Origin of the sequence: Nocardia elegans NBRC 108235 (assembly GCF_001612845.1) — a bacterium.
Lineage (GTDB): Bacteria > Actinomycetota > Actinomycetes > Mycobacteriales > Mycobacteriaceae > Nocardia > Nocardia nova.
Window position 1 is genome coordinate 1 of record NZ_BDBF01000007.1, and the last position, 114575, is coordinate 114575.

Here is a 114575-nt window from a genome sequence, read left to right on the forward strand (position 1 = left end):
GCAGTCCGGTCAGCCGGTGGGCGGCTCGGCCGGGGGCCGGCGGCGGACGGGCAGGGTCGGCTGGGCTGCGCGAATCGGTTTCACCGTGCGGATCGGGTTCGCGGTGCACATCGGCCTCCTTTGGTCCTCAGCGACCGCCTACCCGGGAGGACCGGGGCGAAACGACACCCCGGATCCCGATCGAATATTCGCCGGGAGGCCGGGTAGTGCGACGGTGACGAGCGCACGACGAACGGGCCGGAGGTGACGATGGCACGCGAGGTCAACCCCCGCTGGAGTGACCCGCCGAGTTTCCGGCGGGCGGTGCGGTATGCGGTCGGTGTGCTGGTGGTGGCGGCGATCGTCGCCGGGGTGGCCCTGGGCTGGGCGGCCTCGCGGGATCAGTGCGCGAACGCCGACCACGTGGCCTGCGATACCGCGTCCCGGCTGGCCGTGGGACTGGTGCCCGGAATCGTGTTGCTGCTGGGCGGCATCGGCGCATTCGTCATCACCGTGCGGCAGTGGCGCGGCGGGCGGCCGTGGCCGGTATGGCAGGGCGCGGGCTGGTTTCTGTTCGCGGTGATGGTCGTATATCTGGCGATGGCGATGGCCGCCGGCTGAACCCTGCCCCTCGTTTGGAGTCGCCGGCAGCGGGTAGGTCGTGCACGCAAGCAGTCGCCTAGGTGATGACTGTCAGCGAGGAAGGAGACCATCGTGGCCAAGACCTCCACGACCACCGATCCGATCGCGACGGTGCTGGAGCCGGAACAGCAACGGATCGCCGGTGACGCGCTGTGCGCCACCGTCGTCGATCTGATCGATCTGAGCCTGATCGGCAAGCAGGCGCACTGGAATGTGATCGGCCCCCGGTTCCGCACCGTCCACCTGGCGTTGGACGAACTGGTCGAGACCGCGCGCGGCTTCACCGACGCGGCGGCCGAACGGGCCACCGCGATCGGGGTGAGTCCGGACGGGCGCGCCCACACGGTCGCGGAGAGTTCCAGCGCCGAGCCGTTCCCGTCGGGGTGGCAGCAGGACGGCGACGTGGTCAGCGCGATCGTCGCCACCCTGGCCGCGGTCGTGCGCAGGCTCCGCGAGCGGATCGACGCCTCGGAGAAGGCCGATCCGGTCACCCAGGATCTGCTCATCGATATCGCCGCCCGGTTGGAGCAACTGCATTGGATGTGGCAGGCCCAGGCCGCGTAACGCGCGCGCTGCGCCGATATCCGGTTCCGGCGGCGGCCGTGCTGGCCGTCGCCGGGTGCTCGGCGCCGGGGTCGCGATTGGAAGCACCCGACGCCGTGCGGGTGACACCGATCGGGGCGATCGTGCACGCGCCGGCGTGGTCCTACCGATCGGGAGCGCTCGTGGCGCTGGCGCCGGACCGCGTGGTGAAGGTGAACGGCCTGGCCGACGGCCGCGGCGATACGGTCGGCTCGGCACGCCTGCCGGGCTTGGGGCCGAACCTGCAGATCAGCCCGGTGGACGAGGGCACGGTGCTGGTCAGCGCCACCGATCGGCAGGCCGTGGCCTCGATTCGGCTGTCCGATCTGGTCGATACCGGCACGCTGTCCGCCGGACCGCGGCCGTCGTATCTCGCCCTCGATTCCGGGGAGCGGATGCTGCCGGCGCTCTCCGAGGACGGCGCCACGGTCACGCCGGTGGATCTGCACCGCCGCGCCTGACGTGTCCGGTCCTTGACCGAAACTTTATCGAGCTCAATCGAATTCGCGGTTTTTCTTCCTTCCGGCTCGGGTACTCGCGCTCATATCGCCATAGCGCGGGCCGGAGGGAGGCGCGACATGTCGGTCGAACAGAAGGAATTCGACGACGGGCCGGTGACTCCGGAACTCGATGACCAGCCCGGCCGGATCGTTGGTCTCGTCCGGGGCGCGCAATGTGGGGCGGCCTGCGGGCGCGAGCGCGGATACCGCCCGTACGCCACGCACCGCCCGACGCATGCGTCACCACCCGGTTCGGGTGGGACGACCTCACGAAAAATCTTTTGGCACAACATTATCGGAGAGATCGGCCGGCACCGTCCGTGAGGTCGGTGCCGGCCGTCGCGGCAGTCTCCATGCCTGCTGTGAGGGCCTGCTGTGACTACCGCCCCGTCCGGAGAGACGATCCGTCGCACGCCTCGCACCGGTGCACTCCATTGTGCGGGACCGAATTGCGGGTATCCGTCGCCGTTGACGAATAGGGCGCTACGTGCGGATCGTTCTCGGTACAGGGGAAGTACCCCGCCTGCTCGGCCGTAACCGGCGCAGTGATCGCCGATTCGAGGTGCACGCGATCAGTCGACCTCGCCGGTCCGGTCGTGCTCGGCGCCCTCCGGCGTCGTGGTGTGCGGGGGTGTGAGCTCCGGGTCGTCCTCGGCGGGTGGTTCGGGATCGCGCCACTCCTCGGCGCGGCTGGAACGGTTGCCGCGCAAGGTCCCCCGAAGTTCGTGCCGCAGTTGATCGTCCTCGCGCGCACCGTGTTTGGTGTTTCCTCGGTCCATCGTCCTCTCCTTTCGCGGATCACCGGTGTCGGAGCAGGGCAGCGACGCCGTCGGTCGGAACGGGATCTCGATCGATGGTCACGATGTCGGCGCCGGCCGCGAGCGCGGCCAGCGGCAGCGCCTCGTCGGTCCGGCGATCGGTGCGGTGACCGTCGCCGTCGACCGTGTACAGATCGGCGCCGCGATCGTCGACCACCACGACGACGTGGGCGACGGCGGGCGGGCGCAGCTGCAGCAGCGGCAGCAGATACGGCATGTCCGACAGTCGCACGGTGGTGCGAGCGGGCGGCTCCGGCAGCGCCGCGGTGAGCAGGACGCCGTCGGCGTCGGCGATGACGGCCTGCCCCGCGCGCCCCGGCGGTGGATCCGACGGACCGCGCTCGACGGCGTCGAGGACGGCGCTTTCCGCGCCGTCCTCGTCCAAGGTCTCGCGGACCGCGCGGCTGCGCAGCCGCTGCTGGTGCGCGGCATCCTCGGTTTCGCTGACGGTCTCGATGTAGACCGACGCGAAAGGCCCTCGGTGCTCGGTCAACTCTCGTAGTCCTGAAATGGTCACATGCGGCGGCTACCCGCACCCGCCGAGTGAAACCTCGATCCGCGCCCGAATGCGTTTGCGGGTCCGGTCGCCGGGCATCTCCGAGCCATGGAGTGTGCCGGGCGGGTGAGCCGATGGATGCCGCCGATGTGACGTTCGGGGTCGAGGAGGAGTTCCTGCTGGTCGATCCCGTCTCCGGAGCGCCGGTCCCGAAGAACTGCGAGGTCGCGCAGTCGGCATGCGACGCCGGTATCGATCTGCAGTTGGAGCTGACCAGTTGTCAGGTGGAAACCAGTAGTTCGGTGCATACGCGCGCGGCCGACCTGCTGCGGGAATTGCGGCAGTTGCGCGCCGCCGTGGTGCGCGCCGCGGCCGACAACACCGCCCGACTGCTCGCGACCGGAGTGCCGCCGACCGTGCCCGACGCCTATCCGGTCACCGACACGCCGCGCTATCGCCGCATCGAGAAGCATTTCGGCATGCTCGCGCACGAACAGGGGCTGTGCGGCTGCCATGTGCACGTCTCGGTGGACGATCCGGAGACCGCGGTGCAGATCAGCAATCATCTGCGGCCCTGGCTGCCGGTATTCCTCTCGCTCACAGCCAATTCCGCGGTCTACCGCGGCACCGACACCGGATACGCGAGTTGGCGCAACGTGCTGTGGCGGCGCTGGCCCAGTGCCGGCCCGCCACCGTATTTTCAATCCTGCGCCGACTACGACGCCGCGGTCGACATGATGCTGACCTGCGGCAGCATTCTCGATACCGGCATGGTCTATTGGGATATTCGCCGCTCCACGCATTTCCCGACGCTGGAGATCCGCATCAGCGACGTTCCCGTGACGGCCGAGGAATCGGCGTTGCTGGCGAGCCTGGTGCGTGCCGCGGCGGTGGTCGGCCGTGCGGAGGTGCGCCGCGGCCGCCGTGCGCCCGCGGTACCGGCCGCCACCCTGCGCGCCGCCTACTGGAAGTCCGCGCGCGAAGGCCTCGACGGCGACGGCGTCGATCCGCTGGACGGCCGGGTGGAACCGGCCCGCCTCCGGCTGGCCCGGCTCGTCGACCATGTCACCCCGGCCTTGCGAGAACTCGAGGAGGAGCAGTTCGTGACCGAGACGATCGCCGCGGTGACGGCCCGCGGCAACGGAGCCCGGCGGCAGTCGGCCGCATTGCGCCGGCGCGGAGCGATCGCCGACGTGGTGGACGAACTGGCCGAGGCGACCGCGGACGGCTGTCCGGTGGTATAGGGGAGGGGTGCGTATGCGTGTCGCGATCACGGGCGCGAGCGGCAATGTCGGTACGGCACTGTTGCGCGCGTTGCCCGACGCCGAGGTCGTCGCCATCGCCCGGCGGCCATCGCCCACCGACCGGGAACCGTATGCGCGCGCACGCCCGCGCCGCGCTGGACCCGCGTCGACGAGCAGCAGCCTCGCGACGGCGTAGCCGCGCTCACCGAGATCTTCGCCGGATTCCGGCTTCCCGTACCGCGTCCGGTGCTGGCCGCCGCCGCCTTCGCGGGCCGGCGAATCGGACTGCTGCCGTTGCACCCTTCCTGGCTGAAGCTGGCCGACCGGGCCTGTCTGGTCCGGGCGGAGCGGGCTCGGCGTGAACTCGATTGGCGCCCGGTGCATTCCGCGGTCGATGTGGCGACGGAGCTTGCCGCCGGTTTGCGCGAGCACACCTCCGGCGGCAGCCCGCCGCTGAATCCCGATCCGATGCGGTTTCGCCCGGGCCGCCCTACGCACCAGGATCAGCGGCCGGGCCATCGGGATGAACGCCGGTGACTGCGGAACGCCGGTGACTACGGCTCGGGGTTGTCGGGCGCGAGGGTGCCGGGCTGAGGGGTATCGATCTTGCGGGTGTCGACGTAATGGGAGGCCACCAGATCGCAGAGGCGCGCCAGCGACTGTTTGTTGCGGGGCTTGAGGGCAATGGTCTGCAGCACGTCGGGGATCAGCCGGCCCGGCCCGCGAATCACCTCCTCGCTCATGCTCACCTCGGTGGTGTCGGCATCGATCGGCGTCATCGCCAGCCGGATCCACGCCACTCCCAGCGGCCACAACTCCGCCTCCAGTTCGATGCTGTTGGGCGGGTCCACCGCCACCACCCGCGTGGCCTGCTGAGCCATCAGCGGCCAGGCGCCGACGCTGTGATGAATCCGGGAGCCGATCCGCGGCCAATCCTGGTCCACGTCGCGCATATGGGTGGACCCCACCACCCAGTGGCCGTAGGACCAGCCGTCGGCCAGCACGGCGAACACCTGCTCGGCCGAGCCGGGAACTCCCATCGTGACCTCGCCCATCAGCACACCGCCAACGCGTCGCGAATCATGTCCAGATGGTGCTGAACCACGGGCGCGGCGTTCTGTGCCAGCGCCGTGACCTGCGGGCTGCTGCCCTGCGCGGTCTCGGTGGCGCCCGCCTGCAGCGTCTGGACGTGGAAACCCTCCTGCATGTGCAGCCAGGCCAGGTCGTAGTCGCGGCCGGTCTTCATCGCCGTGTCGCGCATCTGCTGCGACTGGTCGGCGGTCGGCATCAGCGGCAGGGCGACGCCGTTCGGTATCGCGACCGCGGCGCCCATCGCCTCCAGCCGGGTGTGGTCGGCGACCAGAACGGGACCGAGATCGCGGACCTGCTGACACGTACCCATGGCCGCCGCGCCGGCTCCCGACAGCATCTCGGTCATATTCCCCTGGTGGACGGCGACGAGAAAATCACTGTCCTGTGCCGACAACGCGGCCGGTTGGGCCGCGCCGACCGCGGTCGCGCCCAGCCCGAGGCCGATCGCGGCGGCGGTGGTGACCAGCAGACGATGCGGTGATCTCATGATGTGCTCCTGTTCGCCGGGTATTTGCAGGCCGGATGCCCAGCGCGGCGCGTCGTACACGTGCCGATGGCGCTCACAGCGCGACGGTTTCGCCGCGTGGGATCTCCACGATCCGGTCGGCCCAGCCACGCCGGCCCATCCGGTCCCGGAATTCGCCGAGCGGGGAGGCGAAGACGGTGTAGTCGTCGTAGTGCACCGGCACCGCGCGCGGCAGCCGCAGCAGGTCCACCAGTCCGGTTCCCTGCGCCCCGTCCATCGTGGCGGTGAGTCCGAAGAGCAGTCGCGGCCCGGCGGACAGCAGCGTCGTCGCGTTGCCGACGAAGATGATCGACAGGTCCACAGCTGTCTCCGTCCGGTCAGCGGTCGGTGTCGTAGAGGGCGTTGTGCAAGCGGGACAACAACTTTCGCCGCGGCCATCCGGTGGGCCGGGAGTCGGCCAGTGCGGCGCGGGCGGCGTTGGCGCCGCAGGTGCCGTGCACGCCGCCGCCCGGATGTGCCGACGCCGAGCCCAGATACAGTCCCGGCACCACTGTTTCGGGGCGGCCGAGCCCGGGAACCGGTCGGAACACCAACTGCTGGTGCAGTTGGGAGGTGCCGCCGTTGACCGCGCCGCCGACGAGATTGCCGTCGGCGCAGTGCAAATCGCTGGGCCGCTGCACGATTCGTGCGTGAATCCGGCTGCCGAAGCCGGGGGCGTGGGCCTCGAGCACGGCGTCGACCCGTTCGGCCAGCAGGTCGGCCGAGGCGTCGTCGGTAACCCCGCGCGGCAGGTGGGTGTAGGCCCACGCCGATTCGGTGCCGGGCGCCGACCGGCTGGGATCGGCCGTGGTCATCTGACCGAACAGCATGAACGGCGTGTGTGGCACCACGCCGGTGCCGATATCGGTGGTCCACCGCGCCAGCCCCGCCCGGTCGGCGCCCAGATGCACCGTGCCCGCCGCCCGCAGCTGCTTCGATCGCCACGGAATCGGTTCGGAGAGCGCGTAATTCACCTTGACGGTCGGCGCGTCCCAGGTGAATCGTTCGAGATCGGCGCGCAGTCGTTGCGGCAGATCGGCGTCGGCGAGCAGCCGGGTGTACAGCGTCGGCGCGTCGATGTCGGCGATGACGGCCTTGCGTGCCCGCACCACCTGGCCGGCGGCGGTGATCACCCCGGCGGCGCGTCCGGCACGGATGAGGACGCGGTCCACCGGCTGGCCGCAGTGCACCCGGGCCCCCGCCGATTCGGCGCGGTGGACCAGGGCCGCACTCAGCGCCCCGGCGCCGCCGACCGGAACCGGAAATCCGCCGTCTTGGGCGAGCATGGTCAGCAGATAGCCGTAGACGCCGCTGCCGGGCGCGTCCACCGGCACATCGGCGTGCATCGCGTTGCCCAGTATCAGCAGTTTGGCGGCCTCGTCGTGGAACAGCTCGTCGACCATGCGCCCGACCGGCAGGATCAGGAACCGCAGATAACGGAACAGCTCGGCGGAGCCGAGATCGCGCCACAACCCGGCCGCGCCGCGCACGGGCGGGAACGGGCCGAGGAACGACCCGAGCAGATGTTCGCGCACCTGCCGCCACTGCTCGACCAGCCGCAGCCAGGTGCGGCCGTCGCGGGGATCGCGCCGAGCCAGCGCCTCGGCCGTGGTTTCGGCGTCCGGATGCACGACAGCGGCATCCGTATCCTCGGGGCTCGACGGGTGGCCGTACACGATGGGCGCGCGGCTCCACCGCAATCCGTGATCGTCCAGACCGAGGTCGCGCAGCGCCGGCGAGGCGCCGGCCATCGGATAGAACGCGCTGAACAGATCCATCCGGTAGCCGGGCACCAGCTCGGCACTACGCACGGCGCCCCCGGCGGTGTCCTGGGCTTCCAGCACCGCCACCTCCCAGCCGTGATCGGCGAGCAGCGCGGCGCTCACCAGGCCGTTGTGCCCGCCGCCGATGATCACGGCATCGACCGGCTCGGCGTCGAGCGGCGTCGAACCACCGGGGGCGGGCGAGGTCACGGGCACTCGCTAGGGCCGGGGCCGGTCGACGTCCCCGCGCCACGCACCGGATTCCTGTTGGCGCGCCTCGATGAAGTCGCGGAATCGCTCGAGGTCACCCTTGACGCGGCGATCGAGTATGCCGAGCTTGTCGGCGACGTTCTCCACGAACCCGTCCGGATCGATATCCATCTGCGCGGTGACGCGCGTGGTGTCCTCGTCGAGCCGATGGAAGGTGATCACGCCCGCATGCCGGGGACCGGCCTCCGTGGTCCACGACACCCGCTCGTCGGGGTGCTGCTCGGTGATCTTCGCGTCGAATTCGCGCGTCGCGCCGGCGACGTGCACCGTCCAGTGGGTGTGCGTGTCGTCGCGCTGCTCGACCCGCTCGACGTGCTGCATGAACTGCGGGAACGATTCGAACTGGGTCCACTGGTTGTACGCGGTGGACACCGGTACGTGCACATCGACCGATTCGGTGACTGTTGTCATGCTGCGACCTCCTCGTGGTCTCGGTGGGCAACGCTGACGCCATACCCGCGCCACGCGTTCGTACACGGATCACTCGGTGGTGGCGCCGAGTGCGTGCGGCGCCGCGTCACGGGTTACCAGGTCAGAACGGGTTTGACGACGCGTCCCGCGTGGTGGTCGGCCAGGGCGGTGCCGATCTCGGTGGAGGGGTAGGACCGGACCAGCCGGTCGAGCGGTAGCCGCCCGGCCGTGTAGAGCTCGAGCAGCTGCGGGATGAACCGCTGCGGCACGGCGTCGCCTTCCAGGCAACCGTGAATGGTCTTGCCGCCCAACACGATCTCGCGCATGTCGAGTTGCGGGACGCCGACGCCGAGGCCGACCACCGCCACCGCGCCACCGGTGGCCAGGGCCGCCACCGCCGCGGCGAGCACCTCCGGGCGGCCGGTGGTGTCGAGGGCATGAGTGGCGCCGCCGCCGGTGAGTTCGGCGATCGTGGCGGCGGTCTCGGCGTCGGCCGGGTCCAGCGCGGCGGCCGCGCCGAGTTCGAGGGCGAGCGCACGGCGATCGGCCGAGGGTTCGACGACCAGCACCGTGGTGCCGGGCAGTGTCCGCGCGGCCAGGAGCCCGGCCATGCCGACCGCACCCGCGCCGTAGACCAGGATCTGCGAATCCGGTTCGGGGGCGAGCACATTCAGGATCGCGCCCGCGCCGGTCTGGAAACCGCAGCCCAGCGCGGCGGCGACGACCGGATCGGTGTCGGCGGGGACGACAATCGTGTTGTCCGCGGTGCTCAGCGCGTACCCGGCGAAACTCGACTGCCCGAAGAAGCCGTCGCGCACGCGCGTGCCGTCGACGGTGATGCGGGGCGAGCGGTCGGCACGGCCGCCGAACTGGTTCAACGCGGTGGATCGCGCACAGTACGGCAGCCGGCCGAGACGGCAGTTGCGGCAGTTCCCGCAGTGCCGGAAGGTCAGCACCACCCGGTCGCCGGGCCGCACACCCGTCACCTCGGCGCCGACGGCCTCCACCACACCCGCGCCCTCGTGGCCGAGCAGCACCGGGCGGTCGGACGCGCCGGCGGCGCGGGAGACCAGATCGGTGTGGCAGATGCCCGACGCCTCGATCCGGACCAGGATCTCGTCCGGGCGCGGCTCGTCGATCGCGACGGATTCGAGGCTGAACGGAGCCCGCGGATCACGCGACAGCGCGGCAATGGTCAGCGGCACGGCTCAGACCCGCTCGAGCAGGAAGTAGAAGAACTCGCCGCCGGCGAGCACCAATTCGGGGCGTCCGTTCATGATGCCCATCAGCGTGTTGTCGTCGAGGCGCTTGAAGTGGTCGAACACCGCGCGGCCGTCGTAGACCATGGTCGCGGTGACCTCGCCGCGGAATTCGATATTCCACAGCGTGGCCTTGCCGCCGCCCGATTCGACATCGGAGAACAGCGTGCCGTCCTCGGCGCGGCAGATCAGCGGTTCGGCATCCATCGTCGAATGGAAGGTCTTGCCGTACCAGCCGCTCTTGTCGAGTGCGCGGCACAGCGGATGTCCGGTGCGGAAGGCGGCGCCTTTCCATTCGCCGAGGATGTCCTCGGCGCGTACCACCGCGAGGTCGGCCCACAGCCGGTCCAGCTCGTCCGTCGTTACCCCGCTCGATTGCGCCGCCAGCTCGCGCCAGCGTTCGGTCGTCCCGGTCATCGCGTCCTCCACAGTTTCCCGAACCAGCTGGTTCGGGAACCTACACCCGAACCAGCTGGTTCGGCAAGATAGGATCCGCGGCATGCGCGCAGCAGGCCATGCCACCAGGGAGCGAATCCTCGCCGCGGCCAAGGCGGAGTTCGCCCGCTACGGCGTGGCCGGAGCCCGGATCAACCGGATCGCGGAGGCGGCCAATGCCAGCAAGGATCGCCTGTACGCCTATTTCGCCGGCAAGGACGATCTCTACGCGGCGGTGACCGAGCAGTGGGCGACCGAGACCACCGCCGAGACCGCCCTGGACGCGGGCGATCTGCCGTCGTATGTCGGCAGGCTTTTCGACCACTATCTGCGAAACCCCGACAATGCCCGCTTGCAGGCGTGGGCGGAGATCGAACGCACCGACATCCCGGGCGCCGACGAGGCGATCCGCCGCGCGGTCGCACCCAAGATCGCCGAGATCCGCCGCGGTCAGCGCGCCGGGGTCATCACCGGCACCTTCCATCCGCTGACGCTGCTGACCCTGCTGACCGATCTCGCCCGCACCTCCGCGGTCCACGCCCTGCACGACGACGATGCCGAGGACCGGCGCGCGGCCACCGTTCTCGCGGCCCGGCGGCTGATCGCCCCCTGAGCGTGGCGCCGGTTTGCCCGCCGTGGTCGCGGGTAGCGCGAGTGCTGAGGCTCCACGTAAGCGCGGGGCTTCCACCGCCGCCACGTCGACAGGAGATCGCGATGGGTTTTCCGGAGCAGCAGCAACAGGTCCCCGGGGTGCAGCAGCAGATGTCTCCGCGACCGGACTGCGGGGAGGACAGCTATCAGGGATCGGGCAAGCTCACCGGAAAGTCAGCGGTGATCACCGGCGCCGACAGCGGAATCGGCCGGGCCGTGGCCATCGCCTTCGCGCGCGAGGGCGCCGATGTGCTGATCTCCTACCTCGACGAGCACGAGGACGCGCAGCAGGTCGTCGCGCTGGTGGAGCAGGCGGGCCGCAAGGCGGTCGCGGTACCGGGCGACCTCTCCGATCCCGAACACTGCAAGGCCGTCATCGACCGCGCCGCCACCGAATTCGGCAAGATCGAGGTGCTGGTCAGCAACGCCGCGTATCAGATGACGCACGAAAGCCTCGACGAGATCTCCGGCGAGGAATGGGATTACACGTTCAAGCTCAATGTCGGCGCGCTGTTCCATCTGGTGAAGGCGGCCGTCCCGCATATGCCGGCGGGCGGCTCGATCATCGGCAGCTCCTCGGTGAACTCCGATATGCCCTCGCCGACGCTGGCGCCCTACGCCGCCACCAAGGCGGCGATCGCCAACTTCTGCGCCAGCCTCGCGCAGATGTTGGGGAAGAAGGGAATTCGCGTCAACAGCGTGGCGCCCGGCCCCATCTGGACGCCGCTGATCCCGTCCACCATGCCGGTGGCGAAGGTGCGCAACTTCGGCGACGACGTCCCGCTCGGGCGGGCCGGGCAACCCGCCGAGCTGGCCGCTTCCTATGTGCTGCTGGCCTCCGACGACGGCAGCTACATCTCCGGCGCGCGGCTCGCCGTCACCGGCGGCCGGCCGATCCTCTGATCGGCCCGTCAATCGGTCCGGCCGTGGCCGGTCCCGGGCGGCGGAGCGAACTCCGGCCGTCCCGGCTGCGGCGAGCCCTCGAACAGGATGGGACGGTCGGCCGGGCCGAGGAACAGGCCGAACAGCAGCATCGCCGCGCCGAGGCCCAGATGCAGCCAGTTGTCCGCGGTGTTGACCGGAATGACGTTCGCGGTCGACTCCTCGTCCACGACCAGTCCGTACACCCAGAGCGCGAGATAGACGACACCGCCGGCGATGAGGTAGGTCCGCGCGGTCATCGTCGTGCGGCCCATCGCCAGACCCGCGACGCCGAACACCAGGTGCACGGTGTTGTGCAGGCCCGAGACCTGGAACACCCCGAACAGTTCGGCGCCGGAATGGTGCCCGCTCCAAGTGAGCATGTCGTAGTTCGTGGTCACGCCCGGAATGAACCCGAGCACCCCCACCACCAGGAACGCCGCCCCGACCAGATAGGCCGCGGCCTGCACCGGGGAAACCCGCGCCCGATGCTGAGGTACAGATGCGGTGGCCATCGCTGCTCCCTTCGAGTGCCGACGATTCGCCCGTATCTCCGAAGGTAACCGCACCGGACCGCCACAAACAGCGCGAAGCAGTTACAACCCGGTGAGCGCGGGTATGGCGCACACAGACCTGGGCTATCGCCAGGACCGGTCCGCTTCGTCCGCCACTCTTCGTCTCCGAGGTGACCATGCGTATCCGATCCGGCACAGGCACGGCCGGGACGAGTGAAAACGACCGCGTCGCACACCGTGGGGAACGCGTACTCCGTACGGCCCCGGCCGATCGGCTTCTACACCACCGGGCGATTGTTCCTGGAGGAGTACTACGCGCTGACCGTCCTGGCCCGAGGCGGCATCGGCACCAATCATCTCGACGGCAACACCCGGCTGTGCACCGCCACCGCCGGTGAGGCGTTGAAGGAATCCTTCGGATCCGACGGGCAGCCCGGCAGTTACGCCGACGTGATCGCGCTCTACGGCCACAACGTCGCCGAAACCCGGACCGTGCTGTGGGCGCGCATGCTCGATCGCCTGCGCGGCCCGAAAATCCGCCCGCCCTCGTCTGCGTCGATCCGCGCACCACGCAGGTGGCGCGCGCGGCCACTGGCCATGACCTACGCGAAACTTCGCGCACGCGGTGGCATTCAGTGACCGTGCACCGAGGAGCATCCGGACGGCACCGAGCGGCTGTACGCCGCCGCGACATTCCGTGCGGCGCCGCAGGATTGTGAAACCTACGGTCGCGACCTGTTCACCGGTGCTCCGCTGGAGCCGACCGAGTATCGCGCGCTGAACCCGGAGGGCCGCGCCGTGATCAAGGCGGCGCAGTACCTGCCGCGGCACGAGACGCCGAGCGAGGACTATCCGTACGCGCTGATCACCGGTCGCACGCTCTACCACTTACACACCCGCGCCAAGACCGGCCGCGCACCGCAACCGCAGCCAACGAACTCACCCCCACCGAGTGGGATCCGGTCTCGAAACAACCGCTGTTCAAATCCGGCGCCGCCGCAGTGGAACTCGTTCGATCCGCCCGGCGATCCGAACGCGTCACCACACCGGCGGTCGAACGGGAGCGGAGTGCGCGATGAACGACCTGGACGCCATGCTCGCCGAGATCCGCCGACCGGCACCGCACCGATCACGAGGTCCATCACGTGTGCCGGGACCTGCTGGTCTGGGCAGACGACCATCGCCGCAAACCGGCCGCCGTCGGAGAAGACCGCGGTCTGCATCTGGACCTTCGCCGCCGACGGCTTCCGGATCGGTGGAATCGGTCCGGCGGGCTCTCGGCACCCTGGTGGGGCGCCGCCACGCGCCCGCCCTGCTGTTGCTGCGCGATCTGCGCGAGATTCACAGCCACGCCGCGGTGGTGTCGGTGAACTGGGAAATCCTGGCGCAAGCGGCACAGGCGGGGCGAGACAGTGAACTGCTGGAACTGGCCTCCGACTGTCATCCGGAGACGTTGCGGCAAATGCGCTGGGCCAACGCCAAGATCAAGGAGACCGCGCCGCAGGCCGTCGCGACGCCGTGAATACCGCTGCCCACGGCGGGTATGCGCCCGCTATGACTGCCTCGACAGAGCAGTTGCTCCACACGCTCACCAAGGTGGTGAACGCGCTGCTGGCCCACGAGATCGACTTCGCGGTCGGCGGCGGTTGTGCGGTGTACGCGCGCGGTGGTCCCGCGAGCGACCACGATGTCGACATCTACGTCAAACCCGTCGACGCCGGCCGCGCCCGCGACATCCTGACCGCATCCGGGCTGCACGCCGTCGAGCCGCCCGAAGACTGGCTGACCAAGGTGTACGACGGAAATACGCTGGTGGACTTGATCTTCCGGCCCAACTACCGCAACGTCGACGACGATCTGCTGGGCCGGGCGACCTGGATGCGGATCGGCCCGGCGGCGGCTCCGGTGCTCAGTGGCACCGATCTGATGGTGGACAAATTGATGGTCCTCGATCCGCACCGGCTCGATTTCACGCGGTTGCTGGCGATCGCCCGGGATCTGCGGGAACAGGTCGACTGGCGGCGCGCGCGGGAAGAAACCGCGGTGTCGCCGTACGCGCGGGCGTTTCTGGCGCTGATCGAGGATCTCGGAATCGGAGGTGAGGTCATGGCTCAGGACCCGGGCGACGAGGTGTTGCCGCAATATCTGGTCGCGAATCTGCGGCGGGCTTTCGCGGAGGATCCGCGCACCGCCGAACTCGGCGTGCAGGTGACCATCCGCGGCGCCGTGGTGGTGCTGTGCGGGGAGGTCGGCAGCGAACAGCAGCGCAGCGATCTGGAGGACATCGTGCGTGAGCACGCGCCTAAACTGCGCATTCACAACGATATTCGGGTTACCTCCACGCAGGCGCCCACCGTCGATCACGAACGGCTGAGCTGATGACGGGCGCCGAACGGACGACGGACGGGGTGGTGCGCATCGCGGCGGTGGCCGATATCCACCTCGGCGCGGAATCGCAGGGGACCCTGCGCCCGGCATTGGAACGACTGTCCGAGGAGGCGGACGTCCTGCTGGTCGGCGGCGACCTCACCCGGCACGGCAGTCTCGACGAGGCGCGGGTGGTCGCGACCGAACTGGAGGACCCCGGTGTGCCCGTGATCGCGGTGCTCGGCAACCACGATCACCATTCCGATCGGCAGGACGACATCACGGCCCTGCTGTGCGATCACGGGATCCGGGTCCTGGAAGGGACCTCCACCACGGTGACCGTGGGGCCCCACTCGCTGGGCGTCGCGGGCACGAAGGGATTCGGCGGCGGCTTCGCCGGAAAGTGCGCGAGCGTCTTCGGCGAGCGGATCATGCGCGAATTCGCCTCCTACACCGTCGATCTCGCCGACGCGCTGCACGTCGCACTGTGCCGGCTGGACACCGATGTGAAGGTCGCGCTCACCCACTATTCACCCTGCGGGGACACCCTGCACGGCGAGCCGCCCGAAATCTATCCCTTCCTGGGCTCGTACCTGCTCGGTGAGGCGATCGACACCTGCGGCGGCGCCGATCTGGCGATCCACGGGCACGCCCACGCCGGATACGAGCGCGGCACCACACCGGGCGGGGTGCGGGTGCGCAATGTGGCCCAGCCGGTGATCCGCGCGGCATACACGGTCTACGACCTGGAGGTACCGGAGCCGGCGGCGGCGTCCGGTGTGCCGACCGACTCGGCCCAGGCCGCGCGGACTCCGGCCTGACGAGCAATTGCCGGTGTTATCCGGGTGGGAAGTGCCGACGAACTTCTGGCAATTCCCTCCGGGCTGCGGAATCATTTGTGGAGAATACTCATCGGCGGGCGCGGGCAACCGCCGCCCGAGCGGCAGGAATTCCCTTCCCGCCGATGCGGGGAAGGATTGTTCCGGGCAATCGTGAGGCGAATTCGCGCGGCCGCCCGGCCCGGGAAGGTGGAGGCGGTCCCGCTCGGGCACCGGCCGCGGCGCACCCCGGAACCCGGCGGGAACGGCCGGTGCCGCGGAGGGTTTCGCAGTACCGCTGAGCTCGCCGGACCACACCTGTGAAGATCGACGAGCGGGCCGCCGCACGCACAAAATCACGTACATTCGACCGTGCAAATGTGCTTGCATCCGTAAATGTGTCCGTAAAACACGTAACAATGCGCGCAGTTGCGCATTGTTGTTGTTCTGGCTAATGTGTCCGCATCCCGGTGGCGTACATGTGACGTTTTCCTTCGCAGGCGATGTGTCGCTGCCTGTCCACATGTGACCGGGTGCGAGCGTGTACTGCGGGGAGGAATGCGGTAGATATCGGACAAGGGGGAACAAAGATTGGTATTCGATGACAATAAATTCTGCATCGGTGAATATTCGAGGATATCGGGGCAGGGATATCGCGACCGGTGCCGGTAGACCCGCGCTGCTGTTCAGCGCGGTCACGACCGCCATGCGGATGCGTCCGTACGCGACGGTGTCGAGCATGCACGACAGCCGGACCTTCGGTGACCTGCTCGCCGAGGTCTCGGACAAGGCCGCGCGATTCGATACGGTGTTGCGCCGGCCGCGGGCGAGAGTCCTTGTGGCGCTCGGTAATTCGCCCGGATACATCTCGACGATGCTGTCGCTGCTCGCCCGCGGTGACATTCCGGTGCTCGCCAATCCGGCACTGCCGCTCACCGCGATGCGGGCGCTGATCGAGGAGTGCGGAATCGACGCCGTCGTCGCCTCCGGGCAGGCCGGCGGAATCCGGCTCGACGAGCGGTCCTGGGCGCAGCGCACCGATTTCGACGGCGACCGCCCGGCCCTGCACCGCGACACCGAACTGTGCCGCGTCGCCTCCGCGCCGTCGCGGCGGCTGGTCTGTCTCGAATACTCCGCGACCGCGGTCCTCAACGCCGCCACCGCCTGGGTCGGTGCGAGCAAACTGCGGGAATCCGATCGGACGTTGTGTTTCGCGGGCCTGTTCGGGCGCTTCGGATTTCACACCGCCACCGTCGCCAACCTCGTCGCCGGCGCCGATCTGATATTGCCGGCCGGAACCCACGCGCCGGGCAACATCCATCGTCACCTGGCCGCGGAATCGCCGACGGTACTGGTGGCCGAACCCGCCGTCTATCAGGCCATGGTGCAGGGCACCCGGGAGGATCTGTCGGCCGATGTCGCCGCGGCACTGCGCCGGATCCGCCTGCGGCTGTCCCCGCATTCGGTCGCATCCTCGGTGGCGGCACGGGTGCGGGCGGTATCGGGGCCGATCACCATCTGCTACGGCCTGGACGAAACCGGTCCGGTCGCATACGGCTTCGACGCCGCGGACGGGGAGTCCGGTGTCCATCTGCTGTCCGGAGTCCGCATGGATACCCGCTCCACCGACGGCGAACAGTACGCGCACGTGCACACCAAATCTCTGGCGACGACCTACCTCAACGACCCGGTCGAATTCGAACGCTGCCTCACCGGCGACGGCAGCTATCTCAGCCGCAGCCTGGCCGGCCTGCCCGCATCGGTCGTCGACGCCGGCTGACCGGCGGCGGCCGGTACTTCATCCGCGCCGGGTGATGCCGCCGTCGCGCGGGCGATACACAGTCGATGCGCAGGTGCTCGACGTCTCGTGAGCACCGGGACCGATCGGCCGGTGAGGAGCCACGGGTGGCGAATCGACGATCTGAGCGGATGCGGGGTCGTGCCGCGGCGGCGTGGCGCTACGTCCGCACGGCGCCGTGGACGTTCTCGTGGTTGGCGCTGCTGCTGGTGACCACGATCGTGCAGCATGCGGTGCCGCTCGACGATTTGAAGATCATTCTGGGTGAGCGCTCGACGAATCTGACGAACCTCGAGAGCGATCCGCTCCACGTCCTGGTGACGAGCCTGCTCTGGGTCGCCGGCTACTTCTGGCTGCCGTATCTGGTGCTGTACTGCGTATTCCACGCCCCCGCCGAGCGGTGGCTGGGCGCGCTGCGCTGGGCGATCGTCGGATTGCTCGCCCACGTGGGCGCGACCTACATCAGCGAGGGACTGCTGGGCTGGGCGATCCGGCACGGATACGCCGACCCCGCCCTCGTCGACGTGCGCGATATCGGCGTCAGCTACTTCCTCGCCGGCATCATCGGCGTGCTGACCTACCACATCGCGTATCCGTGGCGGTGGGCGTATCTCGTGGCGGCTACGGCCTGTTTCGCGGCGCCGCCGCTGATCCACCTGACCTTCACCGGAATCGGCCACTTCTCGGCCTTCCTGATCGGGCTGGCGTGCTACCCGCTCACCCGGAGCCGCACCGCGCCGACGTGGAATCCGGCGCAGGCCCGGCGCGACCGCCACCGTCGCGCGCGCGCAGTTTAGTTCATCGGCGCGCGTCCGGAAGGCGAAGTGGCGCTGAGTGTTTGCGGCGTGCTAAGAGAGTGGACGTGTTGTGGTCTGCGCGTGTTCATCTCCACCCTCGTGTGTCGGTACCGGCGCCCCCTCGCGTGAACCGGCGTTTCGCGTGGTGACCGGAGATATCGCGCGCACCCGGATCGCCGTGCCGGCCCGATCGGCCCGATCGGCCTCGGACACCGCCGATACCGCGACGAGAACGACCGCCTACCGCGGCGACCTGGACGGGTTGCGCGGTGTGGCGATCGCGCTGGTGGTGGTGTTCCACATCTGGTTCGGCCGGGTGTCGGGCGGCGTGGACGTCTTCCTGGTGCTCTCGGGATTCTTCTTCACCGGACTGCTGGTGCGCCGCGCCGAACGGGGAGCCGTCGGCATCGGATTCACTGTGCGCCGGACCGGGCGGCGGCTACTGCCGGCGATGGTCGTCGTTCTGGCCGCCGTCGTCGCCGCGACCGTGTACACGCGGCCCTACACACAGTGGTCCGATCTGGCGGGACAGACCCTGGCCTCGCTGTTCTACTACCAGAACTGGCGGCTCGCGACGAGTTGGTCGGATTATCTGGCCGCCGATCCGTCGGTGAGTCCGCTGCAGCATCTGTGGTCGATGGCAGTACAGGGGCAGTTCTATCTGCTGGCCCTCGTCGTGGTGGCGGCGGTCGCCACCGTGCTGCGCCGCACCGGCCGCACCGCCCTGCTGCGCCCGGTCCTGGCCGCTCTGATCGCACCCGCGGCCGTCGCGTCGCTGCTGTACGCGACGCACGGGGCGGCCACCCATCAGGGTTGGAACTACTACGACAGCGGCGCACGGCTGTGGGAACTGCTCGCCGGTGCGGCGCTGGCACTGGCCGGACCGGCCCTGCTGCTGCCGCGGATGTTGCGGGCGGTGACGGCGCTCGCCGGCGTGCTGGGGGTGCTCGCGTGCGGCTGGCTGATCGTCGACGGCGCCAACCGCTATCCCGGTCCCGCGGCGCTGGTGCCGGTCCTGGCCGCGGTGGCGGTGATCGTCTCCGGCAACAATGTCGCCGCGGCACAGATGCCGTGGCCCAATCGAATTCTCGCCTCGCGGGTGGCGCAGTGGCTCGGCGAGGTCGCCTATCCGCTGTATCTGTGGCACTGGCCGATCCTCATCTTCTATCTGGCCGAATCGGGCCGTCCGCACGCCGGGCTGCGCGACGGCGCGCTGGTGGTCGCGGTGTCGCTGCTGCTGGCCTGGGCGACGCACCGGCTGATCGAACAGCCGTTGCGGTGGGGTGCGCGCGAGGTGCCGGCGCCGATCGCCTCGCGGCTGTACCGGCGCGGCGCGGGCACGGTGGTGTGCGTGGTGGCCGTCGTCGTGGTGGCGGCCACCGGTGCGTGGCAGTTCGGCGTGGTGCGGATGCATCCGGCGCAACCGATGCGGCCGCTGGATCCGGTGCTGTATCCGGGTGCGGAGGCGCTGTCGGCCGGGGCGCCGACACCACAGGCCCCCATGCGGCCCACCGTCCTGCAGGCTCCGGGCGAACTACCGCCCCCGACCCTCGACGGATGTATCGCCGACTGGGACACCCGCGAGGTGGTCACGTGCACCTACGGTGATGCGAACGCCACCCGCACACTGGCGGTGGTGGGTAGTTCGCATGCCGAACACTGGGTTCCGGCGCTCCAGGAGCTCGCCGCGCAGTACTCGTTCCGCATCCGGGTGTATCTGAAGATGGGCTGCCCCCTCACCCTGGCCGACGACGCCACCTACAAGGGGGAACCGATTCCCGACTGCCGCGACTGGTCGCGCGCGGTGCTGGACCGCCTGGCCGCCGACCGGCCGGAGTGGGTGTTCACCACCGGCAGCCGGCCCCGCGCCGGAACCGGGGACGAAACACCGCCCGAATACGTGGACGTCTGGTCGGCGCTGGCCGAACGCGGCCTCGACACCATCACCATCCGCGATTCACCGTGGTTGCGCCACAACGAGATTCGTTACGCGGCGGCCGACTGTCTGGCCGGCGGCGGCGACCCGGTCAGCTGCGGTATGCGCCGTAGCGATGCGCTCGATCCGGTCGATCCGCAGCTCGAACCGGCCTCGCGGTATCCGAATATCTTCCCGATCGATCTGAGCGATGCGTTCTGCGACGCGTCGATCTGCCCCGTGGTCGCCGGCAATATCCTGATCTACCACGACGAACACCATCTGACCTCGAGCTATTCGCGCTCGCTGTCCGGGGCGCTGGGCCGGCAGTTGCGGCCGTTGCTGCACTGGTGGTAGTGCCGCGCGTCACGTGGGGCGACGGGGCGGCTCGATTGCCAGTACGGTATTCACGAGTGGCTCGAGCAGGAGGTGCCCGCACGTGCTGGGCGTTGGACAGGGTGGGGCGCGCCGGTGGGTCATGGCCGGGGTTCTCGCGGTCGTCGTCGCTGGGATCGGTTTCGGTTCCGTGGAACCGGCGGCGCCGGATGGGCATGCCGGCCCGGCGGTGCCCGGTCTGATCACCCAACCGGCCGAAGCCGGTGTGCCGATCCGGATCGCGTACGGCCGCGAGGCCGATACCTTCGGTGACCTGTATCTGCCCGCCGGTGGGCCGTTGTCCGGATCCTCCGGCCGGTGCCCGGTGGTGGTGCTGATCCACGGCGGCGGCTGGGCGCAGTACCGCGACCTGACCCAGTTCGCCGCGCAGGCCCGGCAACTCGCCGAATTCGGTGTCGCGGTGTGGAATATCGAGTATCGGCGGGTCAACGGCGCCGGCGGCTGGCCGGTGACGCTGACCGACGTCGACGACGCCGTCGGTGCTCTGGCCACGGTCGTCCAGCAGCGCGCCGGCGGACGGCTCGATCTGGACAACGTCCATCTCGCCGGTCATTCGGCGGGCGGGCAGTTGGCGGCGTGGGTCGCGGGCCGCCGGACCGACGGAGCCGCCGCCTCGCGCGGGCTGCACATTCGCAGTGTGACGTTGATGGCGGCCGTACTGGATCTCGACTACGCGGTAGCCCACGGCAACGACGGTTTCGCGCGCAAACTGCTGGGCGGTCTGCCCGACGAGGTGCCCGACCGCTACCGCTACGCCTCTCCGATCGTCAATCTCCCACGGGGCGTGCACATCACGGCCGTGCACGGCGACGCCGACCGGGTCGTACCGGTCGAACAGAGCCGCCGTTACGCCGAGGCCGCTCGCCGCGCCGGCGACCCCACCGACCTGCATGTCCTGCCCGGCGTCGGGCACGCCGAATTCACCGATCCCGGATCGGCGGCATGGGCGGTGGCGCGGGTGGCGATTCTCGCGAGCATCGCGGAATCGGCGTAGCCGGGCACCGTCCCGGCCCCCGGTCGCCGCGACCGATAGTGTGGGTTCGTGACGATCGCGGACAGACAGTACGGCGGCCGTGCGGTGACCGAACGCCGGGCCGAACGGCGTCAGCGCTTCGTCGTCGCGGCGACGAGGGTGTTCGCCGAACGGGGCTACGCGAACTGTTCTCTCGCCGATGTGTGCGCCGCGGCCGGGCTGTCGAAACGGCAGTTCTACGAGGAGTTCCAGACCCGTGAGGATGTGCTGATCGCCGCCTACGACCGGGTCCAGGACGAGGCCGCCGCGGCGGTTGTGCGGACGCTGGGCACGCTGTCGCCGGCCGATCCGGCCCGGGCGATGGCAGTAGTGCTGTCGGCCTATCTCGACTCGATCACCTCCGACCCGTACCGGGCCAAGCTCGCCTTCATCGAGGTGGTGGGCGCGAGCGACCGGATGGAGCAGCATCGCCGCGAACGCCGGCACGGCTGGGTCACCCTGCTGGAGATGGTGGTGGTCCCGATCGCCGGCCCGGGCGCGCGCCTGCGGGGCGACGCCGCCCTCTCGGCGAGTGTGCTGATCGGGGCGGTCAACGGCCTGGCCCACGAATGGTTGCTGATGCAGCCCCGACCCGACGTGAGCGAGCTGACCGACCTACTCATCCCGGTCGCCCTGTCGTTGATCGAGACGTAGACCGGACGACGGCCGTCGCGACTGTTCGGCGGTGCGTTCCGGTGCAGCACTCGGCCGTTGTCGCGCATCGACTGATCCGGACCTAGCGTGCGGGGTCGAGTGAGTCGAGTTCGGCGCGCAGCCGGTCGACCTCCGCGGCGACCTCGTCGCGCAGTTCTTCGCGTTCGGCCAGGCTCAGCCGCAGACTCTCTATGGTCTCGTTCATCGCCGCGAGTCGCCGGTCCGCGCCCTCGAGATGCCATTCGAGCACCGACCGCCGGTCGACGTCGGTACTCGCCGAACCCACCCACTCGACCAGATAGTCCAGCCACTGCGGTTGCTTCGGCATCGGCTCGTCGTCGTTCCAGCCCCGGCGCAGCGCGGGCTTGGGGGAGAGCACACGCTCAGTGTCACCGCCGTCGGCGGTGGGGGCGTGCAGCTGGATGAGGCTCAGCTTGCCGGCGCTGGTCACCACCGCGGTCACCCGATATCGCCCGGCGAGATGCATTCTGAGTTCGGCGGTGCCGCGGCCGTCGGCGTCCATCGCGCCCAGCCACGGGCCGTGGGCCGCGCTGAGAATCGATTCGAGGATGCCGAGCTGACCGACACCGCGTCGCAGCCGGGTCGCTCGCTTGCGCAGCTCCTCGGTCGTGGCGGTCATCTGATCCCAGTGCATACCCACGAACATAGTGGCCCCGCCGCGCCGGTTCCCCACCTCCGGTGAAGTGGGGAACCGTCCCGATTACTTCGCAGGCGTCGCGGCCTGCGCACTTCCGCTGGAAAGCGCCTTCACCAGATCGGTGATGCCGGACGAGGAGCCGGTGCCCGTGGGGTCGGGCTCACCGGGCGCCACCACCGGCGTCGCCGAGGTGGCGTCCGCCGCCGCGACGCCCGCGCCGCCGCACAGCACGGCCGCCGACGCGGCACCGATCAGGGTGAGAGTTCCGAGTTTCTTCATTCGGATGAGGTCCTGTTCCGTGGATGTCGTTGTGAATGCGGCTGCCGCATCGTCCAATTCACTACATCCGGGTGGATTCGGACAGCCCCGAGTGTCCGGGGCAGCAGTGCCGGGGGGAGCTTCTCAGCGACCGGTGCCGTGCAATGCCGTGGCGGTGCGGGAATTCGGCGTCGACGCCGGATCCGGGTAGGTGCCGAGCAGCCGGTCGGCGGTGCCGGAGCTGGTGACGGTGAACCAGTAGTGCTCGTTCTTGAAGTGATGCAGCCGGTGGTTGCGCCGGACCGCGGTGTAGAGGCGAGTGCGGGGCTGATAGTCGGTGTGGATCAGGTAGTGGGTCCACTCGTAGCCCAGGCCCAGTACGCCGACCACGGTGAGGAAGGTCAATCCCAGCCCGATGCGTGGAAAGGCCAGTGCCGCAACGACAACCAGCGCCGGGAAGAGCCAGAGGAAGGTCTGCCACGGGATGAAGATCAGATCCACCCGGCGTGGGTCGGCATGGTGTTCGCGATGTTTGCGCGCGAGCAGGGAATCCAGAGTGAGACGGCCGATCCGGCGGGGGCGCCAATGCAAGATGCAGACGTGGATCACCCACTCCGTCACCGGGAAGAACGCCAGCATCACGCCGGCGACCAGAGCATCGGTGAGCTGCCAGTCGCCCACCGCGATCCGGGCGGCGAGTGCGCCCGCCAGCAGTGTGGTGATGATCCACGGCGAGGGACGGCGCACGAAGACGCCGAAGGCGTCGGGCAGCGTCGTGGTCCGGCGGTGGGAGCGGGTCTCAGCGGTCATCGTCCGCACCTTCCATCGTGCGTACTACGGTGTCGAATTGTGTTGCGGCCACCCGCAACAGCGTGTCCGCGGCGGCGCGGGCCGCGGCCGGGTCGCCGCCGACGACGGCGGCGGTGAGCCGGCGGTAGTGGTCGATGCTGCCGACCTCGGCGGCCATCACACCCGCCAGCGCGACGATCGCGGGCTCGTAGACCTCCCGCAGTGTGTTGAACAACAGCCGGAACACGATCGATCCGGTGCCGTCGACGATGTGGTCCCAGAACTTCAGCGCCTCGAGTTGCTGCGCGACCGGTTCCTGCTGTGCGGCAAGTGATTCCAGGCAGTCACCGAGTTCGGCGTGCAGCTGCGCGCCGCCGTGCTCGGCGGCCAGGGCGGCTACCTCCCGGCCCAGGACCAGTCGCGCCTGCAGGATGCTCGCGACCACGGTGTGGTCGAACTCGCCGTTGCGCACGATGAGCCGCGGCAGTAGATCCAATCCGGCCGCGCGGCGGAAGTCGCGCACCGTGGTGGCCCCGCCCTGACGCACGTCGATGAGGCCGGTGTGCGCTAGTTTGCGCAGCGCCTCGCGCACGGTCGGCCGCGACACTCCGAGCGCCTCGGCGAGCTGCCGTTCGGCCGGCAGGGTGGCGCCGGCCGGAAGTTCCCCGTCGAGGACCTCGGTCACGAGTTGGTCGAATACCGCGTCCGGGACCGTCTGCCGGTCGATCCGCTGAAAGGCCATGAACGGAAGGTAATCCCCACAGCGGTCAGAGGTCAAGTGGTCAGACCAGTTGAATTCCGAGGAAATCGTCGCGCTCCCGCTACGATCGAGCTGTTCCGATACGTGCAGTGCTTCCGAGTCTCGCCCGGTGGCGGCCGCCGGGCGGGACCGGCTTTCGTACGCCGCGCAGTCGACCGAGGAGGATGTCCGTGACGACCGAGGAATCCGTGACCGAGAAGTCCGCGCCCGCAGGGCGGCCGGAGACCGCGACGGGACCGATCGTCGTCGCCGTGGACGGTTCACCGACCTCGCTGCAGGCCGTGGCATGGGCGGCCCGCGATGCGGCGCTGAGCGGATCACCGTTGCAGATCGTGCATTCGATCGCGATTCCGGCGAGTTTCGGGCCCGGCTTGGCCGCCGGTACCGCACAGCCGGATTGGCTGCGCACCGACGGTGAGCAGATCCTGACCCGCGCCACCGAGGTGGCTCGCGACATCGGCGGACCGGATCTCGATATCGACGCCGAACTGGGCCTGGAGCTGATCATCGGCGACATGCTGGTGCGATCGGAGACCGCCGGCAAGCTGGTCGCGGGCAGTCGCGGGCGGGGGGCGTTGCAACGCGGGCTGCTCGGGTCGGTCAGCTCGGCGCTGGTCCATCACGCGCGGTGCCCGGTGGTGATCGTCAAATCGCATGCGGCCACCGACCCGGTCGCGGCGCGGCGGCCGGTGCTGGTCGGTGTCGACGGCACCGAGAACAGTGAACCCGCCGTCGAGGCCGCCTTCGCGGAGGCGCACCGGCGTGGTGTGGAGGTGGTGGCACTGCATTCGTGGAGCGACACCACCGGTCTCGACATCTCGATGTTCGGCTGGGATACCATCGTGCGCGCCGAACACACCATGCTCGCCGAGCGGCTCGCGCCGTGGCGCGAACGGTATCCCGATCTGCCGGTCACTCTGCAGGTGGTGCGTGACAATCCCGCGAAGTCGCTTCTGGAGCAATCGGATTCGGCGCAATTGGTGGTGGTGGGCAGCCGCGGCCGCGGCGGATTCGCCGGAATGCTGCTCGGTTCGACCAGTGCGGCGCTGATCGGTTCGGTCGAATGCCCGATCATGGTGGTGCGCCGCTGACGGCGCACCACGACGCCCCGACCACGAGGAGATGTCATGTGCGTCCCGACCACCTGCCCGACCTGCGGTAAGACCACCTGGTCCGGCTGCGGCGCCCACATCGACGAGGTGCGCGCGACGGTGCCGGCCGACCGGTGGTGTGGTGGCCACACCGAACCGGCGCCGGCGAAGCGCTGGTGGCAGCGCGGCTGATTCAGTCCTCGGCGACGATCACGTGGACGTCGATGTTGCCTCGCGTCGCATTGGAATACGGGCACACCTGGTGGGCCTTGTCGGCCAGCGCCTGGGCCTCCTCGCGGGGCAGGTGCGGCAGTGACACCTCCAGGGTCACCTCGAGGCCGAAGCCACCGGCGTCGTTCGGGCCGATGCCGACCTTCGCGCCGACCGCGGAATCGCTGACATCGGCCTTTTCCTGCTTGCCGACCAGACGCAGCGCGGAGTGGAAGCATGCGGCGTACCCGGCGGCGAACAGCTGCTCCGGGTTGGTGCCCGCCCCGCTGCCGCCCATTTCCGGCGGCATGGCGAGGGCGACGTCGATCTTGCCGTCGGTGGTGCGGGCGTGCCCGTTGCGGCCGTCTCCGGTGGCCAGGGCCTCGGCGGTGTAGAGGATTGCCATATCGATCATCGCTTTCTCTCGGTGGATGCGCCTGCGGCATCCGGTTCGGTGTTCAGCGCGGCAGTCAGCCGCGCCAGGGTTTCGCGCAATGTCACCAGCTCGTCCAATGACAGTCCGCCGCCGAAGGTGGCGGCCATGCGCGCCGGAATGTCGCACGCGCGTTCCCGCAGCGCGCTTCCGCGTTCGGTGAGCCGGATCTCGACCCGGCGTTCGTCGTCCGCGGCACGCCGGCGCTCGACGAATCCGGCGGCCTCGAGGCGCTTCAACAGCGGTGAGAGCGTGCCGGAATCCAGGGCGAGGGCGGAACAGAGATCGCCGACGCCGCGCCCGTCGCGCTCCCACAGCGCCAGCATGACCAGATACTGCGGATACGTCAGGCCCAGTGCGTCCAGCTGCGGCCGGTAGCGGGCCGTCATCGCGCGGGAGGCGGCGTACAGCTGGAAGCACAGCTGCTGGTCGAGCGCCATCGGATCGGTCATGGCTACAAATGTAGGACACAATAAAATTGTGCACAACCTAAACTGCCTGTGTGCTGGATCACCGGTCGGGGGACGGTCGGCAGATCGGTCGACGCGCGTGGTCCGACGCCGCGGAGGCCCCTAGGGCGGAGCGGTGATACTCGATCTGAAGCCCGTCTCAGTCCGGAGGTGTGCTCATGCCGAAATCGCGCGTGCGACGATTTCCGCGATCTCGTCGTCGCTCAGGGTGCTGCGCTCGACGAGTATGTGCGACAACACGGTGCGCACGATGATCTCGGCGGCCTGTTCCGGTGTCACCCGCAGCTCGTCGGCGCGCTGCAATGACAGTAGTGGGGTCAGCAGCGTGGCGACGGTTTCGACGAGGTTGCGCTCGGCATCCACGTGCGTGACGGCGGCGTTCAGCAGCCACTGCGGTTCGTGCGTGCGGATGTACCCGAACGCGGCGTGGCCCCGCAGGTAGCTCAGCGCGAAAAGTGTTGCCGTGCGAGTCAACTCGGGTGTCCGTGCCGTCATGTCGACGACCTGGTACGCGGCGGCGATCATGGCGCCGATCTCGCGCCGGACGAGGGCGGCCACCAATCCGTCCTTGTCGCCGAACTCCCGGTATGTGGTCGCGCGCGATACGCCCGCGCGCCGCGCCACGTCGGTCAGCGTGAGGTCGGTCAGGCCGGATTCCGTCACGAGTTGCAGTGCGGCATCCATCAGTTCGGTCGCGGACCTGGTCACCGCCTCATTGTGCCCTCCTGCGCGCGTCGGTACAGACCGGCTGTTGTTTCCTCGACGTTCTGAGACTAATTTGTAGTTCAGTCTCACAGAATGCGATGAAGGTGGCTCGATGGCGAGAATTGGCGAACACGCGGTGGTCGTGGGGGCCGGCATGGGCGGTCTGCTCGCGGCCCGGGTACTGAGCGACCATTACGACCGCGTCACCGTCGTCGAGCGCGATGCGCTGCCCGACGGTCCGCAGGCGCGCAGGGGCGTGCCGCAGGGCCGGCATGTGCACGGGTTGCTGCCGCGTGGAAAGGATCTGCTCGAGGAGTTCTTCCCGGGATTCGAGGCGCAGATGCGCGCCGCCGGGGCGATCGACTGTGATGTGCTGGGGGAGGTCAACTTTCAGATGGCCGGGCGCACTCTCGCGCAGGTCTCCACCGGGTACCGCGGCCTTCAGGCCAGTCGTCCGCTTGTGGAACATCATGTGCGGCAACGTATTCGGTCGCTGCCCAATGTGGTCCTGCGCGATCGGGCCGAGGTATCCGGCGTCACCACGAATCCGTCCGCGTCGCGCGTCACCGGCGTGACCGTGCACGACCCGGGCGGCGTGGACGAGCCGACCGCTGACCTCGTGGTCGCCGCCACCGGACGCGGCGGCGTCGTCCCGGGCTGGCTGGCCGCCCTCGGCTATCCGCGACCGCGGGAAGAGGGCACCACCATCGACATCGTCTACCGCAGCGCCTTCGTCGAACTCGAACCGGGCGCGCTGGGGACCGACAAGTCGTTGACCATCGGCGTGCGAGAGCTTCCGCCGCGCGCCCTGGCGCTGTTCGCGGTGGAAGGCCGGAATCGCTACGTGCTCACCCTGATCGGGCACGCCGGCGAACAACCACCCGCGGATCCGGCGGCCTTCCTGGACTTCGCGGCGGCCCTCGCCCCGCCGGGCGTGCGCGCGGCGTTACGACGGGCCGAACTGCTCACCGATATCGCCACCTTCCGCTACAAGGCCAACCTGCGCCGGCGCTACGAACGCCTCGACCGGTTCCCGTCCGGACTGCTCGCGGTCGGTGACGGCCTGTGCAGTTTCAGTCCCGTCTACGGACAGGGCATGACGATCGCGGCGATCCAGATGCGGGTGCTGCAACGCTGTCTCGCCGCGGGCGGCGACCGCGATCTCGCCCGCCGCTTCTACACCGCGGTGACACCCGAAATCGATATCGCCTGGCAGCTCACCGTGATCGCCGACAGCGCGATGCCACATGTCGGCCCACACCCGGATCCGGCGATCCGCGCCGCGGTCGCGGCCCTCGACCCGGTTCTGGCCGCGGCGGAGCGCGATCCGGTCGTCGCCGCGACGCTCTATCGCGTGATGGGGCTGACGCAGCGGCCGGCGGCACTGTTTCGTCCCGATCTGGTCGCACGCATCGCGGTCGGCGCGGCGCGTGCGGCCGGCGAGGCGGCGGTAGCGGCGGCCGCACACCGGGCCGGTCGAATCGGTGGCATCGCGACGGCGCTGGGGCCGGCCCGATGCCTCCACCTCGTGAAGCAGCGCAACCTCAGGTGAGATCGAAACCGCCTGCCGGGTCGGCCCAGCGGGTGGCGTCGACCGCGGCGAGCAGGTCGGCCATCGCGCGCACGGCGGCGCGCATCGCGTCGACCGCGGTGATTTCCTCGGGGTCGGTGGTCCAGGTCATGATCGGCTCCTGACGGTTCAGCGGAGAGCGGTGGGGATCTCCGTGTGATGGGCGGTGCGGCGCTGGTAGGCGTCACCGGCGCGCAGGACGGTGGCCTCGTCGAAATGGTTGCCGGACACCGACATCGACAGCGGCAGGCCGTCGGCGGTGGTGCCGATCGGCAGCGCGAGGGTGGGATTGCCGAGCGGGTTCCAGTACGGCGTGTGCAGACTCGACAGCACACCCATCGGTTGCCGCTGATCCAGATCGGCGATCGCGGGGGCGCCGAGGTGCCCGGTCGGCGTCACCACCAGATCCACTTTGCTCAGCAGTTCGGTCATCCGCTGCCGGCCGATGCGGCGAACCCTTTGGGCCTGAACATAATCCGGTCCGCTGACCGCATCGCCGCCGGCGAGGATGATGCGGGTGGCCCGGCCGTAGTCCGCCCAGCGTTCGCGCAGTGCGGTCCGGTGGTAGGCGTGTGCCTCCGCGAGCATGACCACGACGTCGACCGCGGTCAGTTCCCGGTACATCGGCACCTCCACGGGCACGATGCGGGCGCCCGCCTCGGCGAGCACGGCCACCGCGGCGGAAAACCGCTGTGGCTGAGCGGGATCGATACCGCCGTCGGCGAACCGGTCCAGGGTGTCCACGCCGATGGTCAGTCCGGTCAGATCGCCGGTGAGCGCGCCGGGATAGTCGTCGACCGGCGTGTGCGCACTGTAGGGATCGGCCGGGTCGTAGCCCGCCAGCACCGACAGCAGCAGGGCGCAGTCGGCGGCCGACCGCGCCATCGGGCCCGGATGGTCGAGGGTGTAGCCCAGCGGAACCACACCGGACTTCGGGACGCGGCCGAAAGTCGGCTTCAATCCGGTGATTCCGTTGAAGGCGGCCGGGATCCGGATACTGCCCGCGGTGTCGGTCCCGACGGCGCCGAGGAACATCCCGGCGGCCACGCCGCTGCCCGATCCCGAACTCGACCCGCCCGCCCAGCGGGACGAATCCCACGGATTGCGCGGTACCGGAAAGGGTTTGGCCGGATCCGGGAGACCGATGGCGAATTCCATCGTGGTCACCTTGCCGGTGACGACGGCGCCGGCCTCCTCGAGCCGGCGGACCACCGCGCAATCGCCCTGGGCGGCGCCCCAGCCGGGATCGAGAACCAGGCTCTGCGCGGTGGTCGGTGCGGCGGAATGGGCGAGAATATCCTTGATTCCCATCGGGATTCCGGCCAGCGGCCCGACCGGAACGCCGGCGGCCAGCTTCTCGTCGACGCGCGCGGCCTGTGCGACGGCACGCTCGTCGAACCGCGACAGGTAGACACCGAGCGCCGCGTCGTGCGCGTCGGCGGCGGCGAGGGCCTGTTCGACCAGCCGGGTGGCGGTGGTCTCGCCGGAGCGCAGCGCGGCGGCGGCCTCGGTCAGGCCGGAGAGTACGGGTGGATCGGCGAGTGTCATGGTCGTCCTCACATCAGCGGGGCAGGGTGGCGGTCATGTCGAGGTGGGGAATGGCGCCGAGTTCGAGCTGGATCTCGGCGCGGCAGGAGCCCAGGGCGTAATCGACGGCGACTCCGTCGCGGGTGCGAATCGTCTGTTCCACCAGCAGCACCGGCTCACCGGGCAGGACGTGCAGCAGTGCCGCGGTGCAATCGTCGGCGCGCGCGGCTTGGACGCCGACGTCGCTGCCACCGACATCCACCCGGCCGCCGCGCAGCAGGCTGTAGAAGTCGTCGCCGAATGCGGCCTGGTCGATGCGCGTCGCCTCCGGCGCGCGCAGGTAATTGGTGAACACCGCGAGCGGGCGATCGTCGAGCAGCAGAACGTATTCGACGCACAGACAGTCGTCTCCGGGCCCGACGCCGGCCAGATGGGCGGCGATCACCGGCGGTGCCGGGATCCAGGCCCAATACAGCAGGCGAGGTGAGATCCGGCCCAGTGCCAGGTGCTGCTCGAGCGTCCGGCCCTCCGGCGGCAGCGCGCCGGAGACGACGTAGTGCTCACCGACCGCCACCGTCCCCACGCCGCGGCGTCGCTCGATCAGACCGTCGGCGCGCAGCATGCTCAGCGCGGCGCGGACCACATCACGCGGGAGATGGTGGCGCGCCATCAATTCCGGCTCGCCGGGCAACCGCCCGGTGCCGAACGCGCCTGCCCGCAGATCGGCGCGCAGCAGATCCCGCAGCCGCCGGGCGGGCAGCTGCGCTGCGGCGGGCAGGATTTCGCGCATCTGATCGTCGAAGGCCCGGCGGTCGCGGGCAGTCCGATCGGAGGGGAGCTGTTCGGAGCGGTGGTGCATGCCGGTAGCGTGCAGAGAATCCGCGTTACGCGACAAGGGCTTGCGGTAAAGACCTGGTTACGCGGCCGGCCGGCCTGGACCGGACCGGTGTGACCAGCGGTTTCAGGTGCGGCTGGACGGCATTTCGCGGTCGCGTCGCGCTATGCGATCCGGTCCGCAACATCGGTGCCGGGAGTTACGCGGGCGTGCGGGCAGTGAGACCGAGCGCGCGACGTGTCCGATCCGTTCAAGACATTCCCGGCGCCTCGGGGTTGACTGCGTGCGGACAACGATGAGAACGGAGGTATCGGGGTGCGAGCACAGATCCACGCGATCACGCTGGGCGTGCGCGATCTGGAGGTGTCGCTGCGGTTCTACCGCGCGCTCGGACTGGAGTCACCGGGGATCATCGGAACCGAATTCCGGCCGGACGCGGAGAATCCCGGTGGGGCGGTGGTCATGTTCACGCTCGGCAACGGGGTGACGCTGGCGCTCTACGGGCGCGACGACCTGGCCGAGGACGCGGGTATCCCGCCGGAACGTATGCACGGTTCCGCGATGAGTCTGGGCTGGTTCGTCGACAGTGACGCCGAGGCGGAACGAGTTCTGGAACTCGCCGGCGCGGCGGGCGGCACCGTGGTCCAGCCCGCGCGCACGCGGCCGTGGGGGATCTACGCCGGCTACTTCGCCGACCCCGACGGGCATCTGTGGGAAGTCGTGCACTTCGCCGAGCCCGGGGCCGCCGCGTCCGGAGCTGTCGCGTCCGGAGCGGCCCAGTCCTGAGGGCCCGGCGGTGAGGGCCGAGCCCTGACCGGACCGGCCCTGACCGGCGCAGCCCTGAGGGCCCAGCCCCTGAGTTGCCGAGCCTCGCGTCGCCCCGCCGGGAGTCGGCGAGGCGATCGCTCACCCCTGCGCCGAGTCGCCGCCGTCCCGGTACAGCGCGGCGATGGCCGCGATATCGGCGCTGGGATTCGTTCGTGCCGCATCCTCGTAACGCTTGCGAACGATTTCCGCCAACGGCAGGTGAGCGCCCGCCTGCGCGGCGAGGTCGAACGCGAGCCCCGCGTCCTTGGCGCCCAGGACGGTGGTCCACCATCCGTCGGGGGATGCGGTGAGCACGGCGTCGAAGCGATTCGCCAGGGCGGGCGCGACGACGGGCGCGTCGGCGAGCAATTCGCGCAGCTGATCGTCGCCGAGTCCGCCGGATCGCCCCACGGCGAACGCTTCCGCCAGCGCCGCCACCCCGGTGATCAGCAGGAAGTTCGTGGTCACCTTGGCGGTCAGCGCATGGGCCGCCGAATCGTAGTGGCGCACCCGCTCGGAGAGCGTGCCGAGCAGAGGTGCGAGCCGGTCCCGCAACGGTGCGGGCCCACCGGCCAGCAGCGTCGCCGTCCCGGCTGTGACCGCGCCGGGCGCGCCCACGATCGGAAGGGCGAGGAACCGGTCACCGAAGGCGTCGGCGAGGGCGGCGCCCAATGCGGGGGAGACGGTAGAACAGTCGATGTAGGGGGTCCCGGAATCGAGGGATGTCTGCAGCTCGCCGAAGGCCACCGAGGTCACCGCCGCGTCGTCGGCGAGCGCGGTGAGGGCCGCGTCGACTCCCGACACGGCCGCCGCGACAGTGCCGGCCTCCGTCGCGCCGGCCGAAATCAGTTCGGTCGCTGTGCCTTCCGTGCGGTTCCACACGGTCACTCGATGCCCGCCGTCGAGCAGGCGCCCGGCCACGGCGCGGCCCATCCGTCCCATGCCCAGTACCGCGATATGCACTGTTGCCTCCTCGTCTCGGTCCTGGCCGGTACCCGACACCGACCCTGCCTTCCCACTGTCCCGCAGTGCGGCGCGGCGGTCGCGATCGCCCTCGGTGATAGGCGAATCGTACAAGTGACCAGGAACGGCGCTGCGGTAGTATCGCCCGTGGGCGAGGCGAAGCGATTCTGCGCCAGCGTTTTTCGGCGTTCTCCTTCGCTCCCGGGGGAGTGCCGGGGAGTTGGAGGTCTCGGATCGGATTGTGATATAGATCACAATTGGATACCGGCATCGACTTTTGTTCTGAAAACCCTTTCCAACTGCTTTGCGTTGTCTTTACTATTAAGCGCGTTGCGCCACTGCCGGGCTCGCATGTCCGGATGCGTCGCAGGCGCAACGCATCTCGCGTTATCCGCTTCGCCCGCCCCCTCTCGATGCCAGTACATGTTCCACCGATGGACCGAACCGACACCGGTTCGGCGAAGGAGAAATATGTCCACCGACACCGACTCGGTCCGACGGACGTCACCTCGGAGCTTCTCGGTCGCTGTACGACATGATCTACCCGCCTCCGTGGTGGTTTTCCTCGTCGCGTTACCCCTGTCCATCGGTGTGGCCGTCGCCATGGGCGCGCCGGTCGCGGCGGGGCTGATCGCCGCCGTCGTCGGCGGTCTGGTCGCCGGGCTGTGTGGCGGTTCGGTCCTGCAGGTCAGCGGGCCCACCGCCAGCCTCACCGTCGTGGTGGCCGAGTCCATCCACCAGTTCGGCTGGGCGACAACCTGTTTCATCACCGTGTGCGCCGGTGCGCTGCAGGTGGTGTTCGGCCTGAGCCGCATCGCGCGCGCCGCGCTGGCCATCGCGCCGGTGGTGGTGCACGCCATGCTCGCCGGCATCGGCGTGGTGATCGCGCTGCAGCAGTTGCATGTGCTGCTGGGCGGGCAGACGCTGAGCTCGTCGTGGGCGAGCATCGTGCAGCTGCCGCATCAGCTGACCGTGATGCACGCCGGAGACGCGCTGGTCGGCGGGGTGGTGATTGCGATCATGCTGGGCTGGCGCTATCTGCCCGGCCGGGTGCGGGCGGTCCCGGCGCCCCTGGCCGCGGTGGTCGCCGCGACCGCGCTCGCGATGGTGGTCCCCACCAGCGTGGAGCGCATCACCCTGCACGGCTCCCTGTTCGACGCGATGTCGTTACCGCAACTGCCGCACGGCAATTGGAGCGCCGTCGTGCTGACCGCGTTCACCATCGCGCTGATCGCCAGCGTGGAGACGCTGCTGTCCGCGGTGGCCGTCGACCGGTTGCGGCCGGAGTATCGCACCGACCTCGACCGCGAACTGCTCGGTCAGGGCGTGGCGAATATGACCTCCGGCATGCTCGGCGGCCTGCCCATCGCCGCGGTCATCGTCCGCAGCATCACCAACGCCAAGGCCGGCGCGCGAACCAAGGCCTCCACCATGCTCAGTGGCGTGTGGGTGCTGGTGTTCTCCGTCGCGCTGGTGGAGGTGGTGCGCCAGATTCCGAAGGCCGCCCTGGCCGGCCTGTTGATCGTCATCGGCATCGGACTGGTGAAACTCGCGCACATCCGCCTCGCGCGCCGGGCCGGCGATCTGATCGTCTATGCCGCAACGGTTCTCGTCGTGATCTTCGGGAATCTGCTGCTGGGCATGCTGATCGGGCTGGTGCTCTCGTTCGCGCTGCTCATGTGGCGCGTGGTGCGGGTGGTGATCGTGGCCGCGCCGGTCGGGGACACCGGGCGCTGGCTGGTGACCGTGGACGGTTCGGCCACCTTCCTGGCTCTGCCGCGGCTCACCGCCCAGCTGGCGCAGATCCCCGCGGGGGTTCCGGTCACCGTCGAGATGACCGTCGATTTCATCGACCACGCCGCATCCGACGCCCTGCACGAGTGGGCGCAGCGGCACGAAAGCCTCGGCGGCACGGTGCAATTCGTCGAACTCGGCGCCGTCCGGATCGCCGACCTCAGCGCGGGCCCGCCCGCGCGCGGGCACGCGCGGCGCATGCTCGACGACGTTCTCGCGCCCTGGCGTCCCACCACCCGCCCCGACCGGATCGCCGCCGGGATCGCGGCCTACCACCGCGGCCACGCGCACATGATCCGGCCGCATCTGGACGAACTGCGACACACCCAGAATCCGGAATCGCTGTTCGTCACCTGCGCCGATTCCCGCATCGTGCCCAATGTGATCACCAACAGCGGCCCGGGCGATCTGTTCACCGTGCGCAATATCGGCAATCTGATCCCCGCCGACGGCCGCGACACCTCGGTCGAGGCCGCGCTGGTCTACGCGCTGAACAAACTGGACGTGCGCTCGATCGTCGTCTGCGGGCATTCCGGCTGCGGCGCCATGGACGCGCTGCACCACGGTCTGCACACCGGCTCGGGTCTCGACGACTGGCTCGCGCACGGACGCCCGGCGCTCGAGCGCTTCCGGGCGGGGCATCCGGTCGCGGCGGCGGCCGCGGCCGCCGACTACGGCGAGGTCGACCAGCTGGGCATGGTGAACGTGGCCGTGCAGATCGAAACACTGTCCGCCCATCCCGTCGTGCGTCGCGGGATCGAGGCCCGCGGTGTGGTGCTGTCGGGACTGTTCTTCGATATCGCCACCGCCCGCGTGCTCGCGATCACGCCCGACGGTATCGCCGATATCGACGACCTCCGGCACCCGGTGCCGGTTCCGGTTTCCTGAAAGGAGGATTCCCAGTTTTGGCAATTCCCCGGGTGGAAAACGCGCGCTGAGCGGGCGCACAGTGGTGCCGGTGCAGGTCACAGCTCCAGGGCGTGAGGGCCGTCACATCGAATCGGGAACGTGTGCGAGGCTAAATATCCTTTTCTAAGGCTTTGCTTAGTCTTTACTATTAAGGTTGCCCTCGCTTCCGGCTCACTGCTGGACAACGAAGTCTCGCAGCTGAATTCGATGCCTGGAGAACATGTTCGACCGACCGGACCGCCGCGGCGGCTCCGGTGAAGGAGCAATATGTCCACCGACACCGTCGCTACGTCCAGACCCTCGGCCCCGCCGGGCCCCAGCTGGTCGGACCGGATGAACTCGGTCCTTCGACACGATCTGCCCGCTTCCGTCGTCGTCTTTCTCGTCGCTCTGCCGCTCTCGATCGGCATCGCGGTCGCCACCGGCGCTCCGGTCGCGGCCGGACTCATCGCCGCCGCCGTCGGCGGCATCGTGGTGGGAACTCTGGGGGGCTCCGTCCTGCAGGTCAGCGGCCCGGCCGCCGGACTGACCGTGGTCATGGCCGAGACCATCAATCAATTCGGCTGGAAGACAACCTGTTTCATCACCGTCGGCGCCGGCCTGCTGCAGATCGTGTTCGGCCTGAGCCGGATCGCGCGCGCCGCGCTCGCCATCGCCCCGGTCGTCGTCCACGCCATGCTCGCCGGCATCGGCATCACGATCGCCTTGCAGCAGGTTCATGTCCTGCTCGGCGGATCGTCGCAGAGCTCGGCGTGGGAAAACGTCACAGAATTACCGAATCAGCTGTTGCACCTCAGCGGTATCGACGTCGTGCTCGGCGGTCTGGTCATCGCGATCATGCTCGGCTGGCGCTACGTGCCGGCCAAGATCCGGGTGGTGCCCGGACCGCTGGTGGCGATCGTGGTCGCCACCGCGCTGTCGCTGGTGCTGCCCGGAGACCCCGCCCGCATCACGATGAGCGGTTCGCTGTTCGACGCCATCGGCCTGCCGAACATGCCCAGCGGAGACTGGAGCGGCGTCGCACTGGCGGTGCTGACCGTGGCCTTGATCGCCAGCGTGGAGAGCCTGTTGTCGGCGGTCGCGGTCGACAAGATGCACACCGGCCCGCGGACCAACTTCGACCGTGAGCTCATGGCCCAGGGCGCGGCGAACGTGACCTCGGGCATGATCGGCGGCCTGCCGGTCACCGGCGTGATCGTGCGCAGTGCGACCAATGTGACCGCCGGTGCGCGCAGCCGGGCCTCGGCGCTGCTGCACGGCGTCTGGGTGCTGCTGTTCTCGATCGCCCTGGTGGGCGTCGTCGAGCAGATCCCGAAATCGGCCCTGGCCGGACTGCTGGTGATGATCGGTATCCAGCTGGTGAAGCTGGCCCACATCAAGATCGCGCACCGCACCGGTGAACTGGTGATCTACGCGGTGACCATCGCCGCGGTGGTGTTCCTGAACCTGCTCGAGGGTGTGCTGATCGGCCTGGTCGTCGCCTTCGCCCTGCTGCTGTGGCGCGTGGTGCGCGTCTCGGTCGAGGCCGCTCCGGTCGAGGGAACCGACCGGTGGCTGGTGAGCGTGGACGGCACCTGCACCTTCCTGGCCCTGCCGAAGCTGACCGGGCAGCTGGCCAAGGTGCCCGCCGGCGCCGATGTCCTGGTGGAGCTGACGGTCGACTTCCTCGACCACGCCGCCTACGACGCCATCCACTCCTGGGCGCAGCAGCACGAAAGTACCGGCGGCACGGTGGAATTCGTCGAGATCGGAACGGCGCGGATGGCCGATGCGGCCGAGCGCCCGCCGCGGCGCGCCCGGGCCCGCGGGCTGCTCGACGACGTCCTGGGACCGTGGCGTTCCGAGGGTGGCAATCCGGTCGCCGCCGGTGTCGCCGCCTACCATCGCAGCCACGCGCACGTGATGCGGCCGCATCTGGACGAACTGCGCGACGGGCAGGACCCCGACTCCTTCTTCCTCACCTGCTCGGACTCGCGGATCGTGCCGAATGTGATCACCAACAGCGGCCCGGGTGACCTGTTCACCGTCCGCAATATCGGCAATCTGATCCCCGCGCGCGGCACCGACGTGTCGGTGGACGCCGCGCTCGGCTTCGCGCTGCACAACCTGTCGGTGCGCAACGTCGTGGTGTGCGGACATTCCGGCTGCGGTGCGATGAACGCCCTGCTGTCCGACCGGTCCGCGGGCCCCGATATCGACGACTGGCTGGCCCACGGCGCCGAGGCCCTGCAGCGCTACCGAGCCGGCCATCCGGTGGCGGCGACCGCGGCGGCCGCCGGGTACGGCCCGGCCGACCAGCTGAGCATGGTCAACGTCGCGGTCCAGCTCGAGACGCTGCGGGAGCATCCGGTCGTCGCCCGGGCCGTCGAGGAGCGCGGTGTTGCGCTTTCGGGCCTGTTCTTCGATATCGGAACCGCACGGGTCCTCGAGGTCACCACCACCGGCATCGCCGAGATCACCGATGCCGAGCGACCCGGAATACCCGCCCGGGATCGGACCCACGCCTGATCCGGGCGCAGGGTGCGCGAGTTCGTAGGCCCGACAGCCGAACTCGCGCACCCGTCCACCTTCGCCGCGGCAGCCGTTCCGCCACGACCCGGGGGCGACTGTCGCGGCGCGCCTGAACGTCGGCGTCGCGCGCGCCGATACGCTGAGCGGCGCACCCCGAAACCCGCGGCCGACGCCTGGATCCGAGCGCGGCGGGCATGCCATGGTGGAGGTGGTGCATTCGGTGAATCGACGTGGATCGGAGTCGGAGGGAAATGGTTGCGCAGTCGGTGGCGTCCGGGGTGCCCGCCCAGGTGGCCGGCATCAAACTCACCGAGCCCGCGTGGCTGTCGGAACGGATCGCCGATATGGGAATCTCCTGGGGCACAGGCAATTCCCGCGTCTCGGGCACGCTGTGGTGGTGTATGGCCGCCTCTGCGCTGGTCGATCCGATCACCGAGGCGTACGCGAGCGGCGCACCGGCGCCCGACCCCACGCTGGAACGGCTGCGCTGCGAGATCCGGCCCGACGGTGGCATCGAGCGGATCGTGCCCGACGCCGTGAGCGAGTCCGAAGCGGTCGGCGCGGCGCTGAGGGAGTCGCTGCGGCGCGTCATCCCGGTGGTGGCACGGGTGACCGGCGCCGGTCCGGCGGCGCTGTGGGCGATCGTCGCCGATGCGATCGGTAACCGGGCCATCGACGCGGGCGACCCCGAGGCGGGTGCGCGGCTGGCCGCCCAGGTCGGCGAACGGTTGCCCGCGCCGCGATTCACCGATGTCGAATCGCGCGCGTTCGTGCGGCGGATCTCCTGCTGCCTGGTCTACGAGGTCCCCGGCTGCGGTATGTGCACCAGCTGCCCGAAAAGGCCCGCCGCCGAGCGCGAGCGGCTGCTCACCGAGCTGGCCCGGCGCGGGTGAGCGGGCCGCGGCCGGTTCGCGGCCGGTCCATCGGCGCGCGACCGGTACTGTCCCGATAGCATTGGTCGCGCCGGTGACTTTTCTGTTCGTCGACCGGCCTGGACCGAGAATGCCGACATGTTAAGGAGAGCGCAGCCGTGACCACCTCAGCCCGCATAACCCCCGCCGCCCTCGTCCGGGTGCCGGCCGGGACGACGGCGGGCGCCGCGGTGCGCGAAGCGGGCCTGCCCACCAAGGGCCCCGACACCGTCGTCGTCGTGCGCGACGGCGAGGGCAACCTCAAGGATCTGTCCTGGGTGCCGGAGACCGACGTCGAGGTCGAGGCCGTGACCGCCGGCTCCGAGGACGGCCGCAGCGTCATCCGCCATTCGGCCGCCCACGTGCTGGCCCAGGCGGTGCAGCAGGAGTTCCCCGAGGCCAAGCTCGGCATCGGCCCGCCGATCAAGGACGGCTTCTACTACGACTTCCAGGTCGAGCGGCCGTTCACCCCGGAGGATCTGGCCAAACTCGAATCCCGGATGAAGAAGATCGTCAAAGGCGCGCAACGGTTTTCGCGCCGGGTGGTCGAGGTCGACGAGGCTCGGGTGGAATTGGCCAAGGAGCCGTTCAAACTCGAGCTGATCGGCGACAAGTCGGGAATCGACGACCCCGAGATCATGGAGGTCGGCGGTAACGAGCTGACCATCTACGACAACCTCGACCCGCGCACCGGCGAGAAGGTGTGGGGCGACCTGTGCCGCGGCCCGCACATCCCGACCACGAAGTTCATTCCCGCGTTCAAGCTGACCCGCTCCTCGGCGGCCTACTGGCGTGGCGACCAGAACCGCGAGGATCTGCAGCGCATCTACGGCACCGCATGGGAGTCGCCGGAGGCGTTGGAGAACCATCTGCGCATCCTGGAAGAGGCCGAGAAGCGCGATCACCGCAAACTCGGCCTGGAACTGGATCTGTTCTCCTTCCCGGACGAACTGGGTTCGGGCCTGCCGGTGTTCCATCCCAAGGGCGGCATCATCCGCAAGGAACTCGAGGACTATTCCCGTCGCCGCCACATCGCCGCGGGCTACGAATTCGTCAATACCCCGCATATCACCAAGGGGCATCTGTTCGAGGTCTCCGGACACCTCGACTGGTACCGCGAGGGCATGTTCCCGGCGATGCACCTCGACGCCGAGTACAACGGCGACGGCACCGTGCGCAAGCCCGGCCAGGACTATTACGTCAAGCCGATGAACTGCCCGATGCACAATCTGATCTTCCGCTCGCGCGGCCGGTCGTATCGGGAGCTGCCGCTGCGGCTGTTCGAATTCGGGTCGGTGTATCGCTACGAGAAGTCCGGCGTCGTCCACGGGCTGACCCGGGTGCGCGGCATGACCCAGGACGACGCGCACATCTACTGCACCAAAGAGCAGATGCACGCCGAGCTGACCTCGACGCTGCAGTTCGTGCTGAGCCTGCTGCGCGACTACGGTCTCGACGATTTCTACCTGGAATTGTCGACGAAGGACCCGCAGAAGTTCGTGGGCTCGGACGAGTTGTGGGAGGAGGCCACCGACACGCTGCGCAAGGTCGCCACCGATTCGGGTCTGGACCTGGTCCCGGATCCGGGCGGCGCCGCGTTCTACGGTCCGAAGATTTCCGTGCAGGCCAAGGACGCGCTGGGCCGTACCTGGCAGATGTCGACCATTCAGCTCGATTTCAACCTGCCCGAGCGCTTCGGCCTGGAATACACCGCCTCCGACGGGACCAAGCAGCGGCCGGTGATGATCCACCGCGCCCTGTTCGGGTCCATCGAGCGATTCTTCGGCGTGCTCACCGAGCATTACGCGGGCGCGTTCCCGGCCTGGCTGGCGCCCGTGCAGGTGGTCGGCATCCCGGTCGCCGACGCGTTCGCCGAACACCTCGACTCCGTGGTGGAGGAACTGCGCGCGCACGGTGTGCGGGCCGAGGTCGACCGCAGCGACGACCGGATGCAGAAGAAGATCTTCAACCACACCGCGCAGAAGGTGCCGTTCATGCTGCTGGCCGGCGAACGCGATGTGAACGACGGAGCGGTCAGCTTCCGATTCCGCGACGGCAGCAAACTGAATGGTGTGCCGGTCGCCGATGCGGTGGCGACCGTCGTCGACTGGATCTCGCGGCGCGACAACGCCTCGCCGAGCGCGGAAGGATTCGAGGTCCGGACCGGTGGGGCGTGAGTGAGGGCATGGTGGAAGAGGCTGTGACGCAACAGGATCCGGGTCGGATTGTCGACACGGGAGCGGGGGACCCGGACCGGTTGCAGCGATTGTGGACCCCCTACCGGATGTCCTACATCACCGGCGCGGTCGCGGCCGATCGCGACAGCCGGAGCGCACCGGTCGACGCCGACGCGCCCGCCGGTGCCGAGGAGAAGACCTCGGCCGGGCTGAAGCATCCGTTCACCGAGATCCCGAAGATGTCGGACGAGGACGGACTGGTCATCGCTCGCGGTGAATGGGTGTTCGCGGTGCTCAACCTCTACCCGTACAACCCCGGCCACATGATGGTGGTGCCCTACCGGCGGGTGGCCGACCTCGAGGATCTCACCCCCGAGGAGAGCGCCGAACTGATGGCGTTCACCCAGCGGGCGATCCGGGTGATGAAGAAGGTGTCGCGGCCCGAGGGATTCAACGTCGGGCTGAATCTCGGCGGGGTGGCCGGTGGCTCGCTGGCCGACCACCTGCACCAGCACATCGTTCCCCGCTGGGGTGGGGACGCCAATTTCATCACCGTCGTCGGCGGGGTGAAGGTGATGCCGCAGTTGTTGCGGGAGACGCGGGCCCTGCTGGCCGGGGCGTGGCACGAGGCGAAGGAAGTCGAGTAGCGTGCTGAGCTTCTTCGGTCGGGAGACGTTCGCCAAGGCGACCGCGCCGCTGGGACGGGCGCTGGTGAGCACCGGGCTCACGCCCGACGCGATGACGCTGATCGGCACCACCGCCTCGATCGTGGCCGCGGTGACGCTGTTCCCGACCGATCACCTGTTCTGGGGAACGATGGTGATCTGGCTCTTCGTCATGTTCGACATGCTCGACGGGGCGATGGCCCGCGCCCGGGGCGGCGGCACCAAATACGGTGCGGTCCTCGACGCCACCTGTGATCGCGTGGCCGACGGCGCCATCTTCGGCGCGCTCGCCTGGTGGTCGGTGTATCACGAGCACAGCAAGCATCTGTTCGTGGCGACGCTGGTGGTCCTGGTGACCTCGCAGGTCATCTCCTACGCCAAGGCGCGGGCGGAGGCGAGCGGGCTCTCGGCCGACGGCGGGATCATCGAACGCCCCGACCGCCTGGTCATCGTGCTGGTCGGGGCCGGCCTCACCGGCATCGGTGGCTATTTCGACGTCGAGTGGCTCACCTACGCGGTGTATGTCGCGATGTACATCCTGGCGGTGCTGAGCATCGTCACCGTCTTCCAGCGAGTTCTGGCGGTACGGAACTCGGCCGGTGCCCGCGACGTGATCGCGCCGGTCACCGAGGCCGACTCCGATACGGCGAAATGAAAGTGGTAGTGGCGTGACACAGATGAGGGCCGCGCTGACCGACAGAGCCTACGCGGCCGGGTGGCGACTGGTACGGGGACTGCCCGAACGCACCGCGCGCCGCGCGTTCGACGTCGGCGGCGACTGGGCGGCCCGGCGCGCGAACCGCGCCGCCCACCGCGGCCAGGGACCGAATCAATTGCGCCGCAACCTCGCCCGGGTGCTGGCCGTCGACCCGCTCGAGGTGCCCGACGAGTTGATCCACGCCTCGATGCGCTCGTACGCCCGGTACTGGCGCGAGGCGTTCCGGCTGCCGACCCTCGACCATGCGGCACTGGCGGATTCGCCGCTCATGCCGGCCCCGGACGGGATCGAACATGTCGACGAGGCACTCGCCGAGGGGCGCGGCGTGATCTTCGTGCTGCCGCATTCGGGGAACTGGGATATGGCCGGTGTGTGGCTGGTGCAGCACTACGGCGGCCTCACCACGGTCGCCGAACGGCTGCAACCGGAATCGCTGTTCGAGCGCTTCGTGGCCTACCGGGAGAGCCTGGGGTTCGAGGTGTTCCCGCTGACCGGCGGAGAGCAGCCGCCGTTCCGGCAGCTCGCGCAACGGTTGCGCGACAACAAGGTGGTCTGCCTGATGGGCGAGCGCGACCTGACCGGAAAAGGTGTGCCGGTGGAGTTCTTCGGCGAACGCACCTGGATGCCGGCGGGTGCGGCGAAACTGGCGATCGAGACCGGCGCCGCGCTGATGCCGGTGCACGCCTGGTTCACCGTGGACGAGCAGGGCCGCGAGGGGTGGGGGCTGAAAACCGAAGCGCCGCTGGATGTTTCGTCCGGTGTCTCGGCGGCAACCCAGCAGCTGGCGAACCGGTTCGCCGCCAATATCGCCGAACACCCCGCCGACTGGCATATGTTGCAGCCGCTGTGGGAGGGGGATCTGTCCGCCCAGCGCCTGGAGCGGATCGCGGCCGCGCAGGCCGTGCGCGGCGGTGAGCGGCCCGCCGGAGACGCGGTGTCATGAGAATCGGCATGGTCTGCCCGTACTCGTTCGACGTGCCGGGCGGAGTGCAGTCACATGTCGTGGAGCTGGCGCAGGTGCTGATCGAGCGCGGCCACAAGGTGAGTGTGCTGGCCCCGGCCTCCGACGACACCGAACTGCCGGAATTCGTGGTCTCGGCCGGGAAGGCGGTGGCGATTCCGTACAACGGTTCGGTGGCGCGGCTGTCGTTCGGGCCGACCGCCTACACCCGGCTGCGGCGCTGGATCGCCGACAGCGACTTCGAGGTCCTGCACGTCCACGAACCCAACGCCCCGAGTATCTCGATGCTGGCGCTGAAGGTGGCCGAGGGACCCATCGTGGCCACCTTCCACACCTCCACCACGAGGTCGCTGGTGCTGGCGACCTTCCAGGGCGTGCTGCGGCCGTATCACGAGAAGATCAGCGGGCGGATCGCGGTCTCCGAGCTGGCGCGGCGCTGGCAGGTGGAGGCGCTGGGCAGCGACGCGGTCGAGATCCCGAACGGGGTCGACGTGCAGGCGTTCGCGAATGCGCCACTGCTGCAAGGGTATCCGCGCGCGGGCGGGACGGTGCTGTTCCTCGGTCGCTACGACGAGCCCCGCAAGGGGATGGCCGCGCTGCTGGGCGCACTGCCCACACTGGTCGCTCGGCATCCGGACGTGGAAATTCTGATCGTCGGCCGCGGGGAGGAGGAACGCCTGCGCCGGGAGGCGGGCGAACACGCCGGACATCTGCGTTTTCTCGGTCAGGTCTCGGATGCGGAGAAGGCGTCCGCGATGCGCAGTGCCGATGTGTACTGCGCGCCGAACCTGGGCGGGGAGAGTTTCGGCATCGTGCTGGTCGAGGCGATGGCCGCCGGAACCGCCGTGGTCGCCAGCGAATTGGACGCCTTCCGCCGGGTGTTGCGTGACGGGACCGCGGGAGTGCTGGTGCCGGTGGGTGACTCCGCGGCGCTGGCCGAGGCGATCGACGGGCTGCTCACCGACCGCGCCCGCCGCGAGGATCTGGTGCGCACCGCGGACCAGGTTGTCGGCGAATACGATTGGCCGGTCGTGGCCGAACAGATTCTGCGGGTGTACGAGACGGTCACCGTCGGCGACGCCCGGGTGAGGACCGCTGGATGATCACCTTCTCCGCGACGACCATTCTGGTCCTCGCGCTGATCGCGGCGGTGATCATCGCCATCGGAGTATGGGCTTACTCCACCGCCAACCGGCTCGACCGGCTGCACGTGCGCGGTGACCAGGCCCGCGACGCCCTGGAGTCCGCCTTGGCGCGCCGCGCGGTGGTGGCCCGCACGGTCGCGATCTCGATGGCCGGGCCGATGTCGGAGTCCACGGCGGCGGAGCAGTCCAAACGGCTGATCGCATTGGCCGACCGCGCCGAACGCGCCGACTGGAACGATCGCGAAACCGCGGAGAACCAGCTCGCGGCCGCGCTCTCCGCGGTCGACATCACCTCGTTGCGTCCGCAACTGGTGGCCGAACTCGCCGACGCCGAGGCGCGGGTACTGATCGCGCGCCGCTTCCACAACGACGCCGTGCGCGACACGCTGGCGCTGCGTACCCGGCGCCCGGTGCGGTTGCTGCACCTGGGCGGTACCGCGCCGCTGCCCACCTATTTCGAGATCGCGGAGCGGGTCACCCCGGCGGCGACCACCGGACTCGAGGTCGACACCGTGCGCACCTCGGCCCGGGTGGTGCTGCTCGACGACGAGGATCGCGTGCTGTTGATGCGCGGCCACGACCCCCAGACTCCCGATTCGCCGTTCTGGTTCACCGTCGGCGGCGGCATCGAACCGGGGGAGACGCTGCGGACCGCGGCGGTGCGCGAGGTCTGGGAGGAAACGGGCCTGGCGCTGGACTCCACGCTGCTGCGCGGACCGATCTGGCGGCGGGTCGCGGTCTTCCCGTTCAACGGTGAGCTGATCCGCTCCGAGGAACTGTTCTTCGTCGCCCGGGTGCGCTGGTTCGACCCGAAGCCCGCGGATCCGAGCGTCTGGGAACGTCGCTGCGTCACCGCCTACCGCTGGTGCCTGCCGCCGGATATCGCCGAACTAGACCGGATCGGCGAAACGGTGTACCCGTACCACCTGGACAACCTGCTGGCCGAGGCGCTCGCCGCCGCCGGTTCCGAGATCGAGCCGGAGGTGCGGTCCATCCGCTGAGCCGTGCGGTCCGGCGGGTCACTCTCATACCGTGGCGTATCCGGTGAATTCCCGCGCGGTCACCGCGACGAGGCGTCCGCCCATCGCCCCCACCGTCGAGCGCAATCGGGGATCGCCGCTGGGCGGTAGGGTCATCGACCAGGCGGTCGAACCGTCGCGGGCATCGATCGCGTGCACGGTGGCGCCGTCGGTGAGGATCAGGTGTCGGGCATCGGTCACTCCGTCGTATCGCAACGTGTTCGTGAACCGCGCCGGCTGCTGCCACACTTGACGTCCGTCGGCGAGATCGAGACCGATGAGTGCGGTCCCGTCGAGTGATCGGACGATCACCGTGTGAGCCACTACTCCTTCGACCGCGCCCTGGCGACCGGTGGGCTCGTCGAGGCCGATCTGTGGATTGGTCCACAGCACTCGCCCTGTCGTTCGGTCGTAGGCACTCTCGCCGGTGAGGATCGGCGGCGGCGAGGCGGTCGCGGTCGGATACCACTCGAGCAGGAAACTCGGATCGCCGACCTCGGCGAGCGGGTGACCGTTGCGATCGAGAAGTGTGATCGTCCCCGGGCTGCCGCTGCGATCGATCACCTGCCTCGCAATGATCCCGCCGTCGAACACGGCGCCGACGGAGTCGGTGAACAGCGGGTCGCCGGTGCGCAGATCGTAGACACGAACATTGCGGTCGTGGCCGTCCCGGAAGTAGTCCGGCGCGTCGAGTCTCGGCCTGACCGCGTCGCCGGGAACCGGTGTCGGATACGTCCGGCGCCAGGTTGCCTCGATGTCGGAAACGGTTCCCCGGGTGACGACGGCGGTCATCCAGTCGGCGGTGCGGCCGGCGACGGAAACCACCCCGTCGCGCACCGCCGCGTCCATCACCTCGAAGTCCGTGGAGCGGTCCGTGGCTATCGTGCCGGTGGCGGCGTCGACGATGAGCACTCGGTGGGTGCCGCGGCAGGTCAACTGGCCGTCGAATACGCGCTCGTTACAGCTGAGGAGTTCGCCGGCGTCGATCGTCCACCGCACCGCGCCGGTGTCCGGGTCGATGCCGTGCAGCCGCACCGGTCCGGCTTTCGGTGCGGTGCCCGGCCCGGGCTCGCCGGGTACCGCGGTGGCCGCGACGATTATCGGCCCGGCGTCCATCGGCGAACCATAGCCGTAGTAGTTGTCCAGGCTGTGCGGAAGTGCCAGCAGGACCGCGCCGGGCTCGTGCGACAGATCGGCGGGGCGTAACGTCCATCGCGGCACCGGGGCGGAGTCGAGCCGACCGGAAATCCGGAACCGGCCACCGGCCGCGGGACCCGCCGGCGGCTCCTCCGGCGATCGGTTCACCCACACGACCGCTGCGACTCCCGCCACCACGGCCACGATCAGCACCGCGATCCAGATCCGGCGCGTGCCTCGACCGGTGAGCCAGTGTGCGGCCGCGTTCATCCGGCGGTCTCCTTCATCCGTCCAGCCGGCTCACGCACCGGCCCACTGTGCGAAAGAGGCAAGGTATCAGCCTCTTTCGAGGTAGGCGACCGCGAGGACGTCCCAGCGCCGGTGATGCCGTAGCTCGAAAGCCCCTTCTCGTCGAGGATCCCCATCGTGGTCGGAGAAACTGTCACCGACCCCGGCGGGCATCGGTCAGCGACGAGGACGTGCTGCCGCGTTCGGTGTGGATGACCACTCTCCGGAACGCCCGGAGGCCGGTGTCAGCGCGGCGCGATCGCACGGTTGCGAAGTGGCCACCCGGTCAGTGGTGGCCCGAGAGTTCCGTGGCGGATGCCAGTTCCTGGAGGGGAATGGTTGTGTCGGACCAGGTTTCGGGAGCGTGGGTCGTTCGGGCGGCGATGAGGCTTCGGGCGGTGCGCAGGTCGGCGGGACGGCCCACGGCCGCCGCGGCGACCAGTCGACCCGCTCGCAGGGACAGTGCGACGAACTGGCCGGGGGTGTCGGTGGTACGGACCACGACGTCGTCCTCGGTGTGCGGTCGCCCTGCGAATTGGATCGTGACGCCGTACTGCGTGGTCCAGCCCCAGGTGACCTCTTGCGCGGGAAGGGGTTGTCCGAGAACGGATTTCGCTGCGGCGATCCCGTGTGACTGCGCACTGTTCCACTGTTCGGTGCGCCGGTGGACCCCGAATTCCGGATCGTAGACGGCGGCGGCGTCACCGGCGGCGAAGATATTCGGCGCCGAGGTCGTATAGGACTCGTCGACGAGGATCCCGTCCCCGACGGCGAGTCCGGCCTGCCGGGCCACGTCGGTCTCCGGTTCCGCGCCGATCGCGACGAGCATCGCGGCGGCGGTCCACTGACGTCCGTCGACGGCGATGGCCCGGATATCGCCGTCGCCACCGTCGATCCGGTCCAGCACCACCGCGTCGTGGATGTCGACGCCCTTGCCGGCGTGCAGGTTTCGGCAGTGCGCGCCGATCGCCGCCGGGGCCACCCGCTCCAGCGGAGCGTCACCCGCGTGCACGATCGTCACCGCCGCCCCGAGTCCACGTGCCGTCGCGGCGGCCTCGCAGCCGACCAGGCCGCCGCCCACCACGAGCAGCGATCCGCCGGTCACCACGGCAGCGCGCAACGCATCGACATCGGCCGCGGTGCGCAGCGTGTAGGCGCCCGATTCGGGTCCGGGCAGTTCTCGGGCGCGCGCGCCTGTGGCGAGCACCAGGGCGTCGTAGCCGAGGGTTTCGCCGGTGCCCAGATGTAGCCGGTCGCGGTCGACGTCGATGCCCGCGACCGGGGTCCCCGGCCGCACCTCGATGCCGAGTTCGCGCCACGATTCCGCGGATTCGAGCAGGAGCCGGCGTTCGTTCGCGGTGCCGGCGAGCAATTCCTTGGAGACCATCGGGCGGCGGTAGGGCAGCCGGTCCTCCGCGCCGAGCAGCACGATCTCACCGGTGTAGCCCTCGGTGCGCAGCGTGCGGGCGGCGGTGGCGCCCGCGACCCCCGCACCCACGACGACGATGCGTCCGGTCATGCGCGACTGACCTCGACCATCTCGAAATCCGCCTTGGCCGCACCGCAGTCGGGGCAGGACCAGTCGTCGGGAATGTCGTCCCAGCGGGTGCCCGGCGCGATGCCGTCTTCGGGCCAGCCGAGCGCCTCGTCGTATTCGAATCCGCATTGCAGGCAACGGAACAGCTTGTATTCGCTCATATCAGGCGCCTTTCGTGAGGGTCGGATCGTGGCTCGCGAGATCGAAATCGACCTTCTCCCGCACGCCGCAGTCGGGGCAGCACCAGTCGTCGGGTATCGCCGACCACGCGGTACCGGGCGGAAAGCCCTCGCGAGGTGCGCCCTCGCTTTCGTCGTACACGTAATCGCAGACGGGGCAACGGAATCGGGACATCAGGCGACCCCGTACTTCGCGAAGACCCGATCGCGCTTGCGGGGCTGGATGTTGACGCGGGTGATGTCACCGTCGTAGTGCGCGAGCACCCGCTTGTCCATCACGCGGCGCCACAGCGGCGGGAAATAGGCGACGGTGATCATGCTGGCGTAGCCGCTGGGCAGATTCGGCGCGCCGTCCATACTGCGCAAGGTCTGATAGCGCCGGGTGGGGTTGGCGTGATGGTCGCTGTGGCGCTGCAGGTGGTAGAGGAAGATATTGGTGACGATGTGGTCGGAGTTCCAGCTGTGCTCCGGCGTGCAGCGTTCGTAGCGCCCGGCCGCGGTGCGCTGCCGCAGCAGGCCGTAGTGCTCGAGGTAGTTGACCGTCTCCAACAGCGAGAAGCCGTACACCGCCTGCAGCACCAGGAACGGCAGCACGCCGGGGCCGAAGATCGCGGCCAGCGCGCCCCACAGCACCACCGACATCAGCCAGGCGTTGAGCACGTCGTTGTGAATCGTCCACGGGCGCTTGCCCATCCGCTGCAGGCGAGTCTTCTCGAGCGACCAGGACGAGCGCAGGCTGCCCCACACACTGCGCGGCAGGAAGGTCCAGAACGATTCGCCGAAACGGGAACTGGCCGGATCCTCCGGTGTCGCCACCCGTACGTGGTGGCCGCGGTTGTGCTCGATGTAGAAGTGGCCGTAGAACGTCTGCGCCAGCGTGATCTTCGACAGCCAGCGTTCCAATTCGTCCTTCTTGTGGCCGAGTTCGTGCGCGGTGTTGATGCCGACACCGCCCATGGTGCCGATGCTGAAGGCCAGGCCGATCTTCGACACCAGGCTCAGCCCGCCGTCGACACCCAGCCAGGACAGATCGGCCGCACTCCACAGATAGCAGGCGAACACCAGGCTGAGCAGCTGGAACGGGATGTAGGCGTAGACGCACCAGCGGTAGTAGCGGTCGTTTTCGAGCTGTTCCATCACCTCGTCGGGCGGATTCTGCCCGTCGGGCCCGAAGAATCGGTCGAGGATCGGCAGCAGGACGTACACCAGTAGCGGCCCGATCCACCACCACACCGGCGCCGCGTGGTGCCAGCCCAGTTGGTTGAACAGCCACACCAGGCCGGTGGCGAGCAGGACCGCGGTCGGCGGGACGAGGCCGAACAGCCAGAGATGGCGTTTGCGGTCGCGCCACTGGGGCGGCGCGGTCCGGGCCGGATCGCCGATTCGGGATGTGGTCACGGAGTTCTCCTCACGAACGGTACGCGGACTGCGCGCCGGAACGGTGCGCCCGGCATACGGGCTGCGTCGACGAGGTCGGGGCCGGAGCGCGGCCAGTTCACCTCGACGTATTTACACTTTCTGAAGAAGTGTTCTCATTGAATACAGATGCGGTGAGATTGTCAATAGTCGAACAGTTTCGCGGACCGTGTACGATCATGGACGTGGCTACCGCGCCGAACTTCCAGTCCGATATGCGCCGACTTCTGCGCGAGCGCGTCATCGAGACCGCTCGTGGCCTGGTCTGTACCGAGGGCTGGGGCGCGGTGAACATGTCGCGAGTGGCCAAGGAGGTCGGTGTCAGCCGGCCGGTGCTGTACAAGGAGATCGGCACCAAACAGGACCTCGCCGATGTGGTGATCGCGAACGAGGTGGACGTCTTCCTGGTCGGGATCGCCGAGAAGCTGGCGGCCCACCCGGACGATGTGATCGCCGGCCTGATCGCGGCCGTGGAGTTCACCCTGCGCAGCGGCGCGGACAATATGCTGCTGAAGGCGGTGCTGTCGGGCCGCTCGGCGCCGGATACCGCGCTGCTGCCGGCGCTGATGACCGAACCGGAACCGGTGCTCGGCCGGGCGATCGCCGCGGTGACCGCGACGGTTCGCGCGCAATACGATCTGGCCTCGGTGGGCGACGAGGAACTGGGATCGGTCGCCGAAACCGTTGTGCGCCTTGCCCTCAGTCATCTGTTCCAGCCCACGGGGCCGGTCGAACGGGCGCTGGAGCAGATCCGGGTCGTCGCCGTCGGACTGTTCGAGCCACTGCTGTCCGAGGCGTGACCATTCGACGCCGGATGATCCGACGGTGGGAGACGTTGGCTGTCAACGTATTTCGTCGGAAATCCGCCGATCTCGCCGCTACCCGGCCGTTGCCGCTGTGTGACAGGTCACCATCGGTTAGGGTCGAAACCGGTTTGCCGCACACCGAATCCGGCGAACCGGTGTGTGGAGGTGAGGTACCGAATGCATATGTCCTATCTGCTGTACGACTTCCTGCTGCCGTATATCGGCGAGCAGGCCGCGACGTACTGGGCGCAGCTGTTCGTCGTCGACCCGATCTGACGAGCAGGTGGCGCCGGCCTGCGGTTACGGTCGTCCGGCGCCACGGGTACTCGCTCTCGGCGCGCCCGTAGCGACGCCGTAGCGGCCGCCTCGCCCGGCGTGTGATCCCCGCCGGGGGCGGCGGACCAGTCCAGTGCTCTCGGACTGGCTATCTAGTGGCCTGATCGGGGCGCCTAGAATCGTGGAGGTTCGCATCGCAGCGATGCCTCCTCGAACGAATCCCCGATAATCAGGAGTTTGCCCGTGACAACGCCCGACACCACCTCGACGACCGGCACCGCCCGCGTGAAGCGCGGCATGGCCGAGATGCTCAAGGGCGGGGTGATCATGGACGTCGTCACCGCCGATCAGGCCAAGATCGCCGAGGATGCCGGCGCGGTCGCGGTGATGGCGCTCGAGCGGGTTCCCGCCGACATCCGCGCCCAGGGCGGTGTCGCGCGGATGAGCGACCCGGACCTGATCGACGGCATCGTCAACGCCGTCTCCATCCCGGTCATGGCCAAGGCGCGCATCGGCCACTTCGTCGAGGCGCAGATCCTGCAGAGCCTCGGCGTCGACTACATCGATGAGTCGGAGGTGCTGACCCCGGCCGACTACGCCAACCACATCGACAAGTGGCAGTTCACCGTGCCGTTCGTCTGCGGCGCCACCAATCTGGGCGAGGCGCTGCGCCGCATCACCGAGGGCGCGGCCATGATCCGCTCCAAGGGTGAGGCCGGCACCGGCGACGTATCCAACGCGACCACCCACATGCGCAAGATCCGCGCCGAGATCCGCCACCTGCAGTCGCTGCCCGAGGACGAGCTGTTCGTGGCCGCCAAGGAACTGCAGGCGCCCTACGAGCTGGTCCGTGAGATCGCCGAGACCGGCAAGCTGCCCGTGGTGCTGTTCACCGCCGGTGGTATCGCCACCCCCGCCGACGCCGCGATGATGATGCAGCTGGGCGCCGAGGGCGTCTTCGTCGGCTCCGGCATCTTCAAGTCCGGCAACCCGGCCGAGCGTGCCGCCGCCATCGTCAAGGCCACCACCTTCTTCGACGATCCCGATGTGCTCGCGAAGGTGTCGCGCGGCCTGGGTGAGGCCATGGTCGGCATCAACGTCGAGGAGATTCCGGAGCCGCACCGCCTTGCCGAGCGCGGCTGGTAATTCGGTCGGAAGATTTTCCGAGACAACGGCTTTCGCCGGGTCGTCCTGTGCGGACGGCCCGGCGTCGTCGTATGCGAGGGGTGATGGTGCCGCACCCCGGAGACCGTCCTGAAGTGTACGGTCGACGCCTCACCTGTCCTGCGCGATCGCCCCGATCCGATCCCGCGCCGCGAACTTCGCGATCGCGGCGGCTGTGACCGGGGTGAAGAAGTTGACCAGGTTGCCGTCCGGGTCGCGGACCAGCAACGACCGGTTGCCCCACGGCATCGTCGTGGGTTCGGCGACGATCTCGGTGCCGGCACCGGACAGCTCGCGATGGACGCGGTCCACATCGGCGACGAGGAATTCGGTGATCACACTGCGGTTGGCGCCCGGAGCGGCGGAATCCGGTGCGAACAGCGCCACCGTGCGCGTGCTCGCGATCGCGAGGGTGGCGGTGGCGGTCTCGAACTCGGCGAAATCCTCGGTCGCCCACTGCGCCCGGACGCCGGTCGCGCGCTCGTAGAACGCGACCAGACGCGCGACGTCGCCGGTGACGATGCGGATGGAGACGAAATCCATGACTGTTTCCTTGCTGTTGAGAGGCGTTTTCCGCAGCGTAGGAGAAATAGTGGACACAATCGGTCCGGTATCGGAACTAGAGTTGTTCGCATGGCTCGACCCACCGGCCGCGTGCTGATCCTGCTGGAACTCCTGCAGTCCGGCGGTACCCGCACGGTGGCCGAGCTCGCCGACCGGCTGGGGGTCGAGGGGCGCACCGTGCGGCGTTATGTGGACCATCTGATCGACCTCGACATTCCGGTGGAGTCCGTGCGCGGCCGCTACGGCGGCTATCGCCTCGCCGCCGGATACCGGCTGCCGCCGCTCATGTTCAGCGACGACGAGGCCCTGGCCGTGCTGCTCGGTCTGCTCGCCGGCCGCCGGAATGGTTGGGCCCCAACGGATGTCACCGCGAGCGAGACGGCCGCTGCCAAGATTCGTCGCGTCCTGCCCGCGCCCCTGACCCGGCGATTGGACACACTGCTGGAATCGTTCGACGTCACCGAGCAGCCGGACGCAGCGGCCCCGGCGCAGGCCGCGGTTCTGCTCGCGATCGCCGATGCGGTACGCCACCGCCGGCCCGTCACCATCCGCTACACCGATCGGCGCGGCCGCGGAAGCGAACGCGTCCTGCATTCCTACGGCCTCGTCGCTCACGCCGGGCGGTGGTACGTGACGGGCACAGATCCCCGGCTCGGCGAAGACCGCACCTTCCGCATGGATCGTGTCACCGATGTGCGAACGCTGCCGGGCTCGTTCGACCCACCCGCCGAATTCGACGCCGCACGGCATCTGGTGTCCGGCTTCGCCGCCGCCGACTACCGATACGACATCGGCCTGCGGATCTTCGGCACCACCGAGCAGATCCGCGCCCATCTGCCCGCGACCGTCGCCACCGTGGCCCCCGCCGACGACGAGGAGGCGCCGCAACGCTGGTGGCGCGTCGACGTGCGCGCCGAGCGCCTCGAGTGGCTACCGCCGGTGCTGGCGGCACTGGATCGCCCGTTCGTCATCGACCGGCCCGAGGAGTTGCGCGACCGCGTCCGGGCCCTCGCCGACCGGCTCGCCGCCTCCGCCCGCCGAACCTGATCGTCCCTTCTCACCGGTGCGGCCGGTCCCTGCCGAGCGAATGAGCTTCCCGCTACTGTCTTTCGGGCACTGTGCGATCCTTCGCACCGATCGACGAGACGAGACAGGGGACCACATCCGATGGTTGGGTCAGGGACTGTGGGCCGGGACCTCGATCTGGCGGCGGTGCGGGCGTTCGTCGCCGCGGCCGAGGAGCGGCAGTTCAGTCTCGCCGCTGTGGTTCTCGGCATCAGTCAGCAGGCGGTGTCGAAGCGGATCGCGAAGCTGGAGGACCAGCTCGGGACGGCGCTGTTCGACCGCGTCCCCGCCGGAATCGTGCCGACCGCCGCCGGTGCGCGGCTGCTGCCGCACGCGCGAGCGCTGCTGGCGGTGGCCGAAACCGCGGTGGCGGCGGTCGGTGAGATGCCGCGTCCACTGCGTGTCGCGGTGCAGGGCGAGCGCCAGGGCGCGACCGAGCAGATGCGGTTCTACCTCGACCGCAACCCCGGCGCCGAGACCGAGATCGTGATCTCGAACGTCTTCGTGACGTCGCGGGACATGGTGGTGCACGGCCGCGCCGACGCCGCCTTCGCGCGTCCCTCGGGCGGCCCCCGCCCGCTGCCGCCCGATATCGCGGCCGTCCCGGCCTATGTCGATCCGGCGCATCTGCTCGTCGGCAGGGACCATCCGCTGGCCGGGCGTTCGGCGGTGCCGCTCGCCGAGCTGGCCGCGTACACGGTGTGGATTCCGGGTGCCGGGGTGGCGTCGGAATGGGCCGACTTCTATCGCGAGCTGAGTGAATTCTGCGGTGTCACCATCGATACGACACCGCGCGACCGCACCCGGTTCCCCGGGCCCGACGGTATCGAAGCCATGCTCGCACGCATCGCGGACTCCGACACCCTGGCCACCGTCAGCAGCGATCACTTCCGCAATCCGTGGCATCCGCACATCCGGCGGGTGCCGATCGTCGACCCGACGCCGGCCTATCCGCATGCGCTGCTGTGGTCGACGGCCAACACCCATCCGGGGCTACCGCACCTGATCGAGCATTTCCGCACGACCTACAACCGCGACATCGCCGCCGGCTGCTGGCTGCCCGCCGCCGACCGCGAGCGGTTCGCGGGCTGATCGCCGCGAATCCCGCTGTGCCCCCGCGCCTTCGGTTCGGGACCGACGCCGATCAGGAACCGGTGCGCACGGCCGGGCGGTCCGGATGATCCCAGCGCACATCGAAGGTGGGCATGTCGTCGTGCTCGCGATCATGGCGCAGCAGCGCGGGCACGGTCCATCGGTCCGCGGGGTCGGTCCGGCGCAGCAGTGCCGATTCCGACATCTGCAGCCGCACGGTGACATCGAAATCCAAACCCCGGCCGAGCAACATCGGCCCCGCGACCACCAGGACGAGGCCCGGTTCGGCGGGCTGCATGCGCGCTCGCGCGGACCGATCGCCGACTTCGTCCCACAGCGCGGGCAGCCACCGCCCGCGCCCGCGTACCGCTTCCAGCACTTCACGATCCAGGGCGGCGTAGTCGAACCATGCTGTGCGGTAGGTCATTTCGTCGCGCCCGAACTCCAGCCGCAGCGATGCCGGGCGCACGAAGTCGTGCAACCACACCCGCTCGGCCGGGCGCCCCCGCGTGCGGATCCGTTCGACGATCCGGTCCGCCGGTTGTCGCGGGTGCGCACCGTCGGCGCCGTCGACGGCCACCACGACCGGGCCCGGCAGGGCGAGAGCGGCCGCGGCGACCCGCTCGACCAGCCCGTCCACGGCGATCGGTTCGTATGCGGGCATCCGCCTATCATGCCCGCCACCGCGCGGATCGCGGAGAGTCGCCCGGCGACCGGGTTTGCCATCGCATAGCGTGAGCGGGTCGATTTCGGGCACGGTGGTACCCGCGAGGCGATCGAACACCCTCCGCGGAGCCCCGCCGGCGTCGGTGATCGACGGTTGTCGTGAACTCGAGGAGGTCGTGGTCCGTGGCGGTGCTGGTCCCGCGTGAACGTCCGAGGCGGTGGTCGCTCGACGACATCGTCGTCACCGATCCGCCGATCATCCGGCGGGCGATCGGCGCCGCGAGTATCGGCAACATCACCGAGTGGTACGACTTCGGCGTCTACGCGTATTTCGAGCCGACCATCAAGGACGTGTTCTTTTCCCATCTCGGGGACACCGCCGGCACGATCGCCACTTTCGGCCTGTTCGCGGTGGCGTTCCTCGTCCGCCCGTTCGGCGGCATGTTCTTCGGACCGCTGGCCGACCGCATCGGCCGCAACAAGGTGCTCGCCACCACGATGATCCTGATGGCGGCCGGCACGTTCGCGATCGGCTGTATCCCGGATCAGAACACGATCGGGATCTGGGCGCCGATGTTGTTGCTGTGCGCGCGGTTGCTGCAGGGTTTCTCGACCGGTGGCGAATACGGCAACGCGATGACCTTCATCGCCGAATACGCACCCGACCGGCGGCGCGGATTCCTCGGCAGCTGGCTGGAATTCGGCACCTTCACCGGATATCTGCTGGGCGCGCTGGTGGTCACGCTCGCCGACGCCACCCTCACCGACGAGCAGCTGCTGTCGTGGGGCTGGCGGCTGCCGTTCTTCGTCGCGCTGCCGCTGGGTGTGGTCGGGGTCTATCTGCGGATGCGGCTGGCCGACACCCCGGCCTTCGCCGCCCTGGAGAAGGAATCCGAGGAGCGGGAGAAGGCGAACAAGACCGGCGAGGAGGCGAAGATCCTGGCCCGGCTGTGGCCGTACGTGCTGGTCTGCATGGGCCTGGTGGTCGTCTGGAATGTCACCAACTACATGCTCACCTCCTATATGCCGACCTACGTCACCTCGACCGTGCCCGACAGCACCGGCGGCGGGGTGTCCTCCTCGGCGTCGCAGTGGCTGCAGATCGCGGTGATGACCATCGCGCTGCTGACCATCCCGGTGATCGGCCTGATCTCGGACCGGATCGGGCGCAAACCGATCATCTGGGCCGGCATCGTCGCGTTGCTGGTGCTGGCGTTTCCGATGGTTCTGCTGGTGCGCACCGACAACGCGTTCGCCGTGTTCCTGGGCCTGCTCATGATGGGCCTGACCCTCATCTGCTTCAGTGCGACCATGCCGTCCACCCTGCCGTCGCTGTTCCCGACGAAGGTGCGCGGTGCGGGGCTGTCGGTGTCGTTCAACGTGGCGGTCTCGCTGTTCGCCGGCACCACCTCGGTGGTGGTGGGCGCGCTCGTGGGCGCGACCGGCGATCTGAACTGGCCGGCGTACTACCTGATCATCGCGGGGCTGGTGGGTGCGGTCTCGGTGTACTTCCTGCAGGAGCCCAACGGCCGGCGCATGTGGGGCTCGGCGCCGGCCGCGCGGTCCGCGGAGGAGGCGAGGGAACTGATCGGATCGCAGGGCGAGCGGGCGTCGTGAGCGGTGTCACGGCGGAGAGTCGCGCGCCGGGGCGGGTTCGCCATCGCTTAGCCTGAGCGGGGCACGTGGCGGAAGGACGGTACATGGCGACGATCGAAGAGGCACTGGAGATCGAGCGGCTCGAGCGGGACATCTTCCGCGGCGCGATCACCAAGTCCCAGCTGGCGCGCACATTCGGCGGTCAGGTTGCCGGGCAGGCGCTGGTCTCGGCCGTACGCACTGTGGAACCGCGCTTCGAGGTGCATTCGCTGCACGGATACTTCCTGCGCCCCGGCAATCCCGCCGAGCAGACGGTGTATCTGGTGGAACGCATTCGCGACGGGCGCTCGTTCTGCACCCGACGCGTCACCGGCGTGCAGGACGGCGAGGCGATCTTCACCATGTCGGCGTCCTTCCATGTCGGCGACGAGGGTCCCGAACATCAGGACCGGATGCCGGAAGTCCCACTGCCGCAGGACATTCCGGACGAACGCGCGTCGATGAGCCCGGAGCGGCTGTGGCTCATGCGCGAATGGGAGCACTGGGACATCCGGCTGGTGCCGCAGGAAGAGGTGGTCCGGCGCGACGGCCTGGCCTCCCAGCAGCAGGTCTGGTTCCGCTACCGGCACCCGCTGCCCGACGACCCGCTGTTCCACGTCTGCACCCTCGCCTACATGAGCGATATGACCCTGCTCGGTTCGTCGAAGGTCACCCACCGCGACGAACCGACCCAGGACGCGTCGCTCGACCACGCGATGTGGTTCCTGCGCCCCTTCCGCGCCGACGAATGGCTGCTCTACGACCAGAATTCCCCGTCCGCGGGCTACGGCCGCGCGCTCACCAGCGGGCGGATCTACAACCAGCGCGGACAGTTCGTCGCCCAGGTCGTGCAGGAAGGGCTCATCCGCAAACTGCGGCGGTAGGTGAGCGGCGCCACAACGGCGGCGGCCGCAGGCCTCGTCAGCATCGCGCAACTCGTATGCTCGTGCCGTGAAACCGACCATTGGCGTGCTGGCTCTGCAGGGTGACGTGCGGGAGCACTTCCACGCGCTGGCCGCGTGCGATGCCGAACCGGTGAGTGTGCGACGGGAATCGGAACTCGAGTCCGTCGACGCGCTCGTGCTGCCGGGCGGCGAATCCACCGCGATCAGCAAACTGCTCGAGGTGTTCGGGTTGCTGGAACCGCTGCGGGCGCGGCTGCGCGCGGGCATGCCGGCCTTCGGTTCGTGTGCCGGGATGATCCTGCTGGCGTCGGAGGTGCTCGACACCCGTCCCGACGCGCAGTCGCTGTCGGGCATCGATATGACGGTGCGGCGCAACGCCTTCGGACGTCAGGTCGATTCGTTCGAAACCGATCTCGACTTCACCGGACTCGACGAGCCCATCCGCGCGGTGTTCATCCGGGCGCCCTGGGTGGAACGAGTCGGCGACGGCGTCGAGGTCCTGGCCCGGGTTCCGCACCGGCCGCGGCCGGGGACCGTGGTCGCCGAGGGCCCGTCGGTGGGCGATCCGCAGGAGGCGGCGGGCCGGATCGTGGCGGTCCGGCAGGGCTCGGTCATCGCGACCTCGTTCCATCCCGAGGTGACCGGCGATCTGCGCGTGCATCGCCTGTTCGTCGACTCGGTCCGGGCCGCGGTGGCCGCCGGTACCTGACCGTTCGCCGCGCACCCCGACCGGGCGATGGCGGACCGGGCAGTAGACTGCACAGCGATCGCCGGAACGCAGATCGCGAATCTGCCCGGGCCTCGAGCACACCGACCTGAAGGAAGTAGGGAATGAGCGGCCACTCCAAATGGGCCACCACCAAGCACAAGAAGGCCGTGATCGATGCCAAGCGCGGCAAGATGTTCGCGAAACTGATCAAGAACATCGAGGTCGCGGCGCGCACCGGCGGTGGTGATCCTGGCGGAAACCCGACTCTCTACGACGCCATCCAGAAGGCGAAGAAGTCGTCGGTTCCCAACGACAACATCGAACGCGCTCGCAAGCGCGGCGGTGGTGAAGAGGCCGGCGGCGCCGACTGGCAGACCATCATGTACGAGGGCTACGGGCCCAATGGTGTTGCGGTGCTGATCGAATGCCTCACCGACAACCGCAATCGCGCCGCCGGTGAGGTGCGCGTGGCCATGACCCGCAACGGCGGCAATATGGCCGACCCCGGGTCGGTCGCCTACCTGTTCCACCGCAAGGGCATCGTCACGCTGGAGAAGAACGGGCTCAGCGAGGACGACGTGCTGACCGCGGTGCTCGACGCGGGCGCCGAGGAGGTCAACGACCTCGGTGATTCGTTCGAGATCATCAGCGACCCCAGTGACCTGATCGCCGTGCGCACGGCGCTGCAGGAAGCCGGAATCGATTACGACTCCGCCGAATCCGGCTTCCAGCCCTCGGTGTCGGTGGCGGTCGACGCCGACGGCGCCCGCAAGGTGTTCAAACTCGTCGACGCGCTCGAGGACAGCGACGACGTGCAGAACGTGTACACCAACGTCGACGTCTCCGACGAGGTCCTCGCCGAACTCGACGCCTGATCCGTACCGCCGCGGGCCGCTGCCGGATGGACCGGCGGCGGCCCGCGGCGTGTGATCAGGTGTGCACGGGCAGTCCGAGCCGCGCCGACACCCACGGCAGCGACGAGGTGAACGCGGCCGCCGCGAACTGCCAGGTATGCCCGCCCTGAGTGGTGTGGATGGTGCACTCGATGCCGGCCGCGCGGCCCTGGCCACACAGTTTCTCGGCGGCCCCGACCTCCCCGGTATCCATGACGCCGTCCTGGCCGCCGACGCCGATGCGGCTCTCGTCGACCTGCGGCAGGTGGAACCGGCCGCCGGCGTCCTTACCGGTGCGGTCCGGGCGGTGCGACGGCGTCAGATCGTCGAACAGTCCGGCGACATCGGTATAGGGGCCGTGTTTCGCCATCACCGTCAGCGGGTCGAAGCGGTCGTAGGCGGCCGCGTCGCCGCCGTAGAGGCGCGAGATCGTCTGCTCCTTGGTGCCGGACGTCGGGCCGAGATCGCCCGCGATATCGACGAAGGTGTGGAACAGCTCCGGATGCATCACGGTCAGGTCGGTGGCGCAGGTACCGCCCATCGACCAGCCCACCACCGCCCACTTCGCCGGGTCGGCCGGCACGCCGAAACGCGAGTCCACATACGGCACAACATCTTTCGTGAGGTGGTCGGCGGCGGCGCCGCGCGGCCCGTCGACGCATTCGGTGTCGTTGTTGAAGCTGCCCGAGGAGTCGACGAAGACCAGGACGGGGGCGGTGCCGGCATGGGCCGCGGTGAACGCGTCGATGGCGGGCATGATCTGGCCGCTGCGCAACCAGTCGGCGGGAGTGTTGAATTCGCCGCCGATCATCATCACCGCCGGCAGGGCGGGCGGGGTGGGCCCGGCGAACCACGCCGGTGGCAGGTAGACGTATTCGGTGCGGTGCTTGAACCCGCTGGCGCCGTCGCCGGTGTCGATCGGCACCACCACGCCGTTCGCGGGGTGACTGTTGCGCATCGCGGCGAGCTCGTCCTGATCGGTCTGGTGGGGCAGCGGCCCGGCCGTCAGCGCACTCCACGCCGACTGCGCACTCGGGTAGTAGCCCACCCACTGGTTGAGCACCACCGCCGAACTGGCGATCGCGAACGGCACCGCCACGATCGCGGCGGTACGGTGCCACCACCGCGCGCCCGGCCAGCCGACGACCACCAGCGCGATCGCGGCGACCGCTGTGCCCACCCAGATCCACAGCCGCACCGGAGCGGGATCGGAGGCCAGGCCCTCGTTGTCCATCACGGTGCGGGCGGCGAAGGCGGCCACCACCCCGAGGGCGAGGCAGATCGGCACCCGGATCAGCCACCACCGCCGGCCCCAGCGCACGATCGCGACCACGAGCAGGACGGCGGCGACGATCTCGATGGTCAGCGGCAGCCAGCCGTGCAGCAGCGAGACGCCGTGATGAAAACCGTTGTAGGGGTTCAGTTTCGCCGAGGGGAGCTGAGGTGGCGGAGGCGGCGCCACCGCGGGGGCGGCGGTCGGCGCGGGCGCGGCCGGGGCGGTCGGCGCGGGCGTCGGCACATCCATGGGCGCTGGGAACACGGCGTAATTGTCGGTGGCGTTCCTCGAGAAACCCTGTGAACTCGCTCGGAGTCCGGTCCGGCCGGGCGGCCGGCGAAGATGGGGTCGAAGTCCGGCGCCGCGTGAGCCCCGCGCGGGCACAATGGGGCATATGGCCGAGATCGTGCTGGTGCGCGGGGATATCACCGAACAAGACGTAGACGCCGTGGTCAATGCCGCCAACTCCGGGCTGCTGGGTGGCGGTGGGGTCGACGGTGCGATCCACCGCCGCGGTGGACCCGACATCCTCGCCGCCTGCAAGCAGTTGCGGGCGACGACCTATCCCGACGGCCTGCCCACCGGGGCGGCAGTGGCGACGACGGCCGGCAACCTTCCCGCCCGCTGGGTTATCCACACCGTCGGCCCGGTCTGGGCGGCGAAACACGACCGCTCCGGCCTGCTGGCCTCCTGCTACCGCGAATCCCTGCGTGTCGCAGAGGAATTGGGTGCCCGCACGATCGCCTTCCCGGCGATCTCCACCGGCGTGTACGGCTGGCCTCTCGACGACGGCGCCCGGATCGCCCTCGACACCGTCCGGACGGCGCGTACCGGCGCCGCCGAGATCCGTTTCGTCCTGTTCGGCGCGACCGCGCATCGGGTGTTCGAGTCCGCGCTGGCCGCACTGGAATAGCCGGCTTCGTCGCTCCGCGGCGCGGGGTCGCGGCGTCCGGGCTCCGTGTCGGTGGCCGCCGGTACGGGGGCTCTCGGTTAGACTTCGAACAATTGTTCGCGAATCGACAGGGGTGCATTTCGTGCGGGTGATGGGTGTCGACCCCGGGCTCACCCGGTGCGGCCTGAGCATCGTCGAGGGCGGTCTGGGGCGGCAGGTCACCGCGCTCGACGTCGACGTCGTGCGGACACCGGCCGATATGGACCTCGCGCAGCGGCTGCTGGGCGTCGCCGACGCCGCCGAGCACTGGATGGACACCCATCGGCCCGAGGCGGTCGCGATCGAGCGGGTCTTCTCCCAGCACAACGTCCGCACCGCCATGGGCACCGCACAGGCCGGCGGGGTGATCGCGCTGGCGGCCGCGCGGCGCGGCATACCCGTCGCCTTCCACACTCCGAGCCAGGTCAAAGCGGCGGTGACCGGCAACGGTTCCGCGGACAAGGCTCAGGTGACGGCGATGGTGACCCGCATCCTAGGCTTGCAGACGGCGCCGAAACCGGCCGACGCGGCCGACGCCCTGGCGCTGGCGATCTGCCACTGCTGGCGGGCGCCGATGCTGGAGCGGATGGCGAAGGCGGAGGCCCAGGCCGAACAGGCGCGGCGCAGATACGCCGAAAGGCTTGCCCAGCAACGAAAGGCGGTGACCAGGTGATCGCGTCGGTGCGCGGTGAGGTGCTCGAGATCGGGCTCGACCACGCGGTGCTGGAGGCCGCGGGCGTGGGATACCGGCTCAACGCCACCCCCTCCACGCTGGCCGGTCTCACCCGCGGCGACGAGGCCCGCCTCTACACCGCGATGATCGTGCGCGAGGATTCGATGACGCTGTACGGCTTCGCCGATACCGAGGCGCGCGATCTGTTCGGGCTGCTGCAAACCGTCTCCGGTGTCGGTCCCCGGCTGGCGATGGCGGTGCTGGCGGTGCTCGAGCCCGAGGCGCTGCGAAAAGCCTTGGCGGAGAGCAACGTCGCCGCACTGACCCGGGTACCGGGGATCGGTAAACGCGGGGCCGAGCGCATGGTGGTCGAATTGCGCGACAAGGTGAATCTGGTTCCCGTGCAGTCCGCCCCGCCCGGCGCGGCGCCCACCCCGGTCGTCACCCCGGTGCGTGATCAGGTCGTGGAGGCGTTGACCGGTCTCGGGTTCCCGGTGAAGCAGGCCGAGCCCGCCGTCGACGGCGTCCTCGCCGAACAGCCCGAACTGGGTACCTCGCAGGCCCTGCGGGCCGCACTGGCGATCCTCGGCCGGAATCGGTGACGCCGATGCACGACGACGAATTCCCTTCCAGCAGTGGCGGTATCGATCCCGGCGCCGACGATATCGGCACCGGTGCGGACGGCGGCGAATCCGCGGTCACCGCGAACTACCTGACCTCCGACGGGGACATCGAGGCCGGCCTGCGCCCGAAATCCCTGGACGACTTCATCGGCCAGCCCCGGGTGCGCGAGCAGCTCGCCCTGGTCTTGCGCGGTGCGACCCAGCGCGGCGGCACCCCCGACCACGTCCTGCTGTCCGGCCCGCCCGGGCTCGGCAAGACCAGTATGGCGATGATCATCGCCGCCGAGCTCGGTACCGCGCTGCGAATCACGTCCGGACCGGCTCTGGAACGCGCCGGTGACCTGGCCGCGATGCTGAGCAATCTCGTCGAGGGCGACGTGCTGTTCATCGACGAGATCCACCGCATGGCCCGCCCGGCCGAGGAGATGCTGTACCTGGCGATGGAGGATTTCCGGGTCGACGTCGTGGTCGGCAAGGGACCGGGAGCGACCTCGATCCCCTTGGAGATCGCGCCGTTCACCCTGGTCGGCGCCACCACGCGCTCGGGCGCGCTGACCGGCCCGCTGCGCGACCGCTTCGGCTTCACCGGCCATATGGACTTCTACGAGCCCGAGGAACTGCAGCGCATTCTGCAGCGTTCGGCGGCGATCCTCGGCGTACGCATCGAATCCGATGCGGCGGCAGAGATCGCCGGCCGCTCCCGGGGTACACCTCGCATCGCCAACCGGCTGCTGCGCCGGGTCCGCGACTATGCGGAGGTACGGGCCGACGGCCTGGTCACTCGGGACATCGCCAAGGCCGCGCTGGCTGTCTACGACGTGGATTCGCTGGGATTGGACCGGCTCGACCGCGCCGTGCTGGGCGCGCTGGTCCGCGGCTTCGGCGGCGGCCCGGTCGGTGTGTCGACGCTGGCGGTGGCCGTGGGGGAGGAGGCCGCCACCGTCGAGGAGGTGTGCGAACCGTTCCTGGTTCGCGCCGGTATGGTCGCGCGCACCCCGCGCGGGCGGGTCGCCACCGCCGCCGCCTGGGAGCATCTAGGTCTGGTGCCGCCGCCGGATCTGGTTTTCGGATCCATCGAGGTCCGAGGCCGCGAAGCCCAGCCCACCCTCGACCTGTTCGACTGATCCCGTCCGGCCCGGCAGTTCGATCGCGTCAGCTCACCAGCGCCGCGACCGCATCCACGAAGGCGTCCACCTCGCCGCGGTGGTAGGCCCGGACCCCTGCCGCGGCGGTGCCGAATGCGGGGCGGATCGCCGCCGCGTCCCATCCCGTCGCGGCCTGTGCCAGTAGCGCGGCGACGCGCTCGCGGAACGCGTCGACCTCGTCGGCGACATATCCGCTCCGGCCCAGCGGCGGCGCCGAAAACCGCAGCCGGGAAACATATTCCGGCGACGGCGGCCACGCCACCTGCGGCCGGGACGGGCCGTAGCGCGCGGACTCCAGCGCCACGCAGGCGCGATCGAGAAATGCGTCCACCTCGTCGCGGTCGTAATCGCGGCGGCCGGGAGCGGCCAGGCCGAATTCGTGTCCGCGAATGGCGGCCGCGCTCACAATGGCCCGGCCCGCGAAGGCATCGGCGAGGGCGGCGCAGAACGCGTCGACCTCGGCGGGGTCGTAGCCGCGGTGCCCGATCGGGGCCCGGCCGAAACGGATCCCTCGCACATACTCCGGCGTCACCCGCACATTGTTACAACACCGCTCAGCCGGCGCGCACCCCGTCGATCAACAATCGCGGAATCGCCTGGGCCAGTCCGGCGGTCGACTCCGGATCGGGATCGCGCAGGCCGTGCACGATGGCCGCGAGCAGCATGCCGGTCACCGCCTTGGCCGTATTGGCGGCGTCGAGGTCGGCCCGCAGATAGCCCAATTCCACACCGTGCTCGAGATATCCGGTGGTGAGCGCGTCGGCGGTGTCGAGCAGGCCGTAGAGCCGCATCGTCAACTCCGGATCGATGCCGGTCGCCTGGAACAGCAGCAACTGCGCGACCCGGCGGTCTTCGAGGAAGATCCGGTGCAGCGCGACGCCGATGCGGTCCAGCTGACGCCGGTAATCGGCGAGCGAGGTCGCCGCGTCGGGCGCGTTCTCCGTTCCGAGCGCCTCGATGATCCGCGCGGCGAGATCGTCGATCACGTGGTCGATGATGTCGCGCTTGTTCTCGAAGTAGCGATAGAACGTCCCGTGCCCGATTCCGAGGGCCGTGGCGATATCGGCGATTCCGGTGGCGTGATAGCCCTTGTCGGCGAAGCAGGCGAAGGCGGTGTCGATGATCTGTTGCCGCAGTTCGGCCTTGCGTCGCTCCAGATGTGTGGATGGCTTCGGCACGGACCCGATGATACGGTGTTCCGCAACGGAATGATGTGTCATTCCGTATCAGATGCATCAGGTAACAGGGAGGTTCGGCGTGGCACCTCAGTACGACGCCGTGGTGGTCGGTGCGGGATTCGGCGGTATGGGGGCCGGAATTCAGCTGGATCGTCTCGGTCTGAAGAATTTCGTGATCCTCGAGCGCGAGGACGGCCTGGGCGGGACCTGGCACGTCAATCACTACCCGGGCCTGGCCGTCGATATCGCCTCGGTGACCTACTCGTATTCGTTCGAACCGAATCCGCACTGGTCGCGGCTGTTCGCCCCGGGCGCCGAGCTCAAGAAGTACGCCGAGCACATCGCGGACAAATACGACCTACGCCGCCGGATGCGGTTCAACCAGGTCGTCGGCGGCGCTCGCTGGGATTCCGAACACGCGCACTGGGTGGTGTCGGTCGAGGGTGGCGAAACCCTCACCGCGCGCTATCTGCTCACCGCGACCGGCTTCCTATCCCAGCCCTATACCCCGCCGTTCCCGGGCATCGACAGCTTCGCCGGCAAGATCATCCACACCACCGCCTGGGAGGACGATTTCGATCTGACCGGGCGGCGCGCCGCCGTCATCGGCACCGGCGCCACCGCCGTACAGCTCGTGCCGGAGGCCGCGAAGAAGGTCGCGGAACTGACCGTCTTCCAGCGCACGCCGATCTGGGTCGTACCCAAGGTCGACACCGCCATTCCGAAGCGCGTTCAACAGCTGTTCGAGAAGGTGCCGCTGACCCAGAAAGCGGCGCGGCTGGTCAACACCGGCGCTCTGGAACTGCTGATGGTCTCCGGCGTGCTGCACTACAAGCAGGCCAAACTCGGCAACAAGGGCGCCGCACTGCTGGCGAAGGCGCATCTGCGCGCGCAGGTGCGCGACAAGGAGACCCGCGACAAGCTGACCCCGCACTACGACTTCGGCTGCAAGCGGCCCACCTTCTCCAACACCTACTTCAAGACCTTCAACGAACCGCACGTGCGGCTCGAGACCACTGCGATCGACCATGTCGAGGCCGACGGCATCGTGACCGCGGACGGGCACAAGACCGAGATCGATACGCTGATCCTCGCGACCGGCTTCAATCTCTGGGATGTGAACTTCCCGGCCGTCGAGATCATCGGCCGCGACGGGGTGAATCTCGGAAAGTTCTGGCGCGACAACCGATTCCAGGCCTACGAGGGCATCACGGTGCCGAAATTCCCGAACTTCTTCAGCCTCAACAGCCCCTACTCCTACAGCGGTCTGTCCTACTTCACCACCATCGAGGCGCAGATGAAGCATATGGACCGGCTGCTGCGCGAGGCACGCCGGCGCGGTGAGGAGGTCTTCGAGGTGCGGGAAGAGGCCAACGCGCGCTTCCTGGACTACGTGACCGAGAAGCTCGGCTCGTCGGTGTTCTACGCCGGGAGTTGCTCGACGGCCCGCAGCTACTACTTCAACCAGCACGGCGAGGCCGCGCTGCTGCGCCCGAACAGCACGATCACCACCCACCGCGAAGCGGTGAACTTCCCGCTCGACGACTACGTCTACGGCGCGCCCGCCGCCTGAGGTGCCGCTGCGGCGGGGTTCGCGCCGGTGTGGCGCAAACCTCGCCGCGCGCACCGCGGGTGTGGCGATATTCCAGGTTGCTGGCAGACTGTGTGGGTACAGCCCCATCCAACCCACCAAACTAGGACCGACTACGACGATGGCGAACCTGCTGTTTCCGCTGCTACTGGTAGTTCTGCTCGTACCGATGTTTCTCGGTGTCCGCCGCCAGAAGCGCGAAGCGCAGAAGGTCGCCGATATGCAGGAGAGCGTGAAGGTCGGTGACCAGGTCACCACCACCTCCGGCCTCTACGGCACCGTGGTCGACCTCGACGAGGAGACCGTCGACCTGGAGATCGCCGAGGATGTGGTGACCACCTGGCTGCGCGCCGCCATTCGCGATGTGCGCCCCGGTGGCGACGCCGCCGACTCCGCCGAGACGGGTTCCGACACCGAGGAGTCCGGCGACGAGGCGATCGCCGCCCCCGCGGCGGAGTCTGCCGGCACCAACGGGACGAACGGTTCGGCTTCCACGAACGGCTCGGCGGCCAACGGTTCGGCCTCGGCCTCCGGTGTGGAGGAATCCGTCGAGGACACCGCAGCCCGGCTGCGCAAAGACTGACCCGCTTCCGCCGTCGCAGCGCTCCGCCGCCGCGACGGCGGTGCGGCGTGTCCGTGGGCCCGCGCTCGCCGGTGCTCCGTGCTCGCAGGTCATGCCGCAATTCCGGCCGCCACCCTCACCGCCTAGGAGATATGTACTGTGCCACCTTCCAAGGGAACGGGGCATCCGCTGCGGCTGCTCGGCGTCTACGCCGTGCTGCTCGCGGTGATCTACGCGTTGGTGTTCTTCACCGGTGACAAGTCGCCGGAACCCAAACTGGGAATCGACCTGCAGGGTGGAACCCAGGTCACGCTGACCCCGCGCACGCCCGACGGCGGTAAGCCGAGCAAGGACAGCCTCAAGCAGGCCCAGCAGATCATCGAATCCCGGGTCAACGGCCTCGGTGTGGCCGGTTCCGAGGTGGTGATCGACGGCAACAACCTGGTCATCACCGTGCCCGGCAGCGACGGGCAGCAGGCGAAGTCGCTGGCCACCACGGCCAAGCTGTACATCCGCCCGGTGGTCGGACAGCCGTTGCCGGTCGGGCCCGACGGCAAGGTCCAGACCGGTGGCGAGCCCGCTCCCGGCGCGGAGCAGCCCGGCACCCCGCCGGCGAACACTCCGGCTCCGGGTGCGGGCCAGCAGGCACCCGCATCGGGTGCGTCGCCCGGTACCGAGTCGAAGCCGTCGAACGACTCCGGCACCGCCTCGGGTACGGCCTCTTCGGGTGAGACGTCCGGCACCGGCGAATCCTCGGGCACGACCGCGCAGAACCGGGTCTTCCCGGCTCCGGCGCAGGCTCCGACGACGCCCGCTCCGGCTCCGGCACCCTCTCCGGAGCCCGGTGCGCCGAATCCGGCGCTGACGCCGCAGCAACAGGCCAAGCAGGAGATCGACGCGGCGCGTGCGCTGCGGCAGAGCACCGACCCGCAGGTCCAGCAGCTGGCAGCCCAGCGACTGGACTGCCACAAGCCCGACCCGCTGGCCGGTAACGACGATCCGAAGCTGCCGCTGGTGACCTGCTCGTCGGACGGCAACGAGGTGTACCTGCTGGCCCCGATGCGCATCGACGGCCAGGACATCAAGGATGCGAGTTCGTCGCTGAACCAGCAGTCGCAGTGGGCGGTCGATCTGACGTTCAAGAACGCCGACGCGTGGGCCGATCTCACCAAGGAATACCTGCAGAAGCAGGTGGCCTTCACCCTCGACTCGAAGGTGATCAGCGCGCCCGTCGTGCAGCAGGGGCCGCAGCTCGGCGGTACCACCCAGATCACCGGCCAGTTCAACGCCTCCACCGCCAAGGAACTCGCCAACTCGCTGAAGTACGGCTCGCTGCCGCTGTCGTTCGAGGTCTCGGAAGCCTCCACGGTGTCGGCGACGCTCGGCCTGGCCTCGCTGCACGCCGGTTTGATCGCCGGTGCGATCGGTTTGGTCGCGGTGCTGCTGTACTGCCTGCTCTACTACCGGATGCTCGGCTTCCTGGCCGGGTTCTCGCTGGTGGCCTCGGGTGTGGCGGTGTACGGGATCATCGTGCTGCTCGGCAGGTGGATCAACTTCACCCTCGACCTGGCCGGTATCGCCGGTCTGATCATCGGTATCGGTATGACCGCGGACTCGTTCGTGGTGTTCTTCGAACGCATCAAGGACGAGATGCGCGAGGGCCGCAGTTTCCGCTCGGCAGTCCCGCGCGGCTGGGCTCGCGCGCAGCGCACCAACCTCTCGGGTAAGACCGTCAGCCTCATCGCCTCGGTGGTGCTCTACATCCTGGCGGCCGGACAGGTGAAGGGCTTCGCGTTCACCCTCGGCCTCACCACCGTGCTCGACGTGGTGGTGCTCTACCTGGTGACCTCGCCGCTGATGATGCTGGCCTCGCGCTCGCCGTTCTGGGCGAAGCCGTCGGTCAACGGTCTGGGCGCGGTGCAGCAGATCGCGCGGGAGCGTAAGGCGGCGGGCACACTCGTAGGGACGGGGTCACGATGAGCGACAATCGCAGTCAGGTGTTGGAGGAACCGATCGTGGACGAGTCGCTGCCCGCCGGGGAAGCGCCGAAGCACGGATTCTTCGAACGCCTCTACACCGGTACCGGCGGCTTCCGGATCGTCGGCCGGCGCAAGCTGTACTACGGCATCGCCGCCGTGCTGGTCCTGATCGCGGTGCTGAGTATCGCGGTGCGCGGCTTCACCCTCGGCATCGATTTCGCCGGTGGTACGAAGATCCAGATCCCGGCGACCAGCGGTATGACCACGACCTCGGTCGAGGACACCTACTCCCAAGCCCTGGGACACAGCCCGGTCACCGTGCAGAAGGTCGGATCGGGTTCCTCGGCCTCCTTCGAGATCCGTTCCGAGACACTGGATTCCGCGCAGCAGGACAAGATCGCGGACGCGCTGTTCACGAAGTACCACCCGAAGGATTCCAGCGGTACGGCCAGCCGCAGCGTCATCAGCGTCACCGAGATCAGCGAGACCTGGGGTGGGCAGATCACCCGCAAGGCGATCATCGCGCTGGTGGTGTTCGTCCTGTTGACGATGGTCTACATCGCCATTCGATTCGAACGCGATATGTCGATCGCCGCCATCGCCTCGCTGTTCTTCAACCTGATCGTCACCGCCGGCATCTATTCGATCGTCGGCTTCGAGGTGACGCCCGCCGCGGTGATCGGTCTGCTGACCATCCTGGGCTACGTGCTCTACGACAACGTCGTGGTGTTCGACAAGGTCGAGGAGAACACCCGCGGCGTTCTGCATCTGACTCGGCGCACCTATGGTGAACAGGCCAATCTCGCCGCCAACCAGACGCTGATGCGCTCGATCAACACCACGGTGATCGGCATTCTGCCCATCGTCGGCATGCTGGTGATCGCGGTCTGGCTGCTCGGTGTGGGCACGCTGAAGGACCTCGCGCTGGTGCAGCTGGTCGGCATGATCGTCGGCGCCTACTCGTCGATCTTCTTCGCCGTGCCGCTGCTGGTGTCGATCAAGGAACGCTTCGGCCCGGTGGCCGCGCACACCCGCAAGGTGCTCGCCAAGCGCGCCGCCGGCGATACCGGCCGCACGGGTGAGGCGCTGGGTCGTCGCAGTTCCGGTGTCCCGGTCGCCACCCGCACCCGCGACAGCGGTTCCGCCGCACCGAGACCCGGTGCCCGGCCCACCGGGAAGCGGCACAAGAGAACCCACTGATGAGGCGAAGGGGGTCGGATCGCGTGCGGCGGACGCTCCGGCGGACATTCGGTGTGATCGCGGCCGGTGCACTGCTCACCGGGGTGATCGCGGGTTGTTCGAGCAAGAACCAGGTGCCATCCATCGGATATGCCGTCGACGCGGTGCCGGCCACCTACAACGGCGGGAGTTCGGCCGGTGTCGCGGGCGGCTCCGCGGCGCTGTTCGCCCGCGTGCTGACCGGGTTCTACTACACCGGTCCGGACGGCCAGCCCGTCGCCGACACCGATGTCGGTACCGCGAACGAGGTGGCCGGCGAGGCGCAGACCATCCGGTACCGGCTCAACCGCGACGCGGTCTATTCCGACGGCGTGCCCACCTCGTGCGACGATCTCGTGCTCGAATGGGCAGCGCGCAGTGGGCGATTCACCAAACCGGGTCCGGGCGGCGCGATTCCGCTGTTCGACGCCGCCTCCACCACCGGCTACTCCGATATCGAGCGGGTCGAATGCCAGCCCGGATCCAAGGACGCCACCGTGGTGTTCCGGCCCGATCATCACTTCCTGGCGTGGCGGACGCTGTTCAACGCCGGGGATCTGATGCCGTCCCATATCGCGGCCAAGGCCGCGGGTGTGCCGAATGTGGTGGCGGCGGTGCAGTCCGGCGACCAGGCCGCATTGGACCGGCTGGCGCAGTTCTGGAATACCGGCTGGAATCTGAAATCCGGTGACATCAACCCCGACCTGCTGCCGTCGTCGGGGCCGTATCGCGTCGAGTCCTACAGCGACGGTGACGGTTTGGTGCTGGTCAAGAACGACAAGTGGTGGGGCAACAAGCCCGCCACTCCCCGAATCGTGGTGTGGCTCAAGAACGCCGACCTGAAGAAGAAGATCTCCGACAACTCCGTCGAGGTGGTCGACATCGGCGCGGGCTCGGTGAAAGACCTGAGCCTGAACAAGTTTTCGGTGAATCAGGCACCGGGCCGCGGCGCCGAGCAGTTGGTGCTGTCCACCGCGGGCGTCTTCGCCTCCGCCGATGCCCGGCGCGCGTTCGCACTGTGCGTCCCCCGGCAGGCGTTGTTCGACACGCTGGGGCATCCGGGCTTCGACAACAAGTCCGGCCTGGGATCCGGGCCCCTCGATTCCCGGACGGTCCAGGCCGATTCGGTGTACTACCCGGCGATCACGGGTCCGGCGGACAAATACCGCGCGGGTGACTCGCCGGGCGCGCAGCGTGCCCTGTCCGCGGCCGGGGTGGCCAATCCGACGATCCGGATCGGCTATCGCAGTCCCGACGACCGTCGTGCGCGCACGGTGGCGATGATCGCGGATGCCTGCAAGGCGGCGGGCGTGACCGTCGTCGACGCCGGTGCGGCGGACTTCACGCCCGCGGAACTGGGCGCCGGCAAGGTGGACGCCGTACTCGGCGGCACCGCGGCCGCCGTGGGCCCCGCCGGTTCCCTGCCGGGGATCGAGGCGACCGCGGCGTTGCGCACCGGCCAGGGCGTGAATTTCGGGCGGTTCGGCAACGGGCGTTACGATGCGATCGCGGATCAGCTTGCGGCGGACGACAATTCGGTGACGGTGTTGAATCTCGACACCGAGGCCGAGAATCTGCTGTGGAACGAGATGCCGTCGATCCCGCTGTTCAACACGCCTCGGACCGTAGCGTTCGGGAAAGGGCTGGAGAACGGGGTCGCGAGCCCCACCAAGGCCGGTGCGGGCTGGAATATGGACCGCTGGGTGTTGCGGCGGTGAGCGTCCTCGGACGCTGGATGAGGGAGCGGGTGTAGATGAGTAAGCACACGATGGTGGAAACGGCCGAAACCGCGGAGGAGAAGGTCGCGCGGACCGCCGAGGTGGTCGGGCGACTGACGCGCTGGCACGACGATTTCCCCACCCCCGGTGTGCGTTTCGCGGATCTGACCCCGGTATTCGCCGATGCCGAAGGCTTCCACGCGGTGATCGAATGCCTGGCCGCCTGCGCTCCCGACGCCGATCTGGTGGCCGGCGTGGACGCGCGCGGATTCCTGCTGGGCGCGGGTGTGGCGGCGCTGCTGGGGACCGGGGTCGTGGCCGTGCGCAAGGGTGGCAAGCTGCCGCCACCGGTGCTCTCGCGTGAGTACACCCTCGAATACGGCTCCGCCGCACTGGAAATTCCTGCCGACGGCATCGACCTCAGTGGCCGCAAGGTGCTGCTGCTCGACGATGTCCTCGCCACCGGCGGCACGCTGGCCGCCGCGGCGGAACTGTTCCGCAGTGCCGGGGCGCAGGTGGTCGCGACCGCGGTGGTACTCGAGATCGGCGAGCTCGGCGGGCGCGCTCGCCAGGGCGAATACCCGCTGACTTCGATCGTGCAGGTGTAAATCGCGTGTCGGTTGTGGGGCCCGCGCGGGGGTCGTTATGCTGACGTGCGGCAAGGGGGCCCGGATGAACGACCGACGGACGATCGCATGAACGAGTACCGCAGTGCGCGCGACAATGCCGGAACAGGAGACGCCGACCGGTGGTGGCGATGAGCCGTAGTCGGCGTACCCGAATCGGGGCCGCTCTGGCGGGCGCGGTGGGCGTGGCGTTCATCGTCGGCGCCGCGACCGCCGCGGCTACTCCTTCGGTGGCGCTGCGCGGCGGCGCCACCGTCACGGCCCGGGTCACGGGGGAGAAGGCCGGACAAACCTGCCGGATCACCGGCTCGGATATCGATATGCCCTGGCGTACGGTCGGTTCCGACGGTTCGGTGGAGTTGGACAGCGGACCGGTCTCGTCCGGACGCCACAGCGCTCGCGTCGTCTGCCAGGATCCGCGCACCGGCGCGGCCTCACAGCATGCGGTGGGTAAGGAAGAGGACGTCTTCACCGGGCATTGGGCCCCGGCCTTCGAATTCCTGCACCATCACCGGATGGAGTTCCTTACCCCGCACGAGCCCTGAGCTGGTTCGACCCTGGGCTGATAGAACACCGAGTCGATCCGCTTCCGGCGCCACTAGATCCGCGCCAGCAGCCGGGCGATGATCCCGGTCACTACAAGCCAGAACACCGCTGCCAGACCGTAGTTGATGATGATGTCCCAATCTCGGGAGCCGGTGTTGAACAGGCCCGGGAAGAACAGCGCCAGCGGTTCCGCCAACCCCTTGATGAAGGTGAAGAACCGGTTGGTCTGGTTGGCGTCGAAGATCTGCAGCAGGATGTAGACGATCTCGATCAGAGCGAGCACACCGCCGATCGTGCTGACGATCGCCGCCAGCCCACCCGTGCGGTTCGTGCCATAGGTTCTATATCTGTACATGCCGGCCGAATACCCGCCTGACGGCGTTGAACGCAACCGATTTTGTCCAGAGGTCTGAACTTCCACAAATGTGAGCGCTGCTCTTGACAGGGGTGCGCCCGTAGGCGATGATTGAGTCATCGAAGAGAGCAGCGCTCACAAAAGCGAGGAGTAGTCATGAACGCCACCCGGTACATCGCGCCCACCGGCATCGACCCGATCATGAACCGGATGTTCAACGCCCTGCCGAAATGGGGCATCAGCGTGATGGGTTCCCGGCTGCTTGCCGTGCGCGGTCGCACCTCCGGGGAGTGGCGGACCACGATGGTCAACGTCCTGCAGGATGCGGACGGAACCCGGTATCTGGTCGCTCCTCGCGGTCGTACCCAGTGGGTCCGCAATATCCGCGTCGCCGGCGGCGGAGAGTTGCGGCTCGGGCGCAAGACCGAGGTGTTCACGGTGACCGAGGTCGCCGACGCCGACAAGGTGCCCGTGCTGCGGCTGTACCTGAAGAAGTGGGGCTGGGAGGTCGGCAAATTCTTCGAGGGCGTGACCGCCGACGCCACCGACGCCGAACTCGCCGCCATCGCGCCCGGCTTCCCGGTCTTCCGAATCAACTGAGCCGCAACGGCTTCCGTCGCCGGTGACGCGTATCACCGGCGACATGATCTTGCGGCCCGCCTTTCGGTCCGCTAAAGTTGTCGAGTCTTGTTTCCGTTGATCGGAGTTCTGCCGTTGCTCTTCTGAGGTAGCCATCGCGTGGCCCGCACATCTGCGCGCCATTCCCGCCGCCCTCAGGAGCACGCATATGTCTATTTCGACTATTTCTCTGTCCGATCTCACCTTCGTATGGCCCGACGGCACCCCTGTGTTCGACGGTCTCGACGCGGTTCTCGGACCCGGCCACGTCGGTGTGGTGGGCAGTAACGGAGCCGGAAAATCCACGCTGTTGCGCCTGTTCACCGGAGAATTGCGCCCCGTACGTGGTTCGGTGACGGTGGCCTGCCGGCTCGGATATCTGCGCCAGGATCTCGGCTTGGCCGCGGGACAGCGCGTCGACGCCGTACTCGGCATCGGCGAGGTGCGCGCCGCGCTGCATCGCATCGAATCCGGCGCCGGAACCGAGGCCGATTTCGAGCAGGTCGGAAACCGCTGGGATGTCGAGGAATCGGCGATCGCGCTGCTCGGCCGGCTGGGCCTGAACTACCTCGCCGACGATGTCGCACAGCTGGATCGGCGCCTGGACACCCTGTCCGGCGGGGAGACGGTACTGCTCGGACTGGTGGCCGAACTGCTGCGCGAACCCGATGTGCTGTTGCTCGACGAACCCACCAACAATCTGGATTCGGCTGCGCGGCAACGTCTTTACGATGTGGTCGAGGGATTCTCCGGCACCGTGCTCACCGTCAGCCACGACCGCGAACTGTTGCGGCGGGTCACCACCATCGCCGAACTGCGGCGCGGTGAGATCCGCACCTTCGGCGGGAATTTCGACGAGTACGAGCAGATCGTCGAGGCCGAACAGGAGGCCGCGCGCGCGGCGATCCGCGATGCCCGCAGTGATGTGCGTAAACAGTCGCGCGAACTGGTGGAGGCCAGGATCAAACTGGACCGGCGCCAGCGCTACGGGCAGAAGATGTGGGACACCAAACGCGAGCCGAAGATCGTGATGGCCGAGCGCAAACGCCAGGCGCAGGTGTCGGCGGGCAAACTGCGCAACAACCACATCGCGAAAGTGGAGGAGGCCAGATCGACCCTGGAGCAGGCCCAGGAACTGCTGCGCGACGATCGGGAGATCCGCGTCGACCTGCCGGGAACCAGGCTCTATCCCGGCCAGGACGTGGTGGCGATGGAACAGGTGCGGCTGGCCAACGGACCGGTGGTCACGCTGCGGGTGAACGGTCCCGAACGCATCGCCCTCACCGGGCGCAACGGCGCCGGCAAGACGACCCTGCTGCACCGTCTCGTCGAGGAACCGCCGAAGGTGCCGTGGCGGCTGCTGCCACAGCGACTCGACATCTTCGACGAGCGGCTGTCGGTCTTCGACAATGTCTCCGCGGCGGCGCCACACGCCGGCGCCGAGCAGATCCGCGCACAGCTGGCGCGGTTCCTGTTCCGTGGCGCCGACGCCGATGTCGCGGCGGGGGCGCTGTCGGGCGGCGAGCGGTTGCGGGCCGCGCTGGCGATGCTGCTGCTCGCCGAACCGGCGCCGAAACTGCTGCTGCTCGATGAGCCCACCAACAACCTCGATCTGCCCAGTCTCCGCCACCTCGCCGAGGCGCTGACCAGCTTCGAGGGTGCGCTGATCGTAGTCAGCCACGACCCGCGCTTCCTCGATGAGATCGGCATCACGCGCCGCCTCGAATTGACCCCGGACGGCTTGGTGGATGAATCGGACTCCGGAACCGGTTGAACGAACGGGGTGCGTCGGGCCGGACCGGTGCGCCTTGGGGAAAACTCCTACTAAAGTGGGTGTTCTGGGCTGTTGAAGCGGTCGGCTAGGGTGTGGCGATCGAGGCGTGAGAGGTGGTGGCATGACTCAGCATCTGGAGAAGGCGAATGCCGGGAATTCGGCAGCTGGTGATGCCGCGCCGGCTGCCGCACCGGCGACTCCGCCGGCCACCCCCGCCGCGCCGCGTCCGGCGGCGTCGAAGTCGGGCGCCGACCGGAGCGGGCAGCCCGCGGCGCCCTCGCCGCGGAACATGCCGATGAAGCAGCCGGGTACGCCGGCGGCGGTGCCGAGTTCGGCCTCGCGCCGGGTGCGGGCCCGGCTGGCCCGCCGGATGACCGGGCAGCGGGGTATCGCCGCCGTCAAGCCGGTGCTGGAGCCGCTGGCGACCGTGCACCGGGAGCTGTATCCCAAGGCGAATCTGCAGTTGCTGCAGCGCGCCTTCGACGTGGCCGACGAGAAGCATTCGCATCAGTTCCGCAAGTCGGGCGACCCGTACATCACCCACCCGCTGGCGGTGGCCAACATCCTCGCCGAACTGGGGATGGACACCACCACGCTGGTGGCCGCTCTGCTGCACGACACCGTCGAGGACACCGGCTATTCGCTGGACGAGCTGACCGCGGATTTCGGATCCGAGGTGGCGCATCTGGTCGACGGCGTGACCAAGCTGGACAAGGTCAACCTCGGCGCGGCCGCGGAGGCCGAGACGATCCGCAAGATGATCATCGCGATGGCCCGCGATCCCCGGGTGCTGGTGATCAAGGTCGCCGACCGGCTGCACAATATGCGCACGATGCGCTTCCTGCCGCCCGAGAAGCAGGCGAAGAAGGCGCGCGAAACGCTGGAAGTCATTGCGCCACTGGCGCATCGGCTCGGTATGGCCACGGTCAAATGGGAGCTCGAGGATCTGGCGTTCGCGATCCTGCACCCCAAGAAGTACGACGAGATCGTGCGGCTGGTCGCCGACCGCGCACCGTCGCGCGACACCTACCTGGCGCGGGTGCGGGCCGAGATCGTGAACACGCTGGCGGCGAGCCGCATCAACGCCATCGTCGAGGGCCGGCCCAAGCACTACTGGTCGATCTATCAGAAGATGATTGTCAAGGGTAAGGATTTCGACGACATCCACGACCTGGTCGGCATCCGGATCCTGTGCGACGAGGTGCGCGACTGCTATGCCGCGGTCGGCGTGGTGCATTCGCTGTGGCAGCCGATGGCGGGCCGGTTCAAGGACTACATCGCCCAGCCGCGCTACGGCGTCTACCAGTCGCTGCACACCACCGTGGTGGGCCCGGACGGCAAACCGCTGGAGGTGCAGATCCGTACTCAGGACATGCATCGCACCGCCGAATTCGGTATCGCCGCGCACTGGCGCTACAAGGAGACCAAGGGCAAACATTCCGGCGACGCCGCCGAGGTCGACGATATGGCCTGGATGCGGCAGCTGCTGGACTGGCAGCGGGAGGCGGCGGATCCGGCCGAGTTCCTCGAGTCGCTGCGGTTCGACCTGAAATCCCCGGAGATCTTCGTGTTCACGCCGAAGGGCGATGTGATCACGCTGCCGCAGGAGTCGACTCCCGTCGACTTCGCCTACGCGGTCCATACCGAGGTGGGCCATCGCTGCATCGGCGCGCGGGTCAACGGCCGGTTGGTGGCGCTGGAACGGCAGCTCGAGAACGGTGAGGTCGTGGAGATCTTCACCTCGAAGGCGCAGAACGCCGGTCCCAGCCGGGACTGGCAGAACTTCGTGGTGTCGCCGCGGGCGAAGGCCAAGATCCGGCAGTGGTTCGCCAAGGAACGCCGCGAGGAGGCGCTCGAGGCCGGTAAGGAGCAGATCTCCAAGGAGGTCCGCCGCTCCGGTCTGCCGCTGCAGCGGCTGATGAGCGTGGACGCGATGTCCGCATTGGCGCACGAACTGCACTATGCCGACATCTCCGCGCTGTACGCGGCGGTGGGCGAGAACCAGGTCTCGGCGCACCACGTCGTGCAACGCCTGATGGCGCAGCTCGGCGGCGTCGGCGACGTGGAAAACGAACTGGCCGAACGGAGTACGCCGTCGACGCTGCCGGCGCGGCAGCGCACCATCGGCGATGCCGGGGTCGAAATCCCCGGCGCTCCCGGTACGGTCGCGAAGCTGGCCAAATGTTGTACACCGGTACCGGGCGACGAGATCATGGGCTTCGTGACCCGCGGCGGCGCGGTGAGTGTGCACCGGACCGACTGCACGAACGCGGATTCGCTACGCGCGCAACAGGAACGGATCATCGAGGTCAAATGGGCGCCCTCGCCGTCGTCGGTCTTCCTGGTGGCGATTCAGATCGAGGCGCTGGACCGCACCCGGCTGCTGTCGGATGTGACCAAGGTGCTGGCCGACGAGAAGGTCAATATCCTGTCCGCGTCGGTGATGACCTCCGGTGACCGGGTGGCGATCAGCAAGTTCACCTTCGAGATGGGCGATCCGAAGCATCTGGGTCATCTGCTGAACGTGGTCCGCAATGTGGAGGGCGTCTACGACGTCTACCGGGTGACCTCGGCGGCCTGATCCGCCGGGGGCAGCTCCGCCTGGGCACGCGACAGCTGTACCGCGGCCACGCACATCACCAGGACGGAAGCGATGACGACGATCGTGCCGATCGGGCCGGTCCGCAGTCGCTCGTCGAGCACGGTGACGCCGAGGAAGGCCGCGCCGAGCGGTTCGGCGACGGTGAAGGCCGGCAGCGAGGCCGACAGCGCCCCGACCTGGTAGCCGCGCTGTTGCAGATAGAGCCCCACGATGCCCGCGGCGACCAGGGTGTACAGCTGCCAACTGGTGAGCGCTGTGCCGAGTCCACGCCCGAAGAGATGGATGACGTGCTGGGTGAGCGCGGCGGAGACGCCGAACAGCAGACCGGCCGCGGTTCCCAGCATGAGCGCCTGCAACCCGGTCACTCGGACCACCACCGCCACCACGACCGCGGCGGCGACCACGCCGAGAACCAGCACGAGCGGCCACATCCAGGTCGACCACGGCGCATCGGGGATGCCCTCGGTGGGGTCGCCGACGACGAGGAAACAGGCCAGTGCGGCCGAGAGCGCGATCGCGTGCGCCCACATGACCGGCGTGACCGGGCGGCGGCTGTAGTGCGCGGCCAGCGGCAACGCGAAGACCAGGGCCGTCACCAGGATCGGCTGCACGATCAGCACCGATCCCAGCGCCAGCGCCACCACCTGGAAGACGAAGCCGCCGGCGTCGCCGATGATGCCGGCCCACCAGCGCGGATTGCGAACGAGCTGGGCTACCAGCGCGTCACCGGCCGGCACGTCGGCCGCCGCGCGTTGCTGGGCGACCGCCGACACGGCGAACAGCAGGGCGCCGACGAAGGCGCAGACGACCGCGGCGACGGGAAAGTTGCTCACCCGATCAGTCTGCCGTCCGCGACCGGGTGCCCGGCATCGGGGACCGGTGTGCCGATCCGAGGGTGGTGTGGTGACGGCGCTGTGAGACCGCGGAACCGCGATGGCATTTCGGAATAGGCGGAATGTGCGGTACGGGCGAATGGCAATTGTTCGGCAACACATTTCGGGCCGGTTTCCGCAGCGGCGGCGAGTTGCCCTCCGCCGGGCGCGAATTACGCATTCGCCGCAAAGTTGCCGAGGCTCATGCCGACTCTCGGTGCCGGTCGGCCGGTCCGGCCGCGACGAATCCTTCGCGCAGGTAGGAAGGTTCGCGGGCGGCGATCGCGGATGTGCTCGCGCGCCGACGGGGGCCTGCACTCCGAGCCGGATTCTGTTACGGTTTATTGCGTTTCGGGGCGCGCGCGATGTTCGGCGACAACTCGAATCCACATGATGATCGCCGGACGGGTCGCAGTGGCACTCGACCCTCAGAACTGTTGCAGACAGCGGGTTTAAAGGGGGTCAGATCATGCTGACCGTGCTGACATGCTCGGCGGTGACCGTACCGGTCGCGTCGGGTCCTCATTGCCGATTTCGCGCATCCACATCCGCGCCGGCCCTCGATTCGGCGTTCGAGATACCCCCGTTCACACCCCTTGACCTGCCTGGATGTGGTATCGCCCGAATCTCGGCGGCCTCGGACGGCGCGTCGAGTTCGCCGAATTCGTCGGGTACGGGACAATTTCCGTTCGGGAAGGGCCTCGGTGACGCCGCACCCGGTGGTGTGCCGTTGGCGACGTCCCATGGCGGTACCGCTGACAACAACTACCCGTTCTCCACGAACTGATCGCCGAGAGGGTCCGACGATGCTGCACGACGTGCCCGGCTCCGCGGGGATGAGGGAATGTTGAAGCCGTACAAAGAAGTCCAACGGTGGTTCCCGGCGCTGGAACCCGAACATGCCGTTCCCGCGGCCGCGCCGGGGGAATCCGACGCCGTCGACGACGAGGCGGAACCTGGAGCGGCGCGGTACCCGCACTACATCCGTGACACCGAGCCCGAGCCGTTCGACATTCCGTTCGCCGACGAACCGGCCACCCGGCGCAGCGAATTCGTCGGGGGCTGGACCGACTGGGTCGGCAGCCACGCACCCGGGCCGGACGACGACTATCCGGTCCACGAGGGTGAGGTACTGCGCCTGCCCCGCGACGCCGAGACCGGCGAGGGCCGGGCTCGTGGCCGCCGCCGGACCCGCCCGGCCGGTGCCGACGGCGACGATGCGGAGGGGTCCGGGGCGCGCTCACCGGGCGACGACGCGGACGAGCGCGACGACGTGGACACTCCCGAGTGGATTCTGCCGCCCCGGCGCGAACATGGCGACGGCGCCGCGGGCCGGATCGTGCGCCGCGCCCCGGGCCCGGCCTCACCGGCCCTGCGCGACTACATCCGCCCGAGCCGGCTGCGGGTCGCGCTCGTCCTAGCGGTAGCCGTGTTATTGCTGGTCGCCGCAGGCGGTTTCGCCCTGTACGTGCTGCGCTCCGGTGACGGAAGGCAGTCGGTGGCGCCGCTGCCGGCGCGCCCGGCCGTGGGCGACGACGCGCCGATGCTGCGGCTCACCTCGGCGTTCGGCGCCGATTCCGGCCCGCGGGTGGGTTCGGCCGGGCACTGCCCCACCGAACGGTCCTCGCGTGTGGTGCGCGGCGCCGAGGTCGGCGGCACCGATTCCGGGCCGGACGCGATCATGTGGTTCCAGCACGCCTTCTACGTCGAACGCTCGGCCGAGCGTGCGCGCGAGGTGGTGGCGCCGGATGCGGCGGTCTCACCGGCGCCGGTGATCCAGCGCGGCATCGCCTCGGTGCCGCTGGGCACCGACTATTGCGTGCGGGTGGTCACTGTGGACGACAACAGGTATTCGGTGGAGGTGACCGAACGGCGGCCGGGCGCGGCCCCCGCCACCTACGACAAGCAGTTGGTGACCACCGCGGTGGTCGGCGGCCGCACCCTGATCACGGGCATCACGGCCGGGTAAGAGGAGAGCTGAGATGGGACAGGACTGGAGCCGATGGCTCGACGAGACGTCCGACGCGGACGTCGCGGCGGGCTCGCGACCGCGTGGACGGGCGCCGGTGGTCCGGTTACGCAAGGGTCGGCGTGACGACGGCGAGGGCGGCGGCCTGCCGCGTCCGATCCTGGTCGTCGGCGGCTGCGGTGGCGCCGGAACCACCACCACCGCACTGGGACTCGCGGGTGAACTGGGCGCGGAGGCGGCGGCCGTCGCCGTCGACGCCACCGTGGCCGGCAGCGACCTGGCCCTGCGCGGCGCCGACGAACATCTGAGCCCGATCAGTCTGCAGCAGTGGCTGTACGGCCGCGGTGACGACGAACCGGCGCCGCTGAAGGAATGTCTCTCGCAGGCGAGCTCCGGTATCGGCCTGCTGTGGCGCGACGCCTCCCCGTTGCGCCGCCGCGCCACTTATCTGACGGTGGCCCGGGCCGTCGCCGACGCCGGATACACCCCGGTGTACGACGGCGGCAGCCCGATCGCCGCCCGTCAGCTGCGGCCGCTGCTCGAGGACGCGGAAGTGGCTCTGGTGCTGTCGATTCCGGCGCGTGCCGACGCCGCCAATCGTTTGCGGGTCACGCTGGAATGGCTCGACGACGAATTCGGCGGTCACGCCGAGGGGCAGGGCGGCGGCATCGTGGGCGACACCACCATCGTGATCTCACATCAGTTGCCCGGCAACAACTCTCGGGTGGCCGACCATCTGCGCGAACACCTCACCGGCTGGGTGCGCGACATCCGCGAGATCCCGTACGACACCCACCTGGCGCGCGGAGAGCTGGTGCGCCACAACGCACTCGATGCCGAAACCCGGAGGGCGTACCGGCGGCTGCTCAGCGGGATGGCATCATGACCGCGGCCATGAAGGAACCTCGCTCTTCCGAAAACCCGCCTGCGGCAGGCGTTGTCGCACCGGCGGAGTCTCGTCGCGCGCCCATCTGGGACCGTCCGGTACCGGGCGCCGGACGTGCGCCGCTGGTGTGGTTGCTGGGGGTGCACGGCGGCGCCGGAGCCAGTACCCTCGCGCATGTGCTTGCGCCTGCGGCGGATTCGCACCGGCGCTGGCCCGGTGTGTTCGAACGCGAATCACCTTTCGTGGTGCTGGTCGCCCGCGAGACCATCGCCGGGCTGACTCGCGCCCATGATCTGCTGCGCCAGCACCGGGCCGGGCTCGCGGGGCCGAGCGAGGTGCTGGGCCTGGTGACCGTGGCCGCGCGCCCGGGCCGGATCCCGGCCGAGATCCGGCGCTACCGCGATGTGGTCGGCGCATTGGCCGGGGAGGTGTGGCAGATGCCCTGGATCGAGGAGTGGACGCTGGTCGAACCCGATCAGCTTCCGGTGTGGTCGCCGAGCGACCCGCCACCACAGCAGCGCAAACGCAAACTCGATCCGCTGCAAGAAGTTCCGCACGAGGTGGACGCGCTGGGAATGAGCATCGTCGACCTCGTGCGGGAGACGGTCGGTGCCGGTTCGCAACAGGAGGAGCAACGATGATCGTGCCCGGACGTTGTGCTGCCGCGACCACGCCGACAGCTGTTTCCGACGGTGTACCTCCGGTACCCGGCTTTGTATTCCGATCACCTATTGAGAAGGACGCTCGATGAGTACCATCCTGGCCGCTGTACACGAGACGTACGGCGTTGTTCTCGCTCAGGTCGGGAATCCGACACCCGAGACGCCGCCGGCCGCCGACAAGCTCATGAAACTGGTGCGCTACTTCACGTGGTTCGTGCTGCTGTCGGGCATCTTGGGCATCACCTACGCCGGTGGCCGCTTCGCCTGGGAGAAGTGGACCGGTGGCGGCCTGGAATCGCCGAAGATGGTGGCGGGCGCCATGATCGGCGGCATCGTCGCCACCAGTGCGGGCACGATCATGAACGCAGTCATCGGATCGTGAGGGGCGCCGCGATCGTGCTGGCCTACAAGCAGATGCCCGCGGACGTGATCGAACCGATCATGCAGCTGATCAACTGGTTACTGTGGTGCGTGCTGTTGCTGTGCCTGGCCTGGATGATCATCTCCGCGGGCCGGCTGTGGTCGGCGATGCGCGACGATATGGCCGTCAACGACGCCTCGCACGGCATCGTGATGAGCCTGATCGGCGCCATCGTGGCCAGTTCGGCAAGTGCGATCGCATTGACCCTGCTTCCTGCGTGAGCCGGTGACAGATTTCCGTATGCACGCCGACGACACCACGGCGACAACCACATTCGACGAAACGACATTCGACGACGACCTGCGACGGGAGGTGACGGTATGAGTAACAAGGACACCTACGACGAGCGCAGCGGCGTCTCCTTCGGCGTCATCGTCTCCGCTGCCGTGATCGCCCTGATCGTGATCGTCGGCGTCTTCGTCTACGTCGGCCGCGACACCTCCTCTTCCGCAGCCCGGAAAGCGGATCCGCCGCCCTCGCCCGTCGCGGGCTCGGGCGCGACCGGATTCGCCGGACCCGATACGGATCTGTTCGGCCGGCGGGTCGATATTCCCAACAACCCTGCGGGACAACCGCTTCCGCAGAACTCCGCGCAGCAGCACAGCTCGTCGGATTCGGACTGGCTGACCGCGGCACCCGCCGGCACCACCGAACCGCGCGGCTGGCAGCGGGTCTACGGCGCCTCGGTGCCGTTCTCCACCAGCGACGGTCCGACCCGGATCGATGACAAGGGACTGGCCGTCGGCTATTCCCACACACCGCAGGGGGCGGCATTGGCGGCGGCGCAGATCACCTATCGGCTCAACGCGCGGCCCGGCGACCGGGAGCTGTACGTGCGCCAGGTGCGGGTCTCGGCCCAGCAGATCGCGGCCTACGACAAGGCGCGCGGTGACGGCAAACTGCCCGATCAGCAGCCGGCGCGGATCACCAAGTACCTGGTCGCACCCGACGCGTTCCAGATCGAGAACTATGCCGACGATATGGCGATCGTGCGGCTGGCCGCCCGCGGGCCGAACAACGACGGCAAACAGGTGTGGGCGGCGATCCGGCTGATCATGGTGTGGGACAACGGGGATTGGCGACTCAAACCCACCGACACCAGAGCCACGCCGAGTGAATACGTCGACACCCTGCAGGGGTGGACCCGATGGTGAGCACAGCGATTTCGAGAAAGGCACGAGAGTCAGCCGATGGTCCGGATCGATTCCCTGCGACGCATCGAGGAGTGGATCTCATGGTGAGGCGCATCGTCACGATCCTCGCGGTCGTGTTCACCGTCATGATCGCGACCCCGACGGTGGCCTACGGGCAGACCTACGGATTCGACCAGACCTGTAACGAGATTCACGACGATCTCGACGGTCTGGGCCTGCCCGGCGTATCGCTCGGCGACGCCGCCTCCGCGGCGTGCAAGGCCGGCAACGCCGCCACCCATCCCGGTGACGCCGCGAACGCGGTGAAGGACAAGGCGTGGGATTCCACCTTCGGCAAGGTGGTCGACTCGTTGATGAACGGTCTGGGCGAGGCGCTGATCCTGGCGCTCACCTTCTGGATGAAGGTGCCCAACGATCGCATCAGCGACGGGGGAGCGCTGTTCCAGAAGATCAACGACTACACCTATCAAGCGCAGATTCTGTTGCTGATCGTGTCGGTGATCCTGTCCGGCGCCAGACTCGCCGAAGCCAGACGCGGTGCGGCACTGAGCGAGGCCGCGGAATCGTTCCGGATGTTCGCCCGCGTGGTCTTCAGCTCCTGGATGCTGGGTGCGGTGGTGGTCGCGGGTACGCAGGCCTCGGACCGCTTCTCGCAGTGGGTGATCGAGGACGCCACCAACGGCAATGCCCGCAGCCTCGCCGAGTTGATGGTGAAAACCTCCAAGCTGCAAGCATTTTCGCCCGGCCTGGTGCTGATCATCGCGATCGTCGGCCTGCTCGGCGCGTTGGCTCAGATCGTGCTGGCCATCGTGCGCCAGGGCATGCTGGTGGTAGCCGCGGGTGTGCTGCCGCTGGCCGCGGCGGCGTCGGGCACCAGTACCGGCCGCCAGGCGTATCCGAAGCTGATCGGCTGGATCATCGCGTTCATGCTGTGGAAACCGGTGGCCGCGATCGTCTACATGATCGCCTTCGTCACCGCCGGTGACACCAACTCGACGACACCGACCTCGGGTCTGCCGGACGCCGACCAGGCGCAGCGGATGCTGGTCGCGATCGTACTGCTGTGCAGTGTCGCCTTCGTCCTGCCCGCGCTGATGCGGCTGGTCACCCCGGCGGTGGCGATCGCCGGCAGCGGTGGATCCGGCCTGGGCGCCACCGGAGCGGTGCTGCTGGGAGCAGCCGCATTGGGCGCGGTGGGTACCAAGGCGGTCGGCGTGCGCACGCAAGCGGCGGCGGGAGCGCCGGGATATGTGGGCCGCAACGGAGGTCAGCGTCCGCCCGGCGGTACCGGTCGCGGCGGCAGTCCCCGGCCTGTTCCGCCGCGCGGCCCGCGCCCGGGCGGCGGTGGCGGGGGTCAGCAGGCGCCCGCGAGTCCGCGCGCACCCGGCGGTGCCGCGGCGGTACCATCCGGCGCGTCGCGAGCCATGAACAACATCGCGACGGCCCGGGCCGCGGGCGCGCACCTCAACCGCGCCGACGAAGCCATGGGCGATATCGCCGGTGACCGCTGGACCAACCGCGCACCCGACCTCGGCAGGAGCACCATCCCGCGATGACGACGACCGACACCTACGAGCGCCGCTCGTACGGGCTGTGGCAGAAGCCCCGCAGCGCAGGCCTTTTCGGGTTGCGCTGGGGGGAGACGGTGCTCGGCTTCGTCGTCGTCATCACCGCCCTGATGACGGCGCTGGTCGCCGGGCCGAAACCGGCGCTGTTCGTCGCGATCATCGGTGTGGTCGTGATGGTTCCACTGGTGTGGCGGACGGGGGGCCGCTCCGGTTACGAGACGGGATTGATGATGTTCCATTGGTTGCGCGGCCGCAGCAAGGGCGAGCACGTCTATCGCGGCGGCCGGTTCTCCCGCATTCCCGGCGGCGTCGCGCGCCTGCCCGGACTGATGGCGCCCTCGCGGCTGTACGAGGGAATCGACGCCGGCGGCTACAGCTTCGGCATGATCCATCTGCCGCAATTCGCGCAGTACACGGTCGTGCTGCGGGCCTGGCCGCAGGGACACGAGGCGGTCGACCAGCCGGTGATCGATCGGTGGGTGTCGGCCTGGGGAACCTTCCTGGCCTCGCTGGGACAGACCTCCGACATCGTCGCGGTGGTTCCGGTGATCGATACCGTGCCGGAGACCGGAAACCGTTTGCTCACCGAGGTTTCCACCATCACCCGGCCGGAGTCGCCGGCGCTGGCGCAGCAGGTGATGTACGAGCTGGCAACCGAATTGCCACAGGAGCGCGTGCAATTGCTGCCGCGCGTGGCAATCACGTTCAAGGCCACCACCGCCGAACGACGCAAGAATCCGGCCGAGGAGGCCGTCGAGATCGGTCGTCGGCTGCCGGGGATCTGCGCGGCGCTGGCCGAAGCGGGCGTGCGGGCGCAGCCGATGTCGGCCGACGAGGTGATCTCGTTCATCCGCCGCAGCTACGACCCGGCCGCGCAGGCCGATCTGGAAGTGGCCGCCGGCGAGATCGGCGGGCACGGGCTGGATTGGGCCGACGCCGGCCCGATCTCGCACGAGGAACGCTGGGATCAGTTCATCCACGACGGCGGCCGCTCGGTCACCTGGGAGATGGACGCCGCACCCGAGGGCGCGGTCGACGAGCGGGTGCTGCAGCGCCTGCTGGCACCGAATCCGGAGGTCCCGCGCAAGCGGATCGCGATCGTCTACCGTCCCCATTCGGCCGCCGACGCCGCCGAGATCGTGGACGACGACTACAAGAACGCGCTGGTCGCGCAGCAGAGCGAACGGGGCGTGGTCTCCGCCTCGGCGACGCTGCGGGTGGGCGCCACCCAGCAGGCGCGTGAGGAACAGGCGCGCGGTCACGGCGTGACCCGATTCGGTGCGCTCGTCACCATCACCGAACCGCTGCGCGGTGATCTGCCGCGGATCGAAGCCATTACCCGCGACCTGTCCACACAGGCCCGGTTGAAGATCCGGCGTTGCTACCGCTACCAGGCGGCGGCCTTCGCGGCCTCACTCGGCTGCGGGGTGATCCTGCCGGAACACGCGAGTATTCCCAAGGCATTGGCGGGGTGAGCGCAGATGGCAGGTGAGCACGAGCCGCCGGTTCGCTACCGGGGCGAACCACCGCGCTACAGCGAACGGGTGGTGGATCCGGAGAACCCGGTCCAGGCCCGCCCGCGCACGCGCACGGCCCACGACGACGAGTGGGGCGTCGAGGCCTACGCGCCCGGCCTGCCGCGCTCGGAATACGGTGGCGCACCTGCTGATTGGGACGACGTACCGCTGCGACCGGCGCGCCGGCGAGCACGACGCGAGGAGGGCGAGCGCACCCGACCTGACGCTGCCGCGCCGCAGGAACGCGGTGGGCGGGCGACGGGGCACTCGCGCACGGATGCCGGTGTGGACGGTGCGGGACGCACCCGAGGAACGGCGGCTCCCCGGCGGGAGACCGAGCGTCGCCCGGCACCCGAACCGGGTGCGAGCGGCGGTGCGCCGCATCGTGGTTCGGGCGGTGACCCGATCTCCGGCGAGCGTGGCTCGGGAAGTCCGCGGCGGCGCGGTGACGATGCCGCGAGGCACGGATCCGGCGGCGGCGAGCGTGCGATGCGGCGGGCCGAGTCGGAGCCGGGGCGTCGTCGTCCGGCGGATGGCGACCGAGACGGATCGGCCGGGCGCGACGGGAACCGCCGCGGGACCGGCGATGCGGGCGGCGCCCGCGGCCGTGCGGGCGGGGGTGCGGTGGAGTCCGAGCGGAACCGGGGCGGCCGGTCGACATCGGAGTCGGCGCGCAACCGGTCCTACGGTGGCCGGGACATCGACCGGTCGAGCACGCACCCGGGGCGCGATACCGGATCGACCGGTGACGCGCTACCGCAAACGACCTTGTCCGAGAACGACGAGACGCGCGACGACGTCGCGACGACCCGCACGGCGACGCCGCGAGCCGGTAGCCGGATCGCGGGCGGGGAGGACAGCGCGGACCGCGAAAGCCATGGCGCCGAACGCGATACGGTGACGCCGACGACAGCGAGCGGCCCTCGACAGCAAGGGGGCGGCACAGCCGAGAAGTCCGGGCGGGACGGGAGCGCGGCCGGAGTGGTTCGGCCGTCGCCCGGTGATGCGGACTCGCCGACCGCGACGCGCCCGGTGCCGAGCGGCCACGACTCACCGGACCAGGGTGCGGACCTCGTGGACGGCGACCGCGCCGCTCGAGCCGAGGAGGCCGAGCGGGACGCCTCCGCGGCCGGCGCCGAATCCGCGCGCACCCGCGCGAGCGGTCGAGCCGATGCGGCGGGCGGCGCCTCCGCCGACGACCGGATCGCGGCACGGTCCGGCGGTGCCACCGCGTCCGCGTCTCGCGTCGCCGACCACGATGCGGCGCACGACAATTCGGCCGGTGCCCGCACCCGGCGCCCGGTGAGCGGGCCGGAGGACCGGTCCGACGATCGAGAGATTTCCTATGCGCATGGCACCCCGCACCCGGCCGAGCTGCCGGCCGGATTCGACCAGGTATCGCCCGAGACGCGCGGAGGGCGCTACATGACCGGCGACTACGAGCCGGCGCCGCGGCGGAGTACGCGCACCGAATACAATTCCGGGTCGTCGCGCCGCCGGACGGAAGCGCCCGCGCGGCGATCCGGCCGGGGCCAGCGCACGCTCCGTGATCGCAACGGCTCGAAAATGGCGTCCTACGAACAGCTTTCGCGGGCTGCTCGTGCCGACGCCGAAGCGGGCAATCGGCGGGATCGGCGCAGTAAACCGGTCAAGAAGAAGAATCAGGGCCCGCCTCTGCTCGACGACGCGGCCCGGGCGCGGCTGGAGGCGGTGGCCCGCGAGGGCGCCGGATTGCGCGCCGCCTGGGCGGCGTTCCGGATTCGCACCGACGACCTGCGCCGCGTCAACGCCGCGGCTCGCATCGAATCGGTCGTCGAGGACGGATTCGACCGCGGCACGGCGCAATTGACCGATCGCGGCTATGTCGGTCCCGGCGGCGGCCGGATGAACGTGGTGGGCCGCCCGGTCGAATACCGGGCCACCACCGCGCAGGTCGCCGGACTGTGGCCGTGGTCGGTGGGCGCCGGCGCCCCGCTGATCGGCACCCCGCTCGGCTCGCACCTGCACACCGGCGCGCCGGTGTGCTTCGACCCGATGAACTGGTTCATGCGCGGCAGTTTCATCACCGCCCCGAGCCTGTTCGTGCTGGGACTCAACGGTTTCGGTAAGTCGTCGCTGGTGCGCCGCATCGTGCTCGGCGGTGTCGCCCAGGGCATCACGCCGCTGATCCTGGCCGATGTGAAACCCGACTACCGCAAGCTGGTGGAGATGGTCGGCGGCCAGGTCATCGACCTCGGCTACGGACACGGCAAGCTGAATCCGCTCGCCGGTGGTGTGCTCGGCTCGATCGTGCCGCTGCTGGACGACCTGCCCGCACTGCAGCTGCAGGTGACCCAGGAATTGCGGGCCCGTCAGGTGACGTTGATCGCGGGTCTGGTGGAACTCGTACGCGGCGCCCGCGTGCGCGACTACGAGGAGACGTTGATCTCCACGGCGCTGCGCATCCTGTACCGCGAGGGCAGCGGCTTCGCGCCGGAATCGCCGCCGATCATGGAGGATCTGCTCGAGGTGGTGGTCGGCGGCGGCCAGGAGCTGATGCTCGATGCCGGCGCCGACAACGCCGAGGAATACCACGAGGCCACCAAGGGGCTGCGGCGGTCGCTGCGCGCACTGACCCAAGGACCGTTCGGCGCGGTCTTCAACGGTCAGACCACGACACCGATCGACACCTCCTCGGTGGCGGTCTGCATCGACGTCTCGCACATCCCGACCGGGGACAAGAAGCTCAAAGCCGGTGTGATGCTGGCCTGCTGGGCCGACGGCTTCGCCTCGGTGGAGGCCGCGCACGTCCTCGCCGACGGCAAACTGGGACCGCAGCGCTACTTCCAGGTCGTCATGGACGAGCTGTGGCAGGTGCTGGGACTGGGCGACTTCATGGTCGACCGCGTCGACGAACTGACCCGTCTGCAGCGTGGCATGGCGACCTCGCTGATCATGATCAGCCACACCATCAAGGACCTGCAGTCGCTCGGATCCGAGGCCGCGATCGCGAAGGCGCTGGGCTTCCTGGAACGCGCGCGCGCCAAGATCTTCGGTGCGCTGCCGCCCGAGGAGATCAGCCGCCTGGACTCGACGATCCCGTTCACCTCCGCCGAGGAGGAGATGGTCACCAGCTGGTCGGCCCCGCAGGCGCTGACCGGCGAGGCGCTCAAACCCGGCCAGGCCCGGCCGCCCGCGCCCGGCACCGGAAAGTTCCTGCTCAAGATCGGTGAGGATCGCCGCCCCGGCATCCCGTTCCATATGGAGTTCACCGTGTCGGAAAAAGAGAGCGGAATCCACGAGACCAACCAGCGTTTCAGCGAATTCACCGAATCCACGGCCCGGCGGGGCGACGAGGGGAGTGCCGCGTGATGCCGCACAGGTCATACCGAAGAGTGTCGCCGCAGGTGCGGAAGGCGGCGGTGGAGCAGGTCGTCGCGCTGACCGACAAACTGCGCAGCGAGTCGGAGGCCTGCCGGGTCGTCGCCGAACAGATCGGCGTGCACACCAATTCGGTGCGCAACTGGGTGCGTGCCGCGGAGGGGCCCAGCCTGGAACGGATGGACGCGGTGGCCCTGCGCCGCAAAGTGGCGCTGCTGCAACAACAATTGGCGGCCGCGGCGGAGATGAACCGCACCCTGGTGGAAACCCTGAACGAAACCCGCCGCGCGACATGACGGGTGCGCGGTGAACGCGAAAACCCTCACCGCCCTCGTCCTCGGCGGTGTCGTCTCTCTGATCACCCTCGTGGTGGTGATCGTGTTGCCCTCCTCGGAGGACCCGTGCGCCGATCAGCCGACCGCGCCCGGTTCCGGCCTGCCGGACACCTCCGGCGCTCCGTGGGCAGCGGGGGCGCCGGAGTCGGGCTCCACCACACCGACCGCCACGACGGACCCGCGCGGCTCCACCTCCGCCTCCACCAGTGCCGCCGATATCCCTGCGGCACAGGCGAATCCGAGTGCGACCGGCGCGCCGTCGCTGGCGGCGGGGATCGCGCCGATCCGGCGCACCTGGCCGCTGCCGGGCGGATCCTTCACGGTGTCGGACACCTTCGGCGCGCGTGGAGGCACCCATCTCGGTGTGGATCTGGCCGCACCGGACGGCACCCCGGAGTACTCGGTGGCGGACGGCGTCGTCGTCGCCGCCGGTCCCGCCTCCGGCTTCGGCAACTGGATCGTGATCGACTCCGTCGACGTCAACGGCCGTCCCTTCTCCGCCGTCTACGGCCACGAATGGGCGAGCGGGGTGAAGGTGCGGGTCGGGCAGCGGGTGCGGGCCGGTGAGGAGATCGGCGCGGTCGGGTCGGCGGGCGAATCCTCCGGTCCGCATCTGCATTTCGAGATCGTGCCCGGCGGGCGCCTGACCGGCGGGCGTCAGATCGATCCGCTGCCGTGGCTCGACGGCGCGCTGACACCCAACGCCGGTGGCGCCTTCCCGTATTCGACGAACCCGCTGTGCAGCCGCGGATTCGGCAGTGCCGGTGGTGCGCTCGCCAACGGCAAGGTGCCGCCGGAACTCGAAATCTGGTATCGCCGTGCGGGTTCGCTGTGCCCCGAGATCAGCGCCTCGGTGCTGGCCGCGCAGGGCCGTCAGGAATCCGGATTCCAGCGCGGGCTCACCTCGCCCGCCGGCGCCGAGGGACTGGCTCAATTCCTGCCCACCACAGCGCGGGCCACCGATCCCGACGACGGGCGGCCGTATCTGCTCGACGCGGACGGCAACGGGCAGGCCAGCCTGTGGGACGACGGCGACGCGATCATCGCCCAGGGGCGCTATATGTGTTCGATCGCCCATCAGGTCGAGCGGTGGATCGGCGAGGGCAAGGTGCACGGTGATGTGGTGCCGCTGTCGCTGGCCGCCTACAACGCCGGCGAGGGTGCGGTCCTCGCCTCGGGCGGGATGCCCAATCAGGTGGCCGCGCACTTCTCCGAAACCCGGCCCTACGTCACGAATATCCTCGCCATGGAGGCGCAGTACCGGGCGCCGGGATCGATGGGCCGATTCCAGCCCGGTCACGGTTCGGCGGGGGCCGATATCCTCGCCGCGGCCCAGCAGTGGATGGGCACCCCGTACGTGTGGGGCGGCGGTGGCCCGCAGGGGCCGACCGGCGGTGGACTGGACGGCCCCGGCCTGACCTCGGCCGCGGTGTTCGCGGCGTCCTCGGGCGCGAAGACGTTGCCGCAGACCGCCGAACAACAGTGGGAGGCGGGGGTCGAGGTGCCGATGCGCAACGCGCAGCAGGGCGATCTGGTGTTCTCCCGCTTCGGGGTGCGCGGGCCGGCCGAGGTCGGCATCTACGCCGGCAACGGCCGGATGATCCGTTCCACCGACCCTTCGGGCGTGAGCGAAGCGCCCGTGCCCGGCGACGCGCGGTTACGGAGGGTGTTGTGACGGTACGACGATCGGGACACGCCGGGATCGCCGGATCGCCGGGAGTCGCCCGGCACCGACCGGGACCGATAATCTGGAGACAGCGTCCGGAGTTCCGGGCGCCGGGCCGCCGACCTACGGGACGGGCCTTCTACGCGAACCTGGTGGTGATGCTGGTGGTGAGCGTCGCACTGCTGTCCGGCTGCGCGGGCGGGTCCGAACGAGCCGAACCACCGGCGGCCACCTCGACTCCGCGTCAGCTCGAGGCCGCCCCGGCACCGGATCCCGGCACTCCCGACGGCGTCGCCGTCGCCGCGCTGCGCGAGATCTTCACCTGGTATCCGGCCACCGAGACGCAGAGCGCCTCGCTCGCCCGGGCTCGGAAGTGGCTGGGCCCCAGCCTGCTTCGCACACTCGACGCACCGCCGGGCGAGGAGACTCCGAAACCGACGCTGCGCTGGGCCGAATGGGGACGTTCGGGTGTGCGCGTGGAAGCGTTCACCTTCGCATCCGGCGAACAGGCCCCGGGCAACGGCGATTCGGACCACCAGCAGTTCAAGATCGGTATCGAGCAGACCGCCGTGCACGCCGACGGTACCCGCGAGACGCTACCCCCCGCGACGGTGATCGCCACCGTCGTCCGCACCCCCGACGGCTGGCGGCTCGACGGATTCCGTTGAGCCGCAGCCACATACTCGGTCATTCCAGGAGGCGAGATGGCGAAGAAGGTGAAGGACCCGGCCGATCCGGGCCCGGACCTCGCGCTGTATCTGATCTACATCGGTTTCGCGGTGGTCGGCACCCTCTGGGGCGCACTGCATCTGGGCAACAAGCTGTCGACGGTGCCCCAGGACGTGCCGATCAATCCGATCGCCTGCATCGCGAAGATCGCGCGGGGACAACTGACGTGGCCGACCGCCTCCACGGTGATCGTGCTGCTCGTCGTGCTCGTCGTCGTCGGCATCGTGTTCGTGCGGCGCGAGATGAAGAAGCGCCGCAGCCGCGGAAAACTGCCCGTCGACGACAAGGCCCAGTACATGGGGAGCGGCGGGGCGATCGCGGCACTCACCGAGGCCGGGGTGCGGGACAAGGCCCGGCAGCTGGGCGTGCGGCTCGGCTACGAGGATTCGCCCGGCGTGCCGATCGGTGTCGGGGTGGTCGACGGTGTGATGCTGTTCGGCTCGTACGAGGATTTGCATCTCGACATCTGGGGCCCCCGCCAGGGTAAGACCACCGCGCGGGTCATTCCGGCGATCCTGTCGGCCATCGGCCCGGTGCTGGTGACGTCCAACAAACGCGATGTGGTCGATGCGACCCGAGATGTGCGTGAGAGCAAGGGGTCTCGCACGTTCGTCTTCGACCCACAGGGCGTCGCGGGCGAACAGCCGACCTGGTACTGGGATCCGCTGTCGTGGGTGGACGCCCGTCGCGAGGGATGTGAGATGCGTGCGGCCCGACTGGCCGGCCATTTCGCCGACGCCGACGATGGTGCCGATGGAACCACCGACAGCTATTTCGACCCGGAGGCGGAAGATCTGCTGGCAGGGTTGTTCCTGGCTGCCGCTGTGGCGGGCCGGCCGATCACTCAGGTGTGGGAGTGGGTGACCAACCCGAACGACATCGAACCCGTTCAAGTGTTGCGTGGTGCCAGCCACCACTTCTCGGCCGCGGGCCTCGCTCAACAATACAATGCCGAATCTCGCACAAAAGATGGCGTTTTCGGCACTGCGAAGAAGATGGTTCGCTGTCTAAAACTGTCGAATGTGCACCAGTGGGTCACCCCGGGGGATCGCTACCAATTCGATGAATGGGATTTCCTGGATCGGAATTCCACCCTCTACTGCCTGTCACTGGAAGGGCGCGGCTCAGCTGGTCCTCTGGTGAGTGCCCTGACCGAGGCGGTCGTCGATGTCGCGATGCGGAAGGCGACCACCCAGCACCTAGGGCGGCTCTCCATTCCGCTGCTCGCGGTGCTCGACGAGGCGGCCAACATCGTGCGCTGGAAGGATCTGCCGAAGCAGTACAGCCACTTCGGTTCTCGCGGCATCGTCGTGATGACCGTTCTGCAATCCTGGGCGCAGGGCGTGCGGTGCTGGGGTCAGGCCGGTATGGAGGCGCTGTGGGCGGCGGCCAATATCAAGGTCCTCGGCCCCGGCGTCGACGACATGACATTCCTGGCGGCCCGTTCGGAGGCGATCGGCGACTACGACTCCATCTCGTCGTCGGTCTCGGAATCCAAAGGCGGCAAGAGTTATTCGCGTTCGCTGGGCTCCTCGCGGACCCTCAACGCGAATGCGCTGGCAACACTGCCACGCGGGCGGGCCGTGGTGTTCTCCTCGGGTGCTCCCGCGGTGCTCGTACGCACCGTGCCGTGGTGGGAAGGGGAGTACGCTGCCGAGGTGCGCAAGTCGATCGAACAGCATGATCCGCAGCGTCGCACCACGATGAGCGACCTCGTGGGTGAGCGGACCGTCCTCGACGGCGGATCGATGCCCGGTGAGCCGCCCGCGACCTACGGAGAGCCCGAGGAGGTTCGCCCGCTGTGAACGACCAGCCCGAGGAGATGATCTACTCGAATGTGGTCGAGTTCGTGGAGAACTTCCTGAGCCTCGTCTATCGACGCCAGGTCACCGACCTCACCGATACGGTGTGGTGCCCGGAGTGGTGGAAACATGCCGAGGCGGCCATGCGGCTCGAAGCACTGTGGCGCGCTTGGGAATATCTGCGCCAAGACGGCCAGACCGGAATGAGTGTCTGGTTCCTCGAGCATGCCGACCCCCATATGAACAAGCTGTTCGATCCGCGCGGGCCGTTCAAGTACTGCAGTGTGCGCAATGGCCACAAGGACATGCTCAGCCCGCTCCCGCTTACCCCGCCCCAGCGCGGCATGTTCGGTGAGCCCAGCGCGGCCGATCCCAACAAAGGCTGATTCGCCGGCCCGGGCCGCTCTGCTGGCTGTCGCGAAAATGACGGTGCCGCCACCCCGGAACGGGTAGCGGCATCGTTGTGAGCGAGTTCGTCAGCGGTTGCGTTCGCGGCCGCGTTCGCGTTCGCGCATCCGCTCGTCGTGTTCACGCGCGCGGGTGACCCGCGGCGGTTCCTCCGGCCGGGTGCGGACCGCGGCCTGCGGCGGCTGCGCCTGACTGACGTCCATGAGCATGCGCACGGCCGCCAATTCCGGCGCCACCCCGACGCGGGACAGATGGGCGGCCAAGGCCTGGCGCCGCTCCGGGGAGTCGTAGCGGGTCAGTTCGCGTTCACGCGCCTTCTGCCGCTCGGCGGTGCGGGCGCCGCGCGCCACCCGGGAATGTTCCAGGCGGTCCTTCTCCAGCGAGATACCGCGTTCCAGGGCGGGCCGCTCGAGCATCCGGGCCAATTCCAGGTTGCGCGGATCCTTCGCCTTGGCCTCGCGAGCCTCGCGCAGCAACCGCTCCCGGGTCTCCTTGACCCGCTCCTGGGTGACCTTCACGCGCGCTTCGGCTTCTCGCTGACCACGTTCGCGGGTGCGCAGTGCGACCAGTGTCGCAAGCTGCAACATTTGCCTCATCAAAGCCGCTGTCTCGCGGCCGATGTCGTCGAGTTCCTCGGCCATTGCCTGCTCCCCGATGCTGCAGTTGTCTCTGTGGACGATTGTGGTGCTTCGTATCGGACTCCGCCACACGAACGGTCGATCCGTGGTGACGGCGCCCCACCTTCAGCGCTGTCCGTTCTATGAGGTTACCAGCGCGAAGCAGGGCAGCCTAACCCCGGATCCGGTCCATCGCAGGCGGATCCGGGCCCGCGCCGGGATCAGCTCAGCTGCATCGTCTTCACCGAGACCGGCTGCTTCGGCGCGCCGTCGCCGGTCGCCGGGTCCTCGACGCCGTCCTTGGCGATGGCGTCGAGGGTCTTCAGTCCGGCCTCGTCGACGGTGCCGAAGATGGTGTACTGCGGCGGCAGCTGGGAATCGCCGTAGACGAGGAAGAACTGGCTGCCGTTGGTGTCGGGGCCGCTGTTGGCCATCGCCACCACACCACGCTTGTACTGCACCGGAACCCGCTGGGCGTTGGGGTCGCCGGGCGCGAATTGGTCGGTCGGGTACTCGTTGGGGAAGGCATAACCCGGCCCGCCGTTGCCCTGACCGCTCGGATCACCGCACTGCAGCACCTTCAGTCCCTCGCCGGTGGTCAGGCGGTGGCAGGGGGTGCCGTCGTAGAACTTCTGCTGTACCAGGCTGACGAAACTGTTGACCGTGCAGGGCGATTCACCGGCGTTGAGCGAAATGCCGATCGGCCCCCGATTGGTGTCGACGGCGACCTTAGGCGAGTCCGCGGTCGAGACCTCGGTCTGCTCGGGCTTGTGCACCGGCTTGGCGGCCTGGCCGGCATCGGTGTAGGCGCAGCTCACCGTCGCGGTCTTGGGCTTGGCCTCCGGCGGGGGAGCGGCCTGTGGGGTGGACGAGAGCGAGGCGTCGGGGGTCTTGGCCGCGGCGTTCGCGGTGTCGTCGCCGCGGGTCAGGTAGTAGATCCCGACGCCGGCCGCGACGACCACGACCACACCGAGCGCCGATCCGGCGATCGCCAGCTGCTTACGCTTGCGCGCACGCTGCGCCTGTCGCTCCAGTCGGCGTTCCAGCTTGCGCTTGGCCGCCGCTCGTCGCTGTTCGTTGGTCGGCACTACCCGGTCCTCCCGTGTCGGTTGCGTATCGGCATAAGAGTGTGCCATCACTTCCTGAGACGACCCCTAACTTCCCCGGATCGTTCCGTACAATCGCGCCGCTCGGCCTCGTGCTGGGTGAACCGGTTGGACTTGCCGCATCCGGGTGGGGGAAACTGGACCATTGTGACCAAGACCAGCAGCTTCACCGCCCCGAAAGGGATTCCGGATTATGTGCCGCCCACCTCGGCGGAGTTCGTCGCCGTACGGGACGGGCTCGTGCACGCCGCGCGACTGGCCGGATATGGACATGTGGAGTTGCCGATCTTCGAGGACACCGCGCTGTTCGCGCGCGGTGTGGGCGAATCGACCGATGTGGTCACCAAGGAGATGTACACCTTCGCCGACCGCGGTGAGCGCAGTGTGACCCTGCGGCCGGAAGGCACGGCCGGGGTCATGCGGGCGGTAATCGAACACGGCCTCGACCGCGGTCAGCTGCCGGTCAAACTGTGCTATTCCGGCCCGTTCTTCCGCTACGAGCGGCCTCAGGCCGGACGGTACCGGCAGTTGCAGCAGGTGGGCGTGGAAGCGATCGGCGTCGACGATCCGGCGCTGGACGCCGAGGTGATCGCCATCGCCGACGCGGGCTTCCGGTCGCTGGGGCTCGAGGGCTTCCGGCTCGAGATCACCTCGCTCGGCGACGAGACCTGCCGGCCTCAGTATCGCGAACTTCTCCAGGAATTCCTGTTCGCCCTGCCGCTGGACGAGGAGACCCGCCGCCGCGCCGAGATCAACCCGCTGCGGGTGCTCGACGACAAGCGCAAGGAGGTCCGCGCCCTCACCGCCGAGGCGCCGCTGATGCTCGACCACCTCTCCGACTCCGCGAAGGCGCACTTCGAGCAGGTGCTGGGCCACCTGGACGCGCTCGGCGTGCCGTATGTGGTCAACCCGCGCATGGTGCGCGGCCTGGACTACTACACCAAGACCACGTTCGAATTCGTGCACGACGGTCTGGGCGCGCAGTCGGGTATCGGCGGCGGTGGGCGCTACGACGGGCTGATGGCGGAACTGGGCGGCCAGCCGCTGTCCGGGATCGGGTTCGGACTCGGTGTCGACCGCACCATGCTGGCGTTGCAGGCCGAGGGTAAGGCCGCGGGCGAACCCGCGCGGGTCGATGTGTTCGGGGTGCCGCTCGGGGAGGCGGCGATGGCCCGGCTGGTGGTGCTCGCGGCCGACCTGCGCGCGGCCGGGATCCGGGTCGACCTGGCCTACGGCGGGCGCGGCGTGAAGGGCGCGATGAAGGCCGCCGACCGGTCCGGTGCGGCGTTCGCCCTGGTCCTCGGCGACCGGGACCTGGCCGACGAACAGGTGGGCTTGAAGGATCTCGGCTCCGGTGAGCAGCGCCAGATCCCGCTCGCCGAGGTGGTGGCGCAGGTGTCGGCGGCGCTGGGCGCGCAGCGGTAGTACGGTCCGAGCATGTCTGGGAAACCGTGGCGCGCATCGCTTTCCGGCTGGCGCCCCGTCCGGTGCGGCGTGTGTGGATGAGCGCGGCCTCGTGAACGACGCGAATTCCGCGGCGCGGCAGCCGGTCGGCCTCGACCTCATCGCACCGGAGCTGTACGCGCCGATGCTGCGGCGGCTGGCGCTGGGTGCGATCGGTGCGGGTGTCGTCGTCGGCGTGGTGGTCGGGCTGGTCGTGAGCTGGCCGGCCGGTGTCGTGGTCGGCGCGGTGCTCGGCGCGCCGACCGCGATCTACGCGCTGGCGGTGCGCCGACGGCGAATGTGGTTGTCGGGCACCGTGATCGAGGCTCGGACGCTGGTGGGGCGACGGCGGCTCGACGTCGCCGCGGCGACGGGTGTCGAGGTGCTCGTGTATCCGGGACGGCTGAGCCGGATCGCGCTGCGGATCACCGCCGGCGGCCGGACCCAGACTGTGCCGCTGGCCATGTACACCGACGCCGGCAGCGGACGTGAACTGCACATCCTGGGATTGCGGAAGCTCGCCGACGCGCTCTCCTCCACCGAGTTGGCCGCCGCTCTGGCGCTGTCCGGATTGCTGGTCGGGCAGTTGCGGGCCGAGGCTCGGGACGCCGGATTGGAAGAGCGGCCGTTGTATCGAGCGGTGCAGCTGGTGCGCGCGCGCGATATCGTGCAGCCGGTGCGGCTGAGCGACAGCGATATCGCGACGCTGAGCCGCGACATCACCTCCTGATCGCCGTTCGGTATGAATCGGACATAGCTCGACGCTTGGGGAGCCGTGCGAACGATATGTGGTCACGGTTTCGTAACGGGGGCGCTAATGGGGATGGAAGCACGTTTCGGCATTCGTCCCGGTGGGCAACCCTTCGGCTTACTTCGTCGACCGTGAATCTGGGCGTCTGGCCAGGTCTGTGACCACACCGGTATCCCGCAACCCCTGGTTTGACGCCTTTCATGTCTGGAAATACTGAGGCGCGCAGCGAACACTGAGAGTCGCAAGTCTTTTTCACGATCGGAGTAGTTCGAAAACGAAGGGTTCGCCATGCATACCATCAAATTCCGCAAAGCAGCCGCGGTTGCCGCCATCGCAGTGGCCCTCGGTGCTGTCGTAGCCCCCGCCGCGTCTGCCGCGACCCCATCGGGTACCTCTCCGACGGCGAGCGACATCGACGGTTCCGTCGCGATCTGCTTCCCCTTGGGCAGTGTCGTCTGGTGCATCTGAGCTGTCGCGAGAAGGGGTGCCGCCGGAGGGGTGGCACCCCTTCCGTGTGTGCAGGTGGCGGGCGAGCTCGCCGGACGGGTTGTCGAAAACGGTTGCGGGACGGTAGGGATCCGCTCTAGCTGTCTGGTTGCTCACGGTGATGGGTTTCGGCCGGTGAGGGTCGTTAGGGTGAAGATCGAAGCCGACCGTCGAGTTCTCGTGAACAAGGAGTTGTCGTGAGCAATGCCACCCGCACGCCCGTGACCGTCACGGTCACCGGAGCCGCCGGTCAGATCGCCTACGGGTTGCTGTTCCGCATCGCCTCCGGCGCCATGCTCGGCCCGCAGACGCCGGTGCGGCTGCGGTTGCTCGAGATTCCGGCGGCGGTCGGCGCCGTCGAGGGGGTGGCGATGGAGCTCGAGGACGGCGCCTTCCCGCTGCTCGATTCGATCGATATCAGCGACGATCCGTGGGTGGGATTCGACGGCGCCTCGGTCGCCGTCCTGGTCGGCGCCCGCCCGCGCACCGCGGGGATGGAGCGTTCGGATCTGCTGGCGGCCAACGGGCCGATCTTCACCGATCAGGGCGCGGCGATCAATGCCAGTGCGGCCGACGACGTGAAGGTGCTGGTGGTCGGAAATCCGGCCAACACCAACGCCTTCATCGCGATGAGCAACGCACCCGACGTCCCGGCCGCGCGCTTCACCGCGTTGACCCGGCTCGACCACAACCGGGCCATCGCCCAGCTCGCCGCGTGCAGTGGCGCCCCGGCCGCCTCGATCACGCGAATGACGGTGTGGGGCAACCACTCCGCGACGCAGTATCCGGATATCAGCCACACACTGATCGGCGGGCAACCGGCCGATCGCGTGGTCGACGATCCGGCCTGGGTGCGCGAGAGCTTCATTCCCACCGTCCAGCAGCGCGGTACGGCGATCATCGCCGCGCGCGGGGCGTCCTCGGCGGCCAGTGCGGCGAGTGCGGCCATCGACCACATTCACGATTGGGTGCTCGGCACGCCGTCCGGTGACTGGGTGTCGATGGCGGTGCCCTCCGACGGCTCCTACGGGGTGCCGGAGGGACTCATCAGTTCGTTCCCCGTGACGTGCGCCGGCGGCGAGTACTCGATCGTGCCGGATCTCGAGATCGACGAATTCTCGCGCGAGCGTATCGATCTCAGCGTTGCCGAGCTGGCGGCCGAGCGCGAGGCGGTGATCGATCTCGGCTTCGCCAAGCGCGGCTGAGCCGATCGACCGCTCGCGCCGCCGATCACACCTTGGCGATGACCTTCTCCGCGTACTTCTCCAGATGCGCGATCTTGTCCGCGAGCGGCTCGGTGTCGTCGCCGGCGACGTAGGGGTAGCGGAAGCCGACGATCACGTCGGTGACGCCCTTGTCCTCGAGCCGCTTGATGCCGTCGGTGGTGTAGGCGTCCAGCGACGCCGCGTGGATCTCGAACGGCGTGGACGCGTCACGCTCGGAACGCAATTCGTTCAGCCGGGCGAGCATGCGGTCGAGATCCTCCGGATCGCCACCGGCATGCATCCAGCCGTCGCACAGGCGCACGGCGCGCCGCAACGCGGCATCGCTGTGGCCGCCGACCAGGATCGGCAGCGGTTCGGTGGCGCCCGGAGTGATCTTGATCTTCGGGATGTCGTAGAACTCGCCGTGGTATTCGAAGTACTCGCCCCGCGAGAGGCCGCGCACGATTTCGATGCATTCGTCCATGCGCTTGCCGCGCCGCTCGAACGGCACGCCCATGATCTGGAAGTCCTCGGGCCACGGGCTGATGCCGACCCCCAGGGAGAAGCGATTGCCGCTGAGGTAGGCGAGCGAGGCGGCCTGTTTGGCCACCAGCACCGGCGGCCGGATCGGCAGTTTCACCACGAAGGGCGTGAACCGCAGCCTGGTGGTCACCGCCGCCAGCGCGGCGGAGAGGATGAACGCCTCGATGAACGGTTTGCCGTCGAGGAATTCCCGGTTGCCGTCGGGGGTGTACGGGTAGGTCGAATCCGACTCCGCGGGATAGGCGACGCTGTCGGCGATGGTCATACTGTGGAATCCGGCCGCCTCGGCGGCCTGTGCCAGCGGTACGTAGTGCGCCGGATCGGTCATCGCCTCCGCGTAGGTGAAACGCATCGGTGGTCCTCTCGGGTGTTGCCGATATGAAACTAGAACAGATTCTAGTTGTGTTGGCGATCCTAGTGGGATAGGCAGTGCGTTGTCCCGAGTTCGGCCACTGATCGGGCTAGTGAACCTGTTCTAAGTACGGCTCCCGACGAGGAATGGCCCGGACCGTACGGTCCGGGCCACCCCGGGTGATGATTCGGCCGACGCGCCGCGGCGATCAGAGCTGGTCGTTCTCGTAGTCGCTGATGAGCTCGTCGGAATGGGTCTGGCCGATGACCTCGGGCGCGGTCTCTCCCAGCGGGCCGGTGAGGTCGGTGTTGCCGGTGAGGCTCTGGTAGTTCTGCACCGTGCGGCCGCGCTCGTCGTCGGAGTTGCGCTGCCCGGCGGCCGGTGTGCCGCCGCCCATGAAACCCGAACCGGGCGTTCCCTGGCCGGGCATACCGGGCATGCCCGGACCGAACGGCATCCCGGGGATTCCCGGCCGGGCGCCCGGAACCGAGGAGCCCAGGCCCGGTTTGGCCGCTGCGCCGCCACCGGACGCGGTGCCGCCGAGCCCGCCCATGAGACCGCTCAGCCCGCCGCCGGCACCACTGCCGCTCATCGAACCCGGGTGCGCGCCGTTACCGCCGAAGGCGCTGGCATGCGTCGAAGCCCCGGGCAGGCCGGAACCGTTCAGGTCACCGAGACCGGCGGCCTGGGTGTCCGCGCCGCCGCCCGACAGCAGATTCTGGGCCTGCTCCACGATCGGCTGCCCGACGTTCTGCGCGACCGCCTGAGCGGCATCGGCCGCCTGCGGCGCGTACTGGCCCGCGAGCTGGTTGACCACATTCGCCAATTGGCCGGTGTAGCCGCCCAATTCGCCTCGGGTGGCGTTGACGATCGTGACCGCCTGGCCGAGATATTCGGTGGCCGTGGCGATCAGCGTGGCCTGTCCGGGCGGAGTCAGGGCAACCGGCGCTAGCGCGGTGGCCTGGGTCGCGAACGACTGGGCGACCTGAGTGAGCTGGACGTTGCCGCGCTGCACCACCGCCGCTGCCTCGTCGGTGAGTTTCGAGATGTCGAAGCCGCGCTGGCTGGCGTCCTCACCGTGCGCCTGGACCTGTTGGCCCGCCGCCTGGGCACTACTGGCCGACTGGCCCTGCCAGACCTGCTCGACCGATTTCATCGCGCCCATGCCGATCTGCATGGCGCTCTGGATGACCTGCGAGGACTGGCTGAGCAGATCGGCCGGATTCAGGGCCCCCATCACGCCGGTGCCGAAACTCGACAGCAGGTCGAGGAACGGTTTGAACAGCACGTCGATCCCCGGCAGCGCGGGCAGGGCCATACCGTTCATCAGCGCGGCCACCGGATCGGCGGGCATGGGCGGCAGATTCGCCGGCAATGCCGCGGCGACCGGGGCGGCGGCCTGCTGGACCGCGCCGGCGGCACCGTCGAGTGCGGCCGGCGCCTGGTTCAGCGCGGCCTGGGCCCCGTCGAGCACGTGCTGTGCGCCGGGCACTGCGCCGAGTGCTCCGGCGGCCTGATGCAGCGCCTCGTGGCCCGCTCCGAGCAGCGGCGACGCGGCGTCGCCCAGCACACCGGTATGGGCGTCGCCGGCATCGGGGGTGCCGGAACCTCCGCCGGGCAGGTGCGGAGCACCGATCCCGTGGGAACCGTTGTCCTCGAACTCTTTCCGTGCGGTGGTGAAGGCCGGCGCCGATGCGGGCGGCGTATCCGGCGGCAGCTGCGGCAGCGGGATATCGGTGATCGGGCCCTGCTGTGCGGCCGAGGCCAGCATGGGGTCCGGGGTGGATACCGGTGCGGCGGGCGCGATCGGTGAGGTGTCGGCGGCGGGTGCGGCCGGGGCGGCGATGACGCCGGAGTCGGTACCGGAACCGATGGTGTGCACCGATCAGCCTCCGATCGCGTTACCGATGGCGCCCAGGGCGCCGGCGGCGGCTCCGTCGTTGTCGCCGAGGATCGCGACGGTGCCGAATGCGGACTGCCCCAAGTGATTACATTTGGCCGACAGGTCGTTGACATCGCTGCAATGCAGTACCTGCGCGGCGGCGAACATCGCCAGATAGTCGGCGCCGATGAGCCCGAAAACGGGCGTCATCGCGGCTACATGCGTCGCGGTGTCCATATCGGCCGCTCCCGCGATTTCGGTTCCGATGCTCTGATGTGCCGCCCCGAACGCGCTGATCGCGCTCTGGTCGGCGGTGAGATCGCTCATCGAACTGCCCCCCAATCATCGTGGTCAACTGAATTGTCAACGTCGAACAAGCCTCGCGACCGGGCGTCGACCGGAGGCTGGGCTGGGCTCAATATAACCGACCCGGCCGACGCGATTCGAGTCCGACAAACTAGAACATGTTGCAAATTAGAACGGGTTCTATATTCTCGTCGCATGAAGGTCGCAGTCACCGGCGCAGCCGGCTTCCTTGGCACGAATCTGCTCCACCAGCTGGTGGAGCGCGGTCACGAGGTGACCGCCATCGACCGGGTTCGGCCCTCCGGCGCAACGGATCCGAGTGTGACCTGGGTGAGCGGCGACGTGCTGGATCCGGCGTCGATGCGTTCGGCACTGGCCGGGGCCGAGGTGGTCTACCACCTCGTCGCCGTGATCACCCTCGCGCATCGCAACGATCTGGCCTGGCGGGTGAACACCGAGGGAGTGCGGGTGGTGGCTGAAGCGGCACTCGCGGTCGGCGCCCGGCGCATGGTGCACGCGAGTTCGATCCACGCGTTCGACCAGTACACCTGCGGCGGCCGCATCGACGAGAACGCGCCGCGCTCGGTCGATCCGGGGTTGCCGGTCTACGACCGCTCCAAATTCCAGGGCGAGGTCGAATTGCGCGCGGTCGTCGACCAGGGTCTCGACGCCGTGATCTGCAATCCGACCGGTGTCTACGGCCCGGTCGATCACTCCGACTCCCGGATCAACACGACGCTGTGGGACGCCGCGCGCGGCCGGGTGCCGGTGATGATCGGCGGCGGATTCGATCTGGTCGACGTGCGTGATGTCGCCACCGGCCTGATTCTCGCGGGCGAGCGCGGGCGTACCGGCGAGAACTATCTGCTCTCGGGCGCGATGGTGACGATGCTCGAGGTCACCCAGCTCGCCGCCCAGGTCAACGGGAAGCGGGGCCCGCGCTTCGCGATTCCGGCCAAGGTGATCTCCGGTGCGCTGCCCGTGCTGGAACCGATCGGGAAGATGCTGGGCAGCGATCGGGTGTCGCGGGCGGCGATGGGTGCGTTGCTGTCGGCTCCCGTGATCGACGGAAGCAAGGCGCGGACCGAACTCGGATACCTGCCCCGGCCGACCGAGGAAACCGTGCGTGACCTGGTGGCTTTCTATAAGGGTGAGTCCGTGCGCACGGTCGCGAGCAGTATGGCCTGAGATCGTTCCGGGGCCGGCGCCGCGGCGCGCGCGGGGTGCGTCCGCGGCGCGGTCCTTGACATCGTATCGAACGGGTGTTCGACTGGGTGGGTGCGATGGCAGAACCAGAACCCGGCAGCCGACGACGGCGCGCTTCCAGGGCTGGAGCGTGCCGGTTTCGTCCGCAGCGTGCAGACGCCGGAATTCGAGGGCGTCACCTTTCACGAGGTGCTGTGCAAGAGCGCGCTGAACAAGGTGCCGCAGCGATCGGCGGTGCCGTTCGAATGGACGATCAATCCGATGCGCGGCTGTTCGCACGCCTGCAGATACTGCTTCGCCCGGCCCACCCACGAATATCTGGACCTCGACGCCGGCCGTGATTTCGACACCCAGATCGTGGTCAAGACGAATGTGGCCGCGGTGCTGCGCCAGGAACTGCGCCGTCGCTCGTGGCGGCGCGAGCCGGTCGCGCTGGGCACCAACACCGATCCCTATCAACGTGCCGAGGGGCGCTACCGCCTGATGCCGGGGATCATCACCGCCCTCACCGACGCGGGTACGCCGTTCTCGATTCTCACCAAGGGCACGTTGTTGCGGCGAGACCTGCCGCTGCTCGCGCAATCGGCCCAGGTGGTCCCGGTGAGTCTGGCGGTGTCGATCGCGACGGTCGATGACGAACTGCACCGCGCGGTCGAGCCGGGTACGCCCGGCCCGCGGGCCCGGTTGGACCTGGTGCGCGCGCTGGCCGAGGCCGGATTCGACGTGAACGTGATGGTGGCTCCCGTCATTCCGTATCTCACCGACGACGTCGCCCACCTGGACCGGTTGCTCGGCGCGATCGCGGCATCCGGCGGGGCGCGGGCCACCGTGCTGCCCATGCATCTGCGCGGCAGTACCCGAGGCTGGTTCCTGCAGTGGCTGGCCGAACATCACCCGGCGCTCCTGCGGCGATACCGGCAGTTGTACGGTCGTGGGGCGTACGTCACACCGGAGTATTCTGCGTGGTTACGGCAGCGGGTGGACCCGCTGCTCACCCGGTATCGGCTCGACCGGCACCGGGAACGACCGGCACGGGGCCGGGCCGCGGGCCCCTCCGAGCCGGGCGATGACATACAGGCACTACGGTCCGACCCGCAGTTGGCGTTGTTCGGTTGATCGCTCCGCCGGATACCGGCGGACCCACCGGCCCCTGGGGGCCCGGCCGCGTGCGGCCGAAATTCGTTGTACCGCATGCTCGGCGGGTTGTTCGTTCCACGGATTCTCCGGCGAGCCGCGGAGTAACTTGGCGTGTGGTACCTCATCCCTACGAGGAAGTGATGCAGGCGCATGGTGTCGAATCAGGGCGTTGACGTCCCCACCGGCAGCGAAAAATTGGAGAAGGTCGTCATCCGCTTCGCCGGTGATTCCGGCGACGGTATGCAGCTGACCGGAGACCGATTCACCCACGAGGCGGCCGCCTTCGGCAACGACCTCGCCACCCAGCCGAACTTTCCGGCCGAGATCCGAGCACCCCAGGGCACGCTCCCCGGGGTGTCGTCGTTCCAGATCCAGATCGCCGACTACGACATTCTCACCGCGGGCGATCAGCCCGACGTACTGGTCGCCATGAACCCGGCCGCGCTGAAGGCGAACATCGACGATCTCGCACGGGGCGCGACGGTCATCGTCAATACCGACGAGTTCACCAAACGCACCCTCGCGAAGGTCGGCTACGAGCGAGATCCGCTGACCGACGACAGCCTCGGCGACTTCGTGGTGCACCGGGTGCCGATGACCTCGCTGACACTGGCCGCCACCGAACCGGCCGGAGTCGGCAAGAAGGACGGCCAGCGCGCGAAGAACATGTTCGCCCTGGGGCTGCTGTCGTGGATGTACGGCCGGCCGCTCGGCGGTACCGAAACCTTCATGCGCGAGAAGTTCGCGGCCACGCCGGAAATCGGCGAGGCGAACGTTCTGGCGTTCCGGGCCGGCTGGAACTACGGCGAAACGACCGAAACCTTCGCCACCACATACGAAGTCGCGCCCGCCGCGTTGCCGCCGGGCACCTACCGGCAGGTCACGGGCAATACCGCCCTGGCCTACGGCGTGATCGCGGCCGGGCAGCTGTCCGGGCTGCCGGTATTCCTGGGCACCTATCCGATCACGCCGGCCTCCGACATCCTGCACGAGCTGAGCAAGCACAAGAACTTCGGCGTCACCACCTTCCAGGCCGAGGACGAGATCGCGGGAATCGGTGCGGCACTGGGAGCTTCGATCGGCGGCGCACTCGGCGTGACCAGCACCTCGGGTCCCGGGCTGGCGCTCGAGAGCGAGACCATCGGGCTGGCGGTGATGACGGAACTGCCGCTGGTGATCATCGACGTCCAGCGCGGCGGGCCCTCGACCGGTCTGCCCACCAAGACCGAACAGGCCGATCTGCTCCAGGCGCTGTACGGGCGCAACGGCGAATCACCCGTCGCCGTGGTGGCGCCCCGCTCACCGGCGGACTGTTTCGCGGCCGCGGTGGACGCGGCGCGGATCGCTCTCACCTATCGCACTCCGGTGCTGCTGCTGTCCGACGGCGCCATCGCCAACGGATCCGAACCCTGGTCGATTCCGCGGGTGTCCGACCTCGAGCCGATCGACCCGGCATTCGAACCACCGGTGGAAGACGGCGCCGCGGCCGGGGCACCGTTCCAGCCCTACGCGCGCGACCCGGAAACCCTCGCCAGGCCGCTGGCCAGGCCCGGCACCGGCGGCCTGGCCCACCGGATCGGCGGCCTGGAGAAGGCGGACGGCAGTGGCAACATCTCCTACGATCCGGCCAACCACGAACTGATGGTCCGCCTGCGTCAGGCGAAGATCGACGGCATCGCGGTGCCCGACCTCGAGGTCGACGATCCCGACGGCACCGCCGAATTGCTGCTGATCGGGTGGGGCAGTTCCTACGGCCCGATCGGTGAGGCGTGCCGGCGGGCGCGCCGCCGCGGCGTACCGGTCGCGCAAGCGCATCTGCGGCACCTCAATCCGCTCCCCGCCAATACCGGCGACGTCTTGCGGCGCTATCGCCGGGTGGTGGCGCCGGAGATGAACGGCGGCCAGCTGGCGCTGCTGCTGCGCGGCAAATACCTGGTCGACGTGCAGCCGTGGACGAAGGTGGCCGGGACCGCCTTCTCCGCCCAGGAGCTGGTCGGCGTCATCGACGCGGCACTGGACGGATCCATCGGCGAGCTGGAACAGAACAAGGCCTTCGATGCCCGGGCCCGGGCGACCTACCGCACGACAGGGGGATACCGATGACCATCCTCGACACCTCGCTCATCGGCGCCGATCTCGGCCTGACCGGCGTGTCCGGAGTACCCGGCGCCGAGGGGCCGCAGAAGGTCAAGGACTTCACGTCCGATCAGGAGGTGCGCTGGTGCCCGGGATGCGGTGACTACGTCATTCTCGCAACCGTCCGCGGCTTCCTCGCCGAGCTGGGGCTGCGGCGGGAAAACCTGATGTTCGTCTCGGGAATCGGATGTTCCAGCCGATTCCCGTACTACCTCGACGCCTACGGCATCCACTCCATCCACGGTCGCGCCCCGGCCATCGCCACCGGACTCGCGGTGACCAGGCCGGATCTGTCGGTCTGGGTGGTCACCGGCGACGGCGACGCCCTCTCGATCGGTGGCAATCACCTGATCCACGCGCTGCGCCGCAACGTGAACATGACGATCCTGCTGTTCAACAACCGGATCTACGGCCTGACCAAGGGCCAGTACTCACCGACCTCCGAATTGGGGAAGGTGACCAAGTCGACGCCGCTCGGTTCGATCGACCATCCGTTCAACACAGTGTCGGTGGCGCTGGGAGCGGAGGCGAGTTTCGCCGCGCGCGCCCTCGACTCCGATCGCGCCGGCCTCACCGAGGTGCTGCGCGCCGCGGCCGAACACCGCGGGACCTCGTTCGTGGAGATCCTCCAGGATTGCCCGATCTTCAACGACGGCTCCTTCGACGCCCTGCGCCGCGACAACGCCGAATCGCACCTCATCCGCTTGCGGCATGGGGAACCGATCCGCTTCGGCGCCGACGGTGAATTCGCGGTGGTACGCAACGGCTTCGGGCTCGAGGTCGTCGCGACCGCGGAGGTCGCCGAGAGCGAGATCGTGGTGCACGACGCCCACTGCGAACGATCCGAATACGCCTATGCGCTCTCGCGGTTGACCTCTCAGGACCTGACTCACGTTCCGATCGGCATCTTCCGCGACGTCACCCGCCCCACCTACGACGACGGGGTCCGTGCGCAAACCGCGGTGGCCGTCGAGCGCAAACCGGTTGGACCGCAGTCGCTTCAGGAGCTGTTGAACGGCAGGGAAACCTGGACGGTCGGCTGAGCCGGCCGGGCCGGCTCAGCGGTCGGCGACGAAGGCGTCGACCAATTTCTGGCACAGGTCCGCGAAACGGCTGCGGTCGGCCTTCTGTGCGTCGGTGAGTCCGTCGGTGCCGCCGGGGGAGTACACCACCAGATGCACATCCTGATCGGGTGTGGCTCCCAGGAAGTCGAGCAGGGTGGATCCGCCGTTGCCGTCCTTGGGCATGCCCAGATCCGCTGCCGCCAGCTTCTTGGCGTCCTCGGCGGCGGCGTGGACGGCGTCGAGGGAGACGTGTCCGTTGCGCTGCTGCGGCGCCTTGTCGGCCGGACGATCCGGATCGGCGGCGTCGGGGCTGTCGACCGCATGCCCATCGGAATAGACGAGCAGCGTCGGGGCCGGGGTCACCCCGGCGTGCTCCCCGCCTGGGATCGTGGTCAGCGCCACCGACAGTCCGGCCGCGGGTTCGTCGGCCACCGCGGTCATCGCGGTCATCGCGCCGCCGGCCACCGTCAGCGCCGCGGCGCATACCACCACGGCCGCCCGCACACCCGGCAATCCTCGTCTCGCACCGCCGAATTCCCGCACAGTGTTCACTTCTGCCCTCCACCCGTCTCGGTCTCGCCGACCATTGTGAACCGCACCGCTACCGACATCCGAGCGGCCCGCCCGCTCGAAAAGCTCGCCGCCCACGCTCAGCGCAGGGCCGGCGGATTGTTCAGATCCGCTGCCGAGAAGGTGTCACACGCTGCGACCTGGCCGTTCCGGTAGCCGGTCAGGAACCATTTCTGCCGTTCGGTGGACGAACCGTGCGTCCATCCTTCCGGATTCACCCGCCCGGTGGCGGCCTTCTGGATCCGATCGTCGCCGACCGCCGCCGCGGCGGAGAGCGCGTCTTGGATGTCGTTGTCGGACAACGGCTTGAGCAGCGGCTGAGATCCGCCGGGCGCCGGTGTCTTGTCCGCGTAGCTCGCCCACAGGCCCGCGTAGCAATCGGCCTGCAATTCCAGGCGAACCGATCCCGAGTCGGGGCCTTTGGGATCGCGCTGGGCACGGCCGCTGTCGCCCAGCAGGTTCTGGATGTGGTGCCCGAATTCGTGCGCCACCACGTACTCCTCGGCGAGCGGACCACCCGCCGCACCGAACTTGTCCCGCAGTTCCTGGAAGAACCCGGTATCGAAATAGGCCTTGCGGTCCGCTGGGCAGTAAAAAGGTCCGACCGCGCTGGTCGCATTGCCGCATCGAGTGTTGACCGAGCCGGTGAACAGCGTCACACCGGGCTTCGTGTACTGCACTCGGGTCTGACGCGGCAGCACCCCGCCCCAGACGCCGTCGAGACTCTGCGCGGTCAGCACCACCCGGCACTGCGCATACCGGTTCGCGTCACCGTTGGTTTTGCAGACGGAGGTGTCGACACCGCCGGTCTGCGTTCCCGATGTTCCGCTGCCGAGCAGATTGCCCGGATTTACGCCGAACAGCACCGCCAGAATCAGCACGATCAGGCCACCGCCACCGCCCAGGGCGAGTTTGGGACCCATTCCGCCTCCGGTGGAGACCCGGTCCGGATCGATATCCATACCTTCGTTGAAGGTCATCGTTGCTGCTCCTGTGGATCGAGTGGGCTGCTCGGCGCTCGGTCAGCCGAAACAACCTTTACAGCTTTGCATGAGCGCACGCGGCTCGAGGGCCGAGTGGCTTTCGTGTCCGCCGAGTGCCCCGACGGCGGATCCCGCGGGCGCGACGGCGGATCCGCGGGTGCCCGCCGTCGGGTCCGAGGCGTGCGCGACCCGGCGGGACGCGGGAGCCGGATATCGGTTTCCGTCCGCCGAACCTGTCTCACTACCATGGGGGCGCACCAGGTCATCCCGCGCCCGGTGCACCGTGTCGTCGAAAGGAATCCCGTGCTGCGCACCCACTTGGCTGGTTCGCTGCGAAGCGAGCACGCCGGTCTGACCGTCACCCTCACCGGCTGGGTGGCCCGGCGGCGAGACCACGGTGGCGTGATCTTCATCGATCTGCGCGATGCGTCGGGGGTCGCGCAGGTGGTCTTCCGCGAGGGTGAGCCGGCCGAGCAGGCCCACAGGCTGCGCGCGGAGTACTGCGTGCGGGTCACCGGTGCGGTCGAGGCGCGTCCGGACGGCAGTGAGAACCCGAACCTGCCCACGGGTGCGATCGAGGTGAACGTCACCGAACTCGAGGTGCTCAACGAGGCCGCGCCGCTGCCGTTCCAGCTCGACGAGCAGCCCGGTGAGGAGGCGCGCCTGAAGTATCGCTACCTCGATCTGCGCCGCGAGGGCCCCGCCCACGCCATCCGGCTGCGATCGAAGGTCAACGCCGCGGCCCGCGAGGTGCTGGCCCAGCACGCGTTCGTCGAGGTCGAGACCCCGACGATGACGCGGTCCACCCCCGAGGGCGCGCGTGACTTCGTGGTGCCCGCACGCCTGCAGCCCGGCAAGTTCTATGCCCTGCCGCAGAGCCCGCAGCTGTTCAAGCAGTTGCTGATGGTCTCCGGTGTGGAGCGCTACTACCAGATCGCCCGCTGCTACCGCGACGAGGATTTCCGCGCCGACCGCCAGCCCGAGTTCACCCAGCTCGACCTGGAGATGAGCTTCGTGACGCAGGAGGATGTGATCCTGCTGGCCGAGGACATCCTGGTCGCGCTGTGGAAGCTGATCGGCCACGAGATCCCGACCCCCATCCCGCACATGACCTACGCCGAGTCGATGCGCCGCTACGGCACCGACAAGCCCGACCTGCGCTTCGGCATCGAGATCACCGAATGTGCCGAGTACTTCAAGGACACGCCCTTCCGGGTCTTCCAGGCGCCGTATGTCGGCGCGGTGGTGATGCCGGGTGGGGCGAGCCAGCCGCGGCGCCAGCTCGACGCCTGGCAGGAGTGGGCCAAGCAGCGCGGGGCCAAGGGTCTGGCCTACATCCTGGTCGGCGAGGACGGCACCCTCGGCGGCCCGGTCGCCAAGAACCTGTCCGACGCCGAACGCGAGGGGCTGGCCAAGCACGTCGGTGCCGCGCCGGGCGACTGCATCTTCTTCGGCGCCGGAGACGAGAAGTCGAGCCGGGCGCTGCTGGGCGCGGCGCGTGGCGAGATCGCGCGCAAGTGCGGCCTGATCGACGAGGACGCCTGGGCGTTCGTGTGGATCGTGGACGCGCCGATGTTCGAACCCGCCGCTGACGCCACCGCGAGCGGTGATGTGGCCCTCGGGCATTCGGCCTGGACCGCGGTGCACCATGCGTTCACCTCGCCGAAGCCGGAGTCCATCGACACCTTCGACACCGATCCCGGCTCGGCGCTGGCCTACGCCTACGACATCGTCTGCAACGGCAACGAGATCGGCGGCGGCAGCATCCGCATCCATCGCCGCGACGTGCAGGAGCGGGTGTTCAAGGTCATGGGCATCAGCCACGACGAGGCGCAGGAGAAATTCGGATTCCTGTTGGACGCCTTCGCCTTCGGCGCGCCGCCGCACGGTGGTATCGCCTTCGGCTGGGACCGCATCACCGCACTGCTGGCCGGAGTGGATTCGATCCGCGAGGTCATCGCGTTTC

The 114575-nt window shown here is 69.0% G+C and carries 113 protein-coding genes and 2 pseudogenes (1 of these 115 running past the window's edge); 75 read left to right on the plus strand and 40 right to left on the minus strand.

The window, feature by feature from the left end; genetic code table 11:
* The first annotated feature begins 249 nt into the window (after positions 1–249).
* From NE2_RS06060 to NE2_RS35475, 4 genes are all read left to right on the plus strand, one after another.
* Complete coding sequence (locus NE2_RS06060) at positions 250–600, plus strand: hypothetical protein (RefSeq protein ID WP_063024669.1); 351 nt, start codon at positions 250–252, stop codon at positions 598–600.
* Positions 601–693: 93 nt separating this feature from the next.
* Entirely contained in the window at positions 694–1185 is a 492-nt protein-coding gene (locus NE2_RS06065) for a Dps family protein (RefSeq protein WP_063024671.1), read from the plus strand.
* Positions 1164–1664 (plus strand): YncE family protein, encoded by a 501-nt coding sequence (locus tag NE2_RS06070; protein WP_063024673.1) that lies wholly within the window; start codon positions 1164–1166, stop codon positions 1662–1664. Before NE2_RS06065 ends, NE2_RS06070 begins: the two co-directional genes overlap by 22 nt.
* 117 nt (positions 1665–1781) lie before the next feature.
* A complete protein-coding gene (locus tag NE2_RS35475; protein WP_146165220.1) occupies positions 1782–2027 on the plus strand; it encodes a hypothetical protein in 246 nt (81 codons plus the stop codon).
* A gap of 248 nt (positions 2028–2275) precedes the next feature.
* Here NE2_RS35475 and NE2_RS06080 read toward each other — a convergent pair whose 3' ends face one another.
* Both NE2_RS06080 and NE2_RS06085 read right to left on the minus strand, forming a co-directional pair.
* Positions 2276–2482 carry a hypothetical protein gene (locus tag NE2_RS06080; RefSeq protein ID WP_063024677.1) on the minus strand — a complete coding sequence of 69 codons (207 nt, stop codon included), beginning with the start codon at positions 2480–2482 and terminating at the stop codon, positions 2276–2278.
* 19 nt (positions 2483–2501) lie between these two features.
* On the minus strand, positions 2502–3038 hold the full coding sequence (locus NE2_RS06085) for a hypothetical protein (protein ID WP_146165221.1): 537 nt from the start codon (positions 3036–3038) through the stop codon (positions 2502–2504).
* A 113-nt stretch (positions 3039–3151) separates the two neighbouring features.
* Between NE2_RS06085 and NE2_RS06090 the strand changes: the two genes are divergently transcribed.
* The 3 genes and pseudogenes from NE2_RS06090 to NE2_RS06100 all read left to right on the plus strand — a co-directional run bounded on the left by NE2_RS06090 (position 3152) and on the right by NE2_RS06100 (position 4798).
* Positions 3152–4261, plus strand: coding sequence for a glutamate--cysteine ligase 2 (locus tag NE2_RS06090; RefSeq protein ID WP_063024681.1), 1110 nt, complete (start codon positions 3152–3154; stop codon positions 4259–4261).
* A gap of 13 nt (positions 4262–4274) precedes the next feature.
* A pseudogene (locus NE2_RS06095) lies at positions 4275–4403 on the plus strand (NAD-dependent epimerase/dehydratase family protein); the annotation flags it as partial.
* Between the two features lie 104 nt (positions 4404–4507).
* Positions 4508–4798 carry a hypothetical protein gene (locus tag NE2_RS06100; protein WP_063024685.1) on the plus strand — a complete coding sequence of 97 codons (291 nt, stop codon included), beginning with the start codon at positions 4508–4510 and terminating at the stop codon, positions 4796–4798.
* Positions 4799–4815: 17 nt separating this feature from the next.
* Here the strand turns inward: NE2_RS06100 and NE2_RS06105 are convergent, their stop codons facing one another.
* The 7 genes from NE2_RS06105 to NE2_RS06135 form a co-directional block, all read right to left on the minus strand.
* Positions 4816–5316, minus strand: coding sequence for an SRPBCC family protein (locus NE2_RS06105; protein ID WP_084493859.1), 501 nt, complete (start codon positions 5314–5316; stop codon positions 4816–4818).
* Positions 5316–5840 (minus strand): DUF4142 domain-containing protein, encoded by a 525-nt coding sequence (locus NE2_RS06110; RefSeq protein ID WP_146098665.1) that lies wholly within the window; start codon positions 5838–5840, stop codon positions 5316–5318. The genes NE2_RS06105 and NE2_RS06110 overlap by 1 nt, the downstream gene beginning before the upstream one ends.
* A gap of 73 nt (positions 5841–5913) precedes the next feature.
* Entirely contained in the window at positions 5914–6180 is a 267-nt protein-coding gene (locus tag NE2_RS06115) for an MBL fold metallo-hydrolase (protein WP_063024687.1), read from the minus strand.
* 16 nt (positions 6181–6196) lie between these two features.
* The gene (locus NE2_RS06120) at positions 6197–7831 is read right to left on the minus strand and encodes a phytoene desaturase family protein (protein ID WP_063024689.1); all 1635 of its coding nucleotides are present in this window, start codon (positions 7829–7831) and stop codon (positions 6197–6199) included.
* Between the two features lie 9 nt (positions 7832–7840).
* A complete protein-coding gene (locus tag NE2_RS06125) occupies positions 7841–8302 on the minus strand; it encodes an SRPBCC family protein (protein ID WP_063024691.1) in 462 nt (153 codons plus the stop codon).
* Between the two features lie 113 nt (positions 8303–8415).
* Positions 8416–9507 (minus strand): NAD(P)-dependent alcohol dehydrogenase, encoded by a 1092-nt coding sequence (locus tag NE2_RS06130; RefSeq protein WP_063024693.1) that lies wholly within the window; start codon positions 9505–9507, stop codon positions 8416–8418.
* Positions 9508–9510: 3 nt separating this feature from the next.
* Positions 9511–9978, minus strand: coding sequence for a DUF4334 domain-containing protein (locus NE2_RS06135; RefSeq protein ID WP_063024994.1), 468 nt, complete (start codon positions 9976–9978; stop codon positions 9511–9513).
* A gap of 82 nt (positions 9979–10060) precedes the next feature.
* Between NE2_RS06135 and NE2_RS06140 the strand changes: the two genes are divergently transcribed.
* A complete protein-coding gene (locus tag NE2_RS06140; RefSeq protein WP_030513844.1) occupies positions 10061–10609 on the plus strand; it encodes a TetR/AcrR family transcriptional regulator in 549 nt (182 codons plus the stop codon).
* 101 nt (positions 10610–10710) lie between these two features.
* A complete protein-coding gene (locus NE2_RS06145; RefSeq protein WP_063024695.1) occupies positions 10711–11550 on the plus strand; it encodes an SDR family oxidoreductase in 840 nt (279 codons plus the stop codon).
* Between the two features lie 8 nt (positions 11551–11558).
* Here NE2_RS06145 and NE2_RS06150 read toward each other — a convergent pair whose 3' ends face one another.
* A complete protein-coding gene (locus NE2_RS06150; RefSeq protein ID WP_063024697.1) occupies positions 11559–12083 on the minus strand; it encodes a DUF4383 domain-containing protein in 525 nt (174 codons plus the stop codon).
* 261 nt (positions 12084–12344) lie between these two features.
* Here NE2_RS06150 and NE2_RS37765 point away from each other — a divergent pair.
* The 9 genes and pseudogenes from NE2_RS37765 to NE2_RS06195 form a co-directional block, all read left to right on the plus strand.
* A pseudogene (locus NE2_RS37765) lies at positions 12345–12682 on the plus strand (molybdopterin-dependent oxidoreductase); the annotation flags it as partial.
* A 656-nt stretch (positions 12683–13338) separates the two neighbouring features.
* The gene (locus NE2_RS36945; RefSeq protein ID WP_228816949.1) at positions 13339–13605 is read left to right on the plus strand and encodes a hypothetical protein; all 267 of its coding nucleotides are present in this window, start codon (positions 13339–13341) and stop codon (positions 13603–13605) included.
* Positions 13606–13637: 32 nt separating this feature from the next.
* Positions 13638–14462, plus strand: coding sequence for a BON domain-containing protein (locus tag NE2_RS06165; protein ID WP_063024701.1), 825 nt, complete (start codon positions 13638–13640; stop codon positions 14460–14462).
* Between the two features lie 29 nt (positions 14463–14491).
* Positions 14492–15271: a metallophosphoesterase family protein gene (locus tag NE2_RS06170; protein WP_218018566.1), complete on the plus strand. Its 780-nt coding sequence runs from the start codon at positions 14492–14494 to the stop codon at positions 15269–15271.
* Positions 15272–15890: 619 nt separating this feature from the next.
* On the plus strand, positions 15891–17048 hold the full coding sequence (locus NE2_RS06175; protein ID WP_063024703.1) for an AMP-binding protein: 1158 nt from the start codon (positions 15891–15893) through the stop codon (positions 17046–17048).
* Between the two features lie 149 nt (positions 17049–17197).
* Positions 17198–17863 carry a rhomboid-like protein gene (locus tag NE2_RS06180; protein WP_063024705.1) on the plus strand — a complete coding sequence of 222 codons (666 nt, stop codon included), beginning with the start codon at positions 17198–17200 and terminating at the stop codon, positions 17861–17863.
* A gap of 145 nt (positions 17864–18008) precedes the next feature.
* The gene (locus NE2_RS06185; protein WP_233429690.1) at positions 18009–20135 is read left to right on the plus strand and encodes an acyltransferase family protein; all 2127 of its coding nucleotides are present in this window, start codon (positions 18009–18011) and stop codon (positions 20133–20135) included.
* An 82-nt stretch (positions 20136–20217) separates the two neighbouring features.
* Entirely contained in the window at positions 20218–21168 is a 951-nt protein-coding gene (locus NE2_RS06190) for an alpha/beta hydrolase family protein (protein ID WP_063909294.1), read from the plus strand.
* Positions 21169–21216: 48 nt separating this feature from the next.
* Positions 21217–21840: a TetR/AcrR family transcriptional regulator gene (locus NE2_RS06195; protein ID WP_063024709.1), complete on the plus strand. Its 624-nt coding sequence runs from the start codon at positions 21217–21219 to the stop codon at positions 21838–21840.
* A gap of 82 nt (positions 21841–21922) precedes the next feature.
* Here NE2_RS06195 and NE2_RS06200 read toward each other — a convergent pair whose 3' ends face one another.
* From NE2_RS06200 to NE2_RS06215, 4 genes are all read right to left on the minus strand, one after another.
* Complete coding sequence (locus tag NE2_RS06200; RefSeq protein WP_146165222.1) at positions 21923–22480, minus strand: hypothetical protein; 558 nt, start codon at positions 22478–22480, stop codon at positions 21923–21925.
* An 81-nt stretch (positions 22481–22561) separates the two neighbouring features.
* Positions 22562–22777 carry a hypothetical protein gene (locus tag NE2_RS06205; RefSeq protein WP_146165223.1) on the minus strand — a complete coding sequence of 72 codons (216 nt, stop codon included), beginning with the start codon at positions 22775–22777 and terminating at the stop codon, positions 22562–22564.
* Between the two features lie 123 nt (positions 22778–22900).
* Entirely contained in the window at positions 22901–23566 is a 666-nt protein-coding gene (locus tag NE2_RS06210; RefSeq protein ID WP_030513873.1) for a sterol desaturase family protein, read from the minus strand.
* Positions 23556–24287, minus strand: coding sequence for a FadR/GntR family transcriptional regulator (locus tag NE2_RS06215; protein ID WP_063024717.1), 732 nt, complete (start codon positions 24285–24287; stop codon positions 23556–23558). Before NE2_RS06215 ends, NE2_RS06210 begins: the two co-directional genes overlap by 11 nt.
* A gap of 188 nt (positions 24288–24475) precedes the next feature.
* Between NE2_RS06215 and NE2_RS06220 the strand changes: the two genes are divergently transcribed.
* Complete coding sequence (locus tag NE2_RS06220; RefSeq protein WP_233429691.1) at positions 24476–25396, plus strand: universal stress protein; 921 nt, start codon at positions 24476–24478, stop codon at positions 25394–25396.
* Between the two features lie 36 nt (positions 25397–25432).
* Positions 25433–25588: a DUF8730 family Cys-rich protein gene (locus NE2_RS36195; protein ID WP_167356708.1), complete on the plus strand. Its 156-nt coding sequence runs from the start codon at positions 25433–25435 to the stop codon at positions 25586–25588.
* A gap of 1 nt (position 25589) precedes the next feature.
* Here NE2_RS36195 and NE2_RS06225 read toward each other — a convergent pair whose 3' ends face one another.
* The 3 genes from NE2_RS06225 to NE2_RS06235 all read right to left on the minus strand — a co-directional run bounded on the left by NE2_RS06225 (position 25590) and on the right by NE2_RS06235 (position 27217).
* Positions 25590–26012, minus strand: coding sequence for an organic hydroperoxide resistance protein (locus NE2_RS06225; protein ID WP_063015591.1), 423 nt, complete (start codon positions 26010–26012; stop codon positions 25590–25592).
* Positions 26013–26017: 5 nt separating this feature from the next.
* Positions 26018–26491 carry a MarR family winged helix-turn-helix transcriptional regulator gene (locus NE2_RS06230; RefSeq protein ID WP_063015579.1) on the minus strand — a complete coding sequence of 158 codons (474 nt, stop codon included), beginning with the start codon at positions 26489–26491 and terminating at the stop codon, positions 26018–26020.
* A gap of 174 nt (positions 26492–26665) precedes the next feature.
* The gene (locus NE2_RS06235) at positions 26666–27217 is read right to left on the minus strand and encodes a TetR/AcrR family transcriptional regulator (RefSeq protein WP_233429692.1); all 552 of its coding nucleotides are present in this window, start codon (positions 27215–27217) and stop codon (positions 26666–26668) included.
* A gap of 109 nt (positions 27218–27326) precedes the next feature.
* Here NE2_RS06235 and NE2_RS06240 point away from each other — a divergent pair, with 109 nt between their 5' ends.
* Positions 27327–28766: an FAD-dependent oxidoreductase gene (locus tag NE2_RS06240; protein WP_106958469.1), complete on the plus strand. Its 1440-nt coding sequence runs from the start codon at positions 27327–27329 to the stop codon at positions 28764–28766.
* Here the strand turns inward: NE2_RS06240 and NE2_RS35480 are convergent.
* The 3 genes from NE2_RS35480 to NE2_RS06250 are packed head-to-tail and all read right to left on the minus strand — an operon-like array spanning position 28759 to position 31170.
* Positions 28759–28896 carry a hypothetical protein gene (locus NE2_RS35480; protein WP_156511386.1) on the minus strand — a complete coding sequence of 46 codons (138 nt, stop codon included), beginning with the start codon at positions 28894–28896 and terminating at the stop codon, positions 28759–28761. The two genes, NE2_RS06240 and NE2_RS35480, sit on opposite strands and share 8 nt — an antisense overlap.
* 17 nt (positions 28897–28913) lie before the next feature.
* The gene (locus NE2_RS06245; RefSeq protein ID WP_063024720.1) at positions 28914–30332 is read right to left on the minus strand and encodes an amidase; all 1419 of its coding nucleotides are present in this window, start codon (positions 30330–30332) and stop codon (positions 28914–28916) included.
* Positions 30333–30345: 13 nt separating this feature from the next.
* Positions 30346–31170: a GntR family transcriptional regulator gene (locus tag NE2_RS06250; protein WP_063024723.1), complete on the minus strand. Its 825-nt coding sequence runs from the start codon at positions 31168–31170 to the stop codon at positions 30346–30348.
* A gap of 291 nt (positions 31171–31461) precedes the next feature.
* Between NE2_RS06250 and NE2_RS06255 the strand changes: the two genes are divergently transcribed.
* On the plus strand, positions 31462–31932 hold the full coding sequence (locus NE2_RS06255) for a VOC family protein (RefSeq protein ID WP_063909296.1): 471 nt from the start codon (positions 31462–31464) through the stop codon (positions 31930–31932).
* A 120-nt stretch (positions 31933–32052) separates the two neighbouring features.
* Here NE2_RS06255 and NE2_RS06260 read toward each other — a convergent pair whose 3' ends face one another.
* Positions 32053–32916 carry an NAD(P)-dependent oxidoreductase gene (locus NE2_RS06260; protein WP_146165224.1) on the minus strand — a complete coding sequence of 288 codons (864 nt, stop codon included), beginning with the start codon at positions 32914–32916 and terminating at the stop codon, positions 32053–32055.
* 471 nt (positions 32917–33387) lie between these two features.
* Between NE2_RS06260 and NE2_RS06265 the strand changes: the two genes are divergently transcribed.
* The 9 genes from NE2_RS06265 (at position 33388) to NE2_RS06305 (ending at position 45708) form a co-directional block, all read left to right on the plus strand.
* Positions 33388–35598 carry a SulP family inorganic anion transporter gene (locus NE2_RS06265; protein ID WP_063024727.1) on the plus strand — a complete coding sequence of 737 codons (2211 nt, stop codon included), beginning with the start codon at positions 33388–33390 and terminating at the stop codon, positions 35596–35598.
* Positions 35599–35886: 288 nt separating this feature from the next.
* Entirely contained in the window at positions 35887–38127 is a 2241-nt protein-coding gene (locus tag NE2_RS06270) for a SulP family inorganic anion transporter (RefSeq protein WP_063024729.1), read from the plus strand.
* 254 nt (positions 38128–38381) lie between these two features.
* Positions 38382–39023: a (2Fe-2S)-binding protein gene (locus NE2_RS06275; protein WP_063024731.1), complete on the plus strand. Its 642-nt coding sequence runs from the start codon at positions 38382–38384 to the stop codon at positions 39021–39023.
* 137 nt (positions 39024–39160) lie between these two features.
* Positions 39161–41218, plus strand: coding sequence for a threonine--tRNA ligase (gene thrS / locus NE2_RS06280; RefSeq protein ID WP_063024733.1), 2058 nt, complete (start codon positions 39161–39163; stop codon positions 41216–41218).
* An 8-nt stretch (positions 41219–41226) separates the two neighbouring features.
* The gene (locus NE2_RS06285) at positions 41227–41865 is read left to right on the plus strand and encodes an ATP adenylyltransferase (protein ID WP_030513888.1); all 639 of its coding nucleotides are present in this window, start codon (positions 41227–41229) and stop codon (positions 41863–41865) included.
* Position 41866: 1 nt separating this feature from the next.
* Positions 41867–42538: a phosphatidylinositol phosphate synthase gene (pgsA, locus tag NE2_RS06290; protein WP_063024735.1), complete on the plus strand. Its 672-nt coding sequence runs from the start codon at positions 41867–41869 to the stop codon at positions 42536–42538.
* Between the two features lie 22 nt (positions 42539–42560).
* Positions 42561–43544 (plus strand): phosphatidylinositol mannoside acyltransferase, encoded by a 984-nt coding sequence (locus NE2_RS06295; RefSeq protein WP_063024737.1) that lies wholly within the window; start codon positions 42561–42563, stop codon positions 43542–43544.
* Positions 43541–44665, plus strand: coding sequence for a glycosyltransferase family 4 protein (locus NE2_RS06300; RefSeq protein ID WP_063024739.1), 1125 nt, complete (start codon positions 43541–43543; stop codon positions 44663–44665). The genes NE2_RS06295 and NE2_RS06300 overlap by 4 nt, the downstream gene beginning before the upstream one ends.
* Positions 44665–45708, plus strand: coding sequence for an NUDIX hydrolase (locus NE2_RS06305; protein WP_063025003.1), 1044 nt, complete (start codon positions 44665–44667; stop codon positions 45706–45708). The genes NE2_RS06300 and NE2_RS06305 overlap by 1 nt, the downstream gene beginning before the upstream one ends.
* A gap of 24 nt (positions 45709–45732) precedes the next feature.
* Here NE2_RS06305 and NE2_RS06310 read toward each other — a convergent pair whose 3' ends face one another.
* The 5 genes from NE2_RS06310 to NE2_RS06330 all read right to left on the minus strand — a co-directional run bounded on the left by NE2_RS06310 (position 45733) and on the right by NE2_RS06330 (position 50265).
* Positions 45733–47133 carry an outer membrane protein assembly factor BamB family protein gene (locus NE2_RS06310; RefSeq protein WP_063024741.1) on the minus strand — a complete coding sequence of 467 codons (1401 nt, stop codon included), beginning with the start codon at positions 47131–47133 and terminating at the stop codon, positions 45733–45735.
* Positions 47134–47437: 304 nt separating this feature from the next.
* Complete coding sequence (locus NE2_RS06315) at positions 47438–48670, minus strand: NAD(P)/FAD-dependent oxidoreductase (RefSeq protein ID WP_063024743.1); 1233 nt, start codon at positions 48668–48670, stop codon at positions 47438–47440.
* Entirely contained in the window at positions 48667–48849 is a 183-nt protein-coding gene (locus NE2_RS06320; RefSeq protein ID WP_063024745.1) for a rubredoxin, read from the minus strand. The genes NE2_RS06315 and NE2_RS06320 overlap by 4 nt, the downstream gene beginning before the upstream one ends.
* A gap of 1 nt (position 48850) precedes the next feature.
* The gene (locus NE2_RS06325) at positions 48851–49042 is read right to left on the minus strand and encodes a rubredoxin (RefSeq protein WP_063019111.1); all 192 of its coding nucleotides are present in this window, start codon (positions 49040–49042) and stop codon (positions 48851–48853) included.
* Complete coding sequence (locus NE2_RS06330) at positions 49042–50265, minus strand: alkane 1-monooxygenase (RefSeq protein WP_063024747.1); 1224 nt, start codon at positions 50263–50265, stop codon at positions 49042–49044. The genes NE2_RS06325 and NE2_RS06330 overlap by 1 nt, the downstream gene beginning before the upstream one ends.
* A gap of 203 nt (positions 50266–50468) precedes the next feature.
* Between NE2_RS06330 and NE2_RS06335 the strand changes: the two genes are divergently transcribed.
* Positions 50469–51083, plus strand: a complete 615-nt coding sequence (locus NE2_RS06335; RefSeq protein WP_030513898.1) for a TetR/AcrR family transcriptional regulator — start codon at positions 50469–50471, stop codon at positions 51081–51083.
* Between the two features lie 525 nt (positions 51084–51608).
* Positions 51609–52511 carry a pyridoxal 5'-phosphate synthase lyase subunit PdxS gene (pdxS, locus tag NE2_RS06340; RefSeq protein WP_063024749.1) on the plus strand — a complete coding sequence of 301 codons (903 nt, stop codon included), beginning with the start codon at positions 51609–51611 and terminating at the stop codon, positions 52509–52511.
* 129 nt (positions 52512–52640) lie between these two features.
* On the opposite strand, the gene NE2_RS06345 is transcribed toward pdxS, so the two are convergent.
* On the minus strand, positions 52641–53072 hold the full coding sequence (locus NE2_RS06345) for a VOC family protein (RefSeq protein WP_063024751.1): 432 nt from the start codon (positions 53070–53072) through the stop codon (positions 52641–52643).
* A gap of 90 nt (positions 53073–53162) precedes the next feature.
* On the opposite strand from NE2_RS06345, the gene NE2_RS06350 reads away from it, so the two are divergent.
* Positions 53163–54140, plus strand: a complete 978-nt coding sequence (locus NE2_RS06350) for a helix-turn-helix transcriptional regulator (protein ID WP_063024753.1) — start codon at positions 53163–53165, stop codon at positions 54138–54140.
* 138 nt (positions 54141–54278) lie between these two features.
* Positions 54279–55250, plus strand: coding sequence for a LysR family transcriptional regulator (locus NE2_RS06355; RefSeq protein ID WP_218018565.1), 972 nt, complete (start codon positions 54279–54281; stop codon positions 55248–55250).
* Between the two features lie 52 nt (positions 55251–55302).
* Here NE2_RS06355 and NE2_RS06360 read toward each other — a convergent pair whose 3' ends face one another.
* Positions 55303–55914, minus strand: a complete 612-nt coding sequence (locus NE2_RS06360; protein WP_063025005.1) for a nucleoside/nucleotide kinase family protein — start codon at positions 55912–55914, stop codon at positions 55303–55305.
* Between the two features lie 185 nt (positions 55915–56099).
* Here NE2_RS06360 and NE2_RS06365 point away from each other — a divergent pair, with 185 nt between their 5' ends.
* The 4 genes from NE2_RS06365 to NE2_RS06380 all read left to right on the plus strand — a co-directional run bounded on the left by NE2_RS06365 (position 56100) and on the right by NE2_RS06380 (position 60040).
* Positions 56100–57533 carry an MFS transporter gene (locus NE2_RS06365; protein WP_084493845.1) on the plus strand — a complete coding sequence of 478 codons (1434 nt, stop codon included), beginning with the start codon at positions 56100–56102 and terminating at the stop codon, positions 57531–57533.
* Between the two features lie 83 nt (positions 57534–57616).
* Entirely contained in the window at positions 57617–58435 is an 819-nt protein-coding gene (locus NE2_RS06370) for an acyl-CoA thioesterase (protein ID WP_063025009.1), read from the plus strand.
* A gap of 67 nt (positions 58436–58502) precedes the next feature.
* Positions 58503–59165, plus strand: a complete 663-nt coding sequence (gene pdxT / locus NE2_RS06375; RefSeq protein ID WP_030513906.1) for a pyridoxal 5'-phosphate synthase glutaminase subunit PdxT — start codon at positions 58503–58505, stop codon at positions 59163–59165.
* 122 nt (positions 59166–59287) lie between these two features.
* A complete protein-coding gene (locus NE2_RS06380) occupies positions 59288–60040 on the plus strand; it encodes a YebC/PmpR family DNA-binding transcriptional regulator (RefSeq protein WP_030513907.1) in 753 nt (250 codons plus the stop codon).
* A 55-nt stretch (positions 60041–60095) separates the two neighbouring features.
* On the opposite strand, the gene NE2_RS06385 is transcribed toward NE2_RS06380, so the two are convergent.
* Complete coding sequence (locus NE2_RS06385) at positions 60096–61583, minus strand: alpha/beta hydrolase (protein WP_084493846.1); 1488 nt, start codon at positions 61581–61583, stop codon at positions 60096–60098.
* A gap of 145 nt (positions 61584–61728) precedes the next feature.
* On the opposite strand from NE2_RS06385, the gene NE2_RS06390 reads away from it, so the two are divergent.
* The 4 genes from NE2_RS06390 to ruvB all read left to right on the plus strand — a co-directional run bounded on the left by NE2_RS06390 (position 61729) and on the right by ruvB (position 64685).
* The gene (locus NE2_RS06390) at positions 61729–62247 is read left to right on the plus strand and encodes an O-acetyl-ADP-ribose deacetylase (protein ID WP_030513909.1); all 519 of its coding nucleotides are present in this window, start codon (positions 61729–61731) and stop codon (positions 62245–62247) included.
* Positions 62248–62368: 121 nt separating this feature from the next.
* On the plus strand, positions 62369–62938 hold the full coding sequence (gene ruvC / locus NE2_RS06395) for a crossover junction endodeoxyribonuclease RuvC (RefSeq protein WP_030513910.1): 570 nt from the start codon (positions 62369–62371) through the stop codon (positions 62936–62938).
* Positions 62935–63540 carry a Holliday junction branch migration protein RuvA gene (gene ruvA, locus NE2_RS06400; RefSeq protein ID WP_030513911.1) on the plus strand — a complete coding sequence of 202 codons (606 nt, stop codon included), beginning with the start codon at positions 62935–62937 and terminating at the stop codon, positions 63538–63540. The genes ruvC and ruvA overlap by 4 nt, the downstream gene beginning before the upstream one ends.
* Before the next feature lie 5 nt (positions 63541–63545).
* On the plus strand, positions 63546–64685 hold the full coding sequence (ruvB, locus tag NE2_RS06405; protein ID WP_233429693.1) for a Holliday junction branch migration DNA helicase RuvB: 1140 nt from the start codon (positions 63546–63548) through the stop codon (positions 64683–64685).
* Positions 64686–64713: 28 nt separating this feature from the next.
* On the opposite strand, the gene NE2_RS06410 is transcribed toward ruvB, so the two are convergent.
* Positions 64714–65238: a DivIVA domain-containing protein gene (locus tag NE2_RS06410; protein WP_063909300.1), complete on the minus strand. Its 525-nt coding sequence runs from the start codon at positions 65236–65238 to the stop codon at positions 64714–64716.
* A 22-nt stretch (positions 65239–65260) separates the two neighbouring features.
* Positions 65261–65893, minus strand: a complete 633-nt coding sequence (locus NE2_RS06415) for a TetR/AcrR family transcriptional regulator (protein ID WP_369817498.1) — start codon at positions 65891–65893, stop codon at positions 65261–65263.
* A 70-nt stretch (positions 65894–65963) separates the two neighbouring features.
* Here NE2_RS06415 and NE2_RS06420 point away from each other — a divergent pair, with 70 nt between their 5' ends.
* From NE2_RS06420 to NE2_RS06450, 7 genes are all read left to right on the plus strand, one after another.
* A complete protein-coding gene (locus NE2_RS06420) occupies positions 65964–67457 on the plus strand; it encodes a flavin-containing monooxygenase (protein WP_063024759.1) in 1494 nt (497 codons plus the stop codon).
* Positions 67458–67596: 139 nt separating this feature from the next.
* Entirely contained in the window at positions 67597–68058 is a 462-nt protein-coding gene (gene yajC / locus NE2_RS37600) for a preprotein translocase subunit YajC (protein WP_063024761.1), read from the plus strand.
* Positions 68059–68196: 138 nt separating this feature from the next.
* On the plus strand, positions 68197–70017 hold the full coding sequence (gene secD / locus NE2_RS06430; RefSeq protein ID WP_063024763.1) for a protein translocase subunit SecD: 1821 nt from the start codon (positions 68197–68199) through the stop codon (positions 70015–70017).
* The gene (gene secF, locus NE2_RS06435; RefSeq protein ID WP_063024765.1) at positions 70014–71216 is read left to right on the plus strand and encodes a protein translocase subunit SecF; all 1203 of its coding nucleotides are present in this window, start codon (positions 70014–70016) and stop codon (positions 71214–71216) included. Before secD ends, secF begins: the two co-directional genes overlap by 4 nt.
* Positions 71216–72952: an ABC transporter substrate-binding protein gene (locus tag NE2_RS06440; RefSeq protein ID WP_063024768.1), complete on the plus strand. Its 1737-nt coding sequence runs from the start codon at positions 71216–71218 to the stop codon at positions 72950–72952. Before secF ends, NE2_RS06440 begins: the two co-directional genes overlap by 1 nt.
* A 50-nt stretch (positions 72953–73002) precedes the next feature.
* On the plus strand, positions 73003–73560 hold the full coding sequence (locus NE2_RS06445) for an adenine phosphoribosyltransferase (RefSeq protein WP_373862225.1): 558 nt from the start codon (positions 73003–73005) through the stop codon (positions 73558–73560).
* A gap of 149 nt (positions 73561–73709) precedes the next feature.
* Positions 73710–74123: a hypothetical protein gene (locus NE2_RS06450; protein ID WP_146165225.1), complete on the plus strand. Its 414-nt coding sequence runs from the start codon at positions 73710–73712 to the stop codon at positions 74121–74123.
* A gap of 53 nt (positions 74124–74176) precedes the next feature.
* On the opposite strand, the gene NE2_RS06455 is transcribed toward NE2_RS06450, so the two are convergent.
* Entirely contained in the window at positions 74177–74479 is a 303-nt protein-coding gene (locus NE2_RS06455) for a hypothetical protein (RefSeq protein ID WP_063024774.1), read from the minus strand.
* Between the two features lie 156 nt (positions 74480–74635).
* On the opposite strand from NE2_RS06455, the gene NE2_RS06460 reads away from it, so the two are divergent.
* From NE2_RS06460 to NE2_RS06470, 3 genes are all read left to right on the plus strand, one after another.
* Entirely contained in the window at positions 74636–75079 is a 444-nt protein-coding gene (locus NE2_RS06460) for a nitroreductase/quinone reductase family protein (RefSeq protein ID WP_063024776.1), read from the plus strand.
* 187 nt (positions 75080–75266) lie between these two features.
* Positions 75267–76871 (plus strand): ABC-F family ATP-binding cassette domain-containing protein, encoded by a 1605-nt coding sequence (locus NE2_RS06465; protein ID WP_063024778.1) that lies wholly within the window; start codon positions 75267–75269, stop codon positions 76869–76871.
* Between the two features lie 289 nt (positions 76872–77160).
* Positions 77161–79452, plus strand: a complete 2292-nt coding sequence (locus NE2_RS06470; RefSeq protein ID WP_269750183.1) for a RelA/SpoT family protein — start codon at positions 77161–77163, stop codon at positions 79450–79452.
* On the opposite strand, the gene NE2_RS06475 is transcribed toward NE2_RS06470, so the two are convergent.
* The gene (locus NE2_RS06475) at positions 79428–80306 is read right to left on the minus strand and encodes a DMT family transporter (protein WP_063024782.1); all 879 of its coding nucleotides are present in this window, start codon (positions 80304–80306) and stop codon (positions 79428–79430) included. The two genes, NE2_RS06470 and NE2_RS06475, sit on opposite strands and share 25 nt — an antisense overlap.
* An 883-nt stretch (positions 80307–81189) precedes the next feature.
* On the opposite strand from NE2_RS06475, the gene NE2_RS06480 reads away from it, so the two are divergent.
* The 14 genes from NE2_RS06480 (at position 81190) to NE2_RS06545 (ending at position 96800) form a co-directional block, all read left to right on the plus strand.
* A complete protein-coding gene (locus NE2_RS06480; protein WP_063024784.1) occupies positions 81190–82314 on the plus strand; it encodes a DUF8176 domain-containing protein in 1125 nt (374 codons plus the stop codon).
* 13 nt (positions 82315–82327) lie between these two features.
* Positions 82328–83200, plus strand: coding sequence for a hypothetical protein (locus NE2_RS06485; protein WP_030513929.1), 873 nt, complete (start codon positions 82328–82330; stop codon positions 83198–83200).
* A gap of 176 nt (positions 83201–83376) precedes the next feature.
* On the plus strand, positions 83377–83841 hold the full coding sequence (locus NE2_RS06490; RefSeq protein WP_227463131.1) for a hypothetical protein: 465 nt from the start codon (positions 83377–83379) through the stop codon (positions 83839–83841).
* Between the two features lie 106 nt (positions 83842–83947).
* The gene (locus NE2_RS06495; RefSeq protein ID WP_030513931.1) at positions 83948–84244 is read left to right on the plus strand and encodes a hypothetical protein; all 297 of its coding nucleotides are present in this window, start codon (positions 83948–83950) and stop codon (positions 84242–84244) included.
* Entirely contained in the window at positions 84241–84504 is a 264-nt protein-coding gene (locus NE2_RS06500) for a hypothetical protein (RefSeq protein ID WP_306304678.1), read from the plus strand. Before NE2_RS06495 ends, NE2_RS06500 begins: the two co-directional genes overlap by 4 nt.
* 99 nt (positions 84505–84603) lie before the next feature.
* Positions 84604–85437: a DUF8175 domain-containg protein gene (locus tag NE2_RS06505; RefSeq protein WP_063024786.1), complete on the plus strand. Its 834-nt coding sequence runs from the start codon at positions 84604–84606 to the stop codon at positions 85435–85437.
* An 80-nt stretch (positions 85438–85517) separates the two neighbouring features.
* A complete protein-coding gene (locus NE2_RS06510; RefSeq protein WP_030513934.1) occupies positions 85518–86993 on the plus strand; it encodes a hypothetical protein in 1476 nt (491 codons plus the stop codon).
* The gene (locus NE2_RS06515) at positions 86990–88480 is read left to right on the plus strand and encodes an SCO6880 family protein (RefSeq protein ID WP_030513935.1); all 1491 of its coding nucleotides are present in this window, start codon (positions 86990–86992) and stop codon (positions 88478–88480) included. Before NE2_RS06510 ends, NE2_RS06515 begins: the two co-directional genes overlap by 4 nt.
* 6 nt (positions 88481–88486) lie before the next feature.
* Positions 88487–91873: a hypothetical protein gene (locus tag NE2_RS36955; protein WP_228816957.1), complete on the plus strand. Its 3387-nt coding sequence runs from the start codon at positions 88487–88489 to the stop codon at positions 91871–91873.
* A 35-nt stretch (positions 91874–91908) separates the two neighbouring features.
* On the plus strand, positions 91909–92178 hold the full coding sequence (locus NE2_RS06525; protein ID WP_227463133.1) for a transposase: 270 nt from the start codon (positions 91909–91911) through the stop codon (positions 92176–92178).
* A 10-nt stretch (positions 92179–92188) separates the two neighbouring features.
* A complete protein-coding gene (locus tag NE2_RS06530) occupies positions 92189–93892 on the plus strand; it encodes a peptidoglycan DD-metalloendopeptidase family protein (RefSeq protein WP_063024788.1) in 1704 nt (567 codons plus the stop codon).
* 149 nt (positions 93893–94041) lie between these two features.
* Positions 94042–94551, plus strand: a complete 510-nt coding sequence (locus NE2_RS06535; RefSeq protein ID WP_084493862.1) for a hypothetical protein — start codon at positions 94042–94044, stop codon at positions 94549–94551.
* A gap of 36 nt (positions 94552–94587) precedes the next feature.
* Entirely contained in the window at positions 94588–96417 is a 1830-nt protein-coding gene (locus tag NE2_RS06540) for a type IV secretory system conjugative DNA transfer family protein (protein WP_063024792.1), read from the plus strand.
* Entirely contained in the window at positions 96414–96800 is a 387-nt protein-coding gene (locus NE2_RS06545; RefSeq protein ID WP_233429694.1) for a DUF4913 domain-containing protein, read from the plus strand. The genes NE2_RS06540 and NE2_RS06545 overlap by 4 nt, the downstream gene beginning before the upstream one ends.
* A 90-nt stretch (positions 96801–96890) precedes the next feature.
* Here the strand turns inward: NE2_RS06545 and NE2_RS06550 are convergent, their stop codons facing one another.
* Positions 96891–97463 carry a hypothetical protein gene (locus NE2_RS06550; RefSeq protein WP_063024794.1) on the minus strand — a complete coding sequence of 191 codons (573 nt, stop codon included), beginning with the start codon at positions 97461–97463 and terminating at the stop codon, positions 96891–96893.
* Between the two features lie 197 nt (positions 97464–97660).
* Positions 97661–98527: a peptidylprolyl isomerase gene (locus NE2_RS06555; RefSeq protein WP_063024796.1), complete on the minus strand. Its 867-nt coding sequence runs from the start codon at positions 98525–98527 to the stop codon at positions 97661–97663.
* 165 nt (positions 98528–98692) lie between these two features.
* Between NE2_RS06555 and hisS the strand changes: the two genes are divergently transcribed.
* From hisS to NE2_RS06575, 3 genes are all read left to right on the plus strand, one after another.
* Positions 98693–99970, plus strand: a complete 1278-nt coding sequence (hisS, locus tag NE2_RS06560; protein WP_063019262.1) for a histidine--tRNA ligase — start codon at positions 98693–98695, stop codon at positions 99968–99970.
* Positions 99971–100061: 91 nt separating this feature from the next.
* Complete coding sequence (locus tag NE2_RS06565; protein WP_063025018.1) at positions 100062–100718, plus strand: hypothetical protein; 657 nt, start codon at positions 100062–100064, stop codon at positions 100716–100718.
* A 704-nt stretch (positions 100719–101422) separates the two neighbouring features.
* Positions 101423–102430 (plus strand): malate dehydrogenase, encoded by a 1008-nt coding sequence (locus NE2_RS06575; RefSeq protein WP_063024800.1) that lies wholly within the window; start codon positions 101423–101425, stop codon positions 102428–102430.
* Between the two features lie 25 nt (positions 102431–102455).
* Here NE2_RS06575 and NE2_RS06580 read toward each other — a convergent pair whose 3' ends face one another.
* The 3 genes from NE2_RS06580 to NE2_RS06590 all read right to left on the minus strand — a co-directional run bounded on the left by NE2_RS06580 (position 102456) and on the right by NE2_RS06590 (position 105534).
* Positions 102456–103325, minus strand: coding sequence for a TIGR03619 family F420-dependent LLM class oxidoreductase (locus NE2_RS06580; protein WP_063024802.1), 870 nt, complete (start codon positions 103323–103325; stop codon positions 102456–102458).
* 208 nt (positions 103326–103533) lie between these two features.
* Entirely contained in the window at positions 103534–105207 is a 1674-nt protein-coding gene (locus tag NE2_RS37425) for a hypothetical protein (protein WP_106958470.1), read from the minus strand.
* Between the two features lie 3 nt (positions 105208–105210).
* Positions 105211–105534: a type VII secretion target gene (locus tag NE2_RS06590; protein ID WP_063024804.1), complete on the minus strand. Its 324-nt coding sequence runs from the start codon at positions 105532–105534 to the stop codon at positions 105211–105213.
* A 174-nt stretch (positions 105535–105708) separates the two neighbouring features.
* Between NE2_RS06590 and NE2_RS06595 the strand changes: the two genes are divergently transcribed.
* From NE2_RS06595 to NE2_RS06610, 4 genes are all read left to right on the plus strand, one after another.
* A complete protein-coding gene (locus tag NE2_RS06595; protein WP_063024807.1) occupies positions 105709–106701 on the plus strand; it encodes an NAD-dependent epimerase/dehydratase family protein in 993 nt (330 codons plus the stop codon).
* Positions 106702–106791: 90 nt separating this feature from the next.
* On the plus strand, positions 106792–107835 hold the full coding sequence (locus NE2_RS06600) for an Rv2578c family radical SAM protein (protein ID WP_063024809.1): 1044 nt from the start codon (positions 106792–106794) through the stop codon (positions 107833–107835).
* Between the two features lie 171 nt (positions 107836–108006).
* On the plus strand, positions 108007–109959 hold the full coding sequence (locus tag NE2_RS06605) for a 2-oxoacid:acceptor oxidoreductase subunit alpha (protein WP_063024811.1): 1953 nt from the start codon (positions 108007–108009) through the stop codon (positions 109957–109959).
* Positions 109956–111035, plus strand: a complete 1080-nt coding sequence (locus tag NE2_RS06610) for a 2-oxoacid:ferredoxin oxidoreductase subunit beta (protein WP_063024819.1) — start codon at positions 109956–109958, stop codon at positions 111033–111035. The genes NE2_RS06605 and NE2_RS06610 overlap by 4 nt, the downstream gene beginning before the upstream one ends.
* A 15-nt stretch (positions 111036–111050) precedes the next feature.
* Here the strand turns inward: NE2_RS06610 and NE2_RS06615 are convergent, their stop codons facing one another.
* Together NE2_RS06615 and ypfJ are read right to left on the minus strand one after the other, a co-directional pair.
* Entirely contained in the window at positions 111051–111608 is a 558-nt protein-coding gene (locus tag NE2_RS06615; RefSeq protein ID WP_063024821.1) for a hypothetical protein, read from the minus strand.
* Between the two features lie 98 nt (positions 111609–111706).
* Positions 111707–112606 (minus strand): KPN_02809 family neutral zinc metallopeptidase, encoded by a 900-nt coding sequence (ypfJ, locus tag NE2_RS06620; protein WP_030513956.1) that lies wholly within the window; start codon positions 112604–112606, stop codon positions 111707–111709.
* Between the two features lie 306 nt (positions 112607–112912).
* On the opposite strand from ypfJ, the gene aspS reads away from it, so the two are divergent.
* Positions 112913–114575 carry the 5' portion of an aspartate--tRNA ligase gene (gene aspS, locus NE2_RS06625; protein WP_063025022.1) on the plus strand. The gene runs 122 nt beyond the window's last position, so the window shows 1663 of its 1785 coding nt (coding positions 1–1663); the start codon lies at positions 112913–112915; its stop codon lies off the right edge, out of view.

Coding starts and splice junctions, on each gene's coding strand:
- NE2_RS06320 (WP_063024745.1), bottom strand. CDS start 48,849: ATGAGCGAATACAAGCTGTTCCGTTGCCTGCAATGCGGATTCGAATAC.
- NE2_RS06140 (WP_030513844.1), top strand. CDS start 10,061: ATGCGCGCAGCAGGCCATGCCACCAGGGAGCGAATCCTCGCCGCGGCC.
- NE2_RS06535 (WP_084493862.1), top strand. CDS start 94,042: ATGCTGGTGGTGAGCGTCGCACTGCTGTCCGGCTGCGCGGGCGGGTCC.
- NE2_RS06460 (WP_063024776.1), top strand. CDS start 74,636: ATGAACGCCACCCGGTACATCGCGCCCACCGGCATCGACCCGATCATG.
- NE2_RS06580 (WP_063024802.1), bottom strand. CDS start 103,325: ATGCGTTTCACCTACGCGGAGGCGATGACCGATCCGGCGCACTACGTA.
- NE2_RS06215 (WP_063024717.1), bottom strand. CDS start 24,287: ATGGCCTTTCAGCGGATCGACCGGCAGACGGTCCCGGACGCGGTATTC.
- NE2_RS35480 (WP_156511386.1), bottom strand. CDS start 28,896: ATGACCTGGACCACCGACCCCGAGGAAATCACCGCGGTCGACGCGATG.
- NE2_RS06360 (WP_063025005.1), bottom strand. CDS start 55,914: ATGCCCGCATACGAACCGATCGCCGTGGACGGGCTGGTCGAGCGGGTC.
- NE2_RS06150 (WP_063024697.1), bottom strand. CDS start 12,083: ATGGCCACCGCATCTGTACCTCAGCATCGGGCGCGGGTTTCCCCGGTG.
- NE2_RS06270 (WP_063024729.1), top strand. CDS start 35,887: ATGTCCACCGACACCGTCGCTACGTCCAGACCCTCGGCCCCGCCGGGC.
- NE2_RS06505 (WP_063024786.1), top strand. CDS start 84,604: ATGAGTAACAAGGACACCTACGACGAGCGCAGCGGCGTCTCCTTCGGC.
- NE2_RS06315 (WP_063024743.1), bottom strand. CDS start 48,670: ATGACCGGACGCATCGTCGTCGTGGGTGCGGGGGTCGCGGGCGCCACC.
- NE2_RS06470 (WP_269750183.1), top strand. CDS start 77,161: ATGCCGATGAAGCAGCCGGGTACGCCGGCGGCGGTGCCGAGTTCGGCC.
- NE2_RS06450 (WP_146165225.1), top strand. CDS start 73,710: ATGAGCCGTAGTCGGCGTACCCGAATCGGGGCCGCTCTGGCGGGCGCG.
- NE2_RS06060 (WP_063024669.1), top strand. CDS start 250: ATGGCACGCGAGGTCAACCCCCGCTGGAGTGACCCGCCGAGTTTCCGG.
- NE2_RS06445 (WP_373862225.1), top strand. CDS start 73,003: ATGGTGGAAACGGCCGAAACCGCGGAGGAGAAGGTCGCGCGGACCGCC.
- NE2_RS06485 (WP_030513929.1), top strand. CDS start 82,328: ATGGGACAGGACTGGAGCCGATGGCTCGACGAGACGTCCGACGCGGAC.
- NE2_RS06465 (WP_063024778.1), top strand. CDS start 75,267: ATGTCTATTTCGACTATTTCTCTGTCCGATCTCACCTTCGTATGGCCC.
- NE2_RS06370 (WP_063025009.1), top strand. CDS start 57,617: ATGGCGACGATCGAAGAGGCACTGGAGATCGAGCGGCTCGAGCGGGAC.
- NE2_RS06390 (WP_030513909.1), top strand. CDS start 61,729: ATGGCCGAGATCGTGCTGGTGCGCGGGGATATCACCGAACAAGACGTA.
- NE2_RS36955 (WP_228816957.1), top strand. CDS start 88,487: ATGGCAGGTGAGCACGAGCCGCCGGTTCGCTACCGGGGCGAACCACCG.
- NE2_RS06080 (WP_063024677.1), bottom strand. CDS start 2,482: ATGGACCGAGGAAACACCAAACACGGTGCGCGCGAGGACGATCAACTG.
- NE2_RS06385 (WP_084493846.1), bottom strand. CDS start 61,583: ATGGATGTGCCGACGCCCGCGCCGACCGCCCCGGCCGCGCCCGCGCCG.
- NE2_RS06510 (WP_030513934.1), top strand. CDS start 85,518: ATGGTGAGGCGCATCGTCACGATCCTCGCGGTCGTGTTCACCGTCATG.
- ypfJ (WP_030513956.1), bottom strand. CDS start 112,606: ATGACCTTCAACGAAGGTATGGATATCGATCCGGACCGGGTCTCCACC.
- NE2_RS06125 (WP_063024691.1), bottom strand. CDS start 8,302: ATGACAACAGTCACCGAATCGGTCGATGTGCACGTACCGGTGTCCACC.
- NE2_RS06230 (WP_063015579.1), bottom strand. CDS start 26,491: ATGACCGATCCGATGGCGCTCGACCAGCAGCTGTGCTTCCAGCTGTAC.
- NE2_RS06210 (WP_030513873.1), bottom strand. CDS start 23,566: ATGACCGCTGAGACCCGCTCCCACCGCCGGACCACGACGCTGCCCGAC.
- NE2_RS06110 (WP_146098665.1), bottom strand. CDS start 5,840: ATGAGATCACCGCATCGTCTGCTGGTCACCACCGCCGCCGCGATCGGC.
- NE2_RS06145 (WP_063024695.1), top strand. CDS start 10,711: ATGGGTTTTCCGGAGCAGCAGCAACAGGTCCCCGGGGTGCAGCAGCAG.
- NE2_RS06245 (WP_063024720.1), bottom strand. CDS start 30,332: ATGACACTCGCCGATCCACCCGTACTCTCCGGCCTGACCGAGGCCGCC.
- ruvB (WP_233429693.1), top strand. CDS start 63,546: ATGCACGACGACGAATTCCCTTCCAGCAGTGGCGGTATCGATCCCGGC.
- NE2_RS06380 (WP_030513907.1), top strand. CDS start 59,288: ATGAGCGGCCACTCCAAATGGGCCACCACCAAGCACAAGAAGGCCGTG.
- NE2_RS06590 (WP_063024804.1), bottom strand. CDS start 105,534: ATGAGCGATCTCACCGCCGACCAGAGCGCGATCAGCGCGTTCGGGGCG.
- NE2_RS06495 (WP_030513931.1), top strand. CDS start 83,948: ATGAGTACCATCCTGGCCGCTGTACACGAGACGTACGGCGTTGTTCTC.
- NE2_RS06300 (WP_063024739.1), top strand. CDS start 43,541: ATGAGAATCGGCATGGTCTGCCCGTACTCGTTCGACGTGCCGGGCGGA.
- NE2_RS06515 (WP_030513935.1), top strand. CDS start 86,990: ATGACGACGACCGACACCTACGAGCGCCGCTCGTACGGGCTGTGGCAG.
- NE2_RS06295 (WP_063024737.1), top strand. CDS start 42,561: ATGAGGGCCGCGCTGACCGACAGAGCCTACGCGGCCGGGTGGCGACTG.
- secF (WP_063024765.1), top strand. CDS start 70,014: ATGAGCGACAATCGCAGTCAGGTGTTGGAGGAACCGATCGTGGACGAG.
- NE2_RS35475 (WP_146165220.1), top strand. CDS start 1,782: ATGTCGGTCGAACAGAAGGAATTCGACGACGGGCCGGTGACTCCGGAA.
- NE2_RS06090 (WP_063024681.1), top strand. CDS start 3,152: ATGGATGCCGCCGATGTGACGTTCGGGGTCGAGGAGGAGTTCCTGCTG.
- NE2_RS06350 (WP_063024753.1), top strand. CDS start 53,163: ATGGCTCGACCCACCGGCCGCGTGCTGATCCTGCTGGAACTCCTGCAG.
- NE2_RS36195 (WP_167356708.1), top strand. CDS start 25,433: ATGTGCGTCCCGACCACCTGCCCGACCTGCGGTAAGACCACCTGGTCC.
- NE2_RS06610 (WP_063024819.1), top strand. CDS start 109,956: ATGACCATCCTCGACACCTCGCTCATCGGCGCCGATCTCGGCCTGACC.
- NE2_RS06455 (WP_063024774.1), bottom strand. CDS start 74,479: ATGTACAGATATAGAACCTATGGCACGAACCGCACGGGTGGGCTGGCG.
- NE2_RS06550 (WP_063024794.1), bottom strand. CDS start 97,463: ATGGCCGAGGAACTCGACGACATCGGCCGCGAGACAGCGGCTTTGATG.
- NE2_RS06440 (WP_063024768.1), top strand. CDS start 71,216: ATGAGGCGAAGGGGGTCGGATCGCGTGCGGCGGACGCTCCGGCGGACA.
- yajC (WP_063024761.1), top strand. CDS start 67,597: ATGGCGAACCTGCTGTTTCCGCTGCTACTGGTAGTTCTGCTCGTACCG.
- NE2_RS06595 (WP_063024807.1), top strand. CDS start 105,709: ATGAAGGTCGCAGTCACCGGCGCAGCCGGCTTCCTTGGCACGAATCTG.
- NE2_RS06325 (WP_063019111.1), bottom strand. CDS start 49,042: ATGTCCCGATTCCGTTGCCCCGTCTGCGATTACGTGTACGACGAAAGC.
- NE2_RS06205 (WP_146165223.1), bottom strand. CDS start 22,777: ATGAAGAAACTCGGAACTCTCACCCTGATCGGTGCCGCGTCGGCGGCC.
- NE2_RS06310 (WP_063024741.1), bottom strand. CDS start 47,133: ATGAACGCGGCCGCACACTGGCTCACCGGTCGAGGCACGCGCCGGATC.
- NE2_RS06345 (WP_063024751.1), bottom strand. CDS start 53,072: ATGGATTTCGTCTCCATCCGCATCGTCACCGGCGACGTCGCGCGTCTG.
- NE2_RS06605 (WP_063024811.1), top strand. CDS start 108,007: ATGGTGTCGAATCAGGGCGTTGACGTCCCCACCGGCAGCGAAAAATTG.
- NE2_RS06240 (WP_106958469.1), top strand. CDS start 27,327: ATGGCGAGAATTGGCGAACACGCGGTGGTCGTGGGGGCCGGCATGGGC.
- NE2_RS06285 (WP_030513888.1), top strand. CDS start 41,227: ATGGTGGAAGAGGCTGTGACGCAACAGGATCCGGGTCGGATTGTCGAC.
- NE2_RS06105 (WP_084493859.1), bottom strand. CDS start 5,316: ATGGGCGAGGTCACGATGGGAGTTCCCGGCTCGGCCGAGCAGGTGTTC.
- NE2_RS06275 (WP_063024731.1), top strand. CDS start 38,382: ATGGTTGCGCAGTCGGTGGCGTCCGGGGTGCCCGCCCAGGTGGCCGGC.
- NE2_RS06540 (WP_063024792.1), top strand. CDS start 94,588: ATGGCGAAGAAGGTGAAGGACCCGGCCGATCCGGGCCCGGACCTCGCG.
- NE2_RS06200 (WP_146165222.1), bottom strand. CDS start 22,480: ATGACCGCCACGACCGAGGAGCTGCGCAAGCGAGCGACCCGGCTGCGA.
- NE2_RS06225 (WP_063015591.1), bottom strand. CDS start 26,012: ATGGCAATCCTCTACACCGCCGAGGCCCTGGCCACCGGAGACGGCCGC.
- NE2_RS06480 (WP_063024784.1), top strand. CDS start 81,190: ATGTTGAAGCCGTACAAAGAAGTCCAACGGTGGTTCCCGGCGCTGGAA.
- NE2_RS06165 (WP_063024701.1), top strand. CDS start 13,638: ATGACTGCCTCGACAGAGCAGTTGCTCCACACGCTCACCAAGGTGGTG.
- NE2_RS06250 (WP_063024723.1), bottom strand. CDS start 31,170: ATGCACCACCGCTCCGAACAGCTCCCCTCCGATCGGACTGCCCGCGAC.
- NE2_RS06265 (WP_063024727.1), top strand. CDS start 33,388: ATGTCCACCGACACCGACTCGGTCCGACGGACGTCACCTCGGAGCTTC.
- NE2_RS06180 (WP_063024705.1), top strand. CDS start 17,198: ATGCGGGGTCGTGCCGCGGCGGCGTGGCGCTACGTCCGCACGGCGCCG.
- NE2_RS06135 (WP_063024994.1), bottom strand. CDS start 9,978: ATGACCGGGACGACCGAACGCTGGCGCGAGCTGGCGGCGCAATCGAGC.